At 61.1% G+C, this 115,343-nt stretch carries 87 protein-coding genes and 3 pseudogenes (2 of these 90 cut by a window edge); 55 read left to right on the plus strand and 35 right to left on the minus strand.

The features are described from left to right. The 7 genes from SG26_RS00240 to SG26_RS00270 form a co-directional block, all read right to left on the minus strand. Positions 1-456, minus strand: the 5' portion of a protein-coding gene (locus SG26_RS00240) for a 2-phosphosulfolactate phosphatase (RefSeq protein WP_050036515.1). The gene continues 291 nt to the left of window position 1, outside the view; only the first 456 of its 747 coding nucleotides appear in the window; the start codon lies at positions 454-456; the stop codon falls past the left edge of the window. 185 nt (positions 457-641) lie between these two features. Next, positions 642-1,451 (minus strand): energy-coupling factor transporter transmembrane protein EcfT, encoded by an 810-nt coding sequence (locus tag SG26_RS00245; protein ID WP_008308251.1) that lies wholly within the window; start codon positions 1,449-1,451, stop codon positions 642-644. Then, positions 1,451-3,196, minus strand: a complete 1,746-nt coding sequence (locus tag SG26_RS00250) for an ABC transporter ATP-binding protein (RefSeq protein WP_050036516.1) — start codon at positions 3,194-3,196, stop codon at positions 1,451-1,453. Before SG26_RS00250 ends, SG26_RS00245 begins: the two co-directional genes overlap by 1 nt. A 1-nt stretch (position 3,197) precedes the next feature. Further along, positions 3,198-4,052 carry a hypothetical protein gene (locus tag SG26_RS00255; RefSeq protein ID WP_050036517.1) on the minus strand — a complete coding sequence of 285 codons (855 nt, stop codon included), beginning with the start codon at positions 4,050-4,052 and terminating at the stop codon, positions 3,198-3,200. A gap of 335 nt (positions 4,053-4,387) precedes the next feature. Further along, positions 4,388-5,749 carry a bifunctional UDP-sugar hydrolase/5'-nucleotidase gene (locus tag SG26_RS00260; RefSeq protein ID WP_050036518.1) on the minus strand — a complete coding sequence of 454 codons (1,362 nt, stop codon included), beginning with the start codon at positions 5,747-5,749 and terminating at the stop codon, positions 4,388-4,390. 249 nt (positions 5,750-5,998) lie between these two features. Further along, positions 5,999-6,910 (minus strand): acetamidase/formamidase family protein, encoded by a 912-nt coding sequence (locus SG26_RS00265; protein ID WP_050036519.1) that lies wholly within the window; start codon positions 6,908-6,910, stop codon positions 5,999-6,001. A gap of 119 nt (positions 6,911-7,029) precedes the next feature. Beyond that, positions 7,030-8,136 carry a tubulin/FtsZ family protein gene (locus SG26_RS00270; protein WP_014030954.1) on the minus strand — a complete coding sequence of 369 codons (1,107 nt, stop codon included), beginning with the start codon at positions 8,134-8,136 and terminating at the stop codon, positions 7,030-7,032. Between the two features lie 231 nt (positions 8,137-8,367). Here SG26_RS00270 and SG26_RS00275 point away from each other — a divergent pair, with 231 nt between their 5' ends. The 14 genes from SG26_RS00275 to SG26_RS00335 all read left to right on the plus strand — a co-directional run bounded on the left by SG26_RS00275 (position 8,368) and on the right by SG26_RS00335 (position 28,303). Then, positions 8,368-9,480 carry an FAD binding domain-containing protein gene (locus tag SG26_RS00275; RefSeq protein ID WP_318526337.1) on the plus strand — a complete coding sequence of 371 codons (1,113 nt, stop codon included), beginning with the start codon at positions 8,368-8,370 and terminating at the stop codon, positions 9,478-9,480. Positions 9,481-9,601: 121 nt separating this feature from the next. After that, complete coding sequence (locus SG26_RS00280) at positions 9,602-10,111, plus strand: universal stress protein (RefSeq protein ID WP_044952611.1); 510 nt, start codon at positions 9,602-9,604, stop codon at positions 10,109-10,111. Positions 10,112-10,366: 255 nt separating this feature from the next. Continuing rightward, the gene (locus SG26_RS00285) at positions 10,367-13,561 is read left to right on the plus strand and encodes a molybdopterin-dependent oxidoreductase (protein ID WP_050036520.1); all 3,195 of its coding nucleotides are present in this window, start codon (positions 10,367-10,369) and stop codon (positions 13,559-13,561) included. Next, positions 13,561-14,460, plus strand: a complete 900-nt coding sequence (locus SG26_RS00290) for a 4Fe-4S dicluster domain-containing protein (RefSeq protein WP_225308200.1) — start codon at positions 13,561-13,563, stop codon at positions 14,458-14,460. Before SG26_RS00285 ends, SG26_RS00290 begins: the two co-directional genes overlap by 1 nt. Continuing rightward, positions 14,427-14,741, plus strand: a complete 315-nt coding sequence (locus SG26_RS21800; RefSeq protein ID WP_225308201.1) for a hypothetical protein — start codon at positions 14,427-14,429, stop codon at positions 14,739-14,741. The genes SG26_RS00290 and SG26_RS21800 overlap by 34 nt, the downstream gene beginning before the upstream one ends. 10 nt (positions 14,742-14,751) lie before the next feature. Next, a complete protein-coding gene (locus SG26_RS00295; RefSeq protein WP_050036521.1) occupies positions 14,752-15,471 on the plus strand; it encodes a molecular chaperone in 720 nt (239 codons plus the stop codon). Next, positions 15,464-16,504 carry an ethylbenzene dehydrogenase-related protein gene (locus SG26_RS00300; protein WP_050036522.1) on the plus strand — a complete coding sequence of 347 codons (1,041 nt, stop codon included), beginning with the start codon at positions 15,464-15,466 and terminating at the stop codon, positions 16,502-16,504. Before SG26_RS00295 ends, SG26_RS00300 begins: the two co-directional genes overlap by 8 nt. Beyond that, a complete protein-coding gene (locus SG26_RS00305; protein WP_050036523.1) occupies positions 16,501-17,415 on the plus strand; it encodes a HEAT repeat domain-containing protein in 915 nt (304 codons plus the stop codon). Before SG26_RS00300 ends, SG26_RS00305 begins: the two co-directional genes overlap by 4 nt. A gap of 2 nt (positions 17,416-17,417) precedes the next feature. Further along, positions 17,418-18,029: a hypothetical protein gene (locus tag SG26_RS00310; protein ID WP_014030946.1), complete on the plus strand. Its 612-nt coding sequence runs from the start codon at positions 17,418-17,420 to the stop codon at positions 18,027-18,029. 1 nt (position 18,030) lies between these two features. Beyond that, the gene (locus SG26_RS00315; protein WP_050036524.1) at positions 18,031-19,278 is read left to right on the plus strand and encodes a P-loop NTPase; all 1,248 of its coding nucleotides are present in this window, start codon (positions 18,031-18,033) and stop codon (positions 19,276-19,278) included. 85 nt (positions 19,279-19,363) lie between these two features. Beyond that, a complete protein-coding gene (locus SG26_RS00320) occupies positions 19,364-20,206 on the plus strand; it encodes a DUF1819 family protein (protein WP_014030944.1) in 843 nt (280 codons plus the stop codon). Continuing rightward, entirely contained in the window at positions 20,203-23,886 is a 3,684-nt protein-coding gene (locus tag SG26_RS00325) for a hypothetical protein (protein ID WP_050036525.1), read from the plus strand. The genes SG26_RS00320 and SG26_RS00325 overlap by 4 nt, the downstream gene beginning before the upstream one ends. Further along, positions 23,883-24,464, plus strand: a complete 582-nt coding sequence (locus tag SG26_RS00330; protein WP_050036526.1) for a BREX protein BrxB domain-containing protein — start codon at positions 23,883-23,885, stop codon at positions 24,462-24,464. The genes SG26_RS00325 and SG26_RS00330 overlap by 4 nt, the downstream gene beginning before the upstream one ends. Then, positions 24,461-28,303, plus strand: a complete 3,843-nt coding sequence (locus tag SG26_RS00335) for a hypothetical protein (RefSeq protein ID WP_050036527.1) — start codon at positions 24,461-24,463, stop codon at positions 28,301-28,303. Before SG26_RS00330 ends, SG26_RS00335 begins: the two co-directional genes overlap by 4 nt. A 167-nt stretch (positions 28,304-28,470) precedes the next feature. On the opposite strand, the gene SG26_RS00340 is transcribed toward SG26_RS00335, so the two are convergent. Continuing rightward, positions 28,471-28,722 (minus strand): hypothetical protein, encoded by a 252-nt coding sequence (locus tag SG26_RS00340; protein WP_044952609.1) that lies wholly within the window; start codon positions 28,720-28,722, stop codon positions 28,471-28,473. A 151-nt stretch (positions 28,723-28,873) separates the two neighbouring features. Between SG26_RS00340 and pglX (SG26_RS00345) the strand changes: the two genes are divergently transcribed. The 5 genes from pglX (SG26_RS00345) (at position 28,874) to SG26_RS00365 (ending at position 43,156) form a co-directional block, all read left to right on the plus strand. Next, a complete protein-coding gene (gene pglX / locus SG26_RS00345) occupies positions 28,874-33,247 on the plus strand; it encodes a BREX-5 system adenine-specific DNA-methyltransferase PglX (protein WP_050036528.1) in 4,374 nt (1,457 codons plus the stop codon). 9 nt (positions 33,248-33,256) lie between these two features. Further along, complete coding sequence (locus SG26_RS00350; RefSeq protein WP_050036529.1) at positions 33,257-33,688, plus strand: hypothetical protein; 432 nt, start codon at positions 33,257-33,259, stop codon at positions 33,686-33,688. A gap of 2 nt (positions 33,689-33,690) precedes the next feature. Then, on the plus strand, positions 33,691-35,883 hold the full coding sequence (pglZ, locus tag SG26_RS00355; RefSeq protein ID WP_050036530.1) for a BREX-5 system phosphatase PglZ: 2,193 nt from the start codon (positions 33,691-33,693) through the stop codon (positions 35,881-35,883). Between the two features lie 78 nt (positions 35,884-35,961). Beyond that, positions 35,962-40,158, plus strand: a complete 4,197-nt coding sequence (gene pglX / locus SG26_RS00360; protein ID WP_050036531.1) for a BREX-5 system adenine-specific DNA-methyltransferase PglX — start codon at positions 35,962-35,964, stop codon at positions 40,156-40,158. An 82-nt stretch (positions 40,159-40,240) separates the two neighbouring features. Further along, a complete protein-coding gene (locus tag SG26_RS00365; protein WP_050036532.1) occupies positions 40,241-43,156 on the plus strand; it encodes a helicase-related protein in 2,916 nt (971 codons plus the stop codon). Between the two features lie 751 nt (positions 43,157-43,907). On the opposite strand, the gene phnE (SG26_RS00370) is transcribed toward SG26_RS00365, so the two are convergent. The 4 genes from phnE (SG26_RS00370) to phnD are packed head-to-tail and all read right to left on the minus strand — an operon-like array spanning position 43,908 to position 47,532. Beyond that, positions 43,908-44,702, minus strand: coding sequence for a phosphonate ABC transporter, permease protein PhnE (phnE, locus tag SG26_RS00370; RefSeq protein WP_050036533.1), 795 nt, complete (start codon positions 44,700-44,702; stop codon positions 43,908-43,910). Beyond that, positions 44,702-45,517: a phosphonate ABC transporter, permease protein PhnE gene (gene phnE / locus SG26_RS00375; RefSeq protein WP_050036534.1), complete on the minus strand. Its 816-nt coding sequence runs from the start codon at positions 45,515-45,517 to the stop codon at positions 44,702-44,704. Before phnE (SG26_RS00375) ends, phnE (SG26_RS00370) begins: the two co-directional genes overlap by 1 nt. A gap of 5 nt (positions 45,518-45,522) precedes the next feature. Further along, positions 45,523-46,338 (minus strand): phosphonate ABC transporter ATP-binding protein, encoded by an 816-nt coding sequence (gene phnC, locus SG26_RS00380; RefSeq protein WP_008308314.1) that lies wholly within the window; start codon positions 46,336-46,338, stop codon positions 45,523-45,525. 15 nt (positions 46,339-46,353) lie between these two features. After that, a complete protein-coding gene (gene phnD / locus SG26_RS00385; protein WP_175055127.1) occupies positions 46,354-47,532 on the minus strand; it encodes a phosphate/phosphite/phosphonate ABC transporter substrate-binding protein in 1,179 nt (392 codons plus the stop codon). A gap of 299 nt (positions 47,533-47,831) precedes the next feature. Here phnD and SG26_RS00390 point away from each other — a divergent pair, with 299 nt between their 5' ends. Beyond that, positions 47,832-49,133 carry an MgtC/SapB family protein gene (locus SG26_RS00390; RefSeq protein WP_175055128.1) on the plus strand — a complete coding sequence of 434 codons (1,302 nt, stop codon included), beginning with the start codon at positions 47,832-47,834 and terminating at the stop codon, positions 49,131-49,133. 122 nt (positions 49,134-49,255) lie between these two features. Beyond that, positions 49,256-50,047 (plus strand): HAD-IIA family hydrolase, encoded by a 792-nt coding sequence (locus SG26_RS00395; protein ID WP_050007814.1) that lies wholly within the window; start codon positions 49,256-49,258, stop codon positions 50,045-50,047. 49 nt (positions 50,048-50,096) lie between these two features. Here SG26_RS00395 and SG26_RS00400 read toward each other — a convergent pair whose 3' ends face one another. The 5 genes from SG26_RS00400 to SG26_RS00420 form a co-directional block, all read right to left on the minus strand. Further along, positions 50,097-51,041, minus strand: a complete 945-nt coding sequence (locus SG26_RS00400; RefSeq protein WP_023842940.1) for a glycerophosphodiester phosphodiesterase — start codon at positions 51,039-51,041, stop codon at positions 50,097-50,099. A 373-nt stretch (positions 51,042-51,414) separates the two neighbouring features. Then, complete coding sequence (locus tag SG26_RS00405) at positions 51,415-52,554, minus strand: ABC transporter ATP-binding protein (protein WP_050036535.1); 1,140 nt, start codon at positions 52,552-52,554, stop codon at positions 51,415-51,417. A gap of 10 nt (positions 52,555-52,564) precedes the next feature. Further along, complete coding sequence (locus SG26_RS00410) at positions 52,565-53,467, minus strand: carbohydrate ABC transporter permease (RefSeq protein ID WP_014030925.1); 903 nt, start codon at positions 53,465-53,467, stop codon at positions 52,565-52,567. Position 53,468: 1 nt separating this feature from the next. Beyond that, a complete protein-coding gene (locus SG26_RS00415) occupies positions 53,469-54,353 on the minus strand; it encodes a carbohydrate ABC transporter permease (RefSeq protein ID WP_008308323.1) in 885 nt (294 codons plus the stop codon). Further along, positions 54,353-55,549 carry an ABC transporter substrate-binding protein gene (locus SG26_RS00420; RefSeq protein ID WP_008308325.1) on the minus strand — a complete coding sequence of 399 codons (1,197 nt, stop codon included), beginning with the start codon at positions 55,547-55,549 and terminating at the stop codon, positions 54,353-54,355. Before SG26_RS00420 ends, SG26_RS00415 begins: the two co-directional genes overlap by 1 nt. A 439-nt stretch (positions 55,550-55,988) precedes the next feature. On the opposite strand from SG26_RS00420, the gene SG26_RS00425 reads away from it, so the two are divergent. The 6 genes from SG26_RS00425 to SG26_RS00450 all read left to right on the plus strand — a co-directional run bounded on the left by SG26_RS00425 (position 55,989) and on the right by SG26_RS00450 (position 64,869). Beyond that, complete coding sequence (locus SG26_RS00425) at positions 55,989-57,107, plus strand: NADH:flavin oxidoreductase (protein ID WP_044952603.1); 1,119 nt, start codon at positions 55,989-55,991, stop codon at positions 57,105-57,107. A 190-nt stretch (positions 57,108-57,297) separates the two neighbouring features. Next, on the plus strand, positions 57,298-58,467 hold the full coding sequence (locus SG26_RS00430) for a beta-ketoacyl synthase N-terminal-like domain-containing protein (RefSeq protein WP_014030921.1): 1,170 nt from the start codon (positions 57,298-57,300) through the stop codon (positions 58,465-58,467). A 32-nt stretch (positions 58,468-58,499) separates the two neighbouring features. After that, on the plus strand, positions 58,500-58,931 hold the full coding sequence (locus SG26_RS00435) for a Zn-ribbon domain-containing OB-fold protein (RefSeq protein ID WP_050038219.1): 432 nt from the start codon (positions 58,500-58,502) through the stop codon (positions 58,929-58,931). Between the two features lie 1,276 nt (positions 58,932-60,207). Beyond that, positions 60,208-61,395, plus strand: a complete 1,188-nt coding sequence (locus tag SG26_RS00440) for an orc1/cdc6 family replication initiation protein (protein WP_050036536.1) — start codon at positions 60,208-60,210, stop codon at positions 61,393-61,395. A gap of 243 nt (positions 61,396-61,638) precedes the next feature. Beyond that, entirely contained in the window at positions 61,639-62,388 is a 750-nt protein-coding gene (locus tag SG26_RS00445; protein WP_014030918.1) for a helix-turn-helix domain-containing protein, read from the plus strand. A gap of 60 nt (positions 62,389-62,448) precedes the next feature. Beyond that, a complete protein-coding gene (locus SG26_RS00450) occupies positions 62,449-64,869 on the plus strand; it encodes a cation-translocating P-type ATPase (RefSeq protein ID WP_050036537.1) in 2,421 nt (806 codons plus the stop codon). Positions 64,870-65,011: 142 nt separating this feature from the next. Here the strand turns inward: SG26_RS00450 and SG26_RS00455 are convergent, their stop codons facing one another. After that, the gene (locus SG26_RS00455) at positions 65,012-66,250 is read right to left on the minus strand and encodes an MgtC/SapB family protein (protein ID WP_050036538.1); all 1,239 of its coding nucleotides are present in this window, start codon (positions 66,248-66,250) and stop codon (positions 65,012-65,014) included. Between the two features lie 219 nt (positions 66,251-66,469). Then, positions 66,470-68,035: an AarF/ABC1/UbiB kinase family protein gene (locus SG26_RS00460; protein WP_050036539.1), complete on the minus strand. Its 1,566-nt coding sequence runs from the start codon at positions 68,033-68,035 to the stop codon at positions 66,470-66,472. Between the two features lie 289 nt (positions 68,036-68,324). On the opposite strand from SG26_RS00460, the gene SG26_RS00465 reads away from it, so the two are divergent. The 8 genes from SG26_RS00465 to SG26_RS00500 all read left to right on the plus strand — a co-directional run bounded on the left by SG26_RS00465 (position 68,325) and on the right by SG26_RS00500 (position 78,760). Next, positions 68,325-68,819 (plus strand): hypothetical protein, encoded by a 495-nt coding sequence (locus SG26_RS00465; protein ID WP_014030914.1) that lies wholly within the window; start codon positions 68,325-68,327, stop codon positions 68,817-68,819. A 3-nt stretch (positions 68,820-68,822) separates the two neighbouring features. Continuing rightward, the gene (locus SG26_RS00470; RefSeq protein WP_014030913.1) at positions 68,823-70,328 is read left to right on the plus strand and encodes a UbiD family decarboxylase; all 1,506 of its coding nucleotides are present in this window, start codon (positions 68,823-68,825) and stop codon (positions 70,326-70,328) included. Further along, complete coding sequence (locus SG26_RS00475; protein ID WP_050036540.1) at positions 70,325-71,728, plus strand: UbiD family decarboxylase domain-containing protein; 1,404 nt, start codon at positions 70,325-70,327, stop codon at positions 71,726-71,728. Before SG26_RS00470 ends, SG26_RS00475 begins: the two co-directional genes overlap by 4 nt. Before the next feature lie 170 nt (positions 71,729-71,898). Continuing rightward, complete coding sequence (locus SG26_RS00480) at positions 71,899-73,581, plus strand: acyl-CoA synthetase (RefSeq protein ID WP_050036541.1); 1,683 nt, start codon at positions 71,899-71,901, stop codon at positions 73,579-73,581. A 45-nt stretch (positions 73,582-73,626) separates the two neighbouring features. Next, a complete protein-coding gene (locus SG26_RS00485; RefSeq protein ID WP_050036542.1) occupies positions 73,627-74,793 on the plus strand; it encodes an acyl-CoA dehydrogenase family protein in 1,167 nt (388 codons plus the stop codon). Further along, the gene (locus SG26_RS00490; protein WP_050036543.1) at positions 74,793-76,571 is read left to right on the plus strand and encodes an acetyl-CoA carboxylase biotin carboxylase subunit; all 1,779 of its coding nucleotides are present in this window, start codon (positions 74,793-74,795) and stop codon (positions 76,569-76,571) included. Before SG26_RS00485 ends, SG26_RS00490 begins: the two co-directional genes overlap by 1 nt. A gap of 2 nt (positions 76,572-76,573) precedes the next feature. Next, complete coding sequence (locus tag SG26_RS00495) at positions 76,574-78,292, plus strand: acyl-CoA carboxylase subunit beta (protein ID WP_014030908.1); 1,719 nt, start codon at positions 76,574-76,576, stop codon at positions 78,290-78,292. A gap of 3 nt (positions 78,293-78,295) precedes the next feature. Then, entirely contained in the window at positions 78,296-78,760 is a 465-nt protein-coding gene (locus tag SG26_RS00500; RefSeq protein ID WP_050036544.1) for a MaoC family dehydratase, read from the plus strand. 41 nt (positions 78,761-78,801) lie between these two features. On the opposite strand, the gene SG26_RS00505 is transcribed toward SG26_RS00500, so the two are convergent. Both SG26_RS00505 and SG26_RS00510 read right to left on the minus strand, forming a co-directional pair. Beyond that, entirely contained in the window at positions 78,802-79,524 is a 723-nt protein-coding gene (locus tag SG26_RS00505) for a class I SAM-dependent methyltransferase (protein WP_050036545.1), read from the minus strand. A gap of 42 nt (positions 79,525-79,566) precedes the next feature. After that, on the minus strand, positions 79,567-80,400 hold the full coding sequence (locus SG26_RS00510; RefSeq protein WP_050036546.1) for a CoA ester lyase: 834 nt from the start codon (positions 80,398-80,400) through the stop codon (positions 79,567-79,569). 217 nt (positions 80,401-80,617) lie between these two features. Here SG26_RS00510 and SG26_RS00515 point away from each other — a divergent pair, with 217 nt between their 5' ends. Next, positions 80,618-81,493, plus strand: a complete 876-nt coding sequence (locus SG26_RS00515) for an amidohydrolase family protein (protein WP_050036547.1) — start codon at positions 80,618-80,620, stop codon at positions 81,491-81,493. Here SG26_RS00515 and SG26_RS00520 read toward each other — a convergent pair. Together SG26_RS00520 and SG26_RS00525 are read right to left on the minus strand one after the other, a co-directional pair. After that, a complete protein-coding gene (locus tag SG26_RS00520) occupies positions 81,490-82,251 on the minus strand; it encodes an enoyl-CoA hydratase/isomerase family protein (RefSeq protein WP_050036548.1) in 762 nt (253 codons plus the stop codon). The genes SG26_RS00515 and SG26_RS00520 overlap by 4 nt on opposite strands. 25 nt (positions 82,252-82,276) lie before the next feature. Continuing rightward, a complete protein-coding gene (locus tag SG26_RS00525) occupies positions 82,277-82,933 on the minus strand; it encodes a helix-turn-helix domain-containing protein (protein WP_014030902.1) in 657 nt (218 codons plus the stop codon). Positions 82,934-83,039: 106 nt separating this feature from the next. Here SG26_RS00525 and paaA point away from each other — a divergent pair, with 106 nt between their 5' ends. The 6 genes and pseudogenes from paaA (at position 83,040) to paaE (ending at position 85,938) form a co-directional block, all read left to right on the plus strand. Beyond that, positions 83,040-83,981, plus strand: a complete 942-nt coding sequence (gene paaA / locus SG26_RS00530; protein ID WP_014030901.1) for a 1,2-phenylacetyl-CoA epoxidase subunit PaaA — start codon at positions 83,040-83,042, stop codon at positions 83,979-83,981. 5 nt (positions 83,982-83,986) lie between these two features. Further along, a pseudogene (locus tag SG26_RS22140) lies at positions 83,987-84,160 on the plus strand (PacF protein); the annotation flags it as partial. A 54-nt stretch (positions 84,161-84,214) separates the two neighbouring features. After that, positions 84,215-84,514, plus strand: a pseudogene (locus tag SG26_RS22145) (PacF protein); the annotation flags it as partial. Next, positions 84,514-85,347, plus strand: a complete 834-nt coding sequence (gene paaC, locus SG26_RS00540) for a 1,2-phenylacetyl-CoA epoxidase subunit PaaC (RefSeq protein ID WP_050036549.1) — start codon at positions 84,514-84,516, stop codon at positions 85,345-85,347. The pseudogene SG26_RS22145 and the gene paaC, both read left to right, overlap by 1 nt. Then, positions 85,340-85,774: a 1,2-phenylacetyl-CoA epoxidase subunit PaaD gene (paaD, locus tag SG26_RS00545; RefSeq protein ID WP_014030898.1), complete on the plus strand. Its 435-nt coding sequence runs from the start codon at positions 85,340-85,342 to the stop codon at positions 85,772-85,774. The genes paaC and paaD overlap by 8 nt, the downstream gene beginning before the upstream one ends. Further along, positions 85,771-85,938: a 1,2-phenylacetyl-CoA epoxidase subunit PaaE gene (paaE, locus tag SG26_RS21425; protein ID WP_004594293.1), complete on the plus strand. Its 168-nt coding sequence runs from the start codon at positions 85,771-85,773 to the stop codon at positions 85,936-85,938. Before paaD ends, paaE begins: the two co-directional genes overlap by 4 nt. A 100-nt stretch (positions 85,939-86,038) precedes the next feature. Here the strand turns inward: paaE and SG26_RS00550 are convergent, their stop codons facing one another. Both SG26_RS00550 and SG26_RS00555 read right to left on the minus strand, forming a co-directional pair. Further along, complete coding sequence (locus tag SG26_RS00550; RefSeq protein WP_050036550.1) at positions 86,039-87,490, minus strand: aldehyde dehydrogenase; 1,452 nt, start codon at positions 87,488-87,490, stop codon at positions 86,039-86,041. A gap of 147 nt (positions 87,491-87,637) precedes the next feature. Then, positions 87,638-88,096 (minus strand): MaoC/PaaZ C-terminal domain-containing protein, encoded by a 459-nt coding sequence (locus tag SG26_RS00555; protein WP_008308373.1) that lies wholly within the window; start codon positions 88,094-88,096, stop codon positions 87,638-87,640. Between the two features lie 98 nt (positions 88,097-88,194). On the opposite strand from SG26_RS00555, the gene paaI reads away from it, so the two are divergent. Then, on the plus strand, positions 88,195-88,590 hold the full coding sequence (gene paaI, locus SG26_RS00560; RefSeq protein WP_050036551.1) for a hydroxyphenylacetyl-CoA thioesterase PaaI: 396 nt from the start codon (positions 88,195-88,197) through the stop codon (positions 88,588-88,590). A 3-nt stretch (positions 88,591-88,593) separates the two neighbouring features. Here paaI and paaK read toward each other — a convergent pair whose 3' ends face one another. Then, the gene (paaK, locus tag SG26_RS00565) at positions 88,594-89,883 is read right to left on the minus strand and encodes a phenylacetate--CoA ligase PaaK (protein ID WP_044952595.1); all 1,290 of its coding nucleotides are present in this window, start codon (positions 89,881-89,883) and stop codon (positions 88,594-88,596) included. Between the two features lie 131 nt (positions 89,884-90,014). Here paaK and SG26_RS00570 point away from each other — a divergent pair, with 131 nt between their 5' ends. Beyond that, entirely contained in the window at positions 90,015-91,187 is a 1,173-nt protein-coding gene (locus SG26_RS00570; protein ID WP_050036552.1) for a thiolase domain-containing protein, read from the plus strand. After that, positions 91,184-92,620: a zinc ribbon domain-containing protein gene (locus tag SG26_RS00575; protein ID WP_050036553.1), complete on the plus strand. Its 1,437-nt coding sequence runs from the start codon at positions 91,184-91,186 to the stop codon at positions 92,618-92,620. Before SG26_RS00570 ends, SG26_RS00575 begins: the two co-directional genes overlap by 4 nt. 9 nt (positions 92,621-92,629) lie before the next feature. Here SG26_RS00575 and SG26_RS00580 read toward each other — a convergent pair whose 3' ends face one another. Continuing rightward, a complete protein-coding gene (locus SG26_RS00580; RefSeq protein WP_050036554.1) occupies positions 92,630-93,772 on the minus strand; it encodes a thiolase family protein in 1,143 nt (380 codons plus the stop codon). A 99-nt stretch (positions 93,773-93,871) separates the two neighbouring features. Here SG26_RS00580 and SG26_RS00585 point away from each other — a divergent pair, with 99 nt between their 5' ends. Together SG26_RS00585 and SG26_RS00590 are read left to right on the plus strand one after the other, a co-directional pair. Further along, positions 93,872-94,756 carry a 3-hydroxyacyl-CoA dehydrogenase family protein gene (locus SG26_RS00585; RefSeq protein ID WP_050036555.1) on the plus strand — a complete coding sequence of 295 codons (885 nt, stop codon included), beginning with the start codon at positions 93,872-93,874 and terminating at the stop codon, positions 94,754-94,756. Further along, a complete protein-coding gene (locus SG26_RS00590; protein ID WP_050036556.1) occupies positions 94,753-95,565 on the plus strand; it encodes an enoyl-CoA hydratase/isomerase family protein in 813 nt (270 codons plus the stop codon). Before SG26_RS00585 ends, SG26_RS00590 begins: the two co-directional genes overlap by 4 nt. A 105-nt stretch (positions 95,566-95,670) precedes the next feature. Here the strand turns inward: SG26_RS00590 and SG26_RS00595 are convergent, their stop codons facing one another. Further along, on the minus strand, positions 95,671-96,441 hold the full coding sequence (locus SG26_RS00595; protein ID WP_014030889.1) for an IclR family transcriptional regulator: 771 nt from the start codon (positions 96,439-96,441) through the stop codon (positions 95,671-95,673). 112 nt (positions 96,442-96,553) lie between these two features. Here SG26_RS00595 and SG26_RS00600 point away from each other — a divergent pair, with 112 nt between their 5' ends. After that, on the plus strand, positions 96,554-96,880 hold the full coding sequence (locus SG26_RS00600) for an EthD domain-containing protein (RefSeq protein WP_050036557.1): 327 nt from the start codon (positions 96,554-96,556) through the stop codon (positions 96,878-96,880). Between the two features lie 60 nt (positions 96,881-96,940). Here the strand turns inward: SG26_RS00600 and SG26_RS00605 are convergent, their stop codons facing one another. Next, positions 96,941-97,411: a VOC family protein gene (locus tag SG26_RS00605; protein ID WP_014030887.1), complete on the minus strand. Its 471-nt coding sequence runs from the start codon at positions 97,409-97,411 to the stop codon at positions 96,941-96,943. Between the two features lie 192 nt (positions 97,412-97,603). Between SG26_RS00605 and SG26_RS00610 the strand changes: the two genes are divergently transcribed. From SG26_RS00610 to SG26_RS00630, 5 genes are all read left to right on the plus strand, one after another. Beyond that, entirely contained in the window at positions 97,604-100,453 is a 2,850-nt protein-coding gene (locus tag SG26_RS00610) for a penicillin acylase family protein (RefSeq protein ID WP_050036558.1), read from the plus strand. Positions 100,454-100,583: 130 nt separating this feature from the next. Then, on the plus strand, positions 100,584-101,831 hold the full coding sequence (locus SG26_RS00615) for an ABC transporter substrate-binding protein (RefSeq protein WP_050036559.1): 1,248 nt from the start codon (positions 100,584-100,586) through the stop codon (positions 101,829-101,831). 8 nt (positions 101,832-101,839) lie between these two features. Next, positions 101,840-103,864 (plus strand): ABC transporter permease, encoded by a 2,025-nt coding sequence (locus SG26_RS00620; protein WP_014030884.1) that lies wholly within the window; start codon positions 101,840-101,842, stop codon positions 103,862-103,864. Next, positions 103,857-104,621 carry an ABC transporter ATP-binding protein gene (locus SG26_RS00625; RefSeq protein ID WP_014030883.1) on the plus strand — a complete coding sequence of 255 codons (765 nt, stop codon included), beginning with the start codon at positions 103,857-103,859 and terminating at the stop codon, positions 104,619-104,621. Before SG26_RS00620 ends, SG26_RS00625 begins: the two co-directional genes overlap by 8 nt. Next, entirely contained in the window at positions 104,618-105,340 is a 723-nt protein-coding gene (locus tag SG26_RS00630; RefSeq protein WP_014030882.1) for an ABC transporter ATP-binding protein, read from the plus strand. Before SG26_RS00625 ends, SG26_RS00630 begins: the two co-directional genes overlap by 4 nt. Before the next feature lie 274 nt (positions 105,341-105,614). On the opposite strand, the gene SG26_RS00635 is transcribed toward SG26_RS00630, so the two are convergent. Together SG26_RS00635 and SG26_RS00640 are read right to left on the minus strand one after the other, a co-directional pair. Further along, positions 105,615-106,367 (minus strand): IclR family transcriptional regulator, encoded by a 753-nt coding sequence (locus SG26_RS00635; protein ID WP_050036560.1) that lies wholly within the window; start codon positions 106,365-106,367, stop codon positions 105,615-105,617. 1,094 nt (positions 106,368-107,461) lie between these two features. Next, on the minus strand, positions 107,462-108,592 hold the full coding sequence (locus SG26_RS00640; protein WP_050036561.1) for an ABC transporter ATP-binding protein: 1,131 nt from the start codon (positions 108,590-108,592) through the stop codon (positions 107,462-107,464). 131 nt (positions 108,593-108,723) lie between these two features. Between SG26_RS00640 and SG26_RS00645 the strand changes: the two genes are divergently transcribed. Both SG26_RS00645 and SG26_RS00650 read left to right on the plus strand, forming a co-directional pair. Beyond that, a complete protein-coding gene (locus SG26_RS00645; protein ID WP_050007469.1) occupies positions 108,724-109,941 on the plus strand; it encodes an aminotransferase class V-fold PLP-dependent enzyme in 1,218 nt (405 codons plus the stop codon). A 44-nt stretch (positions 109,942-109,985) separates the two neighbouring features. After that, positions 109,986-110,689 (plus strand): annotated as a pseudogene (locus SG26_RS00650) (PIG-L deacetylase family protein). A gap of 39 nt (positions 110,690-110,728) precedes the next feature. On the opposite strand, the gene nagZ reads toward SG26_RS00650, so the two are convergent. The 4 genes from nagZ to SG26_RS00670 all read right to left on the minus strand — a co-directional run. After that, a complete protein-coding gene (nagZ, locus tag SG26_RS00655; protein WP_175055129.1) occupies positions 110,729-112,276 on the minus strand; it encodes a beta-N-acetylhexosaminidase in 1,548 nt (515 codons plus the stop codon). 99 nt (positions 112,277-112,375) lie between these two features. Next, a complete protein-coding gene (locus tag SG26_RS00660) occupies positions 112,376-113,293 on the minus strand; it encodes a carbohydrate ABC transporter permease (RefSeq protein ID WP_014030876.1) in 918 nt (305 codons plus the stop codon). Between the two features lies 1 nt (position 113,294). Continuing rightward, positions 113,295-114,155, minus strand: a complete 861-nt coding sequence (locus tag SG26_RS00665) for a carbohydrate ABC transporter permease (protein ID WP_008308407.1) — start codon at positions 114,153-114,155, stop codon at positions 113,295-113,297. Between the two features lie 332 nt (positions 114,156-114,487). Next, positions 114,488-115,343, minus strand: partial view of an extracellular solute-binding protein gene (locus SG26_RS00670; RefSeq protein WP_014030874.1) — the 3' portion only. 512 nt of this gene lie beyond the right edge of the window; 856 of the gene's 1,368 nt are visible here — the last part of the coding sequence; its start codon lies off the right edge, out of view; it ends in the stop codon at positions 114,488-114,490.

A 115,343-nucleotide genomic window follows, 5' to 3' on the forward strand; every position in this document is an offset into this window, starting at 1 on the left:
GCTGTCTGCGAGATAGTCGGCGACCGCTTTCCCGTTAGTCAACCCACCAACGTAGATATCGACGTCGTCACCGCCTGCTAAGCGGATATCCGTGACCGCGTTCCCACCGTTGGTCGAGGTCATCGCAGTCGGCCGACCGGCGACGTCAATATCCTGAACGAAGCTCGGTGAATTGAAGAAGTCGTATCCCTCCTCGCCCTGATAGTCCGGGCCAGAACTCCCGCCGATTTTCGCGTCTGGATGTTCAGCCTTGAATGCTGGTTCGTTCCCCCGTTCCTCGGTAATGTAGATGTACTCCGCGCCATTCGCAAACAGTTCCGGGACTGTCGTCGAGAACTGCGCCACGTCGACGACGACATAGTTCCCTGGATCGGGATCGTCCGGAATCTTTGCTCGGCCGAGAATAATCGTCTCCAGCAGTTTCGATTCGAGCGAGTTCCCCGTAATCAGGCTCATATCACTCACTCAGTCCGTCATGTCAAAAAGACCGCTAAGAGCCCTATGGACCAGTTACACTCGATATGTATCCCTCAATATACGGTAGACAGTGCCAGACTGTCAAAGGGTACACTGGAGTTCCTTTTGATAGGCTATAAGAGAATGAGAACGTGGTAAGGAAACAGTCAACGGCGCGGAGGACATCACAGAAGAAGCGCGAGTCCGGTAACGACGAGCAGAGAACCGGCGAAGAACCCGACATCGACGGGTCGAATCTGCATGTCCGCCAGCCGAAGTTCCGTACTCGCCTCGTCGGCTAGTGAGTGCGAGAATCCCCGGGCCTCCATGGCCTCAACGGTGACGCGACTTCGCTTTGCCACGTTAAAGATCATCGGATAGAACGCACGCACCGATAACTTCAGCAGGTAGACGTAGTGCCGCCAGCGGAATCGCCCGGGTGAGTCGGGAGCCGTACTCCGTAACCGGAACGAGTTCACCAGATCGTGGTACTCCTCAAACAACACTGGGAGCATCCGGTAGCCGTACGTGATGAGGAACGTGAACTGTCGTGGAATCCCGAGACTTCTGAGACCCTGAGAGAGGGTCTTCGGACCCATGCTCGAGAACACCGCCAAACTCGACACGGAGATAATCGTTAACTTCAGCGTGTACGGAACTAACGCTCGAATCGCCGCAACGGGATCACCCGTAAAGACAGTCACGACAGCGTACGATCCTAACGTCGTTGCCACGGTAAACGCCATCAGTCCGACGAGGAACAGGCTGACCCGTGAAAGTACTGCGAGCACCGACACGAACGCTAGCAGTCCGAGAAGGATGGTCGTGTCGTAGAACAGCCACGGGACGAACAGGAAGACGACGTACCAGAGTAACAGGACTCTGGGATCCAAGCGGTGGAGGAACGAACCCTCGTTCTCGTAGGCCGTCCGAAGCAAGTCAGCCTTGATCGCCTCGACGGACGTGGCATCACGAAGCGCATCGAGTGTCGTCATCACTGCTCCTCCACGGTCGGTTTCGATGTCTCGTCCGGCGGACTTGCCGTGTTCAGTCGGTCCGTGAACGCCTCGACCGTGAGCGGTGCGGGACTGAGGCCGAGTTCTGTCCCCAGGCGGACCACTTGCGGTGGGTGAAGGTTCGCTCGTTCGAGAGCGGCAAGGTCAGCAAACACGTCACTCGGCGGGCCGTCAGCGATGATGTCACCGTCGTCGAGCACGACGACACGAGTCGCCCACGATGCCGCGAGCTCGAGGTCGTGTGTCGCAATCACGACCGTCTCGACACGGTCGCCCGCCCGGTCGATGGTTCGACCGACCTCCTCGCGACTCGCGAGGTCGAGACTGCCGGTTGGTTCGTCGAGCAGGATAATCGACGGGTTCGTCGCAAGCCCGATAGCCAGTGACGCCCGTCGCTGTTGGCCGACGCTGAGCAGGCGGCCGTCCCGGGACTGCAGATCTTCCAAGTCGAGGAATTCGATCACCTCGTCGACTCGCTGCTCGACGTTCGGGTAGCCCCTATCATCGAGATAGTGAGCGACATCAGCCCGGACAGTATCGTCGATAAACATCTCTTCGGGGTTCTGCTTGACGTAGACGACCTCCTCGGCCAGTTGCTCTGGGAGGACGTCTTCGGTGTCTGTTCCGCCGACGGTGACCGTCCCTTCGTCGGGTGTCTCCAAGCCAGTCACCAGTTGCATGAGCGTGGATTTCCCAGCGCCGTTGCTGCCGACGAGGACGACCCGCTCGTCTGGGTAGACATCCAATGAGAGGGTATCGAGAACGTCTTTCGTCCCGCTTCGGAGTGTATCGTACGACTGCGAGACGTTATTGAAGGAGATGACAGGCTTCCCTTTCCGGTTCACCTCCGGTGGTCCGTCAGTTCGAGCCACAGTGGTGTCGCCGTAATCGGTGAATAGATCGAGGCCGTCCGCGAGCGTCACCGGGAGCGGGCGAGCATCATCGAGGACGTGCTCGGCGATCCGCGTGACCTGTGGGGGATGGACGTCCTGTCCTCTGAGGTCTTCCAACTGATTGAGGGCCGTCTCGACCGGTAATTTCCAACGGACAATACCGTCCTCGACGAGGACGACGCTATCGCAGTATTCGGCGATGAACTCTGTCTGATGTTCGATAGTGACCACGGTTTTCCCGTGGGTTTCGTTGAGCGTGGCGAGACGGTCGTAGGTCTCCCGAGCGTTGACTGGGTCCAGTTGTGCCGCCGGTTCGTCGACGACGAGGATGTCGGGGTCTAGCGATAACGCTGCTGCCAGCGCAACCAAGTGTTTTTGCCCGCCGGAGAGTTCCCAGACGAAGCGGTCTTCCAGCCCGCTCAAATCGAGCAGATCTAGTGTCCGGTGGACTCGTTCGCGGTAGTCCTCGTGTCCATAGTTCATCGGGGCGAAAGCGACTTCCTCGAATACAGTCGGACTGACGAGCTGGTTATCGAACTCCTGGAACACGTAGCCGACGTGCTGTGAGAGCTCTGCAACAGAGCTCTCGGAGACATCGTGTCCAGCGACGGTAACTTGGCCTCGCATATCACCCTCGTAAAAATGCGGGATGATTCCGTTAAACGACTTACACAGCGTCGTCTTGCCGGAACCGTTCCCACCGATGATGGCGACGAACTCACCGGGCTCTATCGTCAGCTCCGCCCCGGTCAACACAGCTTCGTCAGCACCGGGATACCGGAACTGCAGTTCGTCAACGGCAATTTGAGAGTCGTGTGTCGCTGTCATCATCTTACGCCGTTTGCGTTGCGCGGTACCAGACGATGGTGGCGACGATAGCGGAGACGACGATCGGAACTGCGATGTAACTCTGACCGAACGTCGCGAGGAATTCCGGCTCCCAGACTACGTTGACCGCCCCGCCGACTTCGCTGGCAGCCTCGGCCACGAAGGCGAGCGGGAACGCGATAAGCACCGCCAACAGCGCCTTCGGGGAAAAGCCACGCCACATCGACCCGCCGCGTTCACCCTCAAACGGTTCCATACCGAGCAGCGGTTCGACTTTACCGTGGAGTTTGGGGTAGAGATACAGTGCGGGGATGACGCCGAAAAGAGTCCCCGTGATTAGCATCTGTGTGAGGAAGTCGACCCCTTCGAGCACGATAATGCTCTCGGGGAGGCCGGGTACGGCTTCCAATTCTTCAACCCCGATATACACCTTCCCAATGTCGATGAACGTAGCGAAGAACTCTTCGAGTGCCTCAGCCAGAAACACGACAATTGCCAACTGTGTGGTGTTTTCCGGGTCCTGAAGCAGTTTCGCGGCGAAATAATAGCAAACCGGAATGAGAAGCAATCCCTCCATGGCACCCAGACCATCGAACTCACCGAGCAGTATCTCTCCGAATACGATTTCGCCAACAGGAACGGCTACTGCAGCCCAGTAGGTCCTGAAAAGTAGCACCAGCACGATCGGGATAAAGATGAAGCCACCAACGCCCAGTTCTAGCGGTCCGACCGTGAACTCGGGCATGATTTCTGTGAACGCGTTCTGCAACCCGGTAAGGGACATAACGAGTATGAACACCATCATGTCCTGTTTACCAAACGATAACCAACTCTCCGTATCAGCCGAGAGTGTGCTCATGCTACACTGGAACGCATACTGATGACGTGTTTGAACATTTATAATATGTATACTGACTACTATGAACCGTCCACCGTGACTCGTAATACTATATACGGCCCTGTTTAGATGTCTCCAATAACGTGGGGTGGTGTCTGTGTCGACTGAACAGGACCGGTCTGTGGGAGTCTCTGGTCGATTTCGTTTTTCCGATAGCTACCGGCTCGGCCGACCTGCACCGCGTCGAAACAAGGCTCGTCGATAGCAAGTACTGTTGGTTACTACGACAGGGTAGTTCTGGAACGGTCAGTACCTGAAGGAGACAGTTGCAGAAGGCCATCCGTGGCGGGACCCGGTCAGCAGTCCTGGAGTCGGCCACCCACCCGGACAGTGATGCCCTCTTCGCGAGCGTAGTCTGCGACGGTCTCGAACGGGAGACCGAACGAGTCGATGGTTGCCTCGTGTGGAATCGGCCAGTCATCGCTGTAGACGACGTAGGAGTTGGTGGCAAGTCTGTACTCTCGACCGGCTTCGAGACTCTGGCCGTTGACAGCCACACCGATTAGCCGTCCAGCCTCGGAATCGTACTCGACGGTCATCCCGCTGACGTCGCCGTGCCAGAGCCGTCCGTCCTCGCGGTGGGGACGGAAGGCCGCCTGCAAGAGGGTTCGTAGTTGTTCACCGGAGACGCCGAGGACTTCTACCGTACCGCCGAAGGGGTGTACGCTGGCCACCTCGCCAGCAGTGACCTCGCCGGACAGGGGTCGCCCCGTTCGAAGGCCACCATTGTGGACGAAGCTGACGTCAGTATCAGCCGCCCAGCGATAGGCGTCAGCCACGAGGTTGCCAACGCGGCTCTCGCCGCGGGTTCGCCGGTCGAGGCCTCGATGGATCGGATCGTCGACAGTGGCAACAGTCTCCAGCAGACCGACATCGGCCAGCCGTTCGCGGGTCATGTCGGCCACGGACTCGTCGATAGGTCCCTCGGCTGTCGAATGACGGGTGGCAATCGGCGAGCGGTCCCCGTCGAAGAGTTCGACTTCCCAGACCACCTGCCCGTTCGCTCCGGGGCGGACAACCAGTGTTCCGTCGACAGCCTCGTGGCGCTCCCTGTGGACGTGGCCGCCGAGGACCGCGTCGACACCCTCGACGGCCGCAACGTCGGTCTCTAAGTCGTCTCGCAAGTGTGCGAGGACGACGAAATGATCGACACTGTTGCCGAGTTCGCTGACCGCTTTCCGCACGCTCTCGACAGGATTGGTCACGTTCAGCTCTGACGCGCCGGCAGCAATCCGGGGAGTCGCGGGATCGACTACGCCGACGAATCCGACTCGCCGGCCATCTCGATGCAAGACTGTCGTCCCGTCTAATCCAGCGAAGGGAGCGCCACGGGCGCCCTCACTCTCGCCTTCGTAAACGTTCGCGACGACCCACTCCTGTGGACTCTTCGAGACCACGTCCAGAATGGGAGCAGTCCCGAAGTCGAAATCGTGGTTCCCTACCGTCTCGACGTCGGTACTCACTGCCCGGAAAAACGGCATCGCTTGATGCCCCTCGTAGTAATGGGCGAGGACACCCGGTGCAGTGTTGTCGCCGGTGCCAGCGACTACAGTATCCTCCCCGCGGATTGACTGGATCGTTCCGGCAAGCCGACCCATCCGCACGGGGTCGTCGCAAGCGTTCTCAATGTCTGAGTAGTGGAGCAACCGGATCGACATCTTTCGGAGCCGATTCCAGCGGGGCATAGAAGTGGATACCGTTTGTGGCTTCTTGGCAGGTGGCCGATAGCAGAAGCTGTCGATTCTGGGAGGTCGTGCGTTCGTTCAGCGGTGTACGCCAGATTCAGAGCCTCCAATTTGCGGAATGCCGGTAGCAGGACGAGCAGAAATCCATCATCCAGATGAGTGTCCCCATTGAAACTGTCGTCCCGCTAAGTACCAACAGGACTGAAAGATTCGCCGCGATAATTAGAATGGATCTGGGAGGTATTCACGCGGAATGGAGTTCCGCACAGTAACGAGTGGGTCGACGACTTGGCTGATTTCGAGGCCGCCAACGAGGCTCGAAAAGAGGTAGGCGTCGGTCAGCGTGTACTCGTGTTCGGCAGCGAGCAATCCGATGAGGTCCTCGTTTGCCGTCTTGACCGCATCTTCCATCGTTTCGGCACTTGCAATCGTCTTCCACGCGTCACCGGTGTCGACGAGTGGGCGCTCAAGGTCGACAGCGGCATCCGAGATTACTGAGACGGTGACGTCGATCTCGGTTCCGATTTCGGTACCAGTTCCACACATTTCACCGTCTGCCATCGCGGCCTTCGAGTCACCCATCGCTAACATCGCACCGTCCTGGAACACCGGAAAGTAGGCCGTCGTCCCGGTGGTCATATCCGTGGTATCGAGATTTCCGCCGTGGTCGTGTGGCGTCAGAGTCGACATCGATTCCTCGGACGTTGCCACGCCAATGGTCCCGATGACGGGATCGACTGGTACCTCTATATCCTTGAACGAGAGTGCCTCCCCGTCGTCGGTTATCTCCGTCACGCGCGTCGCTGGGTGTTCGATGTCCTCGTGATCCTGGAGGAGTCCAAACCCCGGTGCCGTAATTACGCGACCCAGATCCTCGGTGACTCGGACGTCTTCGATCTCAACCTTGAGGACGTCGCCGGGTGTAGCTCCCTCGACAGCAACCGGCCCTGTAGCCGCATTCACTTCTTCAGGGATCGCATCCAGCAGATCAGCGTCTGATTGAACGGCTTTGTTCAGGCTATCGATGGTTTCGAATGTGAGCGATTCCCCGTCTGCAGCCGTATACAGCGGTTCCATATTCGGGGCGAACTCGTAGACGTGGCCGTCTTCGTATGATATGACAGTCCGTGTCATCGTATGGTTTCGTTGAAAACTGTCACTTATAAATCTATTTGAGTGCAATCCGCTTTGTCTCGTTTTTTCCGCACTTCAGACGGTCTGGCTCCAGTCCCACGAGAATCTAACGGGCCGTCTCATTGTGATTCGTCGACCAGCGTTTTGAGTTCCACCAGCCGCGGCAGTTCTGTGACGCCGCTGAGTACGACCAGAACCGACAACGTGTCCCGGTCCGGCGTCGGCATATCGCCGCTCCGTACCTCCGGTGACTGCAGTTCCTCCGTGAGCCATCGCCGCCCGTCGGTAACGGCATCCCGGATCAACCACGCGGGCGGCCCGGCAAACACGGCCAGGGCTCTGTCGACCGAATCCAGCTCGCACTGGGCCGTCAGTTTGCCGCGTACAGCGCGGCGAAGTGTCGTCTCGACGGCGTTGTATGCCTCGATTTCGTCGACGTCGTCCGAGTTGTCGCCGAGAAAACGGTTCTTGAGCTGGTCTATGACTGTCTCGTCACTGCCGCCATCGTCCGCTTGCAGGTCCTGACTGGCGTAGCCAAGCGTAGTGAAACCCGAATCCGAGAGGGTGTTGATTATTTCGCTGGCGTCGACGACGCTCTGGCCGACTGCGTCGGATGCCGTCGCCTCACCCGCTGCGAATAGTGCACCCAGCCGTGTCACGACAGTCTCGTTCAGCGTCTCGGCGGCCGTCTCGACCGTCTGTCCGCTTCCGAGCCACGCTTCGTTGTCGAACAGTATCTGCCCGTCGACGGTCGGTTCCAGCGCTCGAAGTGCTTGGATGGTGTTGGCGGCTGCTTCGTCGTCCCTGCCGGCGGGTAACACCGACAGGCAGTAGACCGGGATCGTGTAAATCTCTCTGAGTGCATCGGCAATGTGGGCCGTAGCGCCACTGCCCGTCCCGCCCGCAAGTCCGGCCACGAGGACGAGAGCGTCGATATCGCTCGTTACCAGTTGGTCTATCGGCCGGCGCACTTCGAGCCGTTCGTCTTCGATGGCGGCAGTACCGTTCGTCCGGTCCCCGTTCGTTCCGGCCCCGTTTGTTTCGGAGAGCCCGAAGGCATGCCGCCGGTCGTCCGGAAGTGCGTCGAGTTCGTCGAGCGCTTCGGTGTCCGTATCGACGGCGCAGGCCGCGCCGAGATACGTCGTCTCGCGGCGTTCGTTGTCCTGCCACAGCCGCTCGACGATCCGTCCCCCGGCACCACCGATTCCGACTGCCGCGACTCGCATACGTCGTGTTTAGTGTCGGCTGACATTAATAGTCCGACTCGGTGCGAGGCAACCATTGGGACTTCGTAGTATGATGATTTACAGCGGAAGCGACAGGGGAACTTCAGGAGCGCCTCTCGGGGCTGGTGTTCGGGAGCGATACTGTCATCGGCTGGTGACCAGAGGCCTTTCGTACGGCAAGCGCTGAGAGGGGCCGTGTCACAGGACCTCGCCAACGAACCATCCGATTCCCTGTCCGTCACCATCTCCGGCGGGTCGATGGGCGGCCTGTTTACCGGCATCGCTCTCGACAGTGCAGGCCACGACGTGACGGTCGCCGAGCAATCGGCCGGCGACCTCCGAAGTCGCGGCGGCGGCATCGTCGCCCAGCAGTCGATCCGACAGTTCCTCTCACGACACGACATCGTCGACCCGGCGACCATCACCACCCGAGCCAGTGAGCGGCGGTTTCTGACTGCTGACGGCGATGTACGGACGTCGACACCGGATTCGATGGTGTTCACCTCCTGGGACGCGGTCTACCGTCAATTGCGGGCGGCGTTCCCGGACGACCGGTACCACGCCGGTCGGACTGTCACCGGCCTCAGGGCCACAGACGGCACGGTTCGATTCGCCGATGGGGACCGGACCGCGGCCGATCTGGTCGTCGCTGCCGACGGCGGGCAGTCGACGGCCCGTGCGCAACTGTTTCCCGAGACCGAACCGGAGTTTGCCGACTACGTCGCGTGGCGTGGTGTCGTCCCGGAGGCGGACGTTTCGGATGCAGTCATCGACGCGTTCGACGGCCGCTTCACGTTTTATCAGGGAGAGCGAACGCTCATCCTCGCGTACTTCATCCCAGGCGGCGATGGCAGCACAGCACCCGGTGACCGCCGTCTCAACTGGGTCTGGTACGACACACTCCGCGGGCGCGAGCGTGATACTATCTTTACCGACACGACAGGAGCAAGCCAGCAGTTCAGCGTGTCGCCGGGGCACCTCCAAAACCCGGTCGAAACGCGCCAGCGCGAGCGGGCGACCGAGATACTGCCGCCCGTGTTTGCCGACCTCGTTGCAACAACAGCAGCGCCTTTCGTGCAGGCGATTTACGACCTCCGGATCCCCCGGATGACAGTCGATAGGGTCTGTCTGCTCGGTGATGCGGCGTTCGTCGCCCGCCCACACACTGCCGCTGGCACTGCGAAGGCGGCCAGCGACGCCGTCGAACTAAAAGCCGCTCTCGACCGCCACAGTTCGCTCGGAGACGCGCTGGCGTCATGGGACGACGCCCGGACCGACTACGGAGAGCGTCTCGTTGCGCAAGGCAAGCGAATGGGCGACGAACGGTTGTCCCTCGGGAGTTGATGGACTACCGTTCTGCGTGTCTCGGGTCTGGGTGCAGTACTGGCTCTTCGATTGCGGGCTGTCTTCTCGCCGTGTAAGAACGAACGGTATGTTACTTGTCTATGGCTCCGGTAATCAGCGTATGACACTCGTTGTGCCGTTCGACGGCTCCGAACTGGCCGAGGCAGCACTCGTTCGGGCGACGGAGTTCGGCACCGTCTTCGAAGAGGACGTGTTGGCCATCAGCGTTATTCGGAACGAGAATGCCAAGTACGCCCGAGAACGCGACTGGATCGGGCCGAACGAAGAATTCGATCTGGAGACAGTCGTCACCTCACTGCACGAGCAGGTGATGGACCTGTGTCCGAGTTCGGATTTCCGACATACAGTCGTGGATCGGTACGCGCCGGCCGGATCGGTGGCGAAAGCCATCCGTAAGATGGCCAAGAGAGAAGACGCGTCAATGGTATTCATCGGAAGCGAAAACGCCGGCCACCTAGTCACGAGCATCAGCAGTGTCGGCGGGTCGATTGCATCGGACGACGCCTACGACGTTGTCATCGTTCGCCATCGGAACCCGTCCAAAATCGCTCAACTCAGGAACACGTCCCCGCACAGACAATCGAAATCCGATTTTTATCTCCCGGAGTAGGTACCGATAGTCTTCGGCAAGTCAATACTGTTGGCTGTAACTATTTTAAGATATTCGCCACCCCGGGTGGCGAAATTCTTTACAGACTTACAGCCGACAGTAAAGTATTGAAAACAGAAGCCCGTCCTTAGACCCTTTTTCGCCGAATATCTTCGTGCCCCGTCTCACCAATTGGGAACCTGTAGTATCGTTCATTTAGCAAAGGCCGTGGGTCCCACGTATGCAGATACGCGCTGTCCAACGGAGTGATGTCCGGTGAAACTGTCACGGCGGGACTTCCTGACCGCGGCTGGCGCAGGGACGGTCGGCGCGCTCGCCGAAGGTGCTTGGGGTGCGACACAGTCCACGGAACCGATAACGAGCGTGGACAACCCGCTCAAATCCTATCCGAACCGGGACTGGGAGCAGGTGTACCACGACATCTACGCCTACGACGAGGTGGACTGGACGGTGTGTCACCCCAACTGCACCCAGTCGTGTGCGCTGAACTTCTACATGAAAAACGGCGTCCCGATACGGGCCGAGCAGGTGTATCACAACGAGGAACCCTCGGTCGGCCCGTCGGGCTACGAGGACGCCGGCGTCAGCCAGCACTGGAACCCCCGTGGCTGTATGAAGGGGCTCTCCCTGCACCGCCGGACGTTCGAGCCGTCGCGCATCAAGTACCCGATGGTCCGCAAGGGGTGGGACCCCGAGGACCCTAACCCCGAGGGCCGCGGCGAGGACGAGTTCGAGCGCGTCTCCTGGGACGAGGCCATCGACCTCATCGCCGAGAAGATGGCGAACTTAGAGGACAACAAGCGGTTCCACATCTTCAACGCCATCAAGGCAGATGGACTGTTCACCCGGCACGGCTCGGGCCGCCGACTGGCGTCCATCTTCGGCGGCTGTGAGTGGACCGAGTACGACTGGTACGCCGACCTGCCGCCGGGCCACGTCATCACCACTGGTTACCAGACATCCGATTCCGACGCCGTCGCCTGGCGGAAGGCCGATTACACCATCATTCAAGGGAAGAACCTCATCCACAACAAACTCGCGGACAACCACTTCTTGCAGGAGACCCGCGAACGCGGTGGGAAGATGGTCGGCGTCTACCCCGACTACTCGCCGACGGTCCAGAAGTGCGACCGGTGGCTCCCGATCCGCCCCGGGAGCGACCCGGCGTTCGCCCTTGGCATGGCCCACGTCATCATGGCCGGGGAACTGTACGACGCCGAGTTCATGCGGAAGTTCACGAGTCTTCCCCTACTCATCCGGGAGGACACGGGCAAATACCTTCGCGCACACGAGGTGTTCGAGGACGTCGAACCGCCCGCGGAGGACCTCGACGAGCAGCACGAGCACAACGACTGGGGCGACTTCGTGGTGCTGGGTGAGGACGGCCAGCCCGTAGCGATGACCCGCGAGGAGGTCGGCGAGGAGATGCCGACCACGCCGCAGCTAGACGTCGACAGCGAGGTGGCACTGACCGACGGCTCGACCGTTGCCGTCAGGAGCGACTTCGCCCGCCAGCGGGACAACATCATCGAGAACTACGATCCGGAGACGGTCGAGGAGATCACCACGATTCCGGCGGACAAGCTCGCCCAGACGGCACGCGAGTTCGCCGACGCCGAGAAGGGTCAGTGGTTCACCGGCGAAGGGATCAACCACTGGTTCCACTCCAACGACGCGCTCCAGCGGGCGGTGTTCCTCGTCCAGGCGATGCTTGGCAACATCGGCGACGCCGGCCAGGGATACTACAACTACTCCGGCCAGTACAAGATCGAACTGCTGGACGGCTACCCCCACTACGTCAACCCGGACGGCAACGCCGCCCACGGGATGTATCCGGGCTACGCCTTCGCCTTCTTCGGCGGCGAGAAACTCGATCCGCACGACATTCGCGGCGACTTCGACCGCGAGATGGACCTCGTCCCGCAGGGCGACGCCGAGGAGCCGGTGATGCCGGAGAACGCGGGGTCGTACACGATGTCCAAGCCGTCCATCCTGTGGACGATGAACTGCAACCTCCTGAACCAGACCAAGCATCAGGAGCACGTCATTGAGAACTTCGTCAAGCACCCCGACACCGAGAACGACCTGTTCGTCGTCTCGGACATGCATATGACCTACTCCGCCCGGCACGCCGACATCGTGCTCCCCGTGCCGTCTTGGCTGGAGTGTGACTACCCCGACATCACAGTCGGGCCGGAGAACCCCTTCGTCCAGATGGACCACGGCGTGATGGACCCCATCTACGACACCAAACAAGACGGGGAAGCCGTCGCGATGGTGGCCGAGAAACTGGACGAGAAGATTCCGCCCGAGGAGCGAAACGTCGACTCCTACCGGTCGTACTTCGAGGAGTTCCTGGAGGAAGACGGCGACGTGACCAACTACATTCAGGAGACCTTCGACCGCGGGATGACGACCCAGAGCATCGACGTCGAGGACCTGGAGGACGGCCCGGAACGGCTGGACCTGAAGACCTATCCGCGGATTCCGTTCTACTCGCAGGTCCACGAGGACCGGCCGTTCTACACGAAAACCGGCCGGATGGAGTTCCACAAGGAGGAAGACCGGTTCATCGAACTCGGCCGGGACGACATCGACCACGTCGAGAGCGTCGAGGGGACTCCCTACGGCGTGAACAAGAAGTGGGACGAGGCCAAGGACGAGGAGAACCCGCTGTATCACGACGAGGGCAACCAGTTCTACTACAACACCCCACACCCGAAGTACCGGACCCACTCCTCGTGGGGGATGACCGACTGGAACCTCATCTGGGCCTCGCGTGACTTCGGCAGCGTCAGCGGCGATCCGGAGGGGACCGACCGCCTCGTCGACGACTTTTCGTTCCCGACCGGCGACGGCGAGTCCGAAGACGTCGCGCCGCTCGGGGAGGCGTTCGTCGAGATGCATCCCAGCGACGCCGAGAACATCGACGTGGAGAACGGCGACTACGTCCGTATCACCGGCAAGCGCGGCGACCTCGTCGTCAGAGCGATGGTCAGCGAGCGCCAGCGTCCGCGGTCAGCCGGCGACATGGGGCAGTTGACGCTGTGGCACGGCTGGTGGCCCCAGCACTTCCCCGACGACGAGGCCGACGAGGACGGCGTCAAGGGGTACAACACGATTACCAACATCTGGCTCGACCCGCTGCAGGAGACCGACGACCTCGTCCACAAGGCGGTGTTCGGCGACCCGAACGTCTCCGACATCGTCGACGAGGACATCGCCTGGCACGGGGCGGAACTGGAACACGGTTACGAGGAGACGGTGTGGGCCCCGACGGGGACCAACCGGGACGACCTCGTGGACGTCGAGAAGTACGAGGAGGCGGACTGGTGGCCCGGCGACGCCCGCCGGGACGACCTCGTCGAGGACTACATCGGCGGGTCACTGCAGCCAAGCGGTAGCGGCGCTGGCAGGACCGGGACGACGACGCCCGGAGGTGACGACTGATGGCACAAACGTACAACCCACAACTCGGCCGCGAGCACAGCTATCCCTACGAACACCGCGAGGAAGAGCGGGACTACCACTGGGGGATGGTCATCAACACGAACCGGTGTATCAACTGCAACACCTGCTCCTTTGCCTGTAAGTCGACCTGGACCAGCGGCGAGGGCGAGGAGTACATGTGGTGGATGAACGTCGAAACCGAGCCCTACGGCGGCTACCCGATGGGCTGGGACATGCGGCTGCTCGACGATTTAGAGGCCGACCAGACCATCTTCGACGCCGCCGACAACGGCGAAAAGGTCCACGGCTACATCGCCGAGAAGCAGGCCTGGGAGTACCCCGCGCTGGGCGACGATCAGGTCCACGGCGAGTACCCCGAGGGCGAGGTCGTCGAGTCCGACCTGGAGAACGACGAGTACCACGACATCTGGCAGTTCTACCTCCCGCGGCTCTGTAACCACTGCAAGAACCCGGCCTGTCTGGCGGCCTGCCCGCGGAAGGCCATCTACAAGCGCGAGGAGGACGGCATCGTCCTGCTGGATCAGGAACGCTGCCGGGGCTACCGTCGCTGTGTGAAGGCCTGTCCGTATCACAAGCCGATGTACAACCCCGAAACGGGCGTCACTGAGAAGCCGGTCGGCTGCTACCCTCGCATCGAGGAAGGGAACGTCCCCCGGTGTGTCTCCTCCTGTATCGGGAAGACGCGGCTCCACGGCAACATCAACCGCGGGCCGGACGCCGGGCCGGCGGGGGGAAGTCCTCCGCCGCGTCGGGGCGCTCGCCGATCAACTACCTCGTCCACTCCGACGAGAAGGTGGCCCTGCCGCTGTACCCGCAGTTCGGGACCCAGCCGCAGGTGTTCTACATGCCGCCGTACCACGTCCCGCCGGAGTTCCTGACCCAGATGTTCACGCCGAACACCGAGGTCAAAGAAAACGAGTGGCCGGGCGACACCTACGAGGAGTCGGTCCGCATCGTCCAAGAGCGGGCTCGCAACCCCAGCCACGAAGTGCTTGGCATTCTCCAGTTGTTCGGCGCGACGACGCGGCTCATCGAGACCTACAACGTCAAGGAGAACCGCGTGAAGGGCTGGGACCGCAACGGCGAGAAGGTCGTCGACGTGCCCATCGAGGAGCCCATGGAGGTCCGCGAGGGCGAACAGTGGACGAACCAGCCCTGAGGTGCGTACAATGAAGAACACGCCACAACACCACACGCGACGCGCCGCACTGTACGGGTTCGCCGCGGCGGTCTTCCAGTACCCCGATGAGGCCGTCGTCGCCGATTTACAGGACGAGGCGGTACAGGACGCCGTGCGACAGGCCGGGGTCGAACTCGGGCTCGACAGCGAGGTCGATGCGCTGCTTGACGCGCTGGACGGCGTCGACCGGGACTCGCTCGAACCGGCGTACAATCGGCTGTTCGGCCTCCCGGGCGACGGGGGGACCTATCCGGTCGTCCCCTACGAGGCCCACTACACCACCGGCGAGGAGGTCAACGAGAGCCAGCGCCGCATCGCCACGGTCGTCGGCCTGCTGGAGGAGTTCGGCCTTGAAATCAGCGACGAGTTCGACGAGCGTCACGACCACGTCACCGTCGAACTGGAGCTGCTGCAGGTGCTGGCCGCACAGCGGGCGGTCGCCCTCGACGGCGGCGACGACAAGACGGCCGTCCGCCTCGCTCGTGCGGGTGCAACGGTGTTAGACGAGCACCTCGGTGACTTCGTCCCCGCGTTCGCTCATCGGGTCCGGGAAACCGTCGACGGTGGCGGCAGTTCCGACCGGGACCTGCCCGAGACGAGCGCCGTCTACGCCGCCGCCGCGGAGCTTGCGGCGGCCCTGGTCGAGTTCGACGAGGCGAGCCATCCCGATCCGGTCTCGCCCGGCACGGGGGTGAGAGCCGATGGTTGAACTCGACTACGAGGCGGCCCGCCGGGCGACGACAGCAACGGCAGTCGTCATGGCGCTTCTGGTGGCCGGACAGATGGCCGTCGCAGCGGCCGTCACCGGCGGCCAGCAACCGCTGGTCGCGACCGACGAGGTGCCCCAGACCGCCGAGAGCGACCGCTGGTCGGAGGCTCCGTCCCGGACCGTCTCGCTGTCGAAACAGCAGATGGCCGTCCCCTACGGCGGCGGGAGCGTCGACGAGATGGAGGTGCAGGCGCTGACCAACGAGACCCACGTCGCCTTCCGGCTGACCTGGACGGACCCGACGAAAGACACGAACATCCGGTCGCCGAAGAACTACAGCGACGCGGCGGCCGTTATGCTCCACAGCGGCGAGAAACCGCCGATCACGATGGGCGCGGGCGGCGACCCGGTCAACATCTGGTACTGGCGGTCCCAGTGGCAGTACGGGAACGACAAGAACGCGGAGTGGAGCAACGATATGTACGCCTACCCGCACCCGGACGAGGAGACCAAACCGGGCATGGCCGCTGGCAACCCCCTCTCGCAGAGCCAGTACGAAAACTACGGCCAAAACTACTACGCGGCCGGCTACGGGTCGCTGAGCAACGCGCCACAGCAGAACGTGAACGCACAGGGGACTCGCAACGGCGACGAGTGGTCCGTCGTCTTCGTCCGGGAACACACCGGCGAGGGCCAGCATGACGCGACCTTCTCGCAAAACGAGACGATGTATCTCGCCTTCGCCGTCTGGAACGGGAGTAGCGACGAGGTCAACGGCAAGAAGTCACTGACGATGCAGTACAGCACGCTCGACACCGAGTCCGGCAAACTCACGGCACCCGAGAGCGGCGGCAGCGGGGACAGTTCGAGTTCAGGTAGCGCCGCCAGCGGCGGCGGTTCCAGCGGCGGCGACTCCAGTAGCGGCGACGGCGGTTCGGGCGGCAGTAGCAACCCGCTGTACACGTCGCTCGGGACACTCATCGCGGCAACGGTCGCCGGCTGGACTGTCCTCTACTGGAGGCTGGCGCGATGAGCTACGAGAACTGGAGCGCACGCGGTCGGACGCCGGGCGAGACCGAGACAGAGGTCCGAAGCGCACTCGACGCTCCACAGGTCCGGACTCGGCAGGACGCCGCCATCGCACTTGTGGATGCGGCCGAGTCCGGCCTCGACCGGGAAACGATTGACGCGCTGGGAGAGCGCGCACTGGAAGATGACGACCCCGAAGTGCGGCAGTTCGCCGTCGAGGCGCTGGGTGTCGCCGGGGCCGCGCCGGCCGTCGTCCGGCAGGCGCTCGACGACGCCGAATCGTGGGTCCGGGCCGAAGCCGTCGTCGCCCTCTCGCGGGCCGGCGGCGACGCCGACCAGCTAAGAGGGGCGCTGGACGACGACAGCGGGTGGGTCCGACGGAACGCCGTCATCGCGATGGGCAAGCGCGGCGACGCCGACCAGCCGCTGCTGGTCGAGTGTATCAAGACCGACCCCCATCCGGCGGTCCGGGAGTACGCCGCGCAGTTCCTCGGCGGCGTCGCGGAGGACGTGCCGGAGGCCGAACGCATTCTGGCCGCGATGCTGGCCCGAGAGCCGAACGCCTTCGCCCGGGCGAAAGCCGCCGAGAGCCTCGGCGAACTCGCGACCGACCGCGCGGAGCAGGCGCTCGAAGCCCACGGCGTGACCGACCAGAGCGAGGACGTCGCCCGCGCGGCCAAACAGGCGCTCGCGAGCGCTCGCGGGACCGACCCCGAGGAGCTAGATGTCGAAATCGGGCCGCCGTCGGCCCCCGGTAGCGGGCCGGACACGCCCGCGGAGCAGTCCGTCGATGGCTACGACCCCGCCGGCTCCTTTGGCTCGGCCCGATCCGGGAGCGGGTCACCGGCCCCCGGCGGCGCGCCCGGGTTCGAGCCCCGGCGCGACCTGAACACCGACCCGGAGGACAGGACCTGACGATGCCATACGAACTCGACTCGACCGGCACGGCAGCGGAACAGGACGGGAACGAGACAGAAACCGACGAGGGCGGCGGTCTTGAGTCGTCGCTGGGCATGACCATCCCGGAGGACCACGTCGGTGCGTTCGTCGCCGAGGCGCTGGAGGACCCCGAGCGAGCGACGACCTGGACCGACATCGTCGACACGATGGTCGCGCCCGTCGCCCGGGATGCCTGGGCGGAGTTGTCCCCCATCGAACAGGCGACCGAGGTGCTCTCGAAGGCAGCCGAGTTCGACCGGCGGGCCATCGAGCACTTCGAGGCTGTCCCGCTGGACGGGGACCGGAGCGAAGCGGAGACGGACATCGACGAGGGGCTGCGGTGTCGGCGCAACGCCGACACGTTCCGGGACGGCGTCGCCGCCGCCTACGGCGACGGGCGGCTCGACGACGACGGCCTCGTCGACGCCCTGGAAGCCGCGGAGTTCGATACTGAGATCATCGCCAGGCGCGAGGACCTAATAGAGCGTATCGACAGCGTGTTCGAAATCGACTACCGCCCCTACGGCGGCACGTTGATGGACGACGACGATGGTCCCGAACCGGAAACCGAACACGGGGAGACGTGGTAATATGTCCGGAGAGCAGCCCGAACCAACGGAAGACGCGGTCAGGGACGCGCTTCGGACTGTGGCCACGCCCGAGAGTGACGAGGACGTGGTTGCCGCGGGGCTGGTAGCGTCCGTGGCTACCACTGACGGGACCGTCAGCGTGGAGACGGCGCTGTCCGGCATGGACCCTGCCACGGCGGACGCGCTCGCCGACCGGATGCGAGCGGTAGTGCTAGAGTGTGGCGGTGTCGAGGCGGTCCACATAGAGACGGACATCACAGAGCCGGACCACGGGACTGTCGTGCCCGGTGTGGACCAAATCATCGCCGTCGCCAGCGCGAAAGGCGGCGTCGGCAAGACCACCGTGGCGACCCAGTTGGCGCGCGGACTGGCCGCGTCCGGCGAGCGGGTCGGCCTGTTCGACGCCGACGTGTACGGTCCGAACACGCCGGAGTTACTCGACATCGAGGGGCCACTCGGCTCGACCGAGGACGGCCGGGCGGAGCCGGTCGAGGTCGACGGCCTGCAGGTCGTCAGCGTCGGCCTGATCGCCAACGACGAACCGATGGCCTGGCGCGGCGCGATGGCCCACGAGGCTGTCGAGGAACTGCTGACCGACGCCGCCTGGGACGTCGACACGCTGGTGCTCGACCTGCCGCCGGGGACCGGCGACATCGTGTTGACGACGCTGCAGTCGTTCCCCGTCGACGGCGCGGTGTTCGTGACGACGCCGTTTCCGACCGCGGCCAGCGATACGGAGCGCTCGACGGCGCTGTTCCGCGAGGAGGGCGTCCCGGTACTCGGAGCCGTTGTCAACATGGCCGGGTTCACCTGTCCCACCTGTGGCGACGACCACGCGCCGTTCGGCAGCGACCCCGACCTCAGTGCGGACGTACTCGCGGAGCTCCCCATCGACGACTCGCTTCGCTCGACCGAGGGAGACGTCCCAGCAGCCTTCCGGGACCTGGGCGAGGACGTACGCGAAGCCCTTGCGGACCGGACGACGGTGACGGTTCCCGAGACTGCGCTCGACCTTCGCGGCGTCCCCGACCGGGCGCGTATCGAACAGGTTCGCGCGGAGTTCGGCGCGCTCGCTCCCGGCGAGTCGCTCCATCTCGTGACGGACACCCGTCCGGGCGACGTCAGCGGAGCCCTCGAAGATCTCACCTCGGCACCGCCACGGGTGGCCGTAGAACAGAAGCGGTCCGGCGTGTGGGCGCTACAGATATCCAAGACCGCCCCTGACCCAGCCGAAGACGTGCCCTGCTAACCGACGGTCGAACACCCGGGTTACCGGACGCCTCCGATTCGGTTTTCCCTATCAACTAAGTGGTGTGGCCGGTTCGAGATGATATATGACTCTCCGCACCGACGGGAGGGGTGTTTCTCTACCGTCGCTCGACTCGACGTTTTCTGACGACGAAGTGACGATGGTTCTTACTAGATGCGGGCTTCTCGTTGACAGAGCGGAGACGCTCGCTCGACTGTACGCCCACCATCGGGACTGGACGGTTGTCGAAGAGAAGTGGATCGAAGAGCGATTCGACGAGCGCAGCACGCGTGGGAGTTCGAAGGGCATCTACCGCGCACTCAGTTCGCGGTTCAAGACCGCTGGCAGCGAACTTCCCTCTATTGTCCAGCTCCCCTCTGTACTCGACCGGTGTGAGACGGTGCGTGACAAAGCGCAGGTGTTGTATTTCTATTTGCTGGAAGACGATCCCCTCGTGAGGTACACGGTACATCGATACGTCGACCGCCTGCAGGAGTCCGGTGTCGACGGGCTGGGATTCGAGCAGGAGACGATAGAGCGCCTCCTGAGCGAGTTCCATTACGAGGACGGGAGCGAGTTTGACTATGCTGAATCGACGACGCGACGGTGGGGAGAGGGGCTCCGGTCGGTGCTGCGCGATATCGGTGTTCTCGACACACAACAGACCTTGCAGGGACAGATCCCAAACCTCGGGTCGACGCCGTTACTCGTCGCATCAGGCTACTCGTGGGAGATCCACGGCGACGACTGGCTCTCCCAGCCGACCGGCTGGCTCTACCTCTTCCAGCCGGACCAGTACTGGGACGCCCTGGCCGAACGCGTGAGCGACGATCCGAACTGGGAAGCGAGCGGGATTCACGGTGAGTTGCGACTCCAGCCGGTCGATGACACGTACGGCTGGGCTGAACCGTGGGAGGGCGAAGTGTGACGGACGAGGGCTGGTTCGCTGCCGACGTCGGGAGCGATTTCGAGGAGTCCGTGCGCATCGACCGCGAAGACGACGGGCGGGATCATCGGCTGGAATCGATCGACACCTACCACGTAACGGAGGAGTCCGCGGAGTTCATATCCGACTTCTTCTCACGGCTACTCGGTCGGTCCGAGGATATGCGGTCAGGCGCGAACTACTGGCTCTACGGGTACTACGGGAGCGGAAAGAGCCACCTCCTCAGCGTGCTCCGCGGACTTCTTGACAGCGAATGGCTGCGACAGCGGGACGATGTCTGGGAACGGCTACCCGACGGTCGGTCGCTAGAGACGCTCGAGTCAACGTGGTCATCGATTCACGAGGAATACGAGGTCATTCCGGTCTCGGTGAACCTCCTGAAGCATCAGGGCCAGAAGAAACTGAGCTTCAGCGAGATCGTCCTCCGAAGCGCCCACACGTCGGAACGGCTCACTGGTGCAGAGGGAGGGCTCTCCTCGCAACTCGACGTTGCCTTCTTCGAGGACTGGTACCGGACGACCGACGCGTGGGCCGACCGGACCGCCAACACCCACACGGCACTCCGGGGTACGGTTGACAGCCCCGAGAAGTACAACTGGGAGGACGTGCAGCAGTACAACGCTCTAGCCGACGCCGTTCTCCCGACACTCTTCGAGCAGGAGACCGGCACGGCGGATGGTCTAGATGACCTGATGCCGTCGGATCTCGACCCGCAGGCGATGGTCGAGCGCCTCGAACAGTTGCGGAGCGATCGCGAAGCGGAACTCGGCCGCCCGGTCAAACTCGTGCTGTTGCTCGACGAGGTCAGTCTCTTCATCGGGACGGATTTCGACCGCCTCACCGAGTTGCAGACGCTCGCGGAGAGCGTCGACGAGACCGGCGACGGTGACATCCAACTGGTGGCGACGGCACAGGCCAAAATCGAGGACGTCCAGCCGCAGTTCGCGGCTCGCGGGGCCGACTTCAGCATCGTCAAGGACCGGTTCCCGCATCGGTTTGGCCTGCCGAGCCGACACGTCGGCGAAATATCGACGCAACGGCTACTCAAAAAGTCGGAAGCCGGGAGGGAGGACACGGAGCGCGTCCTCGACCGTACCAGCAACGAGCCCGAGACACTGCTCGTGTACTCCGGTATCGAACAGAACACCGAACCACCGCTCGACAACATCGATCGCGAGCGTCTCATCGAGTTCTATCCGTTCCTCCCGTATCAGCCACCGCTGTTTCTCGAAATTCTCTCGAACCTCCGGCAGGAGGCCCACGATCCGGCAAAGTCGATTTTCTCGGGAACTGCACGGGCGATTCTGGCCCTCGTTCACGGCCTCCTGCAAGAGTGGCTAGAGGCCGGCGACGAGACTCACGTCATTTCGCTTGTCGACTTCTACGACCTCATCGAGCCGGAACTCGATGACATTACGCCACAGGACGTGGGAGTCATCGAGGAGATCGAGGAACAACACGAGGCAGGCGAACTGGAGGAGATCGACGTGGCTGTCGCGAAGGCCGTGTTGCTCCTCCAGCACATCCCGGACACGATTCCGATGTCCGAGCGGAATCTCGCAGTCGCCGTGTTGAGCGACCTCGACGGCCCGACCCAGTTCCAGATGGAGAACCGCGTCGAGGACTCGCTCCAGCGGCTTCGGAAATTCATCCGTCCGACGCACGACGAAACCGGGCCGAAGTACGCGTTCACGCATCCGGAAGAGCGCGAGATCATCGAAGCCGCAGAGCGGAACCTCGACAACCCGGACTGGCAGTCCATCATCGAAGCCGTGGACGGGTATCTCTGGGACGACATCGTGCGTGACCTCTCGCTCCCGACGTCGGCCGAGTACGGAGAGACTGGCGAGCAGTACCCCGTTCGCTACGGGTTCAGTATCGACGGGATAGAACTCGACACGACCGTCGACGCTGCGGACGCACTCGATGTCGAGGTCGCCGTCAGAGGTATTTCACCTGCGGCGACAGACGTCGACCACGACGGCGACCCGCTCGAATGGACGATCGGTCAAGACGGGCTCGACGACCTCCGAGATAGCCTCATCGAGTGGTGGTCACTCAGAGATGCCGTCGGAGACCACACGCTCCCACAGTCTGTCGAACGAGATCTCTCCGATCGCGCGGCTCGCGTTCAGAGCAAGCTCGTCGGGGCTCTCGATAGCGGGGCATTCGACGTCAAGGATCGCGGCGACCAGATCGGGGGCATGGGCTCGGGAGTCGAGGAGTATCTCGACGTCACCTATCCCGACGACTTCCATCCCGTAATGTTGCAGGTCGGGGACGAACACTTACAGGAGCTCCAGGGACTCTCCGCCCAGGACCCGCTCCCTGCGTGGGCCCGGCAGATCGATGTCGCGACAGAAGACCCCGAAACGCACGGCGGGTCGATCCAGAACAACGTACGCGCCTTCACCGGCCGACAGTTGAAGCAACGCGGCGGGAACCTCGCGATGGCGACGATCCTCGACGGCATCGTGAAGAAGAAGCCGATCTACGAGGACGCTCGCCCGGCGCTGTGTGCGATTATCTGGGGGCTCTGCCGGAAGGGGGACTTCCTGCCCGTCGACGAAACGGGCGACTCCCTCGAACTCGACGCCGTCATCGACCTCAACAAACTGACGACGACGCGTCTCAAGATCGCGGGGAGTGGCGGTGTCCGAGGGATTCTCCGCGAGGGCGGCTTCATCGACTCGACGGAGACCATACCGGACGGAATCGTCAGGCTCCAGTCCGCGAACGACACGCTCGCGGGTCGACTCGGGAGTCTCGTAGAAGACGTCAAACTGGTCGCCGAGAGTGACATCCAAACGCGAGCCGTTCGCACCCTCCTCGAGTCGTTCGTGGGGGCGCTCGAAGCCGAGCAGCAGAGCGCTATCGACCGAAGAGAGGCCGTCAAGTCACGCGATACCGACTGGGCGGCAGTCGTCGAAGCAACCAACGACGCACAGGGATGGTACGACGACGCCGAGGAGGTGTGGAATTTGCGCCTGCCCGCGCTCACACGAATCGACGCGCAGCTAACGCTCGCCCAGCAGTCGTACGACTGGCTGACCGAGGAGTGTGACACGGCCAGCCAGACGCTCCGTGGGAGTATCGACGGTTACGAGGGCGAGTGGTGGACACACGATGGGTGGGATCGGTTCAACGACGCCCAAACCACCGCACCGGCGCTCGACGACGCGATCGGGACCGCGTGGGACTCGTTCCGAGAAGAAACCGGGGTCGATGCGTTCGTCGACGAGTTACAGGCGCATCCGTGGATCCAGCCCCTGAGCGAGTTCGAATCGAACGTTCGGCCGGCTTTCGAGAGTGAATACATCACACCGCTCCGCCGCGCCGCATCGTGGTACGCTGACGTCTCGAACGCAGTGTCGACGGTGACTGGCGGAACGACCAACGCCGAAGCTGACGACTTCATTCGGGCAACGAACGCACTCCTCGACAACGACCCTCTCGCCGTGGTTGCCGGTAGCGACATCGGCGATTTACGAGCGACGTTCGAAGAGCTACAGACACTCGTTGGGGAGCAGTCTCCCGCGGACGTCACGGCGATCGGGGTGCTCCCGTCGGATCGCGAATCGCTTGACTCAGAACTGGAACGGCTCGTCGAACACCACGACCTCAGTGTCGAACGGACTGAAACGGGGGTTATCATCCGATGACGACCAAACGTCCCTTCCGGGACTTCACGGACCGGGTCGCACAGTTCGCCGACGGGCGACGCGGCATCCGAAACCCGTTCGTCATCGTTCCCGTCCAGCCGAAGTACGAGCGACGCGTCGCCGAACGGCTCACCGAGTGGGCGACGAACCCGCACCGAACCGAGGAGTTCCCGGACGACGGAACCGTCCAGATCCTCCGGTTAGACGAGGTGTTCGTCGAAACAGAAGTCTTCGAACTCGCAGTTGACCTCGGGAAGCACAGCCAACCAGCGACGATCACCGAGACGATGCAAGACCGGCTAGCGGAAGAACTGGTCGGAATTATGCTCGATAGGATCGAGGCACCGGGCGAGCAGCGACACGTCGTCCTCCTCACACATCTCGGCAGCCTCTACCCGTTCACGCGTGCGTCGGAGCTCCTCGACGAACTCGACCGTCGCAACGTCCAGTCGACTATCGGCATTCCGTTCCCCGGAGATATCGTCGGTGGGAAGCTGAGTTTCTTCGGCGAGGAATCGCGTAACTACTACCCGGCCCACCAGATCGAAGGCCGGGTTGAGGGGGTGCATCTCCAATGAGCGACACACACATTCACGACATCTTCCAGCAATCACCGACCCGCGAACTCGAAGAGGTCCAGAAGGTAAACGCCAGAGCGCAGGCCGAAAACGACGTTCGCGAGTTCTACGAGACCGACAGCGCTCGCGACGTGCTCACCACGCTGGGGGACCTCGTCGACAAGTATCCACACGAGCAACCGCGTTTCCTCTACATCTCCGCGACGTTCGGGTCGGGGAAGACACACCTCCTGAAACTCATCGGCTTCGCCGCCGATACCGAATCGGAGTTCACCGATCTCGGCGAAGAGTTGGCGAACAGGTGGCCGGGGTTCCAGTCGTTCCGACAGAGCGTCGCTGACTCGCACGTCGACCGGCTGAAACCCGTGTTCCTGAACCTCCTCAACCGGGACGCAGCACAGGAGCCGCCGCTCCCGTATCTCATCTACGAGGCGATCGGCCGCGAACTCGGCTATCCGACTGATCCGAACTGGCTGCTCGAGTGGGCGTGGCAGCTCGACATGAACCACGGTGACTGCTGGGAGCGGCTACAGCAAGTCGAGCACGACGGCCAGACGTTCGAGGATGTGTACGACGAGCGGGCGTCGCTGCGGAGCTGGCTCTACGACGCCGTTCCGACGCTCGATGACTCGCCGTTCGCGTCTCGGGCGGAGGTCAAGCAGTCGATCGACGACGCCATCGAGGAGGTCGATCCCGGTGAGTTCGACTCCGCCGATCTCGTCGAGCGCATCGAAGCGGCGCAAGCGTCGCTGAGCACGCCGGAGACCGAGACGGAGTTGCTGATCGGGCTCGACGAGGTGGCTCTGTTCATCGGCGATGGCCGCCATCGCTACAGGGAGTTCCAGGAGACGATGGAAGCGCTGACCGAGCTCGGCGTCGGGCCTAACCCGCCGGTCATCGGGACTGGACAGTATCCGATCGAGCGTATCCACGGCGAGTTCGACGATACGGAAGTCACGGAGCAACCGTGGTACGGTGCCCAGGAACCGTTGGAGGGTGCCGACACCGAGATCATCGTCCGGAAACGGTGGCTGCAGAAGGATGTCGAGGGCGGACAGGCCGTCGAGACCGCGCTCCGGGAGATGCCCGACCTGACACTCGACGCATACACAGATATCGCCGGGGCCGATCCGGACGCGGTCGAGTCGTACCCCTTCCGCGAGTACGATCTCGGGTTGCTCCGGACGGTGATTCAGCAACTGATGCCGCGGGGACGCGTGACCGAAGAAGAGTACGTGCAGGGTCGGGCGTTGCTCATCCTCGTCCGCTCGCTGTTCACGCGGTTCGAGTGGGGCGACAAGCAGGTCGGAGCGCTCGTCACGTGGGACGAGTTGTACGACCTGCTGGTGGAGGAAACGACCTACATCCCGCTCTGGGTGCAGGAAATGGTCGAGAACAAGCTCGTCCCCTCGGCCGGCGGCGACGAAGATGCGTTCTCCGTTCGCGTTGCGAAGGCGCTGTATCTGCTGAATCAGGTTCGTTCCGAGGTGCCGTCGACGCCGGCGAACCTCGCCCGGCTGATGGTCACGTCGACCGACGAGTCGTTCGAGTCCGTCCGGGACGATGTCGAATCGGCGCTGTCTGCCCTCCTCAAGGATCGGAAGGTGCTGACGGAGACGAACGACCGCGGCGACGAGGAGTACCTGCTGGTCTCCGAGGAACAGGAGGACATCCTGACGCGGGCGAAGACTCGCGCACAGCAGATTCCGTCGCATCGGCTGTCGGCCAAGTTGGAGAACTCCATCCGGGAGGGCAGCGATCGCTTGCTCTCTGCTGGCAGTCGACACGAGGTGGATTTCGAGGGAGAGCGCAAAGTCCCGCTCCGGTTCGGCTACTCCGTCCTAGACCCGATCGAGCAAGCACCGACGCCGGAGTTCGACGCCGTTCGTGTGCGCTTGGTCGCGAACCGCGACGCCGAGATCAGCGACCAGGTTACTGCGTGGCAGGCAACAAACGAGGGCCGTGACGGTGGTGAGCATATCCTCGTCGCCGTCAGTCTACAGCAATCGACAATCGACCGCCTGCGGGACGTGATGGGGATGCAGGAAGTGCTCTCCGAAGAGACGGATACCTATCCGGACCTTGAGTCCGATCACCGCGACGAACAGCGGGCACTCGAATCGACGATTCGCGAGCAGCTCAAAGAAGCGGACGTCTACGTCCGGACGGGCGGGACGAGAGGGCGGTACGAGGACGCGTTCGAGCAGGTCGTTCAAACGGAAGTCCAGTCCGTGTTCAGCGGAACGCGGTTCGTCCTGACGAACGGTATCACGGAAGTCGACGACGCCAGGCGGATGGCACAGTTCTTCCGCGGTGTCGCCGACTGGCCGCTCACGAGCGAGGACGCTGTCACGCTCGGGGTGGATACAGACCGCGCCGAACTCGCCGACGGCCGGTGTCAGGAATTCCTCGACGAGTACGCGGACACCCAGTCGCTTCGTGCCGAAGACGTGCTCACCCAGACTGTCCAGCGCGGCGGCGCGTATCGCGGGACGCCCCAGGAGTCGATCTCGGCACTGCTGATCACGCTCGCTACGGCCAACGAGATCGCACTCCGGCGGGACGACGAGTACATTACCGAACCGGAGGAGATCGGACGGGCGGTCAGAAACAAGACGAACCTGACCGAGATACAGATCCGCTTCGAGTCGATAGGCAAGATCGATCCAGAGCAGATCCGGGACACCGTCGAGACGCTGATCGGCGATGAGCCGGACGGGACCGACCCCGACGCGTGGCTCTCCGCGTTAGCCGAGTGGGTTGACGAGAACAGCGTGCTGGTGAAACGCGTCCTGCGAGGTGTCAGCAGGGAGTTCGGCGACGGCGCTTCGCTGGACGAACTCGAAACGGCGCTCCAGCCCGCACTCGGGGGCGAATCACTCGAAACGGATGCGTTCGCGTCCGAGACGGTCGAACGGCAGTCCGAGCGGTTCGCTCGGGCCAGCGGGCTCTTCCAGCCGAGCGAAGACGGCCAGTCCCTCTGGGAGCAGTTCAGCCAGCGGACAGTGGAGATGAAGCGGCGCTACCCCGGTCCGGACATTACGGGGGAGATGCAAGCAGTCATCGGCGGGGACGAAGTGCCAGATGCCGACCGGCTTCGAGCACTACTCGAAGAAGCTGACACGCACAGGCGTACCGTCGTCCGTGCGCAGTACGAACGCATCACGGGCGGACCGCCGACGGACGAGGAGCCCGAGAGCGTGGTGTCCAGTCTCGCGACGTGGCTCTACGCACACGACGGGAGCAGCAAGGAAACCGCGGACCGCGTCGCCGTCGAATTCGACGGCGTAACCATCGACGACCTCTACGATCTCTTCGAGACGGCGTGGCGGGGTGACTCGTTCTCCGAGGAAGCCCTCGTCGACCCGACGGTCGTCCAGCAGGCCAAGCGGTACGAGCGGGCACGGCGGCTCCTCGAAGCATCCGGTGGCGAGGCCTCGCTCTGGTCGCAACTCCGCGACGCGTCGAAACGACTCGCGGAAGACCATCCGAATCACCCAGTCACGGCCGACGTGAGCGAGATGCTCAGCCGGTCGCAGCCGCCGAGTGTCGACGATGTAGAGCAACTCCTCGATGCGGCAGAGAACCCGTTCACGGTCGACGAGCGGCTCGCGGAACTCGCCGCGGAACTGCAGTCCGAGCACCCCGATCACGACATCACCGACGAGATTGTCGATGCAGCAGCGGGTACCCGCTCGCCGAGTGAGGAACGAGTGGGTGAATTGATCGAAGAAGCTGAACAGGTGCTTGCGGGCGTAGACGAGCAGTTGCGGCGGATTCAGGAGACGATGGATGACCTACCGGATGGCGCTGTCGTGTTGATCGAGCCGCTCGACTGACACACCGGCGTTGCAAAACGCCGAACTCATTTATGTTCGATTCGTAATTACGCAACATAACGACGTTATCGCGGTTGAAACGACGTGCTTGTCCGAAATCGCACTCATCGTTTACTGGTGGCTCCAAAGGATTATCATGCGTCTGTGATACTATCTCGACATCATGCTTAGAATCCGCTATTCTCGGCCATTTCCAGAGCTTTCATCAGCACAATAAGGATGAGCGCGATGATCGAGAAGAACCCTGCAAGCTCAAAGAGCGCCATCGGGTTCTCTACGAACCACCAGAAGATTGGTTCGAGAAACTCGATCCCGTAGAAGTCCGCAAGTATCTTCGATATCACGGCACCGAAGACGGCTATCAACAGTAGATACAGGAAGTACCGAAGCTTCCGAGGGCCGGCGAAGGCATCTACCATACCTCAGCTTCCACATTTTGGCATAAATGCTTCGTGGAGGGTTACCCCCGTCGGCCTATCTCCGAGTGCTAATCCAACCGCCGTCCGAGAGATCGAGGGACAATCTTCAAGACATCGCAATGGCTCTGCTTGAAACATCACGGATTCTCGTATGGACGGACAATCTACCCACCCCCGCAAGGCCCAGCTCGACAAGGAAGAACGCGAGCATCTCGAAGCCGTCGTCACCGAGATGCGCGACCGGGTCGAGGCGAACGTTCGCTACCAGCTCGAAGACGAGTACGGCCTCGACGAGAAGCCGGACACCGTCGGAGCAAGCTCCGGCGAGCCCGCCCCCGCTGACGCTCGTGAGGACGGCGACGCGTCCCTGAGCGAGACGCAGGAAAACCTGGTCGAGGCTATCGAACTCGAAGCCGCCGACGGCCACGATTGGGAGGCCGCTCACGAGCAGTATATCACGGGCGTCGGCTACACTATCGTGAACCGTCTGGCGGCCCTCCGATGTATGGAGGTTCGGGACTTCATCGACGACGAAGTCACGTCGTTCCGCGACGACGGCCTCACGCCGGCCGCTGACCGGTTGGTTACCGAGGAGTTCATGCTGGAGGAGGAAGCCGTCCTCGAAGCCTATCGGAACGAATGCGACGCCCTCGCTGATGAAATAGAGATCCTCTTCGACCGCTCGACCGCCTACAGCCTGATCGACCCCGACGACGACACCTACGAAGATCTCTGTGGGATGCTGGACAAGGTCTCCGACGAGGTCTGGCGGGCCGACGACGTGCTGGGCTGGGTGTACGAGTACTACAACGTCAAACTCCTCGATGACCTGCGTCGGAAGGGCGACCGCGAAGGATTGGAGCCCGAAGACGTGCCGGCGGCGAATCAGTTCTACACGCCCCATTGGGTCGTCCGGATGCTCACCGACAACTCGCTCGGCAAACTCTATCTCGAAGACAACGGAACGCTGCAGGAGACCGTCGAAGCACAGGACGCGCTGACGCCGGACGAGCGCAAGAACCGGCCACTCTCCCCCGACGAATCCCCGGACTTGGCGGATTTCTGTACCTATCTCGTTCCCTCGGAGGAGGAAGGCGAGCCACCGGCGTTCGACGGCCCAGAAGACATTCGCGTCATCGACCCGGCCTGTGGGAGCGGCCACTTCCTCCTGTACGCGTTCGACGTCCTGGAGCGCATCTGGCGAGCAGAGACCGACCTTGACCACGCGGAGATTCCGCGGGAGATTCTGCGGCACAACCTCCATGGTGTCGACCTCGATATGCGGGCCTGCCAACTGGCCGCGTTCAATCTCTATCTGAAGGGGCGGACGCGTGCCGAGGCCGAAGGGGCAACTGGCTTCGATATGCCAGAAGTCGGCATCGTCTGTGCTGACGCGAAGGTGGCCGACATCGAGGGCGTCGAGGAAGTGTTCGACGAGGTCGCTGATGGGAAGGATGATGTTGAAAACGCACTGCGGCGGATTCTCGATGCGTTCGAGGAAGTCCACGGCCTCGGAAGCCTGCTGGATGTTCGTGGGACGCTCAGTGACCTATTTGAAGGCAACAGCGAGCAGTCTGGGGTTCAGATAACGCTGGAAGACGACCCACGGGAAGATCACACTCTTGGCCAGATTCTCCACAGTCTGCGTGAGGCGGTAGATCAGCACCGTGAAGAAGACTCGTTCTTAGCTCAAGACTTACGAAGCTTCGTACGGTTGCTGGACGTGCTTGCGCAGGACTACGATGTGGCGTTGATGAATCCGCCATACGGGTCGGTTAACCGGATGCCTGATTCTGTCGAGGACTACGTTGAGGAGCGCTATGACTACTCTCCTGAATTTTATATCAATTTCTTCGAGGTCTGTGATGGATTAGCCAAAGAATCCGGCAGAATTGGTATGCTTGTCCCTTGGACATTCATGTTCAAGAAGAAATTTCAAGATTTTCGTGAGGACTTCGTCGGCAGTCAGGGAGGATTTGATTTCCTCGCTGAATTCGGCTATGGGATTCTTGACAACGCAACGGTTGGTACTGTTGGAACAGTTGTTACGAGCGGGAGTCAAAAGGACAGACAGAGTGGCTCATTCATCCGCCTCCACGATATTGACACGAAACAAAAGGAACCCACGTTCCAGAGTACAATATCCGGCGTCTCAGACGAGGTGAACAGAGTATTTGAAGTCGAACTTCAAGAGTTCTCAGAGATACCACGAACACCGATTTGCTATTCAATTCCATCTCCAGTGAGAAATCTACATTCTACAGATGCAAAGATAGACGCAGACCAAGCTGATATTGAGGGGGAATCAGTTTGCGAGGCGATTCCCGGCCTACAAACGTCTAATGACGATAGGTTTGTTAGATACCACTGGGTTGCTGAAGGCGACGATGATTTTCAACCAATTGCAAAAGGGGGGTCAGAAGCTTGGCTAGTCCCAAGAGTTGTCGAATCCTGTGCATGGGACGGAGACGGAAATCAAATTCTTCGTGCTTACAAATCCGCCCGTATTCGAAATAAGCACCAGTATGGTCAACCGGGCCTAACGTGGACGTATATTAAGCGAACTGGGCGACGGTTCGGATACTATCCCGGTGGATTGTTCAGCCATACCGGACTTATGCTCTTCCCGAAGAGCGAGATGTCTCTATGGAAGATGATATCTATTCTGAATTCAAGTCTCTATCATAATCTCTTCCTATCTATTACTACAGAGCGTCACTGGAACCCGGGTGAAGTTGGTAGCTTACCTTGGATAGATTCGCTCACCGAAATTGACGAACTGGAAAGGCTGGCAAAAGACCAATATCGTTTGATGCTGTTCCAAAAATTGTCTGACCCCACCAGCCCCTTCTACACTAAACCAAACCTCCACCCGGATAATGAACTGGAGTTCTTCTATGACCACCCCCATCCAAAGGAGATTGTTGACCCTGATGAGTTCGATATAGAGGACTCAACCAAGCATCTGGAAGTGCCGAAAATAGCCCGCAAGCGAGAAAAGCAGAAACTAAATCGTGAGCAACAGTTAGAGGAAATTTCTAATGAAATAGATGAACTCATTTTCGATAATCTATCCCTCGAAGAGGGTACCCGCAACAATATTCGCCAAGAAATCTTCCTCCGAACCTCCGAAGACCCCGAAGACCGCGAAGTCCCCGACCCTGAGTCCGTCCCTGAAGTCCCCGACAACCTCGACGAGCAGGTCAAAGACCTCGTCCACCACTTCGCGATGGAAGCCGTCCGCGAGGAATCGGACGGTATCATCCCACTCGAAGGCGCGGACGAACAGGCGGATATGCTCGACCGTATCGTCGAGCGGTTCGAGGACGCATACGGTGAGTACGCCGAAGACCGACTCGTCGAAGTTGACGACATCCTCGGGGCCGAGTCCGCCGCCGACGAGGCCTACCCCAACCTCCGGGCGTTCGTCGAGGACGACCTCTTCGCCTACCACGTCGACACGATGGAGAACACGCCGATCCTCTGGAAGCTCAGTACGGCGCGACTCCTCGCCGACGCCGAGAGCGAGGGCTTTGCGTGCTTCGTCGACTATCACCAACTCGACGCCAGCCTCTTCGACCGCCTCGGCAACACCTATCTCGAACCACGGAAATCTGCCCTCCGCGACCGGCAAGCGGCGGCGAACCAGCGCCGGAACGACGAGTCGCTCTCTACGAGCGAACGCGCCGACGCGACCGAAGAGTTCGAGTTCTGTTCGAGCGCCCTCGAACAGATCGCAGAATTCGAAGCGGTACTTCAGGAACTCGGGTCGACGAGCGAGCGGGACTTCGACGACGGCGACCGCGAACGCGTGGATGGACTGGCCCCCAAGGTCGCCGCGTTCCGGGAGGAGACTGCGGCACGCATCGAGACGCTCGAACGACTCCGCGAGGTGAACGGCGAGGAGTGGTTCCAAGACACCTTCTCCGATGGCTTCTGGGACAAGGTCGACGAGTGGCGCGACGAGTGGCTGGACGCCCTCGGAGAACTCGAACACGCCTGCGAGGAGTACGCCAAGCCCAGCGACGAACCCGTCGAAGCCCACCTCGCCGACCTCTTCGACTACTTCAACTGGCGGCTCAAGGGCTCGGACCACTACTCCAGCACGGGCATCCTCTTCATGACGTACTACTTCGAACGCGAAGGGAGCGACCTTCTCGATGAGGACGGCGAGCCATTCGACACCCTCACCGAAGATGAGGAACTGCTCGCGTCGCTCGCGACTGGCATCGCCGACGCGTCCGTCCTCGACGAAGAGTACATCCAACAGATTGCAGACGAGGAAGATGTCGACGACGTGGACGAACTGCCACCGCTAGCGGAGTTCAAGGCGCTCGCCGCGGAAATCGACGACCGCTGCCAGACTGTGGACAAACAGATTCCCGCGGACTGGGCAGACCGAGCGCTGTCGGAAATCACGACCGCCGGCTACCAACCCAACCACAAACACGGCGTCGCGATCAACATCACGCCGCTGGCCGAGCAAGACATCGTCCCCGAAATCGTCGAGGACAAAGTGCTGTAAGTCGGACCCATGAGCAACGAAGTCGAATTCCCGGTCGGGAAAGCGATTCTTGCGATGCTCTGCGGAGCATCGCTGTTCCCGATTAGCTACCCTGTATCGTACTTTTTCGGGTACCTCGGCGTACTGAGTTGGGACTCCGTCGCGATGTGGGGCTTTCTTGGCCCGATGTTCGTCATCGGTGTCCCAGTCGTGCTGTATGATCTCCCTGAGCGGTTTGCGGAGAAGCTGACCGGGTACTGGCTACTCGTGGCTAGCGTCGGGTGGGTGACACTCATCAGTACAATGCAGTTTTTCAATTCAGACGTCCCAGAGTCACGTATGAATGTCTACGCGATGGGCACGACGTTGCTCATTGTTGTTTCGACTCTCTCGATAGCAGCCTACCTTGACTACACCAACGCACCGGTAGACGAGTATCTCGACGGTCTCCGTCCCAACTGATTATGCAAGCAACGCAAACGCTCCCCGAAGCCGCGAAAGACACCATCCGAAACGAGTTCGACCGAGCCGAATCAGCGGACCCGATTGTCCTCTGGTGGGACGACGGGAACTACCTCGAAGACGTCATCGAGCAGGCCTGTGACGAACTCGGCGTTCACCTGAAAGTCGCCGAGGAGACGCCGCTGGAACTCCGTGCCAACCCGGTCGACGGCGAACAGGTCTGGTACGTTCCACACGTCAAAGAGCCCGAAGACGCCGAGGGCGACTTCGACTGGTTCCGCGACGTCGAGCACACCGGCGGCGAGGTGGAGATGAGCATCGAAGACCTCACCGTCCACGCGTTCGAGCGCGGGCAACTCGACGCGTGGGAGCTGAAAACCACGACGCGGTCGGACGACCCCGCAAAGCGCCGCGAGATCGCGCGGATTCTCCACGACCAGCTCACCGGCGGCCAGCTCCCGACGCTCGAACAGCTCCGCACGCGGATCGTCACCGGCGGCTACACCGACCCGGTCGCGTTCGTGCTGGAGAACGGCTGGGGCGACATCGACGACAGCCCCGGAACCATCGAGCAGATGCAGGACTTGCTGACCAGCGAGGGCGTCGACGCGGTCGCCAGCGAGGACGAACCCGCGGGGATCGTCGCGGCGACGCGTCGGTGGGCCGTCGCCGAGTGGCTGATCCACGCCGGTGTCGACGCCGAACGGTTCCCGACGGAGTGCCGCGCCGAGACGGCCGGCGATCACGACCTCCCCGAACTCAAGTCGCTGTTGAACAACACCACCTCGGCCGGTCTCCTCGCCGACCGCTACCTCGGCGAAGCGACCTGGCCCGATGTCGTCGCGGACGTCGACGACCCGTGGGACCTCGCGGACTGTCTCGTCGACGCCGCGCTCGAACGTCGTCTCTGGGAGGAGTGGCACGCGTCCTTCGACGCCGGCGACTACGAGACGTGTCTCGAGCGCGCCGAGGAGCGGTACGACGCTCTCCTCGGGAGTGAGGACTTCCGGGGCACTTACCGCGGTGCCTACGGCCCGGACAGTCCGTGGACGCAGACGTGGGAGCAGGCCGCGGAGGTCGCCCGCCTCGCACACCAACTCGAGACGTGGGACGAGAGGGCCACCGACGACGTCGTCTCGCTGTACGCCGATCCGGACGACGGAACGTGGCAGATCGACAACGCGATGCTCAACCTCGTCGTCGCCGGCGCGCCCGAGTCCGACCTCCCTGCCGACCATCCTGCCGTCGATACCCTTGACGACCTCCGCACCCAGCTCCAGTCGGAATACGTCGAGTACCTCGAAGCCCTCGGCGACCGCGTCACCGAAACTGTCGAGGCCGGCGCTCCGTTCGTCGACGAGGACCACTCCTATCAGTTCTTCACGAAGGAGTCCGCCGGCCTCGAAAGCGGCCAGACGGTCGCACTGTTTGTCATCGACGCCCTCCGACTCGACCTCGCGCGCCGGCTCGCGGACGAGTTGCGCGACTACGTGGCGACGCTCCCGGCCGACGCCCCCGAGTTCGCCGTCGACGAAGACGTCTGGCTCGGGACGCTGCCCTCGGAGACCGAGTTCGGGAAGGCCGCACTCACGCCGGGCGAGATCCAGATGTTCGACGTCTCGCTGGTCGACGGCGAGTTACAGCCCCTTCGAAACAACCGAAAGGTGAACACGAACCGGCGGAACTCGCTGTTGGGCGGCGACGGCTGGACGGTCACTCGCGACACCGAGGACGGCTGGCAGTCGACGCGCGTCGCCTACTTCAAAAACGACCTCGACGACATCGGCGAGAAGGAACTCAGCGACCTCGAGGCGATGCTGGCCCGACGCGTCGACTCGCTCGCGGAGTTCATCGGGACGAAGCTCGAACAGGGAGAGTGGGACCAGGCCTACGTGCTGACCGATCACGGGTTCGTCCTGCTCCCGGACAGCGCGTCGCCGGAGAAGATTTCTCGGCCGACGGAAGCGTCCGACTCCGGTCGGCGATGGATTGCCGGCGAGGACGTAGACGCGGATTCACCCGGCGTGTTACTCGACTCCAGCACCCGGCTGGGGTATCTCGACGCCAACGTCAGCGTCCTTGCGAGCCCGCTCAAGCGGTTCAAAAAGCAGGGCCTCGGGGACGCACGGTTCTACCACGGTGGCCTGCTCCCACAGGAGTTCGTGCTCGATTTCATCAGCATCACGCAGGGGTAGCTGTCCTGATCGAGCCATCGCGATGGGGCAATATTCAAGAGACCACAGTTGTACTGGGAGAATATCACTGACTCTCATATGGATGGGAACGCTCTGGCCCCCCGAAAGGCGCAACTCGACAAGGAAGAGCGCGAACACCTCGAAGCGGTCGTCACCGAGATGCGAGACCGTATCGAGGCGAACGTTCGCTACCAGCTCGAAGCGTCTGATCTGGCAGACCGTCCTGATGACGCGTCCCTGAGCGAGACGCAGGAAACCCTCGTGGAAGCTATCGAACTCGAAGCCGCCGATGGCCACGATTGGGAGGAGGCCCACGAACAGTACATTACGGGCGTCGGCTACACGGTCGTCAATCGGCTGGCCGCGCTTCGCTGCATGGAGGTCCGGGACTTCATCGACGACGAAGTGACGGCCTTCCGCGACGACGGCCTCACGCCGGCCGCTGACCGGCTTGTCACCGAGGAGTTCATGCTGGAAGAGGAGGCCGTCCTCGAAGCCTATCGGAACGCGTGCGACAAACTGGCCGCGGAGATCGAGATCCTCTTCGACCGCTCGACCGCCTACAGTCTGATCGACCCCGACGACGACACCTACGAAGACCTCTGTGGAATGCTGGACGAGGTACCCGACGAGGTCTGGCGAGCCGACGACGTGCTGGGCTGGGTGTACGAGTACTACAACCGCCCAGTCGTCGAAGCGCTCGACGCGAAGAACACGCTCGAACCGGAGGACGTGGGGCCGGCGAACCAGTTCTACACGCCCCATTGGGTCGTCCGAATGCTCACCGACAACTCCCTCGGCAAACTCTATCTCGAAGCGACTGAGCAGGAAGACGCCGTTCCGAATCCGGACGCTCTCAGCCCCGAAGAGCGAAAAGAGCGCTTGGTCACGCCGGAGGACAGCCCGTCCGTTCCCGAACTCTGTACGTACCTTATCCCTGACGAGGAGGCCGGCGATGCACCGGAGTTCGATCATCCGTCGGAACTGCGGGTCATCGACCCGGCCTGTGGGAGCGGCCATTTCCTCCTCTATGCGTTCGACGTACTGGAGCGCATCTGGTGGGCCGAAACCGATCTCGACCGCGCCGAGATTCCGGCGAAGGTGCTGGAGCACAACCTCTACGGCGTCGACATCGACCTGCGCTCGTGTCAGCTCTCGGCGTTCAATCTGTATCTGAAGGCCAGAACACGTACCGAAGCGGAAGACGGCCAGTTCGAGATGCCCAGCGTCGACATCGTCTGTGCGGACGCCCGCGTGGCAGAGGTCGAGGAAGGCGCAGAAGTGCTGGACGACATTACCGGCGAGGGAACGGACCTGCGTGCTGCGCTGGGAGAGATCATCGACACGTTCCAGCACACGGAAGCCCTCGGGAGCCTGCTGGACGTGAGTGGGACGCTCGAAGACGTGTTCGAGAGCGGTCAGACGGACCTCTCGGACTGGGGCGACGGAACACACCAGTCGCTGAACTCCTTCTTGAAGGCACTTCGAGAAGCCGTTGGTGAGCGCTCGTCAGATTCGTTCGGCGAACAGAACCTCAAGAGTTTCCTGAATCTGCTGGTAGTGTTAAGCCAATCGTACGACGTGGCGCTTATGAACCCGCCGTATGGTTCGGGGGGACGAATGCCGGACACCGTGCAGGAATACGTCGAAGAGAACGAGAATTACAAATATACGACGGAGTACTACATCAATTTCTTCGAGGCGTGTGATCGGCTGGCCAAAGCCGACGGACGCACGGGGATGCTCGTTCCGTGGTCGTTCATGTTCAACAAGTCCTTCCAGACCTTCCGGGAGGATTTCGTCGGTGGGAGAGGTGCGTTCGACTTCTTCTCGGAGTTCGGGTACGACATCCTCGACAACGCGACCGTCGGCACTGTCGGGACAGTTGTTCGCTCCGAGGCAGACAGCGGGCAGACAGGGACGTTCATCCGCCTCCCGGATGTTGCGAAGGGTGAGAAGGAAGGGGAATTCATCCGCGCGTCTTTCGAGGGGTCTGAAACCGGTGTCAAGCGACTCTATCACCGAGACCTGTCCGAGTTTGCGATGGTTCCCGGCACGCCGCTTTCTTATTGGGTGCCACGAGGCCTGCGAAGCATCTATCAGTCCGATACCGTTCTCGACGCGGATAATGCGGGCTTAGAGGACCGGGAGACGCTTGGAGACATCAAACAGGGTACCGCAACCGCAGACGATTCCCGGTTCGTGCATAAGTTCTGGGAAGACAGGGGCGCTGAATGGGTGCCGTTTGCGAAGGGGGGCGCTGATGCGTGGCTTTTGCCTCGAATAAAGAACACCCTCCTCTGGGGAGAAGACGGGACGGAAGTCGATAGATACCCCAAATCCTACCCCCGCAATACAGACGCCTACTTCAACGAATCATTAACGTACACCGTCGCAAAGCGAAGCGGTCGGAGGTTCGGGTATCTCCACGATTCGTCCGTCTTCGGTCACAAGGGCTCGGTTCTGATTCCGGATCGGGCTATCTGGAACGCCCTCTCGTACACGAATAGCCATCTATTCACGTATCTGATGCTTGCACAGACCTCCGAGCGAATGTGGGAAGTCGGGTTCGTCTCGAAAGTCCCGTGGCGGACAGAACTCGAAGAGATCGACGAACTGGCAACCCTCGCCCGGGAAGCCGTCGGGCACCTCATCTCGAAGCGGCAGTACGACTTCGTGTCGCCGCATTACGATGGGCCTGTCCTGCTCGATGCACTCGGTGTCGATGACCCGCTACCGCAGTACGATCATCCACACCGCGAGCTTCGGGACGAACTTTCGCTCGATAGCCCGACACAAACTGTGTCCACGGCAGACTCGCTCAATCAGGTCGGAACTGCCGCCGCGAAACACTTGGCGCGAGTCGAGCAAACCCTCCAGTCCTGTGCGAACGACATCGACGATGCCGTCTTCGATTGCTTCGACATCACCGACGGGCAGCGCGAGACGATCCTTCAGGAGATCGCGCTCCGAACTATCGAAGATCCACGCGAACAGGAAGTGTATGCTCCAGCGGCCATCTCAGAGCCGTCTAGCGACTTCCCGGAACAGGTCAAAGACCTCCTTCTCCACTTCACGCTCCGAGCGATCAACGACACCGATGACGGCATTATCCCGCTTTCCGAAATCGACGGCACGGACGACCTTCTGACCCACATCGAGGCGGAGTTCGAACGTGTCTGGGGCGAGCACGCGACCGACCGCCTCGCGGAAGCCGACGCGGTACTCGGGAACCGCAACGCGAGCGACGAAGCGTACCCGAACCTTCGGGCGTGGCTCGAAAACGACCTGTTCGAGTACCACGTCGCGGAGTTCGACCGAACGCCGATCCTCTGGCGGCTTTCGACCGAGCGACTCGTTTCCGACGCCACGGGCGAGGGCTTCGGCTGTCTCGTCGATTACCATCAGTTGGACGCGAGCATCTTCGACCGACTGCAGAACCAGTATCTCGAACCGCGGCGGACGCACCTCCGCGAACGCCGGGCGGCGGCAAACAGCCGTCGGAACGACGAATCGCTCTCGACCACTGAGCGAGCCGACGCCGCCGAAGAGTACGACCAGTGTGAGAGCGCCCTCGAACAGCTCAGCGCGTTCGAAGAACGGCTTGGCGACCTTTCACAGGCCACCCCGAGTGACTGGCCCAGCGTGAATCAGGAACGCGCGGCCGAGGCGGCCGAACGCGTGGCGGAGTTCCGGGAGCGGACAGCATCACGGCTAGACACTCTCGAAACCCTCGCCGACCTGAAGGACGTAGATATGGCAGACCTGTTCAGTCCCTCGTTCTACGAGACGGTACAGGAGAACAAAGACGAGTGGGTCGATGCGCTCGACGACCTACAGACCGCCTTCGAGGCATACGCCGAAGACGGCTCAGAACCCGTCGAAGCACATCTCTACGACCTCTTCGAGTACTACGACGATCTCGTCGGCTCCTCCCACTACGCGAGCAACGGAATTCTGTTCATGACGTACTACTTCGAACAGTTCGAGGATGCCGAGCAGTCACAGATCGGAGACACCGGCGTCGCCGAGCGGCAGCGACTGCTCGCAGAACTCGCGGCCGACGTTGACGAGTATCGGCAACTGGCCGACGAAATCGCTGCAAACTGCGACGAGGTTGCGACCGATATCTCCGGCGATTGGGAGGAACGGGCGCTCTCAGAAGTCGTGACCGCGGGCTACCAGCCCACCCACAAACACGGCGTCGCGATCAACATCACGCCGCTCGCCGAGCAAGACATCGTCCCGGAAGTGGTGGCGGACAACGTACTCTGAGGCGGTGGGGAACCGATCTCCGTCAGAGGAGGTGGCTGACAAGGTTCAAGAGTCTATGCCGTTTTGGAACACGTAGCACTCGATGACGGATTCTTCATTCTCGTCCGGGCAACGAGTCCTTCTCAACGGAACACCGGCTGAAGTCATCAAAACACAGACAGTCGGCGAGATCGAATATTTGAGAGCGTATATCGAGGGGGAAGGCGTCAAGACTGTCTGTCTCGACGATGTAGAGATTCAGCCACAGCAGTCCGGAATCGAGGAACTGGCCAACCAGCGAATCGACGACCTTCATCCGGATCACGATGCGGTCGCGGCGCAGTGGTTCGACCTCCGGACGCAGGCGACGAAGCTCAAACTCGCTCACGAACAGGGACAGCTCCTGAGCATCTCGAACTCGCTCGTTCGGCTCGAACCGTATCAGCTTGACGCCGTAAACTGGGTGATGCAGAAGCTCCGGCAGCGGGCGCTTATCGGTGACGACGTCGGGCTCGGGAAAACGATAGAGGCGGGCCTCGTCCTCAAGGAACTCGCTGCACGGAATCGCGCTGACCGCGTCCTGTTCGTCGTTCCCGCCCACCTCCAGAAGAAATGGATCCGGGATATGGACCGCTTCTTCGACATCGACCTGACCGTGGCAGACCGCGCGTGGGTGGAAGGTGAGCGCCGACGGCTCGGCGAGGAGGCTAACATCTGGGCCCAAGACCAGCAACGGCTCGTCACCAGCATGGCGTTCCTGCGGCAGGACGAGTTCCGGCCTGCACTCCGGGACGCGTTCTGGGACGTCGTCGTGGTCGACGAGGCCCACAAGGCTGCAAAGCGGGGGGACTCACCGAGCAAGACGGCACGGATGATTGACGCCGTCACGGGGAACTCCGACTCGTTGCTGCTTCTCAGCGCGACGCCACATGACGGGAAGGGCGAGGCGTTCCGCTCGCTCGTGGAGTACATCGATCCGTTCCTCGTCGCCGAAAATCAGGAACTCTCACAGGAAACAGTCGACCGCGTCATGATCCGTCGCGGGAAGACCGACATCTACGACGAGGACGGTGAACGCGTCTTCCCGGACCGCGAGGTCAACTCGGTATCGGTCTCGATGACCCACGACGAACGACAGTTCTACCGGGCTGTCACCGACTACGTGAAAAACGTCTACAACCGCTCGGAGAAGCTGAACGAACCCGCAGTCGGGTTCGCGATGGCGCTCATGCAGAAACGACTGGTGAGCAGCGTCGGCGCGATTCACGCGACGCTCCGACGACGACTCGACGACCTTCTCGACGAAGAGGCAGAAACGGACGGGCTTTCCGAGGAAGCACGAGCCTATCTCGACGGCGAGGATCTAGACGAGGACGACAAGCAACACGCGGAAGACGAGATCGCCGGTCTGACCGTCACCAGTACCGACGAACAACTCCAAGAGGAGATCGATACGCTCCGCGACCTCGTGTCGCTAGCGGAGGATCTACCGGTCGACTCCAAGGCCCAGAAAGTCAGACGGTTCATCTCCCAACTCCTCGAGGAACAGCCGGACGAGAAACTCCTGTTGTTCACGGAGTACCGCGATACGCTGGACTACCTTCTCGAATTCGTGCAGGACGAGCCGTGGGCCGACGAGATTCTGGTGATTCACGGCGACGTTGACAAGGACGAACGGACCCGGATCGAAGACGAGTTCAATCACGGGCAGTCACGACTCCTGTTCGCGACCGATGCAGCGAGTGAGGGGATCGATCTCCAGCACAGCTGTCACATCATGGCTAACTACGAGCTTCCGTGGAACCCGAACCGCCTCGAACAGCGGATCGGACGCATCCATCGCTACGGACAGGAAGAGGAGGTCAAGGTCTGGAACTTCCTCTTCGACGACACCCGCGAGAGCGAAATCTTCGAAATGCTCCAGACCAAGGTCGAGGAGATCCGCTCCCAGCTCGGAAACACAGCGGACGTGCTTGGCATCCTCGACGACATCGACGTGGATGCGCTCATCATGGAGTCCATCGAGAACGACGACCCGCCGAGTGCGACCAAAGCGGAACTCGAGGAGCTGATCGAGGAGCGCCAGCGGACGCTCGAAGAGTGGTACGAGCGGAGCCTCGTCGATACGAGCACGTTCGACGCGGAGAGTCGCCGGCAGATTCAGGAGGTCGTCGACGAGTCAGCGGACGTCTACGGAAGCGAGGGAGACATTCGCGAGTTCTTCGAGCGAGCAGTCGAAGCCTTCGGAGGCGAATTCGAGAAACGCGGTACCAACCTCTATCAAGCCGAGTTGCCTGATGGGATCAATTCGCCCGGCCAAGATGCGACGTTCGGCCCGTTCACGTTCGACCGCGACTTCGCGATGGATCACGAGGACATCACCTACCTCGCTCCGGACACGGACGTCCTGCAACGGCTCATGGCACGCGTGTTGGAGGACGAGCGCGGTGCGGTCGGACTCAAACTGCTGCCGTTCGTCGACACGCCGGGGATTACCTACAACTATCGCGTGGCGTTCGAGGACGGCACTGGCGATGTGATTCGAGAGGAGACCATCCCCGTCTTCGTGGATGCGACGCAAGAGGACGCTCAGCAGGCGCTTGGTGAACGTGTCGTCGAGGGCGATTCGGTAGCAGCAAAGCCCGACGTCGACGGCTTGCGAACGGTTCTCGACGCTCAATCCGACTTACGGACGGCCGCCGACCGGTACGTGAGCGTGCGTGTCAACGAGATCAAGAACCATCTTCAGGAGAAACGTCACAAGGAGACTGCCCAGGAGTTGGAAAATCTCGAGGAGTATGCACAGGCGGAACGAGAACGGATCGAGGCCTTCATCGAGGAGTACGAGCGCAAATCCGACGCCGGCTCGGATATGGACATCGCGATCCGTGGCCAACAGGAGCGACTTGCACAGCTCGAAGAGCGAATCGAGACACGTCGCCGTGAATTAGAGCGCCGAGAACAGATCATCTCACTGGCGCCCGAGGTTGAGAACTACTGTTTGACTCTCCCATTATGAATCGGTTTCTGAATGAGACTACCTCAGTGTCGTAATTGCGACGGGCTCGCTGACAGTCGGCTGAATAATTTGCCTTCCGAGAGAGCGTTCGTGGCCGCGCAACAATCACAGAACCGATAGACTGCAAGCCGATATCACAACTGTTTTTGTTACCAACTGTGTACCGGTAGGTGGGTTCTGGTCCTCGCTCCATTTCCCCCTTGAATCCGATTCAGATCATCGATTGGCCCGAGTCCAGAACCTGTCGTCGTGGATGACGACTTCGAATGGTGCGTTGCACGCCACTCCCCCCCCGGCTGCCCACCATTCCGTTGCTGACCTGAGTGAGGGGATAGCAGTCCTCGTGATACGTATCCGGGAGTTCGTCTGCCGTCACTACCACGTCTCTCCAGCAGCGGGGCGGCCACAGACTGGTTCGGGTATATCAGCGTGGCTCTGGTGTAAGACATCGTAAGCTCACGTATACCCATTGGGGCGAGCATCACGGTTAGGCAGGAGATCCACTCCGGTATCCGGGCCGCACCGACGGCCCCGATATCCTACCTTCTTGCGGAATGACTTGTCTCGCGACGCTGTATCCGTCGATAGAGGCACTCGCAAAACGGAGAGTGGGGAAACCAGGTTGGCAGACACTGGCGTTGGCCCCACTATCAATATACAGCCCAAACATATAAGTTTTTTGATAGATGCTTTACAATATTATGTATTTGTCTGGGCGGATAATAATAGGCGATACGAGCGGACTGCTCGCCTACATTACTTTCTTGCGCAGATAGGCCGAGATGGCTTCACTGATGAGCACAAGGCCCAGAATCGAGATGAGGATCGTCAGGACTGCTTCCCAGTTGAAGTAATTGATCTCAGTCTGGAGCGGGACGCCGATCCCGCCTGCGCCGACGAACCCGATGATCGTCGACGCTCTGACGTTGATATCCCATCGAAGCGTCGCGACACTGATGAACGCCGGCTTGATCTGTGGAACGATACTGTAGATGAGCACATCAATCGGCGATGCTCCGGCTGCAGTGATCGCTTCGACAGACCCGCGGTCGATCTCCTCGATGGCTTCCGCGATTAGCTTTGCAGTGAACCCGATCGATCTGATCGAGATCGCCAGCACGCCAGCGAGGGCCCCAGGGCCGAAGATAACCACGAAGATCAGTGCCCAGATGATGACGTTGACCGAACGGGTAAACGAGATGATGAACTTCCCCAGCAGGTACGCCGGCTTGTTGGGCGACGTGTTGCTGGCTCCGAGGAACGCAACCGGGATCGCCATCACGATGGCCAGTGCCGTTCCCAGAATCGAGATATTGATCGTCTCGAGCAGCGGCCCGACAATAGTCCGGGAGTACCCCACATTGGGGGGATACATCCGGCCGAAGAGGTCGGCCAGCTCACGCGGGGCAGTCACGGCGTAGCCGTAATTCACTTCCATGGCGCGCCAGGCTGCGACGAGGATGACGAGTCCAGCTAGCAGCCCGAAGAACCGGAGTAAGCGCTCACGGCGATCGAACCGGCTCCATGAGTCAGTGCTGTTTGACATTATTGGATCCGCCTCCGAGCGAGAGCGCTGACACCTTCACCAACCATGACGATGGCGACGATGACAGCGATAATTGCCATGCTAAACTGGTAATCGTACTTATCGAAGGAGTTCAGCAGCGTGATACCGATACCGCCCGCTCCGACGATTCCGACGACAGTGCTGTGTCGGAGGTTGATGTCCAGGCGGTAAATCGACAGGCCGACGATCCGGGGCATTACCTGCGGGAGAACGCCGTAGAGATACGTCTGAACGGGTGTCCCGCCGGCAGCAGTGATCGCCTCCATCTGCCCACGATCGATGTCTTCGATCTCTTCTGCGAGAAGTTTCGCGAAGAATCCGATCGTTTTGAACGCGAGGGCAAGGACACCAGCGAGCGGACCGAATCCGACCGCTTTGACCATAATGATCGCAACGATGAGCTCGTGGAGTGAGCGCGTGACTGCAACGATGCTGCGACCGACGTAGTAGACTGGCTTCGGCGAGAGGTTATTGGAAGCCATGACAGCGACCGGCACGCTGACGATAATACCCATTGTCGTGGCGACAATCGTCATCACGATACTCTCGACGATCCCCTGTATGAGGAGTTCCCGCTGCGACGGAGTGTACGCTGGCGGGAGCATACTGGTGACGAGTTCGACACCAGCTCCGATCCCTCGCACGAACCGGCTGGGAGAAATCCGAAGGTTCCAGAAGCTATACGCGAAGAACAACAAGATAAGCCCGTAGATGAGATACTTGACTTTCTTGTTGTAGAAGACTGTGGGCCGCTCCCAAGATCCTTCAACGGCCGATCCAGATTCAGCAGCCATATTGATTAGTCACCTCGTTCAGCAATGACGTCGTCAGATCCGGTGCTGCTACCAGCACTCGGCTCTTCGCGGTCCGCAATGGATTCACCACCGCGGTAGATTTCGTCTCTGGCTGCCTGATCCAGATCGTCAGGTGGGCCGTTAAAGACGATCTCACCGTCACTGAGTCCGATGATCCGGTCCGCGTAGTCGACCGCCAGATCGACTTCGTGGATGTTGATGATGATCGGGATATCGTCTTCGTGAGCGATGTCCGTCAAGAGGCTCATAACCTCCCGGGAGGTATCGGGGTCCAGCGCACTCGTCGGTTCGTCAGCGAGCAGAATTTTCGGCCGCTGAATGACGGCACGGGCGATACCGACGCGCTGTCGCTGGCCACCGGAGAGTTCATCTGCACGGTTGTTCTCGACGCCCTCTAGGTTCACCCGACTGAGGATTTCCCGTGCGCGCTTGATATCCTCTGGTGGGAAGTTCCGACGGAACGCGTTCCACGTACTGAGATAGCCAAGGCGGCCGGAGAGTATGTTCTCCATCACCGTGAGGCGCTCGACGAGATTAAACTCCTGAAATATCATGCCCATATCGCGACGGACATCGCGAAGGGCTGATTTGTCCAGGCCGGTCACCTCTGTATCATCGAGCGAGACACGCCCGCCAGTTGGCTCGGTCAGCCTGTTGATACTACGAACGAGCGTGCTTTTTCCGGCCCCGCTTGGCCCGATGATCGCAACGATCTCGTTACCACTGACTTCGAATGAGACACCTTTGAGTGCTTTATCACCGGAGTCGTACGTTTTTTCCAGATTATCTACAGTGAGCATTATTCGGTTCTCTTCTTAGCCTTCGATGTTCTCGGTGTTGTACTTGATGTCGTTGTTCTCCTGAATCTGGAGGATGATATCGTAGACAGTGGCGTAATCAATCTCCGTCCATTTTCCGCGACCACCGAAGACCTCCGCGATCTTGGTGTCCGAGTAGTCGTAATCGAGGAATGCCGCCCTGATACCTTCCTGAATTTCTGGTTTCAGGTTGTAGCGGTAACAGAAGCTCGTTGTGGGGAACGGGTTGCTGGCCCACACGACTTTGAGATTCGTCGGGTCAATGTTGTCCGCCTCCGCAACACGCGTGACACAGGTGCTACAAACGGGGGCAGCGTCGTAGTCATCGTTTGCCACTCCGAGGATGCTCTGTTCGTGCCCGCCAGAGTAGCTCACTTCGTAGTCGTCTCCCGGAGTAACGCCCTGGTTCGAGAACAGCGCACGCGGAGCGAGGTTCCCGGAGTTGGACGACGGCTCAGCGTGTGCGACACGCTTGCCTTTGAGGTCCTCCAGCGACGAGATCTCATCGTTATCCGCCTGTGTGGCGAGCCACAGCCGATAACCGAAGTCACCCTCCTTCGAAATCTGGAGCGAGAACGGGACAGCGCCGGCCAGATTCACAGCGAACGGCGTTGGCCCAGTGGAGAACCCGGCGACGTGGAGGCGCTCGGATCGCATCGCCTCAATCTGGGACGCGTACGAGTTGAGGGGGAAGTACTTGACCGATTTCCCCGTCTCTTCGGCGATGTTGTCCATCAGCGGTTGCATCGTATCCCGGTAGACTGCCGGGTCCTCCGTCGGCGTCATCGCAAACGCGATGCGGTCCGGGTCAATCAGGTCGTCTTGATTATCGGGAGTACTCTGGACGGGGTTACCGTAGCGGGGCTTCTCGCGCTCCTTCATGTTCTTCAGGTCCTGCAGGGACCCCGTCTCGAACCCTGCCTCGATGAGCGTCTGCATCAGCTGCGGGAACTCCGGGTTCGCCGGATCGAACTCGGGATAGTTGGTACTCTGTCCGGAACTACCGTCGCCACTACTGGAACCGTCACTGCTATCAGTGCTGTCACCACCAGACGCTTCAGTGTTCTGGCTACTCTCCTGAGAACAGCCTGCAACGCCCGCTGCAAGCGCAGTAGCGCCAATTTTCAACACAGATCGTCGGTCAACTGGGTTCTGTTTCATTGTCGACGCAGACATGTGCGAAACCTGGGTTAAAAAGTATTTATGTTTAAATTTGACAAAACAACAAACCCCTCATACCGAGTTTTACGCGCTCTTCATATAAAAACTAGAATAAGTATTAGATTCAGACATATGAAGGATACTGGACACTAAGCAGTAATCGAGGGCGACCTTCGAGTTCCGCAGGGGCCACGGCAATATTCAAGCGATCCTCAAGGCCAACACCTATTACCCATCAGTATATTTGTCTCCATATAGAATATAGTAGTATATAGACTATATAAAAATGACGGAACCACCGTTTGTAAGATAAGATGACTGTAATGAGTGCAATCGCGAATACGGCTGCTTTCGGAGGTATAGAGGGGATAACTGTCGATACTGAGATACTCCACCTATTTATTGCAGGTGCACTGGGTATGCTGCTCGGGCTCGAACGAGAGTGGGCCAACAAGTCTGCGGGAATCCGAACGTTTACGCTGACGAGTCTGGTCGGCGCTGCCGCAATGTCACTCGACGAGAGGATACTACTTGCCTTGGGAGGGGCATTGGTACTCGTGCAAGGGGGGTTGCTCGGGATCCGGGGAATAGTCGCACAGTGGACCAGCGACGATAGTGAGTTGGAGTTCGGCCTGTCTCTGACAACCTCGACCTCGTTACTTGTCGCGTACGCGGTCGGGATACTGGTCGGAGCCAATCACGTTCTGATCGGCGTCATTATTGGCATAACGTCGTCGTTCCTGCTAGTCCTTCGGCGGGAGCTACACGAGTTTGCGAACCAGCTATCGCGAGAAGAAGTACGCAGCGCAGGTGAGTTTGCGATCATCTCGTTTGTCGTGTATCCGCTCCTGCCCGGCGGGACGTATGGGCCATGGGATGCGATCGATCCGAAACTGGTCTGGATGCTCGTGATCGCAGTCAGTGGGATCGGGTTTGTCAACTATATCGTGATGCAGCGATACGGCAGCAAGGGGATCGCTGTAACTGGCTTCTTCGGCGGGCTGGTGAACTCCACTGCCGTGATCGGCGAAATCGCGGGCAGGGCAAAGAACAATGCGGGGATCACAGAGCTCGCAGTCGGAACGATACTGATCGCTGATGCGGCGATGGCGGTCCGTAATTTAGCGATCATCGTTGCATTCGTCCCCGAGTCGGCTGTCAGTGTTGGACTCCCGCTCGGCCTGATCGCGATTAGTGGCGTCGGACTCGCATATTACGATAGCGACTGGGAGGGAGATCTGGAACTGGATTTCGACTCGCCGTTTAGCAGTGCAAATGCGCTGAAATTCGGCTTGCTCTTCCTCGCTGTCTTGATTCTGACCGCCGGAGCACAGCGCATCTTCGGAACAGCCGGGTTCCTGATTACGAGCTTCCTCAGCGGCATCGTATCGAGCGGCACGACGACAACGACCGCAGTGACGCTGACGTCGACCGGTCAGATATCGCCGGCAGTAGCGGCGCAAGGCGTGCTGGCCGGGACACTCTCAAGTATACTCGTGAAAATCGGGTTTGCAACAAGTATCAACCGCTCACTGCTAGCGCCGGTGGTGCGAAAGTCACTCTACCTGTCGCTCATCGGGATCGGTGGCGTGGTTATCAGCATCCAATTGATATGAACAGTCAGAGCTATCAGCGTGTTTCGAGGGTCGCCGCGGCCCCTGCGGCAGAGGAAGCGCCTGTGATCACGTCGGCAGCGGCTTCTGCCGAAGCGTCACCGTTCGAGATGGAGGAACTCTAGATGACGTACACCAGTGCCATCATCGACCTCGACGGGACGATATATCGCGGGGATTCGTTAGTCGAAAACGCTGCAGAGGGGGTACGGACAGTACGTAAGGCGGGGCTTTCGACGCTGTTCGTCACGAACAAGCCGATCGACCGGCGGGAGAAGTATTGCGAGAAACTGAACGCGCTGGGCATCGATTGCAGCAGTGAGGACATAATCACGTCCGCCACTGCATCAGCGGACTATCTATCCGCGCAGCACCCGGAGCGCGAAATCTACGTCATCGGCGAAGACGCTCTGGTCGCGGAGTTGCGTGCCGCCGGATTGAAAACGACGTCCGACCCCGAACGAGCGGGCACTGTGATCGCATCACTTGATTTTGGTTTCGATTACCAGGCGCTACAAGATGCGCTAATCGCACTTACCGAGAACGACGCGCTTTTCGTTGCGACCAACCCGGATCGAACGTGTCCGGTAGATGGTGGTGAGATACCCGATGCAGCAGGGATGATCGGGGCAATAGAAGGAGTTACCGGGCAGGAATTGGATCAGTTGATCGGCAAGCCGTCCAACGTAATCCTTCAGATGGCGCTGGAACGGCTCGGTGGCGAGCCGGAGCGCTGTCTCATGATCGGTGATCGCCTCGGGACAGACATCAGAATGGGGAACCAGGCCGGGATGGAGACGGTACTGCCGCTAACTGGCGTTACCAGTACGGCGGACTTAGAGGAGAGTGACGTGAGCGCGGACCACGTCGTGACCGACCTTTCAGAACTGGCAGCTATCGTAGAAAACGGACAGTAGGTCCGGAAACAGGGGAGTAACTGTTTCCAGGGGTCTCGATACCCAGAGCTCAGTCGAGCACTCCGGGGTAGTCAGCGATGATTCCGTCGACACCGGCCTCGACCAGTTTCTCCGCCTGATGCCAGGTCGTTATCGTGTACGGGATTACCTTCCGACCTTCCTCGTGTGCGGTCTCGACCAGATCGATCTCGGCGAAATCCGGGTCTTCGAGGTAGTAGTCCTCGTTGAAGAAGGGCGTGTTCATGATCATATTGTACGGCGGCTGGATGTACTCCGCGTCCAGGTCACGGACGATAGAAAGACCGTCCTCGATTGAATCCCAGAACAGGTACGCGATCGGAATACTGGCGTCCGCGTTTCGGACGGACTCCAGCGCAGCCTTCTGGAACGACTGGATGATAACGTCGTTTTCGTGATGCGAGAGGACTTCGAGTGCCTGTTCCGTGAACGGATCCCAGGTCTCGACATCGGATTCCGACGCGTCGTCGTCGGGAGAGACACCAGCGGCCTTCCACTCGATGTCGAGTGGGATACTGTCCGGAGTCGCTTCGACGAACTCGTCTAGTCGAGGGATTGTCTGTCCGCTGTCACGGATTTCAGCGTTCAGAACCGTCTGCACGTCGTTCTCCCAGACGTACCCTGATTCGTCTGTCAGGTCGTCTAGCTTATCGTCGTGGAAAACGACGATTTCGAAGTCCTCACCCTTCCAGGGCTTCCCGCCTGCAGGCACGAGATCACATTCCATCATATCGGTATTGTACTCGTGACTGCTGGGACCGCCGTACGCCGCCTGCTGAACTGCGGCGATGGTGTTTTGCGGATACAGACCGCGGTAGCCACGGTGTGCAGCGAGGATCGGTGGAGAAGCGATGGGCGGTTCGGTACTGCTGTGATCGTTTTCCCTGCCAGCCGCAGTGCCTACAATGGAGCCCAGTGCGGCAGCAGACGTACTCTTTAGCACGGTTCGACGGCATATGTCTGGTATTCGAACCATTCCGTGGCCTATTACCTACACAATCTATATATAACTATTGATTGCACATATCAGTATATACCATTGCGTTTTCTTGAGTTTATTTGGGTTATACGGCAGTAGAAACGGCTGCAGAGTGGATGTATATATCAATATATAGCATAAATGCCGGTTGAATCCCCAGCTTTGTTGTATTGAGACTACATGTAGCAAGCGAATCGGACGGAACTGGGCTTGCACAGCGCTCTCGCTAGCAGCGGCTCTGAGACAGCGCTCTGCCACTATTCCTGTGGTCGCGCCGGTCGTCGCGTTCGAGAAGCCCACAGCACCGGATCGAACCGAAAGTGTCGGTGCTCGTCGCTTCTATCGGAGGATCGAGAATCGGGCGGAAAACCTAAAGAGTGCTATCGATGGGGCCAGTTTCTTCGGGTGGTTGCGCCGCCGCTGCGTGATAGATGGCCGCGCCCGTCTGTGGGTCGAACAGGTGGAGCCGCTCAGTCTCAACTGTCAACGCAACTCGGTCGCCCGGCTCGACGGCCGTTCGGGGTTCGGCGTGTAGTTTGAACTCCTGATCGCCGGTTCGACACTCCAGCAGGAGGCTATCACCGAGCGGTTCGGTGACGGTTACTTCAGCGGCGAACGAGCTTCGGTCGGCCGAATCAGCTACCGAAAGGCTCTCCGGACGAACGCCTAGCAGCGCCTGTCCTCCGGCGACTGTTTCCAAGCCGTCGCCCTCGGGTAACGGGATGCGAAACGTCGGCCCGACGGCCTCGTATTCAGTGCCATCACTGGAGATATCCACGGCGAGCATGTTCATCGCGGGGTCGCCGATGAACTCCGCGACGAACCGAGTCTCGGGGTAGTCGTACAGCCGCTGTGGGCTGTCGACTTGCTGGATGCGGCCGTCGTTCATCACTACCACCCGGTCACCGAGCGTCAGCGCCTCTGTCTGGTCGTGGGTCACGTAGATTGTCGTGGTCTCGAATTCGCCGTGGAGTTTCGCCAGTTCAGCCCGCATCTTGATCCGGAGTTTGGCATCGAGGTTCGACAGCGGCTCGTCCATGAGGAACACCTCCGGGTCACGGACTAGTGCGCGGCCAAGTGCGACTCGCTGTCGTTCGCCACCCGATAGCTCGCCTGGCTTTCGGTCGAGCAGGTCGTCGATGTCGAGCACCGCTGTGGCTTCTCTCACTTGGCGGTCGATTTCCTCGTCACTGAAGTCGCCGGCCGACTTCATGCCGAACGTGATGTTCCGGCGCGCGGTCATGTGCGGGTACAGCGCGTAGTTCTGGAACACCATCGCGACGTCCCGGTCTTTCGGTTCGACGCCGGTGACGTCCTGGTTGCCCATCTGGATCGTGCCGTCAGTGGCCCGCTCTAGCCCGGCGATCAGCCGAAGCGTGGTGCTTTTGCCACACCCACTGGGCCCGACGACAGTCACGAACGCCCCGTCCGGTATCTGGAGGTCGATGTTTTTGACGGCGACGACACCATCGAATTCCTTCCGTACGTTCTGTAAGGTTACGTCAGTCATTGGTATCCTCTCACTTTTGTTGGATCGTAAACGTCTCCAGCAGCTGTCGTCGGAACAGCACTAGCAGTGCCAGCGGCGGCAACAGGGTCAGTATCGACCCGGTCATCACCATCGACCAGGCCACTTCGCCGGTGCTGGCCTGTCCGCGAAGCAGGCTCAGCCCGACCTGTGCGACCTGCAGGCTCTCGGCGTTGATGATCACCAGCGGCCAGAGATACTGGTTCCATGTGTAGACGAACATGATCACCGAGACGCCCACGAGGACGGCACGGGACATCGGGACCAGGACCGACCACAGAAACCGCAGCGGCCCGACACCGTCGACCTTTGCCGTCTCGACGAGCGAGGCCGGAATCGACAGGAAATGCTGGCGCAGTATAAAGACGGTCGTCGCGCTGGCCAAGTATGGGACCGTGATAGCGAAGATCGTGTTACCCATGCCAAGCTCCGTCGTCAAGCGATACAGTGGCACAAACCTGACCGGGACCGGGAGCAAGAGCGTAAAGAGAATAAACAGGAACACGGCGTTCTTGTACGGGAACCTGTAGTAGACGATCACCAGCGCGGCCAGCAGCGACACGATCAGCTTTCCGACGACGACGGCGACAGACATCACAAATGAGTTCAGCATGTACCGCCAGAATTCGAGGCCAATGAGGGCACGACGGTAGTTCGACAGCGCGTGGCCGCCAGGTGCCAGATCGGCGATCGAGGTGACGATCCCGGCCCGCTTCGTTGAGACAAGCGCCGCGATCAACACTGGCAGTACGATCAGGAACACGACGGTCGCTGTGAGTACGTGCAGCGTGAGCTGCTCCGTCTCAAATCGCCGGATGCGGTCGCTGGTGGTTCGTCCCGCAGCTCGGGAGCGCTCAGCGGCAGCAGTCAACGCGGTGAGGAGTGACCCGAGCATGTTAGCCTCCGTAGTAGGCGTACCTGTCGCTCAGCCGGAACTGGCCGTACATCAACAGCCCGACAGCGACGAACAGTACAACGGACTTCGCCGAGGCGAATCCGAACTCGTAGAACTGGAAGGCGGTCCGATAGAGGTCGTAGATGAGGATGTTCGTCGCACCGGCGGGACCGCCCTTGGTCATGAGATCGACCATGGCGAACGTGCCGAAGAAGCCGTAAATCGTGTTCATGATGACCAGGAACACGAGTGTCGGCGAGATGATCGGGACGTACACGCGAAGCAGTCGCTGCGTTCGGGAGACGCCGTCGAGTTCAGCGGTCTCAGTCAGCGACTCGGGGACGTTGCCGAGCGCGGCTGTCATGAAGATAACGTTGTATCCGATCTGCTTCCACACCGCTGCGATCAACACGACGACGAACGCCTGTGGACCGTTGCTGAACCAGTTGACATCGATGCCGAGAGCCTCGATGTAGCTCGTGAAGATACCGATGTTCGGGTGTGCGATGAACAGGAACACCAACCCGGCGACTGCCGGCGGCAGCGCGTACGGCCAGATAACCGCCACCAGATACAGCCCCTTCCCGACTTCGATCTCGTGGATGAGAAAGGAGACACACAGGGCAACGGCCATCACGCCGACGACGACGCACGTAGCGAACAGGACCGATAGCAGGACGCTCCGGAGGTACTCTGTGGAGCCGGCTAACCGCCTGTAGTTCTCCAGTCCGACGAACACGTCACCCCGGGCGAGTGAGGCCTGGTAAAAGCTCAGCCCTATCGCACGGACCGTCGGGTAATAGAGGAACAACAGCGACACGACCATCGTCGGTAACAGCAACACACCGGCCTGCAGGCGGTCTGTGAATACTTCGTGGGTGGACATTAGCTGTAGTATCGGTCTAGTTCGTCTTCGACGGCCGATTTCAGCTCGGAGAGCCCCTCGTCGACGCCGACCTCGCCGCTGAACAGCTCGACCGACATATCCTGAATTGTTGTCTGGACCTGCCGAGCCGGGCCGATGAGCATCCGTTTTGTCGCCGGCGTGTTCTCGGCCTGTGTCAACTGGTCAAACGCGGTTCGGTACATCGGGTTCTCCGCAAACCAGCCGTCGTTTTCGAGTTGCTCGACAGCGGTCTGTCGGATCGGGTAGTAACCAGTCCCCTTGTGCCAGGTGATCTGTGACTCCGGTCGACCCATGAATTCGAGGAAGCTGCCGATGTCGTCCTGGCGGTCCTGTGGCAGTCCGGAGGGGACGAACCACGAAGCCCCGCCGATAACTGGCCCGGTCCGGTCGCCGTCAATCGTCGGATAGAACGCGTTGTCGACCTCGAACCCGTTCTCCTCCGCGCCGGAGCGGATACCAGTGACCGATGCCGTCGAGGTCATCAACATGGCGGCTTGTCCGGTGAGGAACGTGGACGTTGCTTCCCCCCAAGCCTCTATCCCGGGGTTGCTGAACAGGCCGTTGTCTGCCATCTCGTGCCACCATTCGTACAGTGACCGGGCCGTGGCGTTGTCCGTTTGCATCGTCGTCGGCTGACCGGCGTGGCCGTTCTCGGCGTCGAGTAGCGTCTGGCCGTCGACGGAATAAAAGTGCTCGACGAACCAGACATGGTTCGGCCATGTGAGGCCGGCGTCGGTGACGCCTTCGTCGACGAGCGTCTGCGAGTAACTTCGGACTTCCTCAAGCGTGGTCGGCGGACTGTCCGGGTCGAGTCCGGCTTCCTCGAACGCCGACCGGTTGTAATAGAGGATGGCGTTGGAGTTGTTGAACGGCATCGACGTAAGCGTCCCATCGATGGTGAAAAACGAGGTCACGTTCGACAGGAAGTCATCGACCGGGTAGTCGTCGGAGAGCAAGTTCTCGACGGGCTCGACCGCGTCCGTGTCGAGGACCTGCTGTGCGAACAGACTGTCGATCTGGAAGACATCGGGGACCTCGCCGGAGTCAAGTGCGCTCAGTGTGTTCGTCAGTACCCCCTCGTAGGAGTCCTGAAAGACCAGGTTCGCGTCGATGTCCGTCTCGGACTGGAACTGGTCGACCAGCCCCTGCAGCGTCTCACCGTTGGTACCACCCATGGCATGCCAGATGGTGAGGCTGTCTTCGTCGACCGGCCGGACACTGGCACCGCTGCTACTGCTACATCCGGCTAGCCCCACGGTCCCCACCGTGAGTGCAGCCCCCGATGTTTTCAGAACCGACCGCCGCGATACATGGTCGTACCCGCCACCACTTTGAACCATACCCTTTGCCAGCAAGGCATGAAAAATGAATGATTATAATTGCTCTCTATAGCAGACAGTACGCGTATATGGGCGTCATAACCGAACGATAGACGTAGCAAGTGAGCGGCTGGCTCCCGAGTCTCCGTGCGTTTGGAGGCTCCCCAGTCACGCCGGAGTGAACACGTTCGAAGCGTGCTTCGAAATGGCAAATGTATTATCTTTTTACTCACAGGCGACTGATTCGGCGTATGCTGAACCAGCCGTTAATTGTCTTATCCGCTTACCGGGTGGTGTGACACTGTTCGACGGAACTACACTCAACGAGTTGTCGTTAGACAACCGAGTTGGCCTCGCGCCGATGACACGGGTGAGCGCCACCGACGACGGCCGTGCGACGGCGGAGATGGCACAGTACTATCAGCGGTTCGCCGACGGTGGGTTCTCTTTTCTTATTACAGAGGGGACCTATCCAGACAACGCATACAGCCAGGGGTATCTGAACCAGCCAGGTCTGGCGACCGACGCACAGGCAGCGGCCTGGCAACAGGTTACCGAGGCGGTCCACGACGCTGGTGTCCCGATTTTCGCCCAGTTGATGCACGCCGGCGCACAGAGCCAGGGGAATCCACATATCGACGGGGAACAGACCATCGCCCCATCGGCGGTGCAACCGGACGGACAAAAGGCCGAAGCCTACGGCGGGAGCGGTGACTTCCCTACGCCGAAAGCAGCCACGGTCGACGAGCTAGCCGACATCCGTGACGGGTTCGTTACCTCGGCGCAGAACGCCATCGAAGCGGGGTTCGACGGTGTCGAGATCCACGGTGCGAACGGGTATCTGCTTCACGAGTTCCTCTCGGGAGAGTTCAATCAGCGTGATGACGAGTACGGTGGTGTGCCTGCGAACCGGGTGCGCTATCCGCAAGAGGTTGTCGCTGCGGTCGTCGAGGCGACACCCGCCGATTTCGTCGTTGGCATTCGTGTCTCGCAGTCGACCGCCCTTGACGAGGACCACCTGTGGCCCGAAGGCGAGGACGCCGCAGCGGTGTTCTTCGAGGAACTGTCGACGGCCGGTGCCGACTACATCCACGTCACCGAACCCGATGCGACCACGCCGGCGTTTGGCGACGACGGACCGACGCTGGCCGAGGCCGCGGCTACCTACGCAGCAGATGAGACAGTCATCATCGACAACGGCGGGCTCGGAGCGCCTGACGCGGCACGCGAGAAGGTCGATGCCGGTGCCGACCTGGTAACGTTGGCGACGAGCGCACTCGCCAATCCGGACTGGCCTGAGAAGGTCTCAAAGGGTGAAGAACTGACTGCATTCGACCCTGCTGAGTTCCTCGCTCCATCCGCAGAACTCTCGGAGCATGAACTGCAGACAAGCGGTGCCTCGGCCGACGACTGAAGCAGTTTGGACACCAGATACCGCGACGCGAAAGACGGTCCGAACGCCGATTCGAGGGGTGAGTTAGATCGGGGACGAGCGACCCCGACGGCACCTGCGATGCTATGTGCGTAGTTCGACGGGGCCAATATTTCAACTATCTAGAAAATGGGAATGACTAACTAGGCTCGCAGACATGTGGGAGGTACAGATGCCAGAGCCAGTCATCGCGTCGGTCGGTGCCTCGCCGCTCGGCCGCACAGACCTCCCGGGCCGTGACCTGTTCTCGGTCGCGCTTGCGGAGGCCTTCGACGACCTGCCCGACCCTGCCGACATCGTCGAGGCGGTGTACGTCGGCAACCAGTCGGAGACCTACGAACACCAGATTATGCAGGGGACGCTGCTGGCCGAGTGGGCCGGCCTCCGACACGTCCCCGCCGAGCGAGTCGAAGGGTGTGCCGCCGCGGGCGCGCTCGCGCTACGACACGCGGTCAAGGACGTCCGTAACGGCGAACACGAGGCCGTGCTCGCGTGCGGCGTCGAGAAGATGACGTCCGCGGGCACCAGCGGTGCGACGGACGCGCTCTCGGCGGCGTTCGACCGCGCCATCGAGCAGCGTTCCGGCATCACCGCCCCCAGCCAGTACGCACTGCTCGGCCAGCGGTACCTCCACGAGACCGACGCCACGGAACGCGACCTCGCCGAGATCGCAGTGAAGAACCACGCCAACGCCGCTCGCAACCCCCGGGCACAGTTCCCGAAAGAGATCGACGTCGCGACCGTCTTAGAGTCCGATCCCGTCGCCCCGCCGTTGAAGCTCTACGACTGCGCGCCGGTCGGGGACGGTGCCGCCGCCGTTCTCGTGACGACCGCCGAAATGGCGGCCGACCTCAACCAGCCGCAGGTGCGCGTCGCGGGCAGCGGGGCCTCCGCGAACAACATCGCGGTCGCGGAGCGGGACATGACCGACATCGCGGGCGCTCGCATTGCCGCCGAGACGGCCTACGAGGAAGCGGGTATCGACGCCAAATCCGTCGACATCGCGGAGGTTCACGACGCATTCACCGTCTGCGAGGCGCTGCTCGCGGAGGCCGCCGGCTTCGCTCCCGCGGGAACGGGCTATCAGAGCTACCAGCCGCCAGCGGAGCGGGCTGACGGCTGGACCGACGTGCAGTTGAGCCCGAGCGGCGGCCTGAAGGCCCGCGGTCACCCCATCGGTGCGACCGGGCTCTTGCAGGCGCTCGAAGCCTACGAACAGCTCACGGGGGCCGCGGGCGACCGGGCAGTCGAGGATGCCGAGACAGCCCTGTTGCTCAACGAGGGGGGCGTCGCGGACGCGGTTACCGTTGGCCATGTGCTTACGACGGCGGAGGCACCATGACTGACGGCGATCTCGATGCCAGCGGAGACAGCATGACTGACGGCGGCCTTGATGCAACCGACCCGCGGACGCTGCCGGGCTTCTTCGACGCGCTCGCCGATGGCGAACTCCTGGGCGGGGTCTGTACGGACTGTGGACAGGTCCTGTTGCCGCCGCGACCGGCCTGCTACGCCTGTGGCAGTCGCGACGTCGACGTCGAACCGCAGTCACCCGAGGGCCAGATCTTCTCGTACACGACAGTCCACACGCCGCCGCCGGCGTTCGAAGCGGACGCGCCCTACACGGTCGCCGTGGTGGAACTCGCGGACGGTGGCCGCTTGCTTGGCCGCGTTGCCGCCGACTACGCCGACGTCACCATCGGTGACCCGGTCGAACTCACGGTGCGGGAGCCGACGGCCACAGAGCGTGAGGTCGCGCTCGACTACGAGAGCGACTGGCCGGTCCACGTCTTCGAACCGCGGTGAGGGGCAGGCCGGCTCCACAGCGATTATCGGTGAGTGATCGGGAGCCCAGTCTGGTGCGAGCGAAACTGGAGAGGGGCCGTGAGGTGAAGAGACGCGGGTAATACGCTGAAAATGGATATTGGGCGCTGCCGGGTGTGTCTATTCGTGCCGGCGGTTCTCAGTCGCAACTGTGGCGAAATCACAGGAAAAGCTCAACAGCGAGCGCAATCGCCGCCAGAAATAGCCAGAACCCGAGAACAAGTATGGCAAACCACTTTCGACCATTCCCCGACAAACTCGGCGTTTCTGAGGGATAATACGGAGCTAATGGATTATTTGGCTGTGGTTTTTTGTCGGACATAATGGACAATACAGCTTCAAGTCGTATTACAGTTCTGGATTCAGTCAATCCGTACGCTTACCGAGCGGTTGTCTTACTCTCGCTCATGAATAAAGTCTACTCCGGGTATCGTCTGTCGGCGTAAGTTTGGGCCGTATGGTTCACCGCTGTGTCGAGTCGATAGACGCCTCAGCCGACTCTCCGCCTCGACTGGAAGTTGTGGATGGCCTGCCCCAGCAACTGTAACAAGAATGGGTCCACACCCCCACCCCACTGGTTCCGCTGTTAGGGAATAAATAGACGGCACCACCCCCATGGGAGGGGGTGCTTTGCTATTTTGTGATAACGTCCTACGGTTATGGTTTATTACTGAGACACTTGAAGTTATTTACTAGCTCTAGAGATATTCAGGCCGCGATCTGGATAGGTCACCACCAACTTTCGGTCCTAACAGCGGAACCAGTGGGGTGGGAGTAGGGGTCGAAGAAGAGGTATCCCAAGATACTCGACCTGTTCAGGGTGGAGAAACAGCGTGGTCCCACAGCGTATACCCCTTTCCATCGAGCTAACAGCGGAAGTAGTGGGGTGGGTGTGTCGCTCTACAGCTACAATCCCGCGAAATCCTGCTGTCTAACCACTCGCAGTTACTCGATCCCGTTCCTCGACCAGGGAACTTCTCGGCTACCGCGCTAACAGCGGAAGCGGTGGGGTGGGGGAGTAGGAGGGTCGCTATCCCATTTCTCATCTAACAGCGGAAGTAGTGGGGTGGGGGAGTAGGAGGATTGCTATCCCATTTCCCATCTAACAGCGGAAGCGGTGGGGTGGGGGAGTGGTCAGTCAGGTGTTCCCCTCTCATCTAACAGCGGAAGTGGCGGGGTCAATCATTTATATACCCAACCGAACAGCGGAAGCAGCGGAACCAAAGGTTAAGACACTCCGTGTTGCAACTACACACAAATGAGCGATATTACGTTTTCGCCCACCTCCACAATATTCGAACAACGCGAGGCACTACTCGAAGAGTGGACTCCTGAGGAGCTCGTCGGACGTGACGAGGAGCTCCAGAAGTATCACGCTGCTCTCCAGCCAGTCATCAACAACGAAACTCCGTCGAACATCTTCCTGTACGGGAAAAGCGGTGTCGGGAAGACTGCTGCCACCCGATACCTCCTCTCCGCCCTGGAACGCGACGCAGCAGATGTCGACGGACTGGACCTCAGTACGGTCGAAGTCAACTGCGATGGACTCAATTCGAGCTATCAGGCCGCGGTCGCAATCGTCAACACACTTCGTGATCCGGCGAATCAAATCTCCAACACCGGATATCCACAGGCTTCAGTGTATCAATTCCTCTTCGACGCACTCGATGACCTGGGCGGCACGGTACTCATCGTTCTCGACGAAGTCGATCACATCGAAGACGATTCGCTGCTGTACAAACTTCCTCGCGCCAGATCGAACGGTGACATCTCCGAAGCGAAACTGGGCGTCATCGGTATCTCGAACGATCTCGATTTCCGCAACCAACTGTCCTCGAAAGTCCGGTCGAGTCTCTGTGAAAAGGAAGTGTCTTTCTCGGCGTACAACGCCAACGAGCTTCAGCTCGTTCTGAAACAGCGTGAGGCTGTCGCGTTTCAGGACGATGTCCTCGATGACGGCGTCATCGAAATGTGTGCTGCGTACGGCGCGAAAGACTCCGGGGACGCCCGCCAGGCTCTGGACCTCCTCCTTGAGGCCGGAGACCTCGCTCGGGAGTACGACGATGAACTCGTAACGGAACATCACGTACGCGAAGCCCGGCAGCGGCTACAGACCGATCAGGTCGTTGAAGGTATCCGTAACTACTCCGATCACGGCCAACTCGTTCTCTATGCGCTCACCGGGCTCGCCGAAGACGATGACACGCCAGCCCGGACACGAGACATCCTGGGTGCGTATCAGGAGTTAGCCCGTGATGAGGGTCTGGACCCGGTTTCAGAGCGCTCGGTCCGTGACTATCTCGGTGAGCTCACACAACTCGGAATTGTGTCCTCAGCGGAGTACAACCGGGGGAAAGGCGGTGGAAAGTACAAGGAATTCGAGCTAGAGCAATCCATCAGCTCGATCAAAACAGGGCTGTCAGAACTCCTGAAAAAAAGCCCGTAACCCCACCGCTTCCGCTGTTAGCCACCCCACTGGTTCCGCTGTTAGACGGAGAGCAGACATAGACAATCTCTCCGACGGAATTCCGGACCGCGAGCGACAAGCCATTGCGATCCAATGAATGCGGGGCCTGTTCGATACCGATGACGTGCTCTGACTGTCGTCAACGATGAGCGGAGCGTCCCGAAGTCAAGGCTGAACGGCATCGTCCCGACGTGTTTTATCGAACCGCTGCTTACGATGCGTATGCGCGAACTCGTTTTCGCTCTCGACTACGAGCCGGGCTGCAACAGGGTTGCAGACGCTCTCGCCGAACACCCCAACGCCCGTGTCCGCTCGCTCTCGCTGCACGCCACTGCTGACCGTCTCTGGCGCGTCGACCACGCTACCGGAACTCCCGAGGCGCTCGACGCCATCGAAGACGCCTTTCTCACCAGCGACTACTACGCCGACTGTCTCGCCACCGAGGACTGCGGAGCCACCCAGACCACTCGCGTCCTCGACCGCGCCGACGACACGCTTGTCCTCTACTCCGACTGGGAACGCACCCCCGCCTGTGCTTCGGTTCCCCACATCGCCCGCGATCACCTCGGAGAGGGCGTACTGTTCGAGACGCGCCACGAGGGGCATCACTATACGTGGCGACTCATTCACTCCGGCGAGGGTAACGTGGCCGCGTTCTTCGACGACCTCGCGGCGGCCGTCGGGGAAAGTGCCCAGATGGAGATACTCCGCACTGCGGACACGACGGCGTCGATGCGAGAATCCGACGGGACACAGGGTGCCCTATCGCCGGAGCAAGAGGCCGCACTCCGGGCCGCTGTCGAGCACGGTTACTACGAGTCACCCCGAGAGGTCGACGTCGGCGAGTTAGCCGAGCACCTCGACGTCCCCCGGTCGACGCTCACCTACCGACTGCGTCGGGCTGAGGAACAGCTGGCGAAGCAGTACGTCGCGGGCAGCCGAGTGGGCGAGGAGTCCTCGGTATCACGTTGACCCATCGGGTTGGAATATTCCAACAAAGCCTTATCGAACTCACGCGCCTATCATGAAGTGATGACAGAGAATCCGGATTCGACGGGGCAGGCAAGTGGGGGCGGTCAGCAACAGGAGTTGACTGTCCGCCTCACAGTCCCCGAAATGGATTGCCCCTCCTGTGCCCAGAAAGTCGACAAAAGTCTCCAGCGTGTCGACGGCGTTGTCGACACCACGCTCCAGCCGACCACCGGTACAGCCAGTGTCACGTACGATTCTGAACGTACTAGCGAGGCAGATGTAGTCAAGGCGATTGAAGCCGCTGGTTACGAAGTCGTTGGCGGCTCGGACTCCGACGCCGATGAACGGGTGGAGTCGGGCGACAGCGTCGACATCGCGCCGCCGTCGGAGGTCTGGACGAGTCCCCGCGCGAAGAAGACGTGGGTCGGCGCGGCGCTGGTCACGTTCGGTCTCCTCTTCGAGTTTCTCCTGACAGCACAGAATATCGCGGTGGCAAGTGTTCTCGGCTATCCACTGGCCGTTGCCGACGTGCTGTTCCTGGGGGCCGTCGCCGCCAGCGGCGCCCCTGTCGTCCGCAGCGGCTACTACTCGGCGAAGAATCTGAGCCTCGACATCGACCTGCTGATGGGGACGGCTATCATCGCCGCGACCGGTATCGGCTACTTCGTCGAGGCCGCGACGCTGGCTGTCCTGTTCAGCATCGCCGAGCTGCTCGAAGACTACGCGATGGACAGGGCACGGGACTCCCTGCGCGAGCTGATGGAGCTATCACCGGACGAGGCGACTGTCATGCGCGATGGCGAGGAAGTGACGGTGCCCGCCGACGAGGTGGAGATCGGCGAGACCGTGGTCGTCCGCCCCGGCGACAAAATCCCGCTCGACGGTACTGTCGTCGAGGGCGAGAGTGCGGTCGACCAGTCACCGATTACCGGCGAAAGTGTCCCCGTCGACAAGGCCGCTGGCGACGAAGTGTACGCCGGTGCCATCAACGAGGGTGGCTATCTCGAAGTGGAAGTCACGTCGACGGCGGGCGATTCGACGCTCTCGCGCATCATCGAGATGGTGCAGGGCGCACAGGCGAAAAAGACCGACACCGAGCAGTTCGTCGACCGGTTCTCGGGCTACTACACGCCGGTTGTCGTCGTGCTGGCGATTCTGACCGCCGTCATTCCACCACTGGTCATCGCTGACCCAGTGTCAGTGAACGTGGCCGGGTACGGCGTCACGTTCGCCGGTGACTGGCAGACGTGGTTCATCCGCGGGCTCACGCTGCTGGTGATTGCGTGCCCCTGTGCCTTCGTCATCTCGACGCCCGTCTCGGTGGTCTCGGGCATCACCAGCGCCGCGAAGAACGGCGTCCTCATCAAGGGCGGTAACTACCTCGAAGCGATGGGCGGGGTCGACGCCGTCGCCGTCGACAAGACGGGCACGCTCACGAAGGGCGAACTCGCCGTCACCGACGTCGTCCCTGCCGGCGACACGGATGCGGCGACGCTCCTCAGTCACGCCGCCGGACTGGAGCGGCGCAGCGAGCATCCGATCGCCACGGCGATCCTCGCCCGTGCAAACGAGGAGGGTGTGGACGACCGCCCCGACCTGACGGGCTTCGAGAGCCTCACCGGGAAGGGTATCCGCGGGGAGATCGACGGCGAGACGTACTACGCGGGCAAGCCCGCGCTCTTCGAGGAGTTTGGCTTCGATCTCTCGCGGGCCCGCCGCGACCCAGACGGTGTCCCCGGGAGCGGAGCGACCGGAGCCTCGTCAGCGCATCGGTCTGACGGTGGCATCGTGCCGGAAGAAACGGCTGCGTCCGACGACGGGGCGTTCGCCGAGGATGCACTCGCCGCACTGGAGCGGGAGGGCAAGACGGTCGTTATCGTCGGAACGGAGTCGAAGCTGCTGGGTGCCATCGCCATCGCCGACGAGGTACGCCCCGCCTCGAAGCAGGCTGTCCAGCGCTTACAGGAGCTGGGTGTCGAGCGCGTCGTGATGCTGACCGGCGACAACGAGGGTACCGCCCGTGCTATCGCCGACGCGGTCGGCGTCGACGAGTACCGCGCCGAACTCCTGCCGGACGAGAAGGTCGATGCAGTCGAGGGGTTGCAGGCGGAGTACGGCGAGGTGGCGATGGTCGGCGACGGGATCAACGACGCGCCCGCGCTCGCCACCGCGGAAGTCGGTATCGCGATGGGCGCTGCTGGCACCGACACCGCGCTGGAAACGGCGGACATCGCACTGATGGGCGACGATATCGGGAAGCTCCCCTACCTGTACGAGCTGTCACACACCGCTAACGGCGTGATCCGGCAGAACATCTGGGTGAGCCTCGGCGCGAAGTTCCTGCTCGCACTGGGTGTCCCACTAGGGCTGGTTAGTGTCGCGCTCGCGGTCGTGGTCGGCGACATGGGGATGAGCCTCGGCGTCACCGGAAACGCGATGCGGCTGTCGCGAATCGAGCCGGACCGGTTTTTCGACGCCTGACTATCGTCAGTCCGTCGCTTACGTCTCAGCCTATTCTGAGAGCTTCTCGGAGCTTCCCGATATCTCGTACGTTCGCAGGTAGTTTCTTCACGGCTTCCGGACGCGATTTTCGGGACCGACGTGGCTTCGGTGGCCCAACGGATTAGAGGACGACGACAGCGATGCCGGCGACGGCGACGATTCCAAGAGCGACCGTCACTCGCCGGCCCAGTTCGACCGTCCCCAGTAGCCACGCGAGTCCGGCTTTCGTGAGCGTATTCGCGATAGCGCCGATGACGATGCCGGTAGTCGCTACTTCGGGCGAGATCTCACCGTCCGCTTCGAGCGCGCTCAGCGTAAGCGTGATGGCGTCGACGTCAGCGAGCCCCGAGAGGAACGCAGTCGCATAGATACCCGAGTCGCCGAACCAGGTATTCGCGGACTGGGACACGAGGAGCACGATTGCGAAAACAGCGCCGAAAAACAGTGCCGGTCGGAGACGAAACGGGTTCTTGAGATCGGTCTCGACCGCGGACTCTGTCGTCGATTGCCAGTAGACGATGCCGGCGATACCCACGCCGACACCAGTCATTACTCCGAGCGGAACGACGACGCGAGGGAGTAAGGCCGGGTTGACGACGGCGACCTCGACGAGTGCGCGCGGGAACATGACGATCGACGCGACGACAATCGAGAACGAGCCGATCTTGTAGAGCTCTGGAGTTTCACTGATCCGCTCGGCCATCGAGACCGTCGTCGCGGTCGAAGAGACGAACCCGCCGAGGATTCCCGTGAGGGCGATCCCCCGCTTGGCTCCGAGAAACCGGCTCAAGATGTAGGCAGCGAAGCTCAGGCCGGTGACAAAGCCGACCATCAGCCAGATGAACCGCGGATTGAGGCCGTATAGGACATCGAGTTCACGATCAGGCAGGATCGGCAGCACGACCACCACGACGAGGATGAATTTGAGCGAGGCACGGCGTTCCCGCTCGTCGATCTGGTCGACGAAACTGTGGATCATGGGTTTCGCCGACATGAGGACAGTGACACTCCCGCCGAGAATGATCGCGAACAGCATCCCGCGTTCGGAGGACACTGCCAACGCACCCAGAAGGACAGTGAGCAAGGCAGCGGTCACCGTCGTGAGTCCGATATCCCCTTCAGTCAGCACTTTCCCGGCATACGCGACGGTCAGGGGGACTGCAATAGCGAGGACAGTGACGGGTAAGAGGGCCGGAAAGAACGCCTGGGCGGTTGCACCGACGAGGGCAAACAGCGGAAACGTCCGGCTGCCAGCGAACGTACCCCCAGATTTCGCCTGTTCCCGTTCCAGTCCGATGAGAGCACCAATACCGAATACAACGAGGAGACGAAGGAGGAGCGAATCGATGATCGCGACCATTCTCTAGGGGTTCATGCCTCCAAGTTGTCAAACTTCGGGTGTGAGAGCCGGTATCGGTCGTCTGCTGTGGCGACTTCGGAGCCGTGCTCGGTTTTTCCCTGATGACCGGAGAACTGCGCGAGCCATTCCGGATGAGCCGACTACACCTGTGCCGTCACCTGCATTCCGACTCTCGGTCGGATTGCTGTTTGTTCTTCTGGAGACCCGGTGAGGCAGGAGCTACGACTCGATGTCGACGAGGTAGACGAGGAGAAAGCCGGCGGCGACGGCAAGTACTGGGATCTCGTACGGACGCTGGTGAAAGGTCAGAATCGCTGCTGCCACGATGAGCGCTCCGGCGATCACCGCGTAACCGAGATTCCGCTCCCCTATTCCATGTCCATCAGCCGGTTCCGTACGGACGACCAGTTCACCACGTTCGAGCCGATACAACGTTCGGTCGACTCGTGACGGGACCCGTGCCAGCGCGGGAAGCGACCGGCGCACGTCCGCCCACGTTTCCTCGATGATTGCGTCCAATTCACTCTCGATGAGGTTCTGTTCGACGAGAAACGAGCGAACAGCGGCGAGGAAGTCGAACTCCGGATCGAGCTGTCGACAGACGCCCTCACCGACGGTCCCGACACGGATGAGTAGCATCACGTCCGGCGGAATCCGAAACGGGAACGCACGGAGGGTCGTCGTCAACTCCGTAATGATCTGCCGCCAGGTGATCTCCGACTGGCCTTCGAGGTTCTCGATGACAAGTTCGAGCACCCGGCCGACCTCGGCGCGGTTGACGTGTGGTTCGAGGACATCGAGCGCGATGAGCGCGTCCACCAGGTCGTCCACGTCACGACGGACGAGTGCCCGATAGAGGGCGATGATATCGTCCTGAACCGTCGGTGGCAGGCGTTCGCTCATGCCGAAATCGAAGAGTAACAGATGGCCGTCGTCTGTGACGCCGAGGTTGCCCGGATGGGGGTCAGCGTGGAACACGCCGTCGACGAGACCCATCTCCAGGTACACATTGATGATCCGTGTCGCCATCTCGTGTGGCGTCACGTCGACATCGTCGAAAGCGTCGTCGTCGGTTATTTTCCGACCGGTCAGATACTCCATAGCTAACACGCGCTCAGAGCACAGGTCTTCGTAGATGGCAGGGATGACGACTCGCTCATCGTCGTCGAAGTTCTCCCTGATATCGGCCATGATCGTCGCTTCACGCTTGAAATCCAACTCGTTCAGGATGATGTCCTCAAAATCGTCAGCCGCGTTTTGGATCGAATACTGCTGGCGTTCGGTAGCGAAGGGGCGAATCAGCGGAAGCAGCCCCCGGACCACCCGGAGGTCACGCGTTATCACGGGTTTCAATTCGGGACGTCGAACTTTCAGTGCGATTCGCTCACCCCGATAGTCTGCCGTATAGACGTACGCGAGCGACCCGCCGGCGACCGGTTCGAGCGTCGACTGATCGAGTTCGTCGCCCAGTTCTTCCGCGACGACGTGTTTTGGATCGCCCCCTGCACCCTCTGGCACTTCGTCCTGAAGGGTTCCGAAAACGTCGGCATACACCGGTGGAACGATATCTGGGCGCGTCGAGAGTACCTGCCCGACTTTGATGAAGGCCGGTCCGAGTTCGAGCATCGTATCCCGGATCTGCTCGGCCCGTTGTCGATGCTTCTCGTCTGGAACCTGTCTTCGTGAGCCAAAAAGGACGAACCGCCGACGGTCACGGAGAAATGACAGCGCGAAGGGTAAAAACCGGACGATAACGACCAGGTACCGGCGAAACAATCCGTTCATCTATCGAAGCGAAAACGGCTGAGTCGCGTCAATTGGCAGTGCATACTCTGGCTTCGATCAAGCGGCATATATAACTGAAGGAAACATTATACTGGCTCGTGTAAATATACACTTTCTGACAACCTCTCAATACTAGTGATCCGCGCATTTCAGCTCACAGAGCCCGATTCGAGCGACAAACTGTGCCTGGGATGCACGGGTCAGTGAAACGGTGGACTGACGACGGTACATATATGCAATAGGGACAAGAGGTTGCTAAGAACATCAGCAAAACAACTGAGGGCAGGTAATGTCGAACCACTACATCACGTCAGCAGACCATCTCCCCGAAGAAGCACAGACAGAGACCACACTACAGATCACGGATGCCCAAACGAAACGCATTTTCGAGGCACGCGTTCGGATTGCCAAAGACCCCGATGCGCTCACTGACCCGGAACCGCTAACAATCGTCGCCGGGCCACACGAGAGCGTCAGCGAGACCAGATACGTCGAACTGCTCGACGAGACTGAGGCGACTGGTATCGATCAGGAGCTGGTGACGCATCTGGCGGCCGAACAGGAGACGGCGTCGAACATCCTCAATACACGATCCGACGATCTGAAGGTCCTCTTACAGTATCTCGTCGAGACAGGCGAGTACGAGTCAACGGCCGATGCGCTTCGCGAGATCGCGTTCGACCAGCTCGCCACAGAACGACCGGCCCTGCTTGACGCCTACGCTGAGGTCCGCCGTGAACTCGACGACGACCCACTGAGGCGCGTGCTGGAACAACAGGAGTGATCTATGTCGGTTAGTTCGCTCCGCGAGTACCTCGATTTGCTCGACACGACCGGTTGGCTCCGGTCCTTTGACCAACCGGTGTCGTGGGACCTCGAAGCGAGCGCGGCGACGATGCTCGCCAATATCCGCGACGGCCCGATTCCGGTGTTCGAGTCCATCGCAGGGCTAGAGACGGAGTCGAAACTGGTTGGCGATCCGTACCGCGGCCCCCAGACGCGTCCCTGGGATCACTTCGCCCGCGCGCTGGGACTCTCAGGCGGCCTTTCGGGCCGTACGTACTACGACCGAGTGATTGATCGCCTCAACGCGCCACAAGCGCCCCGAACTGTCGCGAGCCAGGAGGCTCCCTGCAAAGAAACAGTGCGGACGGGGAACGAGGTCGACCTCCTGTCGTTTCCGTGGCCATATATCCATGAGGGCGACGGGGGACGGTACTCGAATCTCCACACCATCGTCGCACCGGACCCCGACACGGAGTGGGGGACCTGGTCGAGCCATCGCATGATGATCCACGACTCCTCCCAGGCCAGTCTGCTGTTACTGGCCGGCGAGCAGGTACCCAACCGCTACTACTACGACTACGAACCCCGGGGCGAACCGATGCCCGTCGCGGTCGTCATCGGTGCCGAACCCACCGTCGAGTGTACTGCGGATATGTGGATTCCGACAGGCCGGAGCGAAGCGGCATTCGCGGGCGGCCTGAAAAGCGAGCCTGTGGACCTCGTCCAGTGCGAAACCAATGACCTGTACGTCCCGGCGACGGCCGAGTTAGTTCTCGAAGGCCACGTTCGACCCGACGACCGCCTCGACGAGGGGCCGTTCGGCGACTACTTCGGCTACATGAACGGCCCGCGACGCTCCATGCCGGTGTTCGAGGTCGATGCGATCACCCACCGCCACGAACCGCGAATACCGTTTTGTGTCGAGGGGAGCGGTGTCGGATACGGGCAAAACTCGACCAGTACGCTCCGGCTCGTCGCGGCCGGCCCCGACGCGACTGTCGGTCTTCGGGCCGCCGGATTCGACGTTGCGATGGCGGTCCCGTGGCGATTCACCTCTCGCACCGTCTGGGTCATCGCGACGGATCGACCGTATCCGGGCTATCTCCACGAACTGGCGAACTTCATTTTCACGACGTGGGGGATGCTCCACATCGATTTCTTCGTGTTTGTCGACGCTGCTGTCGACCCGCTCGACCCACGGGCAGTCTTGACAGCTATCGCGCTTGAGGCCGATCCGGACGCCGACTTCCATCAGTTCGGCGTCGAGCGAATGCCGAAAGTTCCGCTCAACATCTACCAGACGCCCGACGAGAAGGGCAACGCGGACGTGGGGACGTCGAAGGCGAAGACGGCCAAAGCCTACATTGACGCAACGACCGACGGTGACGCGGCGGAGATGGCAGCGACCACAGAAACCCGGAAGCGAGCCCAGGAGCGGCTGGTCGAAGCGGGCCTAAACGCTGCGCGGTTCGACCGGCTTGACGAGCGGGAGGGGCAGTCACAGTGATACCGTTCACGCAGTACGTCCGCGGACTGGCCGGCGACGACGACCTCGTCCGACTCAACGGCCCGTTCGAAGTCCCGGTGGACGTGCTTGCGGCGGAGGCGCTCCGCGCGAGTGGACCGGCGCTTCGATTCCAGCGAGCCGCCGGCAGTGATCTAGTTAGCGGTGTGTTCAGCGGCCCGGACCAGACACACCAGCGCGAGGCCAGGCCGTGGTCGCGGCTGTCGCTCGGCCTCGGACTCGACCCGGAAGCCACGCTCGTTGATCTACTGGAGACGATCAGCACTCTCGGCCCGGCCGGCGGGAACCTGGACCCGACATACACGGGTCAGGCGGCCTCGGGAACAGATATCGACGCACAGGACTTGCGGTTCCCGCAGGGCGAAACCGATACGTGGCCCGCAGTGACGCTTGGCGTCGCATCGGTCTCGACCGCTGACGGCACACACTGGGCACCGGTTCACGGCTCGGTCGTGGGCGGCGAGACGCTCAGAGTGCGCGTCCCGGACACGCTGTCGTCGCTTGTCAGTGAAGGGACGACAATAACGATAGCGCTCGGCGTGCCGCCGGCGGCGATCACGACGGCGTACCTGCTCGCTGTCACCGAGCAAACTGCCACGCCGATCCAGTCCTGTGGGGTGACCGGAACCGTCCCGCTCGTCCCGACCAACGGCGGCCTCGTCCCGAGCGCGACGGAGGTCGTCATGGAGACGACGGTCGTGGACTGCAAGCCGGACTTCCGGTCCGACCGTCGAGAGGGCTGGGAATACGTCATCGAGAGCGGCCCGCTCTCGCTGTCGGTCGAGCGCGTCCGCACTACTGAAAACCCGGTCATCCCCGTCTCCCCCGTCGGTCGCCCACTCGCGGATGACACCCGTCTCACGGGGCTCGTGACCGCCGCAGCGCTCTATCACCGACTCAACAACTACTGGGGCATCTCGCCAGTCGAATGGATTATGCTGCCGGCAGAGGCTGAACTCGGTATCTGTTTCGTCGCTAGTGACGTGCTCTACGGCGGCTTCGAGTGGCAACTCGCGAACATCCTCTTTTCGTTCTCGTCGCTTTTCGACACGGTCGTTATCGTCGATGAAGACGTTCCGCCACAGGACTTCGGCCGCGTTCTGGCCGATATCTGGCTGAAATCCCACCCCGCCCGCGACTGGACGTTCAGCGAACCGGATGCACCGGCAGCGACACGCCCTCACTATCGACGAGACAACGAAACCGGCTCGCGCCTGTACGTGAACGCGGCGTGGGACCCGCGCTGGAAGGAAACCTACATCGCGCCGCGAGTCACGTTCGAGAACTCCTTCCCGAACGACGTCCGCGACGTGGCTCGTGTCCTGTGGGACGAACCCGACACCGCTCCCGGAGAGACGACTGAAAACGAATCGCCCCACTGAATATGTCTCTCGCGTGTATATATCTTCGAATATGTTGTAATCAGTTCTGTTTACGCCATACTGAAATCGAATAATACCTAGGTAGGAATGAAAAATAAAATAGATTCAATACGTTTTTCGCAAAAAGTAACCGGTACAGTTATACCAGAATCCGGTATTCCGAGCGGTGTATGGTCACCAGCCACAACCTCCCGGACTACGACACAGCGCGAAACGAGTTCTCCTGGGACGATATATACGCGGCAGCGGACTGGGACGCACCAAACGAGCTGAACATCGGGCACGAAGTCGCCGCCCGTCACGCGACCGACCGGGGCCAGGTCGCACTCTACCAGGTCGGGACCGACGGAGAGCTGTCGAAAATGACGTTCTGGGAGCTTGCTGACCGTTCGAGCCAGTTCGCCAACGTTCTCGACGACCTCGGGGTCGCCCAGGGTGACCGGGTCTTTTCATACATGCCCCGGATTCCGGAGCACTACGTGGCGCTGGTCGGCACGCTCAAACACGGTGCCGTCTGGGGAAGTGTCAACGAGCGGTTCGGCCCCGACGGCATCTCGTACCGTCTGGACGACTGCGACGCGAAGGTCGTCGTCACCACGACCGACAATCGCGACACGGTCGAAGACGCGCTGGACGAGGCCCCGTCGGTCGAACACGTACTCACCGTTGACCGCGGGGGCGGCGCACCCGCTGACGACGTGGTGTTCAATACCGCGCTTGATGGCGCGAGCACGGCGTACGAGGTCGCTGAGACCAGCGGGGAAGACGACGCGCTGCTGTACTACACTTCGGGAACGACCGGGCTGGCCAAGGGTGTCCTCCACAAACAGCGCTGGATCGCCGGCGTCGCGGCAACACAGAAGTACGCCGTGGACCTTCAAGACGGCGACCTGTACTGGTCGACCGGTGACCTCGGCTGGCTGACGGGTGCAATCAACACCCTCGGTGCCTGGTTCTGGGGTGCGTCGCTGTTCACGTACGAAGGCGAGTTCGACACCGACGAGTGGGCCGCCCTGCTCGACGAATACCCGATTAGCGTCCTGTTCTCGGTTCCGACGGCGTACCGGATGCTCCGGGAGAACGAGGAGGTCCTTGCGGATGTCGACCTCGATTTGCGGCATGCGCTTTCCATCGGCGAACCGCTCAGCGCCGGCGTCGTCGAGTGGGGAGAAGACGAACTCGGCGTCACGATTCTGGATACGTACGGCCAGACTGAGACCGGGAACATGATCATCAACAACTATCCAACGATGGACCTCCGGCCCGGGTCGATGGGGAAACCACTCCCCGGAATCGAGGCCGACATCGTCGACCCACAGAGCGGCGAGGTTCTGGAACCCGGTGAGACGGGCGAAATCGCACAGCGCGGCGACTACCCGTGTTTCTTCGCCGAGTTCTGGAACAAGCCCGAGAAGACCCAGCGAGCGTTCGTCGACGGACCGGACGGGACATGGTACCTCTCGGGTGATCTGGCACACAAAGACGAGGACGGCTACTTCTGGTTCGAGGGGCGTGCGGACGACGTGATCCTCTCTGCTGGCTACCGCATCGGGCCGTTCGAGGTCGAGAGTTCGCTGGGTGAACACGACGCGGTCGCCGAGGCGGCAGTCGTCCCCAAACCACACGAAGCGCGAGGGAACATCGTCAAGGCCTATGTCGTGCCGAGCGAGGACGCTGAGCCATCCGCCTCGCTCAAAGAAGACATCCAGAGCTACGTGAAAGAAGAGCTCTCAGCACACGAGTACCCGCGCGAAATCGAGTTCCGGGAGGGCCTACCCAAAACAGTGACCGGGAAAATTCGCCGAACCGAACTCCACGACGACGCCGAAGCAGAAGCCGAAGTCGAATCCTGACACAGGGTATCAAGCAGTACGAGTGCCAACGCAGACACAACCACAATGAATTTCGAAGAAACAGAGGAACGCTCGATGATTCGGTCGACCGCGGCGGACGTGGCGGCCGAGTACGGACCGGAGTACTGGCGCGAGAAAGAGGAAGCAGGCGAGTTCGGAGAGGAATTCTGGGACGAACTGGCCGCGGCCGGCTTCCACGGCCTGCTGGTCCCGCCGGAGTACGAAGGGGCCGGGATGGGCATACAGGAGATGGGGCTGGTCATGGAGACGCTCTGTGCCAAGGGCTGTGGCATGGCAGGCACCTGGTATCTGGTGCTCACCGCCGGCATGGCCGCTGCCGGTATCAGCGAGAGCGGAACAGAAGCGCAGAAACGGACCTATCTGCCGGACATCGCCAACGGCAAGCGAAACTTCTCTATCGGCATCACGGAGCCCGAGGCCGGGACAAACACGCTGAACGTCGCCACCCGCGCGGAGAAAGACGGCGACGAGTACGTTCTGAACGGGAACAAGGCCTGGATTACCTTCGCCGACCGGGCTGACAACATGATTCTCGTCACGCGCACGACCCCACGCGACGAGGTCGAGCGCGGGACCGACGGTATAAGCCTGTTTATCGTCGATATGGACGACCCCGGCATCGACGTGTCCCCGATTCCCAAACACGGCATCAACTACTCGAAGTCCTGTGAAGTCTTCATCGAGGACGTTCGGGTCCCCGAGGAGAACCTCCTGGGGGAGGAAGACGACGGCTGGTGGACTCTGGTCGATATGCTGAACCCGGAACGCATCGGCTTTGCGGCCGCCGGGACCGGTATCGGCAAACTGGCCGCCGACACTGCTATCGAGTACGCTAGCGACCGGGAGGTGTTTGGCGCGCCTGTCGGGAGCCATCAGGCGGTGTCGTTCCCGATCACCAAGGCGTACGCCCGCATGGAAACGGCGGCGCTCATGCGTGAGAAGGCCTCTTGGCTCTACGACCAGGGCGAGGAGTGCGGGTACGAGACGAACGTCGCGAAGGCGACGGCCGTCAGTGCTGGCATCGAAGCGGTCAAGCAATCCATGCAGGCGTTCGGCGGCTGGGGCTACGCGAAGGAGTACGACGTCGAACGCTGGTGGCGCGAAATCAACCTGACACGGCTGGCCCCGGTTTCCCAGCAGATGGCGTACAACCATATCGGCCAGCACCTCGGCTTCCCCAGATCCTACTAATGTTCGAGAAAGTCCTTGTCGCAAACCGCGGCGAAATCGCGGTCCGTGTGATGGCTGCGTGTGAAGAGCTGGGTATCGAAACGGTCGCCGTCTACAGCGATGCCGACCGCAACGCCGGCCACGTTGAGTACGCCGACGACGCATACAACGTCGGCCCGGCACCCGCAAGCGAGTCGTACCTCGACCAGACCGCGATACTCGATGTTGCCGAGCGGGCCGGGGCCGACGCGATCCATCCCGGGTACGGCTTCCTCGCCGAAAACGCTGAGTTCGCTGGCCGCGTCGAGGCTACCGACGGCATCACCTGGGTCGGGCCGCCAAGCGACGCAATGGAGACGCTGGGCGAAAAGACGAAAGCCCGGACGGTGATGCAGGATGCCGGCGTCCCGGTCGTCCCCGGCACGACGGACCTTGTCAGCGAGCCGGACGAAGTGCGCGAACTGGGTGCCGAGTACGGCTACCCCATCGCGATAAAAGCCGAAGGTGGCGGCGGCGGTCGTGGCATGAAGATCGTCCGGAGCGAGGCCGAGGTCGCGGAGGCGCTCAAGAGCGCGAAGCGCGAGGGGGAAGCCTACTTCGGCAACGATTCCGTGTACGTCGAAAAGTACCTCGAAGCACCGAAACACGTCGAAGTGCAGGTGCTTGCAGACGAACACGGCAACGTCCGTCATCTGGGCGAGCGCGACTGCTCGCTCCAGCGTCGCCACCAGAAGGTCATCGAGGAAGCCCCGAGTCCCGCTCTCGATGCCGAACTGCGGACGCAGATCGGCGAGGCCGCCAGACGCGGTGTCAGCGAAGCCGGGTACACGAACGCCGGCACGGTGGAGTTCCTCGTCGAGGACGGGGAGTTCTACTTCATGGAGGTGAACACCCGCATTCAGGTCGAACACACCGTCACCGAGGCTGTGACGGGCATCGACATCGTTCGCTGGCAGCTCCGGGTCGCCGCGGGCGAGCAACTGGACTTTACACAGGAGGACGTGTCGATAGACGGACACGCCGTCGAGTACCGAATCAACGCGGAGAACCCGGCCGAGGACTTCGCGCCGACGCCGGGACCGCTGACGACGTACGCGCCGCCAAGCAGTATCGGTGTGCGGCTCGACCACGCAGTCTCGCAGGGCGACGAGATCGGGGGCGACTACGACTCGATGATCGCGAAGCTCATCGTCGCTGGCGAGGACCGGGACCACTGTCTGGACCGGTCGAGGCGTGCCCTCGACCATTTCACCGTCGAGGGGGTCCACACGACCATCCCGTTCCATCGATTGATGCTGGACGACGACACGTTCCGCGCCGGGACGCACACGACGAAATACCTCGATCAGGAACTCGCCGACGATGCCCTTGACGCGGCCGTCGCGCGGTGGGGGACAGACGAGGTCGGCGGCAACACCTCATCGGCGTCGACGGACGAAATCGCCGTCGAAGTCGACGGAAGGCGCTTCGATGTCGTCGTTACGGACGGACGACCCCGCGTCTCCGGTGATGGTAACGCCAGTGGCGGCTCCGGCAGTGGCGCTTCGGGCGGCAATTCATCCGGTGGCGGCCCGGTGGCCACGTCGGGTGCGATTACGGCTGAGATGCAGGGCACTATCCTCTCGACCGAAGTCGCGCCCGGTGACGATATCGCAGCGGGCGATGTCGTCTGCGTGCTGGAGGCGATGAAAATGGAAAACGACGTGGTGGCATCCACGGGCGGCACTGTCGCGTCCGTCCCGATCGCGGAGGGCGACTCCGTAGACATGGGTGACACCCTGGTTGTACTGGAGGAGTAAGTATGCAAGTCAGAATTTCAGACGACGCGACCGAATCGGAAGCACAGGCCATTGCCGAGGCGCTGGCGACACACTTTGAGGACGACATTACCCTCGTCATTGACAGCGGCGAAACGGTCGCCAGTGCCACGTACGACAGCACTCGACGGGACGAATCCACGGAACCGGTCGACGACGACCTCGGTCCGACCGAACGCGAAGAGGCCCTGCGCGAGGAGATTGCAGAGATCCTCGAAGGCGGGCCGGAAAAGTACAAGGAGCAGTTACCTGAGGAGGGCAAGCTGTTCGTCCGGGACCGTATCGACCTGTGGTTCGGTGACGATTTCCTGTTCGAGGACGGGAAATTTGCGGAGTTCGACGCCGACGACCAGCTCCCGGCTGACGGGCTCATCACGGGGGCCGCGGAGTTCGAGGGCCGTGACCTGCATTTCATGGCCAACGATTACACGGTCAAACGTGGCAGCATGGCGGCAAAGGGTGTCGAGAAGTTCCTCCGGATGCAACAGCGGGCACTGAAAACCGGGCGTCCGGTGCTGTACCTGATGGACTCCTCGGGCGGCCGTATCGACCAGCAGACGGGCTTTTTCGCCAACCGCGAAGGTATCGGGAAGTTCTACTACAACCACTCGATGCTATCGGGGCGGGTCCCGCAGATCTGTGTGCTGTACGGTCCCTGTATCGCCGGTGCAGCCTATACGCCGGTGTTCGCGGACTTCACCGTCATGGTTCGGGACATGAGCGCAATGGCCATCGCCAGCCCCCGGATGGTCGAAATGGTCACCGGCGAAAAGATCAGCCTCGACGACCTCGGAGGCCCTGCTGTCCACGCACAGCACTCCGGGAGTGCGGACCTCATCGCCGACGACGAGGAACACGCCCGCGAACTCGTCGCGAAACTCATCGGCTATCTGCCAGACAACGCCGACGAAGACCCACCACAGACCAGTGGGACGGCCCCGAAGCGCTCGCCGGAGGGTATCGACGCCGTTGTCCCGGACAAGCCGAACAAGGGTTACGATATGTTTGACGTGATTGAGCGGGTCGTCGACGCCGGGTCGACGCTCGAACTCCGGCCCGAATACGGCAAGGAGATAATCACGTCGTTCGCCCGGATAGACGGGCGGCCAGTCGGAGTTATCGCCAATCAGCCAGCCCAGCGTGCCGGGGCCATCTTCCCGGACGCGGCGGAGAAAGCCGCCCAGTTCATCTGGACCTGTGACGCCTACAACATCCCGCTGCTGTATCTCTGCGATACGCCGGGGTTCATGGCCGGGTCTGGCGTCGAGAAAGAGGGCATCCTCGAACAGGGCAAGAAGATGATCTACGCCACGTCTTCGGCGACAGTGCCCAAGCAGTCCGTTGTGGTCAGGAAGGCCTACGGCGCGGGCATTTACGCGATGTCCGGTCCCGCCTACGACCCCGAGTCGACAATCGGGCTTCCGAGTGGGGAAATCGCGATCATGGGACCTGAAGCGGCTATTAACGCCGTCTACGCCCGCAAGCTCTCCGAGATCGACGACGAGGACGAGCGACAGCAAAAGGAGCAGGAACTCCGCGAGGCCTACCGCGAGGATATCGACATTCATCGAATGGCTAGCGAGGTCGTCGTCGACGACATCGTCCCGCCGAGCGACCTCAGAACGGAACTGACAAACCGGTTTGCGTTCTACGAGACCGTCGAGAAAGACCTCCCGGACAAGAAACACGGGACCATCCTCTGAGCTATGACAGGACGCTACTACGAGGAGTTCGAGGTCGGCGAGGCCATCGAACACGAGAAGCGCCGTACGGTCAGCGAGCGCGACAATCAGCAGTTCTGCGATATGACGATGAACCAGCAGCCGCTCCATCTCGACGCCGAGTTCGCGGCCGAGACGGAGTTCGGCGAGCGACTGGTCAACGGGCTCTACACGATGAGTTTAGCGGTCGGTCTGACCATCCCGGAGACGACCGATGGCACCATCGTCGCGAACCTGTCCTACGACAGCGTCGAGCATCCGAACCCGGTGTTCCACGGCGACACGATTCGCGTGCAGTCGACCGTGACCGACAAACGCGAGACCAGCGACGGCGAACGCGGCGTCGTCACGATGCACGTCGAGGTGTTCAAACTCGCAGATTCGGACGACGTCCTCGTCTGTGAGTTCGACCGCACCGTGCTGTCGCTGAAACGGGACCACGCCGAGTGACGCTGTGACCGCTCGACGGACGAACCGCAGATTCAAGTCACCTATTCGGGCACACCGACGACCCAGCGCCATCGTTGCTCGAACGTGCCGTCGAGAGCGCCGAGGAGTTCACGGGCTTGCCGCACTCGTTTCTCCGTTTCGAGTTTCGGATAGAGCCGTGCGGCCATCGCGGGAATCGCGTGGAATAGCCGAATATTTTCGGCACTTGTCGAAAATTTCCAGGTTCCTGTAGTCGCCGAGAACTCAGCCGCGAGGGCGTCCCGAATAGCCGGTGTATCAGTCGGGGAGCGCGACTCGCGCTCGAACTGCTCGAACGCGTCTGTGCCGTCAGAATCGAACCAGCCAAGCGGTGCGACGGCCCCGACCACTCCACCAGACCGGAGGACTCTGGCAGCTTCCCGTACTGCAGTCGCTGGGTCGAGGACCAGAAAGAGCGAGGCGGTAAACGCGACGCCGTCGACTGACTGGTCACTGAGCGGCAGGTGGTTGAAATCGGCCTGCAGTCGGGCCGTGGACTCGATCTCGCTCAGCATCTCGCGGCTGATATCAAGGGCAATCGTGTCCGCTGTTGTCTCGGTGAATACGCGTGTGCTCACGCCTGTTCCTGCGCCCGCATCGAGAACTGTCCCGAGGCCGCCGTCAGTACGAGCATCCATTTCGGCGGCGAGCAGGCGTGCGAGCGACGTGAAGCGATTGGTCCGCCGCTCGTAGGTCGTGTAGGCGTCGACGCTGGCATCGAAGTTCTGCCGGACGACGTCTTTCATACGCGACAGCACAGCCAGGTCCCGGATAGGTGTTGCCGTTGACTACCGTTGACCGGCTTCGCGAGCGCGTTCGAGGACACGCTCCGCCTGTGCGATAAGCGGTGCGTCGATCATCTCCCCGTCGACCTCGAAAACCCCAGCATCGGTCTCGTTGTCGGCCGCAACAACGCGCTCAGCCCATGCTATCTCCTCGTCATCGGGGGTGAACGCGTCGTTGATGACCGCCACCTGGTCCGGGTGGATCGCCATCTTCCCGTCGTACCCGAGTTGGGCGGCGAACTCAGTTGCCTCACGGAGCCCATCCAGATCGCCGTAGTCCGGGTAGATCGTGTCGATTGCGTCGATTCCCGCGGCGCTGGCCGCAACGACGACCCGCTGGCGTGCATAGAGCACCTCCCGCCCATCGCTGGTGCGACTCGCACCGATGTCGGCCGCGAGGTCTTCGGCCCCGAACAGGAGCGCGTCGGTGGAATCGGCGGCTGCGATCTCCGCCGCGTTGAGGACGCCGGCGGCCGATTCCACCAGCGCAAGCACCGGGAGGTCCGTATCGTGTTCTCTGAGGAGCCGTTCTAGTGCTTCGATGTCGCCGGCGGACCCGGCCTTGGGGAGCATCACGCTGTCAGGGCTGGCATCCGTCAGTATCGCTGCGAGGTCCGCTGTGGCGCTGACCCCTACGGGATTGATGCGAACGCAGATGTGGTTGTCCGAACTGACAGCCGAGAGTACTGATTGAACGGATTGACGTGCCTGCTCTTTATCCGCCGGTGCAACCGCATCCTCGAGGTCGAAGACGACGACATCGGCGTCGCCACCGGCCGCTTTCCGCATCAACTCCGTATTGTCACCCGGTGCGAACAGAACACTGCGACGAACCATAGCTGTGCCTTCACTCCCCGGTAGTAAGATTGTAGGGGATTGACGCCCGGCCATACCGGGGGTGAGCCTTCGTCTGGCGATTTGTTCGTCTGCCGCCGTTATCATCGGCTCTTCTCGATGCTGGTATCCTCAGCACGGTTCTCCACTCGCTCCGGCGAGTATTCTGCACAGCACAATCAGGCATGGATTTTTATGATACTGGGTAAAAGCTCCTTCTGTGACAACCGACCTCCCCGGCGTAGCCGACAGGCAACTGTTCGATACGCACGCGCATCAGCCGACCAGTGAGTTCCTCCACGACGCCGGCGGCGAAATGATGCAAGACGCCGCCGACCGCTTTGGCACTGACCTGGAGACGTGGGACTACGAGGAGATGCTCGCGGAGTACCATGAAGCGGGCGTCGGTGGCGCTGTCCTGCTTGGCTGGGACGCGGAGACGAACACCGGGAACCCGCCCGTCCCGAACGACTATGTCGCCGAGGTCCGGGACGAGTATTCCGACTTCTTCGTCGGGTTCGGGAGCGTCGACCCTCTGAAAGACGATTGTGTGCAGGAGGCAATCCGGTGCGTCGAGGATCTGGACCTCTCCGGGTTCAAGTTCCAGCAGATCGCACAGGGCTTTGACCCCTCAGATGAACGCCACGACCATCTGTGGAGTACCATCGAAGACCTCGGCGTCCCCGTCGTCTTCCACGGCGGGAACTCGACACTAGGGGCCTGCAGTGCTGGCGGTCGCGGCCTGAAAGTCAAGTACGGCAACCCGATGCTCATCGACGACGTGGCCGCCGCCTATCCGGATCTCGACATCCTCATTGCCCATCCCGCGTTCCCGTGGGAGAAAGAGCAGTTGGCGATCTGCCAGCAGAAGGGCAACGTGTACATGGACCTCTCGGGCTGGGTGCCGAAGTACATCGACGACCAGGTCCTTCACTACGCCGGGACCGTTCTCAAAGACAAGGTGATGTTCGGCACCGATTACCCGATGATCGACCCCGAAACGTGGCTCGAATCGTTCGCTCGCGATACCGACTTCGACACGGACGTCCAGCGGAAGATTCTGTTCGAAAACGCACAGGAGTTTTTCCACCGCTAATCGAAGTCCGGGGTTCGACCGTCCAGAAACGCCTCGACACCACGCGAATGAGCCGGCGTATCGTACGCCAGTGACTGGATGCGTGCTTCTTGACGCAGCCCGGTCTGTAACGGCTGGCCGATGTTGTCGTGGATCGCTTCCTTCGCCAGCCCGAGGTTCGCCGTCGGCTGTGCCTGAAGCGTTTCGAGCAGGTCGGCCGTCCGCGCGTCGAGGTCACGCTGCTCGACAGCCTCGTTGATCAGGTCTATCTCGGCGGCGGTCTCGGCGTCGATCAGTTTCCCGGTGAACGCGAGTTCCTTGGTCTTCCTGAGCCCGATGAGCCGGGGGAGTATCGCGGTTGCGCCCATATCCGGCACGAGGCCGACGCTGATGAACGACGCACCGAACCGGGCGGACTGGGCGGCATACGCGAAATCAGCGACAGCCACGAGCGACAGCCCGGCACCGACCGCATCCCCGTTGACCTTCGCGACGACAGGCACCGGCGCTTCGAGGATGTTGCTGGCCACCCGACCCAGCGTCGTCCGGACCCGCTCGTAGGCTTCCGTCGCGGACTCCTCACGCTCGCTCATCGCCTCGATATCCCCGCCGGCACTGAAGGCGTCGCCGTCGCCGGTGAGGAGCACGGCATCGTGTGTCGCTGGGTCGAGGTCAGCGAGCGCAGCAGCGAGCTCAGTCGCGACCGCCCCGGTCATCGCGTTTTTGACATCGGGACGGTCGAATACGATTCGTCGAACAGCGCCGTCTTCAACGCGCATGGTCGTACTCACACGCGCGGGTACTTTACTCCCGGTCGTCGTCCGGTCGGCCTTCGCCGACGCCGCCGAACAGCTGTGTGAGCAGCGAGTGCTGTGCGCGGTGGAGTCGTTCGAGGAACGCGGACTTACTGATACCGAGTTCGGCGGCGACTTCACTAGCGGTGGTCTGTCGTGGGACGACGAAGTAGCCCATCTCGACCGCGTACCGGAGACTTTCCGCCTGTGCCGGGGTCAGGTCCCACTGCTGGGCGATAGACGCGTCTTCTCTCGCACGCAGGGCGTACACCCGCTGTAGCTTCACGCCGACGGTTTCACCGGCCGTCTCCATGACCGTCTGGAGGATCTCGTGGCCCACCACAGCGCCAGTTAGAATCGCGTTTCCGTCCCGATAGGTCAGCGATTCCACCATGAAGCCCGCGCTGATGAGTTTGTGGACGACACACTGCTGGAGCGACAGACACCGGTAGTTGTACCGACCCTCGGTAACTGACTGGTAGAGATAGCGGATCCGGTCGTCGCCGTCGAGGTAGTCCCCGAGTTCCTCACTCGCCTGCGCGCTGAACCGCAACAGTACGTTACGGTCATCCCGGAGGAGTGGCGGGGCCGCCTCGATGGGCGTGCCAGTGGCACTACTCGCATCTGCCAGTGGACAGTCATCGCCCTCGATGCGAAATTCGACCATTAGACACTCCTCTATCATTGCCTCGTATATGTGCGGATATACTTATAAAACCCGTCTATATAGGGGCAAATTAGTATGAACATTCCTCACGATTTATGGGATACATATGAACGTTGACGAAGTCAAAGCCCGCGCTGGACCCCGGGAGTTCAGCCCGAAAGACGACCTTCCCGAAGAGTATCGGAAGGCAGCCACGCGGATGCTTGAATTCCACGCCAACAGCGAGATTATGGGGGCGTACCTCGAACGGCCCTTCATCAGACAAGCCCCGAGCATCGAGCGAAAGATGGCCTTCAGCGCGAAGGTGCAGGACGAAATCGGCCACGGCCAGATGCTCTACCGAGCGGCGGAGTCGCTCGGTATCAAGACCCGCGAAGAGATGCTCGACGACCTGGCGAACGGGGACGGGAAGTTCCTGAACTGCTTCCACTACCCGATGGAGAGCTACGTCGAGACGCCGATGATTGCCTTCTTCGTCGACGGGGCCGCGATGCGCCGCCAGGCGACCCTGAAAAAGTCCAGCTGGGAGCCGTACGCCCACGCGATGGACAAGATCTGCTTCGAAGAGGGGATGCACGTCAAGCACGGTGAGTCGATCCTCCGCGAACTGATGAACGGCTCCCGGAGGGAACAGCGCATGACTCAGGAGGCCTTCGAAGAGTGGTGGCCGCGAATCCTGCAGTTCTTCGGCCCGACCGACGACCAGAGCACCCACCACGACTTCGCCGCGGAGGTCGGGCTGAAGACGTGTACGAACGACGAGCTTCGGAACGCGTTCCTCAACACCTACATCCCGAAGGCGAAAAAATACGGGCTGGAGATGCCCGACGAGCCACGCATTCGGGACAACGGTGACGGGACCTACGAGGTCGTCGAGGACGACCTCGACTGGGACGAGTTCTTCACCGTCTCGCAGAACGAATATGACGGCAGTATCGAACAGATTTCCGGTCGCCGGCAGGCTCAGGAAGCGGTGCAGTGGGTCCGTGACATGATGGACGACCAGACGACGACGAACAGCGGCCCGCAGTCACAGGCAGCGGACTGAGAACAATGATTTGGGAAGTATTCCGACAACAGAGTCCGGACGCGGATTTCGTTCACTGCCGGGATGTCCACGCACCCGACCGAGAGATGGCGAAGCAGTTCTCGGTCATTCAGCACGGACGACGGAAGCCAACCCACGCCCTCTGGGTTGCCCCGCAGGAGAAAATCACGCAGGTCGACCCCGATGCAGAGAGCCATGGCGAGGTCGGAAACAGCGCCGAGAAACCGTGGGCTGTCTTCCGGCAGGACCAGCCCGGCGGGTATCACGCGCACTGCGGTGATGTCGAAGCCCCCAGCACCGCCGGCGCAGAACAGGCGGCGATTGCGGCGTTCACTGACGACGACCCCAACAGTCTCTGGGTCGTACAGCACCAGTACATCGGTGAAGTCACCGAGGACGACGTGAGCTTCGGCGGAACGACCAACAAGTCCTACCGGTTCGCACAGACGTACAACGTCGATCCGGCTGCTGAGGAGGTCGAAGCCTCCGAATCCGAGCAGATAGAAGCGGAGAAACAGCGAGGTGAGATCTAATGGCAACAACGGAATCCGACCTCGGCGGTCCAGCCGACCTGTCCGAGGACGAACAGCGCGCAGTCGAGGCACAGCTACTCCGACTCGCCGACGACGAGCTGGTTCAGGCCGAACGCTACACGTTCTGGCAGGTGCGTGCGCCGACACTGGAATCGGATCTCTCGATTTCGAACAACGCACAGGACGAGCTGGGCCACGCCCGACTGTGGTACGATGCGGTACAGCAACTCGGCTACTCCGAGGAATCGCTCATCTACGAGAGCGACCCCAGCGACTTCCAGCACAGTACGCTCGTCGAGCTACCGTTTGCGGAAGGTGACTGGGCCGATGCTATCGTCAGAGCGTACCTCTACGACGTCGCTGAAGACATCCGCCTCTCTGCGCTCGAGGACTCGTCGTACGAAATCATCCGGAACAGAACGAGTCGCATCCAGGGCGAGGAAGGCTATCACCTCGAACACGCCGAGAGCTGGCTGGACCGGATGGCACTGGACGAGGAGGCCAGCGAACGCGTTCAGGCGGCTATCGACGAGCTCTACCCGTACGCCCTCACGCTGTTCGAACCCGTTGGCGACGTGGAGGCCGACATCGACCGGCTGGGCATCCGCACGATGACCCTCGACGAGATGCGCACCGAGTGGGAGACCCGCGTCGAATCGTTCCTGACCGAACTGGGGTTCGACGTGCCGACCGATGCTGCCCCCGCAACGCCGGCAGGCCGGGACAACGAACACACCGACCACTGGCACGACCTACACGACGAAATGACGGCCAGTTACCGGAATCTGGGCCGTGACGAAGCGACGCTGATAATGGCGGCCGACGATGAGTAGCGACTACGACCGGCCACGCGCGGACGCTGATGCTACCGCGTGTTCGTACACCGACTACGAGACCAAAGACCACGCAGCGGACGACGTGCCGGCCACGGGCGAAGACGCCGACGGCATTGAACGCGACGTGTGGGCGGCGCTGTATCAGGTCGAGGACCCGGAGATGCCGGTCAGCATCGTCGACCTGGGCCTCATATACGGGCTCGACGTGTCCGACGGTGCTGTCACGGTCGACATGACGCTCACCTACAGCGGCTGTCCAGCGCGCGAGATCATCCTCGATGAGGTCGAGGAGGCCGCCGAGAGTGTCGACGGAATCGAGACCGCGTCGGTCCGACTGGTCTGGGCCCCGGACTGGTCGATTGATCTGGTCACAGAACAGGGCAAAGAAGCGCTGCGGGACTTCGGCATGAGTTTCGACGGATGAGTGAACCCGACCCCAGTGTCACGACCAGCGGCGAACAGACGGGCGCTGAGTGCCCGTACTGTGGCTCGACCGACACCGAGCGGAAACACCCACGCGGGCCGTCGCGGTGCCAGTCGATTCATTACTGCAACGAGTGCCTGCAGCAGTTCAAAAAGTTCGAGTAAGCAGTTATTACTCGCTAGTTTTGCCTTCGGAGTTTCACAGCGTGAGGCAGAGCGGTGGAACTGTTGCTGGCTGCCTGGGCACGACTCGTCGGGGGAAGTTTCAGCCGAGGTTGATGTGGACGTTTTTCACCTCGGTGTAGGCCTCGATAGCCTGCTCGCCCTGTGCGCGGCCGTGGCCGCTCTGTTTCGTGCCGCCAAAGGGTGTCTGTGGCCAGGTGTTGGGCGTCTCGTTGACCATCACCATCCCGTAGTCCAGGCTGTCTGTGACGGTGTGTGCGCGAGTCAGGTCGTTCGTCCAGACGCAGGCGGTGAGGCCAAACGGTGAATCGTTTGCGACCGCAATCGCTTCTTCCTCGTCGCTCACTTCGATTGCGGTGAGCACGGGACCGAAGATCTCCTCCTGTGCAATCGTCATCCCGTTGTCCACGTCGGCAAAGACGGTCGGCTCGACGAAGTGACCGGTGTCTCTGTCCGCAGGAACGCCACCACCAGCCACAACAGTCGCACCCTCCTCCTTGCCGGTCTCGATGTAGTCGAGTATCTCCTGTTGCTGGCCCGCGCTGACGACTGGTCCCATCTGCCCATCGTCGTCGATGCCACCGCCGAGTGGGATGTTCTCTGCGATCTCTGCCATCCGGGAGACCATCTCGTCGTAGACGTCCTCGTGGACGACGATACGCGAGTTCGCCCAGCACATCTGCCCGGCGTTCATGAAAATCCCGTACTGGATGCCGCGGGCGGCGGCATCGAGGTCAGCATCGGGGAACACGACTGCTGGCCCTTTCCCGCCGAGTTCGAGCGTTACGTCGGCGACCGCATCGGCAGCACTGCGCTGGACCGTCTTTCCGACACCTGTACTCCCGGTGAAAGTGACGTGATCGACGCCCTCGTGTCCGGTGAGTGCGTCGCCGGCCTCGGAGCCCTTCCCGGGAACAACGTTGACGACACCATCCGGAAGGCCCGCTTCTTCGGCGGCTTTCGCGTAGTACAGCGCCGACAGCGGCGTCATAGCGGACGGTTTGAGGATAACGCTGTTCCCCGCCGCCAGCGCCGGTGCCAGGCCGCGGCCGGCGAGCTGGAAAGGATAGTTCCACGGCGCGACGTGTGCGGTCACACCGACCGGCTCGCGGACGGTGTAGTTGAGCCGACCGCTCTCGACAGGAATCTCGTCACCGCGGATCTTGTCCGTCCAGCCGGCGTAATGGCGGAACGTATCGGTGACCATGTCGATTTCTAGCCCCGCTTCGAACGGCGTTTTCCCGTTGTCGTGGGATTCAACCATGGACAGTTCGTCTTTCATCTCCTCGATGGCGTCGGCCATCGCGTGGAGTTTCGCCCGGCGCGTCCCCGGGTCCATCGTCGCCCACTCTGAGCCGTCTTCGACGGCCGCCTGTGCCGCCTGTACCGCATCGTTGATATCAGTCGCCTCGGCCTTCTGTACCGACGCGTAGGGCTGCTCAGTTGCTGGGTCCTCCGTCTCAATGCTGTCGCCGTTGGTCGCTTCTCGCCATTCTCCGCCGATATACAGGTCTGTCGGGCCGGTGTACTCCATTGCAATAACAGAGGGAGTGCGCGGCGTCTTAGTTGTTATTATTGATCATTAATGTCTGGGTGGCGAGAGCGCGATCCTCGATCTCCAAGTCGCACAATCGAGGCACTACCCGCTACCGATGCATCGCTTTCAGACGCGTCAGTTGACTCACTCGCGTTTCTTGATCAGGAACTTCATGTCGCCCTTGAAGACGACGGTTCCGTCCTGGTTTTCCATTTCAGTGTCGAGGACGACTAACCCGGCGTCGTCGCGCCCAACCTCCTTGGTGTTGTCAACGACGATCTCCAACTGGAGTGTGTCGCCGATGTGGACCGGGTTCGGGAGGTCCATGTAGTTCATCCCGAGGAACGCGAACGCGGTCCGCTCGACGATACCGGTCCGGTAGACGAAGCCGGTCGCCTGAACGAACGTCATCGGCCCGTGTGCGATCCGCTCACCGAACTCCTGTTCTTCCGCGTACTCCTTGTTCGTATGCAGTTCCGTCCAGTCGCCCGACAGCGCAGAGTGCATGACGAAATCGGACTCGGTGACCGTCCGGCCGACACTGATAAACTCCTGTCCCTCTTCGAAGTCCTCGAAGTGGTGTGGCTCGTAGCTGTACGCCATAGTTCCCCATCTGATAGCAGACATTTATATTTTTACGCTCCGCTGACAGCAGCGGCGACCGGTATATATTTATTATTCCTGATAGAACCACAGGCCGTATGTCCGGCGTCGCCGACGAAGTCAGAGAGCGCATCGAATCCGACGCGTACTGCGAAACCCTCGGCATTGACGTCGTCGAACTCGACTCGGGGTACGCCCAGACTGAACTGACGATTACCGAGGACCTGCTGAACTTTCATGGGACGCCCCATGGCGGTGCGGTCTACTCGCTCGCCGATGCAGCCTTCGCCGCGGCGTCGAACTCGCACGGCGAGGCGGCGGTCGCACTGGAGACGAACATCTCGTATTTAGACGCCGTCGAAACCGGTGAGACGCTGTCTTCGGTCGCCGAGGAGACGCATCTCGCGGACAGCACCGCAGAGTACGAGGTAACGGTGACTGCACAGGATGGCGAGCGCATCGCGACGTTTCGCGGACGAGTCTACCGGCCCTGACAGTCAGTCACGGTGGTCGTAGACGCGTTTTACTTTGCCGACCTGCGTTCGGTCGATGCTCCCGGGCGCAACGAGTTCGAGTTCGTCCGGGGTGAACGCGAGCACGTTCTCCAGTCGCTCGATGATTTCGTCTTCCAGCGCTTTGTCGCCCGGCCCTTGCTCCGCAGTCCGTTCGATGGTGAGTTCCAGGACGTCGAGGTTGTTCTCCTCGTAGAGGTCGATGCGGTAGTGCGGAGCGACGCCGTCGATGTCAAGCACAGCGTGCTCGATTTCACTGGGATAGAGGTTCACGCCACGGACGATGAGGAGGTCGTCAGTCCGACCGGTGACGTTGTCCATCCGAACCATCGTCCGTCCACACGCACACTCGTCGTAGTTCAGCGTCGTCAAATCCCCGGTCCGGTATCGGAAGACCGGTAACGCTTCTTTGGTGAGTGTTGTGAGAACGAGTTCACCCTCCTCGCCTTCCTCGACTGGTTCTTTCGTCTGTGGGTCGATGACTTCCGGGTAGAAGTGGTCCTCCCAGATGTGGAGCCCGTCCTGTGCTTCGTGGCACTCACACGAGACGCCGGGACCGATGATCTCCGAGAGCCCGTAAACATCGATGCCGTCGACGCCCAGCCGCTCTTCGATTTCTGCCCGCATCGGATCGGTACACGGTTCCGCTCCGAAGATAATCGTCGAGATCGGCAGGTCGCTGGGGTCGTGGCCCATTTCCTCGGCCGTTTCGGCGAGGTACAGCGCATACGACGGGGTGCATGTGAACACATCGCTCTCCAGGTCGGTCATCAACTCGACCTGTCGCTGGGTCTGGCCGCTCCCGATAGGGATAATTGTGGCCCCCAGCTCCTCGGCTCCGTCGTGAAGCCCCAATCCGCCGGTGAATAGCCCGTATCCGTAGGCGTTCTGGACGGTGTCGCCCGGTTCGGTCCCACTCGCAGCCAGCGAACGGGCAACGACTTCGCTCCAGCTGTCGAGGTCGTCATCCGTGTACGAGACGATTTTCGGCTTCCCGGTCGTCCCGGACGACGCGTGGATCCGGGCGACGTCCGCATCGTCGACGGCGAACAGGCCATCGGGGTACTCGTCGCGGAAATCCTCTTTCGTCGTCATCGGCAGTTTCGTGATGTCGTCGATACTCTGGATGTCTTCGGGCGAGACGCCCGCTTCGTCGAGCTTCTCCCGATAAAACGGGACGTTCTCGTAGGCGTGCGTAACAACCCCCTGTAATCGGTCGGTTTGCAACGCACGCAGCTCTGTACGGTCAGCCGCCTCCAGTTGCTTGTACACCATCGTCAATGATAGAGTGGAATGATAGTGATAAAATGGTTTGGGATTGACCACTCCGAGTGCCGGTCGTGCTTGCTGTGTGACTGTCGGCAAGTGATGCAAAGCTATTTTTCAGTACCCTCAGAGTTCCATGTATGCGGGACGCGTATCTCATCGGCGCAGGGCAAACGCCGTTTGGCTCGATGCCCGAAGAGAGCTACAGATCACTGTTCGACCACGCAGTCAGCGAAGCCATCGACAGTGTCGACCACGGTATCGACACGGATGCAATAGACGAAGCGGTCGTCGGCTCACTCGGCGTGGGCGGTCGACAACTCGGTCTCTCGGGACCGGCAGCAACCGAACACGCCGGGCTGCACGGAATCCCCAGCGTGCGCGTCGAAAACGCCTGTGCTGCGTCGGGCTACGCCGTCCGTCAGGCGGTGCAGGCAGTCAAAAGCGGGATGGCCGACGTGGCGCTGGCTGGCGGCGTCGAAGTCATGACAGACATGAGCAGCGACGTGACGAAGTACTGGCTCGGCGTCTCCGGCGAAACAGAGTGGGAACGGCTGACCGGGACGACGTTCTCCGGCGTCTATGCACAGATGGCAAGCGCGTATCTGCGGGAGTACGGGGCTAGCGAGGAGCACCTCTCGATGGTGGCGGTCAAGAACCATCGGAACGGCGCAAAGAACCCGAAGGCCCATCTGGGCTTCGAGTGTTCCCTCGAAGACGCCGTCGACGCCCCGGTCGTCGCGGACCCGTTGAACCTCTATCACTGCTGTCCGACCTCCGACGGCGCAGCCGTCGCTCTCGTCGCCAGTGAAGACGTCGTTGAGCAGTACACTGATGCCCCGGTTCGGGTCGCCGGAGTCGGCGCGGCCAGCGACCGGGTCGGGCTCTTCCAGCGAGACAGCTACACCGCGATTTCTGCATCAGAAGCGGCTGCGGACACAGCCTACGACCGCGCCGGAGTCGGCCCCGACGACCTCGACTTTGCCGAGGTCCACGACTGCTTCACGATCGCCGAACTGCTTGCCTACGAGGACCTCGGGTTCTGTGACCGCGGCGAGGCACCGCAGTTGCTTGAACAGGGAGCGACCGAAGCTGACGGAGCCATGCCGGTCAATCTCTCCGGCGGGCTGAAATCGAAGGGCCACCCTATCGGCGCAACCGGGGCCGGACAGCTTGTCGAAGCGTTCAAACAGCTCACCGGCAGCGCCGCGGACCGGCAGCTAGCGGCCCCGAAGTACGGGCTCACTCACAACGTGGGTGGGAGCGGCGGCAGCGCAGTTGTCCATATCCTCGAACGGGAGGCTGCACGATGACTGCGTCAGGGCTCGCGGCTATCGGCGCGTACGCACCTCGCCTGCGGATCGACGCCGCGGAGTTCGAAGCCGCCTGGGGTCGGTTCGATGCAGCGGGGGTCGACGAGAAAGCGGTTCCCGACGCCGACGAGGACGCGGTCACGATGGGTGTCGAAGCCGCACGCCGTGTGCTCACTGCGGCCGACGCGTCCGGGACGGATGTCGCGCACTTGGCCTTCGCGACAACGACACCACCGATGGCGGAAGAGGACCTTGCGGCGCGACTCTGCAGTATTCTCAACGTCCCCGACAGCGCAAAGACCCAGACCATGACCGGCTCCACGCACGTCGGTGCGCAGGCACTGGACGCAACCATGGACGGCGGGCCGTTCGGGGACGGTGTCGGCCTCGTCGTCATCAGTGACTGTCCGCAGGGCGAACCTGACAGCGGGATCGAACACGCCGCCGGTGCCGGGAGTGTTGCGGTCGTTGTCGATGAGGACGGTCCCGGAACCGTCACTGAGCGAGCGTCACACACTGAGGCCTACCCCGGAACGCGCTTCAGAACGGGTGGGGACGACCGGACGACCGGCCTGGGTGTGACGCAGTACGACCGCGAGGCGTTCACGACCACGCTCGGCAGTGCGGCCGACAGACTGGACGTGTCGATGGATACAGTCGATGCGGCAGCGGTCCAGTCCCCGGACGGGAAACTCCCGTATCGGGCAACAGGTGCGCTCGGGGTTGACGCAGAGACTATTGCCGCCGCGGACACAGTCAGTACGCTCGGGGACACCGGCGCTGCCAGTGCGTTTCTCGGAGCGGCGACAGCGTTTGCAGACGACGCCGAACGCGTGCTGATCGCAGCGTACGGAAGCGGTGCGAGTGCGACGCTGTTCGTCGCCACTGGTCCTGTTCCGGTCAACACTGCACTGGACGGTGCCGTCTCCCTGTCCTACGCCGAGTACCTCAGGCGGCGAGGCGAGATTACGCGCGACGAACCCGAGGGTGGCGGCGCCTACGTTAGCGTCCCGTCCTGGCAGCGGACGCTTCCGCAACGCCACCGGCTCGTCGCCGGCCGGTGCTCTGCGTGCGGTACACTGAATTTCCCGCCCACCGGGGCCTGCAACGACTGTCACGAGCGCACCGGTGATTTCGAGACTGTCGAACTGCCCGGGACCGGGACAGTCGAGGCAGTAACGACTATCGAACAGGGGGGTGCGCCACCGGAGTTCGTCGCCCAGCAGTCCAGCAGCGGCGAGTTCGATAGCGCTATCGTCGCGCTTGATGATCCATCTGGCGAGCAGACTGTGAGCGTCCCCGCACAGGTGCTCGATACAACCGACGAGGTCACGATAGGCACCTCCGTCGTGCTGACGACGCGGCGCATCTACACGCAGGAGGGCGTCATCAGATACGGCTTCAAAGCACAGGTCGCCAGCCAGCGCCGGTAGCCGACAGCATCAGGGACGCTCGAACACAACCGCGACGCCCTGACCGAAACCGACACACATCGTCGCCAGTCCGTGCGTCGCCTCCCGCCGTCGCATCTCGTGTAACAACGTTGTCGTGATCCGCGCCCCCGAACAGCCAAGCGGGTGGCCGAGCGCGATAGCGCCACCGTTGACGTTGAGCCGCTCGGCCGGAATCCCCAGCTCGCGCTTGCAGCGGAGACTCTGCGCGGCAAAGGCCTCGTTGAGCTCCACGAGGTCGATATCGTCGATTGTCAGTCCAGTGTCGTCCAGTGCGGCACGCGTCGCCGGAATCGGTCCCCGGCCCATGACTAGCGGGTCGACACCAGCGACGGACCGCGTCTTGACCCGGCCGAGAACATCCAGGTCGTGCTGTTCTGCGTACGCCGCCGAAGTGACGAGCATCCCGGCCGCGCCGTCGGTCAGCGGTGACGCGTTCCCCGGCGTTACTGTCGCCGCCTCGTCGTCGCGGAACACCGTCGGGAGTTCGCTCAACTGCTCGACTGACGTGTCTGCTCGCGGTGTTTTGTCGCTCTCTACCGCTGTCTCGCCGGTGTGGACTGGCACGATCTCTGCGTCGAACCGCCCGCCTTCCATCGCAGCGACCGCACGCTCGTGTGACCGCAGCGCGAACTCGTCCTGTGCTGTACGGCTGATGTCGTGGTCCCGTGCGATGGTTTCGGCCGTTTGCCCCATGGGTAGCCTGTCGGGGTCGTACCGCTGTTCGATAGCTGGATGCAGCCAGTCGGAGAAGGGAACGGTGCTCATGTGTTCGACGCCGGCGACCGGGTACACCGCCCCGTCGCCCGCCTCGATGGCGCGAGCGGCGTCGACGAGCGTCGTCAGTGACGAGCCACACAGGCGGGTCGTCGTCGCCCCAGGCACCGTCTCGGGGAACCCACCGGCGAGTATCGACTGCCGGGCGAGGTTGCGCCCCTGCTCTGCCTCCTGGTTTGCACACCCGAGCCGGAAGTCGTCCCACTCGACGGCCGGGACATCGGTCCGGTCAACGAGTGCGGCAAGCACAGCGGTGACGAGGTCCTCGGGATGTGTCCCGGCCAGCGCGCCATCCTTCGGTACCTGTGGCGTTCGTACGGCGTCGACAACAACGGCTTGCGAGTCGGAAGCAGTCATCCTCACCGACTCCTATCGCGGCCGCCGTATTAAATGCAGGCCACGCCGGCGCCGAGACGCAAGCAACGTTTTTATCCTTCGCTACTGTGCTGAGAAACGATGCACGTAGCTATCCTAGGCGCCGGTACCATGGGACACGGTATCGCTCAAGTGTCGGCAATGGCCGGTCACGACGTCACTCTCCGAGATATCGATGCGGATATCGTCGACGAGGGTCTGGCCGCCATCGAGTCGAATCTGGAGGAGGGTATCGACCGGGAGAAAGTGACCGAATCCACGGCTGAGGCAACCCTGGACCGCCTCACCGGGACGACATCGCTGGAGGAAGCCGTGACCGGGGCAGACCTCGTCGTGGAAGCAGTCCCCGAAGACATGGAAATCAAACACGAGACGCTTACCGAGGTCGAATCCCACGTCGACCCGGCGACGCTTATCGCTTCGAACACCTCCTCGCTGTCACTGACTGAGATAGCGAGCGTCCTCGACTATCCCGACCGAGCCATCGGCCTTCACTTCTTCAACCCGGTTCACATCATGGCACTCGTCGAAATCGTCGTCGCGGAACAGACGAGTGCCGAGACGGTCGCGCGTGCCCGCGAGTTCGTGGACGGGATCGACAAGACACCGGTTGAGGTGGCCGATGCACCGGGCTTTGCTTCCTCCCGCCTCGGCGTCTCGCTGGGCGTCGAAGCGATGCGGATGGTGCAGGAGGGCGTTGCAACACCACAGGATATCGATACCGCGATGGAACTTGGCTACAATCACCCGATGGGGCCGATCGAGCTCGGCGACGTCGTCGGTCTCGACGTCCGGCTCGACATCCTCGAGTACCTACGTGCGGAACTCGGTGGACGGTTCCGCCCGCCACAGATTCTGAAACGGAAGGTCCGCGCGGGCAAACTCGGCAAGAAATCCGGCGAGGGGTTCTACGTCTGGGAGGACGGCGACATCGTCGGCACCAGCGGCGACTGGGGGGACGCATGACGGACCTCGCTGACGCCGCGGTGGACTGTGAAACGGTTTCGGTGAGCGTCGGCGACCGCGTCGAGAACGTCGCTACCGTCGAATTACGCCGTCCGGAGGCCCGAAACGCGCTCAACACGCAGTTGCGGTCGGAGTTCAAACAGGTCTTCGACGCAGTTCCGGACAGTGACGTACGTGCTGTCGTGTTGACTGGCGCGGCAGACACCGGCGCATTCGTTGCGGGTGCCGACGTGACGGAACTCCGCGAGCGGGATATGCTAGAGCAACGGGAGGCGAGCAAGCGACCGCGGGTCTACGAGTACGTCGACGAGTGCCCGATGCCGGTCATCGCCCGCATCAACGGGCACGCGCTCGGCGGCGGCTGTGAGCTGATTCAGGCGGCTGATATCCGGATCGCGCACACGGACGCGAAGTTCGGCCAGCCGGAGATCAACCTCGGCATCATGCCCGGCGGTGGCGGGACACAGCGGTTGCCACGTCTGGTCGGCGAAGGCCATGCGATGCGGCTGATCCTCACCGGCGAACTCATCGACGCGACGGAGGCCGCTGACATCGGCCTCGTCGACGAGGTCCACGACGACGACTCCTTCGACGAGCGCGTCTACGATCTAGCGTCATCCATTGCAGAGAAAAGCCCCGCGGCGCTCGAATTTGCGAAGAAATCCGTCCGCGCAAGCTCCCGCATGGACCTCGAAGCCGGCATCGAGTACGAAGCCGAACTGTTCGCGCAACTGTTCGCAACTGGTGACAAGGACGAAGGAATCGACGCGTTCCTCGAAGACAGAGAGCCGGAGTGGACCAGCGAGTGAGCGCGTCCCCATCCCAGAACGAAGTCCCTAGCTTGGCTGATACCGCACACAGGGAAGAACAGTCCAAAAACAGCCAGTTGCCCCGCTAGAACTGCGCTGGTGGTCTCACGGATGGGCCATGTTTATCCCGATTTCGTTGACGACGCCCAGTAGCAGCGTCGGCAGTTCGTCCCGGAGAATGGGGCCTTCAAGCCGGCTTGCCGGGCCGGAGACACTGATCGCCCCGATGGCAACGTCGTTTTCGTCCGTAATGGGGGCCCCGACCGCGTGCAGTCCCTCCACAGACTCCTGAAAGTTGAACGCGTAGCCGCGGTCACGTATCGTCTCGATTTCCTCCCAGAGTTCGTCCCTGTCGGTGATCGTCTGTGGCGTCCGGCCGGGCAGGCCGTGCCTGTCGATGGTCTCCGTGATCTGGCTATCCGGAAGGTGTGCGAGTATGGCCTTCCCCGCGGCGTGCTGGTGGAGATAGTTCCGATGGCCGACCCGGGCGTACGTCTGCACCGAGTGTTTGCCCTGCGCGCCGTAGATGTGGACGCTCCGGCCGTGTTCTTCGACTGCACACCAGATCTTTTCCTCGGTCTCCTCCGCGAGTTCGTCGACTCTCGGCTTGGCCTCGTCGTAGAGCCGGTATTTGTTCCGCGCCACTTCGCCGTAGTCCAGAAAGCGGATACCGAGCTGATACTCGTTGTCGTCCTCGACGAGGAGGCTGTTGGCCGCGAGCGTCTTCAGGTATCTGTGCGTTGTACTCTTCGCACAGTCGAGGTGGGCCGTCATCTCCGACACGGTGGCCGTGTCGTGTTCCTTGAGATACTCTATAATCTCGATCGCTCGCTCAATCGTTCCGACCGGCCTGTTGACAGCGGGCGGGATTGCCATACGTACACACATGACTAATTGGCTTACAAGTGTTTTGTTCGAGTAGCTTGAATCGGTGGCAGCCCTGTCTGATCGGTAAGTAAAAGCCACTCCGGGGCGACACGGGGAACGCATGACAAAAATCGTCGATTTGCTCGTCCGGAGAGATGGCTACACTCACGAGGAGTTTGCCGACCGATGGCAAGGCGATCACTCGGAGCTGGCGAAGGATCTGCCGGGACTGCAACGCTACGTAACATCCGTGCCAACGGACCCGGAGCGTGCAGCCTACGACGGCGTGCTTGAGCTCTATTTCGAGGACATGGACGCACTCAGCGAGGCGTTTGATTCCGACCTCGCCGAGACGGTCCAGGCTGACGCGGCTGAGTTTATTGACCTGGAGGCCGGCCCCCGAATGATTGTCGAGGAAACGGTCCAGCTCGACGAAAGAGACGACTGATAACGTCGCTCCAGCTGTTCCCGTTCGACTCCGTTTCCCGAGAGCGAACCGTTGCAGATATCAGCCATCGAGTCGGCTTCCATCGACGTAGAGTTTCTCGGCGGGCGGCCGCTCAGCGTCGTAGCTGTCGTGATACTCGAACAATTGAAAGAGCGCCCCGGTCGGGTTCGACGGTGGGACAAACGCCTCGGTCCAGTCCTGGTACTCGCGGTACTCGACGACGCTGTAGCCGTTGCGTTCCAGGACCGCTTTCATCGCGTCAATAGCAGCCACTTCGAGCGTGACGTGGTGGAGTCCCGGACCGTGGTCGTCGAGATACGACGTGAGGAACGTGTCCGGTGCCTCCGGAGCGATGAGTTCCAGCCGCGACGCCTCCCGACCGAAATCGTACTGCGCCCAGCGAAACCGCCCTTCGACGGACTCTTCGATGAGTTTCCGACAGCCGAGGGCGAACAGGAACGGTTCGGCGTCACTGATGTCCTCGACAGCGATTCCGATATGATCGACACGGATCGGCGTCTCCTGAGACATGGCGAGGACTGCGTCAGGCACCCAATTATATGCTTGGGTCGGACAGTGTGTCTCGATCTCAACGGGACGCCAACTATCCCGTATAGCATCCGTTCCCTCTCCACCCTACTACTAACGAATGTGAACAGACACACTCGCTCCGCCCGAAATGTTCCCAAATATTTATTAAATATCCAGACTGTCGACTACGGGATGCCAGCACAGCACCAGCAATCGCGGCGGCACCTCACACGACGAACGCTCCTGAAGACGGGCGCGGCGGTCACCGGCATGACCGGTATCGGAGCCGTGGAGACGGAGTTAGCGTACGCACAGGACGATGACGCGACGGTCACGATACGACGAGACGACTACGGCGTGCCACACGTCTACGCCCGCGACGCCGACAGCCGTGCCCCGGTGTTCTATGGGTTCGGATACGCGACCGCGGCCGACCGGCTCTACCAGCTAGAACTGTACCGGCGGTACTATCACGGGACTGTCGCTGCGGTCCTCGGCTCGGGTGACGGGGACACCGACTGGGTCCAGTTCGATATCGAGGCGCGGCGCAACACCGCCGGCGAGCCACCGCTCGACGAGCAGGCCGCTGAGCAGTTGACGGCGGACCAGCGAGCGGTCCTGCAGGCGTTTACCGACGGCATCAACCGGTACATTACCGACGTCCGTGAGAGCGAGGAGCTGGAATTCCACCAGGCGTTTCAGGAGCACGGGTTCGAGCCCGAGGCGTTTACTACGGCGGACACCGCGGGGATGTTCGTCGCCAGTATGGCATATTTCAGCGGCTTCCAGCTGGAGACCCTCAGCGCGACTGTCCTCGACGCACTCACACAGGAAACAGGGAGCGAACAGCGTGCCACGGAGCTCTTCGAGGACCTGCAGTGGGGTAACGACCCCGGCTGCCCGACCTCGACAGTCCAGCCATCGGATGCCTACTCCCCTCCCTATACTGATGTCGGGGCAGGGTCGACACCCAACGTGACCGGGGGACAGGAGACAGACAGGGTGACGCGCGGGGCAACCGGCGCGTCTGTGACGCCGAGCAACTTGGTCACCGGTGGTGACTACACGCCACCAACTGACGCCGACGGGATGCACGAGGCAGAGATGGAGCGGATGCGAACGCTTGCGTCCGGACTCGACAGTCTTGGCCTCCCGATTAAGTACGGCAGCAACGCCCTCGCTGTTCAGGGTGATATCACGGCCAGTGGCGATGCGCTACTGATGGGCGGGCCACAGATGGGGTTCAACACGCCCTCGATAATGTACGAGGCGAGCCTGCATGGTCCGGATTTCGATGTCGCCGGTGTCACTGTCACGGGGTATCCGTTCATCATGTTCGGCCACAACCGCAACGGGGCACTGACTTCGACCGCCGGAATCGACAACTGCATCCAGATGTTCACGGAGTCGATCACGACCAACGCGTCGGGTCCGGACACGTACACCTTCCAGGGCGAGGAGTACGAGGTCGAAACAGCCGAGCAGACGATCACTGTCGCCGACGGCGAGGACGTGACGTATACTGAACGGTTCACACGCCATGGTGTCGTGACACAGTGGGACCCCGACAACGGGGAAGCGCTGGCGCAGACGAAGTCATACGCCGGCCGGCACATGAACTGCTGGCGGGCCTTCTACGAGTGTCAGTTCGCGACGGACGCCGAGGAGTTCCGGGAGTCAGCACAGCGCTGTGACTATGCACTGAACTTCATGTGGGCAGACAAGGACGGCGACATCGCGTATGTTCACTTGGGACGGTATCCGGACAGCGAAGCAGTCGACTGGGACACTCGGTTGCCGGCCGACGGAACGCAGTACGAACTCACGTCGGCGGACTACCTGCGCGCGGCTGACGGTGACGTGCCCTACGCGATCAACCCCGCCCCGGGGTACTCGGCACAGTGGAACAACAAACCCGCACCGGACTGGAACAACGGCGACCTGAGCTATTCGTGGGCGACCGACCACCGCGTGCAGCGGATCATCAATCTGGTCGAACAGCGGTTAGTACAGGAGGGGACAGTCGATTATGAGTTCCTGAAGACCGTTATCTACGATATCTCCTTCACCGATCTGCGTTCGATTCGGTACAGAGAGCATCTGCTCGACGCGCTTTCGGACGCAGACCTCTCCGGCACCGAACAGCAAGCCCGCGACGAACTGGCTTCGTGGGACCACTTCGCCCAGGCCGACGGCGAAGACAACGAGGGACGCCACTCTGCCGGCTACACGATCTGGGATGCGACGTTCCCGTACATTCTGGAAGAGGTTTTCAGCGAGACGTTCGGGAGCGCATACGGACCGGCATCGTACTTCCTCGACTACGACTACGGGCGCGGCACCCTGATGCGGGTCCTCAACCCGGCGGAGACAGCACTGCCGACGCAGGCCGAGTACGCCGATGGAGATATCACGGACGCGCTGGTCAGGGCGTTCCGGACCGCAGTGAGCGAACTCGCCGAGCGATACGACGGCGACCCGGAGTCCTGGCGGCGTGAGGCAGCCCTGCACGAGTTCGACAACCTCGCGCTGTTCGGGATGCCTATCGGCGTCACGTCCGCGGGGAACACGGCGCTGATGAACCGTGGGACCGAGAATCACGTCGTCCGGCTCAGCGACGACCCGCAGGCAGAGAACATCCTCCCGCCCGGAAACGACGGCTACGTCGCTCCAGACGGCACTACCGGCGAACATTACGACGACCAGCTGGCGATGTTCGAGGACTTCGAGTACAAACAGTTGTTGTTCGCTGACGCCGCTATCGAGTCCGCAACGGCTGAAACCCGTGAGTTGACGCGGTCAGCAAGCCCGGCTGACGGTGCCACCGATGACACGCCGACGAGTGAGGGCACTGAGACAGACGAGAGTACTGTGGCCGGTGGGGCGACAACTCCTGCCGAGACAGAGAGCACGGTCACAGCGACGGAGACGAATACCGGGACTGCCGCCAGTGGTCCCGGCTTTACAGCACTGACTGGGGCGACCGCAGTACTCGGGACTGCGCTGGCGTGGCTGTACAGACAGGACGACAACACCAGCTAGCCCCCACGGCGGTGGGGATCAAAAGCCGCGAGACGCGATAGTGGAGTTACCGAACGCGGCGAACAGCGCGAGACACGCCGACAGGGGGCAAGGCTTTAATACGATTTGCTTAACAATAGATAATGAACCTATGTCGAGCGAAGGTACCTCACCAGACAGTAGTGTGGGAATCGACCGTTCACGGAGACAGTTCATCGCCGCCGCTGGCGCGGTCGGCGCGCTTGGCCTCGCCGGCTGCCAAGGTGGATCAACAGGTGGCGAGGAGGCGGTGACCGTCGCGAGCCTGAATCCAATGACTGGCCCGTTCAGCTCTCTCGGGCCGGGCCAGCGTACTGGCGCTGAACTCGCTGTAACGGAGATAAACAACAACGACGACTACGACTTCGAGTTCGAGCTGGTGACGGGCGATACAGAGACTGAGGCCGGGGCCGCACAGTCCGAGGCCCAGCGTGTCGTTCAGGAAGAGGGGGCAGAGTTCGTGTTCGGTGCGATTTCAAGCTCCGTTGCGCTCGGGCTGAACGACTTTGCCGCGCAATCTGAGCATATCTACTTCCCAGGCGGCGCAGCGGTTCCGATCACCGGGTCTGCCTGCAACGAATGGGTGTTCCGCTTTGAAACGAACACTGCACAGATCGCTGAGGCGATATCGGCGTATTCAGTCAACAATCTGGGGAACAACGTCTGGTTCCACTACGCGGACTACGCGTACGGCGACTCGGTGTACAACCGCACGAGCAGACGAATGGAGAGTGCCAGTGACGACTACACCGAGGTCGGGACATCAACGTCGGCGTTGGGTGCCAGCAACTACGGCTCGTTCATCACGCAGATCAGCAACTCCGACGCTGACGTGGTCGTGTTGGGGATGACCGGTGGTGATCTGGTGAACTTCACTAACCAGGCCGCAGATCAGGGCCTCACCGACCAGATGGCTGTTGTCGGTCCGACCCAGACGTTCCAGAGCGTCCGTGCCGGGACCGGGTCGAACAGCGTCGGCACCTTCGGCGGCGCTCGGTATGACCCCTCGCTCGAGACCGGGGACAATCAGGCATTCGTCGAGGCCTACGCCAGCGAGAACGACAGAGAGCCCGGCAACTTCGCCCGCGTCGGCTACGACTCGATGCGGCTGATGGCCAAGGGAATGAACGAAGCCGGGAGCACCGAACCCGGGGATGTCCGAGACGCCCTCGAAGGTGGCACGTTCACGACAGTGCTTGGGGATATCACGCTTCGGGAGAGCGATCACCAGGCCACCAATCCGACGTGGATGGCCGAACTCGTCGAAGGCGATGGTGGTTCAGCGGATGTCGAACTCCTCGAGCAGGTCCCGGGTTCGGAGACGCTGCCACCAGCCAGTGACCTCGGCTGTGAGATGTAGGTAGCACAATGGTTGCTGCCGACTTCATCGAACAACTGCTGAATGGCCTCACCCTGGGGATGGTTTACGTCCTGCTAGCCGCCGGACTGTCGGTCATTTTCGGCGTGATGGACGTGATCAACTTCTCCCATGGCGAACTGTTCGCACTCGGTGCGTATTTCTCCCTCAGCATCATCGCGCCGTTCGGCGCGGGGACTGGGTTCTGGATCGCGATAGTGGTTGCACCGGTCGCCGTCGGCCTCATCGGTGCCGCTATCGAGCGAACGACTGTCCGACCGCTGTACGGTCGAGACCCGTTATATCACATTCTCCTGACGTTCGGGCTCGTGCTCGTGATCAACGACGGTATCCGTCTTATCTGGGGGACACAGCAACGACAGCTAGCTGTCCCGGAGTATCTGAGTCGGCCAGTGTCCATACTGGGCGTCCAGGTGTCCGTGTACAATTACTTCATGATCGTCTTTGCGGCGCTGCTCGCGGTAGTGACGTGGTACCTGCTGAACCGGACGAAGTACGGGATGATCATTCGTGCCGGATCGCAGGACCGCGAAATGGTCCGAAACGTCGGTATCGACATCGACCAGTACTACACGCTGGTCTTCGGTGTCGGTGCGGCGCTCGCTGCCGTCGCCGGGATCGTCCTCGGCGGCTACCAGAACGTGAACACCGGCATGGGGAACAGCGTCATCATCCCGGCGTTCGTTGTCGTCGTCCTCGGTGGCCTCGGTAGCTTCAGGGGTGCCGTCTTCGGCGGGTTGCTCGTCGGTGTCGTCCAGACGCTGATGCGGGCCTACAGTGGGTCTGTCGTGGCAACGGTCGGCGATGTCACGCTGAGCGTTCCCAATCTCGAGGGGTTGACTGTGTACCTGCTCATGATCGCCGTGTTGCTCGTGAAACCGCAAGGACTGTTCGGAACGCGAGGTGACGAGTCGGAAAGCGAGGGCGAGATCCTCGTCGGGGGGTACGGCGGGGTACTGGCGGACAGCACACGGGTACGGCTCGGCGGTATCGCCGTTGTCGCGCTCGCGCTCGCCCCACTCGCGATTCTGTTCATGGGCGACCAGTACTACCTCGTCGTTCTCAACGAGATCCTGATCTGGGCTATCTTCGCACTGAGTCTCGATATCGTGATGGGCTATGCCGGCCTGGTCCCCCTGGGCCACACGATGTTCTACGGCGTCGGTGCGTACACCGCCGCGCTCGTCATGTTGCACTATTCGCAGTCGGTTTTCGTCGTGTTGCTCGGGGCGATTCTCATCTGTGCTGTCCTAGCTTGGATCGTCGGCAGCCTCTCGATTCGGGTCTCCGGCGTGTACTTCGCCATGATCACGCTGGCGTTCGCGGAACTGCTCTACAGCGCTGTGTTCAAGTTCGACTTCACCGGTGGGAGCGACGGCCTGCTCGGCTTCGAAGCGTTCCTCGGATTCGGTACTGTCGGGGCGTCGCTCTCGAACATCGAGTTCGGGCTCCTCGGCTACGAACTCGGACAGCAGTTCGTGTTCTACTATCTCGCCTTGCTCATCGCCCTGCTGTCGTTCCTGTTCGCTCGGCGCATGATGAACGCGCCGTTTGGCAGTGTCCTGCAGTCGATTCGGGAAAGCGAAGAGCGAGCGGAGTTCATCGGGTACGACGTCAACAGATACAAGCGCCGGGCGTTTGTCATCAGCGGCGGAATGGCTGGACTGGCTGGCGGCCTCCTCGCAATCAGTCCGTCGACAGTCATCATTTCACCGGACCAGACCCTCAACTGGATCCACTCTGGTGAAGTCATCGTCATTGCGCTGTTTGGCGGAATGGGGACACTGTACGGTCCCATGATCGGCTCCGGTGTCTTCTTCGGTGCCGAGGAGTTCCTCTCGTCGTACACCGACCAGTGGCGGCTTATCATCGGGACGATGTTTATCCTGTTCGTGCTGTTCGTCCCACGCGGTATCGTATCGATTCCGTCTCTCGTCGCACAACGGCTGGAGACGGCCAACAACGCGGACGGTCCTGTCGACATGGATGAGCCGGAAGTGAGAAGCGATGACTGAGACTGTACTCGAAACGGACGGACTGACGAAGCGGTTCGGCAAGCTCACCGCTGTTGACGACGTGTCGCTGTCGGTTGCGGACGGTGAGTTCAGGAGCGTTATCGGGCCAAACGGGGCCGGGAAGACAACGACGTTTAATCTCATCACTGGCGCACTATCGCCGTCAGCGGGTGTCGTGCGGTTCAAAGGTGAGGACATCACTGACGTCGCGCCACACGAACGGGTTGGCCGCGGACTGGGCCGCTCGTTCCAGATTACGAACGTTTTCGGCGGTCTCACCGTTCGAGAAAACGTGCGGCTGGCAGCACAGTCCGTCCACAGTGACGAGATCAATCCCAGCGAAGCGCTGTTCCGTGACAAGAACGGCTTCGACGAGATCACGGAGCAAACCGGGACGGTGCTGGAACAGATCGGGCTCCAAGACAGGGCTGACGAGCACGCGGAGGCCCTGGCGTACGGCGATCAGCGACGACTCGAACTGGGGCTCGTGCTGGCGACAGACCCCGCCCTCGTCATGCTCGACGAACCGACCGCCGGAATGAGTAGCGAGGAAACACAGGCCACGATGGACCTCATCGATGAGGTCCTCTCGGATCGGTCGTTGATGCTCATCGAACACGATATCGACCTCGTGATGCGTGTCTCGGACCGGATTACTGTCCTTACTCGCGGCGAAGAACTCGCAAGCGGGACACCCGACGAGATCGCAAACAACGAAGACGTCCGCGATGCGTACCTCGGTGGTGTCCGAGAGTGACTGACCCGCTCCTCTCTCTCGAAGATGTCCGGGCCGGGTACGGGATGACCGAGGTGCTACAGGGCGTCTCGATGGATGTCGAACGCGGAAGCGTTGTGTCGCTGGTCGGGCGCAACGGCGTCGGCAAGACGACGACGCTACGGTCGATTGTCGGTAACATCACCCCGACTGGTGGGTCAATAACGTTCAACGGCGAGGACATCACGACACGCAACTCCGAGGCGACGATCCGGAGCGGCATCGGGTTCGTTCCCGAAGAGCGACGGATCTTCCCCGAGTTGACCGTCCGAGAGAACATCAGAATGGGTGAAATCGGTGCCGAGTCGCCTGATGGGCCGTCAGTCGACGACGTACTGGATATGTTCGAGAACCTCGCGGAGCGAGAACACAAGGACGGGTCGGTCCTTTCCGGTGGCGAACAGCAGATGCTCGCGGTCGGCCGCGCCCTGACTGCCGACCCGGATCTGTTGTTGCTTGACGAACCGACGGAAGGGCTCGCACCCTATGTCGTCCGGCAGATAGAGGACCTGATCCTCGAACTGAACGAACAGGGTATCACGGTGCTGGTCGTCGAGCAGAACATCCCGGTCGCACTGGCGGTCTCGGAGTACACGTACATCCTCGAAAAGGGCGAGATCGTCCACGAGGGGACTGCGGCGGAGATCCAGAACAACGAGGACGTACTCGACAGACACCTCGGCGTCGGTGTCACTGACTGACTATGGCGACAATCGCCGGGCACGACCCGATCCCCGGTCACTAGCCGTATAGCACAGGGCCCCGTTCGAGACGGGGCTTACCGACCATAGTTCGAGCCCCATGCACCGAGCGGTAACGACCACTAGAGTGCCAACACATCAAGAGTGTCAACATGTAACACGGAAAGTTCTATTCTATTGAATCGGCTTCTATCGTGCTATAGCGTTGTTCCGAAGGGATTTGAACGGTCTCACAGGTGTCTTGCCCAGATCAGTGGTGTTCGAGTCAGTAGAACTACTGATACGAGAGATTCACCTGTAGCTCGCCGGAGATCCCACGGATAAGGTCGGTCAGTTCGTTTTCGATGCGTTCGGAGTCCAGCCGGTTCGCTGGTCCCGACACGCTGATGGCACCGTACGTGTTGCCGGCGTTGTCTACCAGCGGGGCACCGACGCCGGCTACGCCTTCGAGGAACTGGTCGATGCCGTAGGCGACGCCGCGGTCCTGAATCTCGTCGAGTTCTGCTTCGAGTTCCTGCCGCTCCCGACCGTCGGGGAGGGGGTAGTCGTAGCTTTCGAGGATTGTCTCCCGCCGGTGTTCCGGCAACACTGAGAGGATTGCCATGCCACCAGCGAGCCTGTACAGTTCGGTGTACTGGCCGATCTGTGAGTTTGTCTGAATCGCCCGACTGCCGAGCGCTTTGGCCAGGAAGACCGCCTTTCCGTTCTCTTCGACGATCCACCACGCTTTCTCGTCGGTTTCGTCGGCTATCTCGTTCAGTTTCGGGGCGACCTCCTGGTACATTTCCTGTCGCTCGCGGACTTTCATCCCGATATCCAGAAACCGCAAGCTCAGCCGATACGCCTTGTTCTGGTCCTGGACGACGTAGCCTCGGCTCTGGAGTGTCGAGAGATGAACGTGGACTGTGCTCTTGGGCATCTCCACCCGCTCTGCCAGCTCAGTGACGCCGAGTGCCTGTTCCGTTTTCAGTGCTTCAATAATGTCCAGCACCCTCCCGGCGGACTCTATCGGGCCTTGTCCTGTCATACGCGTATATTCGGCTAACTGTTTATAAAATTATTCAACAAGATTGAACTCTGTGTCCGGGGACTGTGTTATCAGGTGTATTCCCAGTGGCATCGCGACGACTGCACCATGATATACTACCCAAAACTCGGCAATCCAGTGACTCTCCTAAATTCCGTCCGTCCGTTTACGTACCTACTGACCACTGTATTGCCACTGAGAAACGGAGTAAGGCGGCGGCGTCCCGGTGCTCTAATGCCGGCCGATGCAGATGTCGGACGTGGCACTTGCTGTACACCAGGATGTTCAATCAGCTTGAACTCGGCCGCAGCATACGAAATACAAATGAGAATATAGCGAGGATAGCAGCGTTACCGGGACTAGTCCTGTCACGGTCTCCCAGTCCGTTTCGATTCGCCCTGTTCGTGCTCAGCACTCTCCTTGCACAACCGCAATCGCTTCTCGTATCGCCTCGATACTGGTCTGCACTCCAACGCCGACACTATCACCTACGGCCGGTAACTCTCAGGCTGATTCTGAATCAGATAATAGATGTACGCCTGTTATCCTATGGCTGTATCTCTGAGATATGTGCGCTCCAGAGCGCAGTGCAACCATCCGGCCTACAGTGAGGGTTGTTCACAGGTGTTGAATCTCAGTCAGGGTTGCATCTGTCTCCCCTCTGCTCCCGACGCCTAGTGAGACGTGTAGAGCAGTCGACCACTCCGATAATATTTGTATGCCTGTTATCTGAAGGCCATGCAGATGTCGTATTACGAAACACAGTGCCGTTGCGGTACTGACCCCTCACAACGACAACAGTTCATATAGCAAGTGACTGCGCCTCGCTAGCTACTTCTGGTGACTGCGTGAATGAATTTCATATTACGAAACTAACTCCCACACCCGCTCGCAGAGCGGAAATATTGAATACTGAGCAAGCACGTCTCAGACCATCTCGTCAGCAACCCCTGCTCACAGAGCCGTCAAAATGGGTCGGTTCCGCGCTGGTCCTCCCAGTGGCTCCTTTGGTATTCTTCCGGCCGTCACTGCCACTGGTACCCTTCTCGGGTATTCTCAAGCCACGTTCTATCGGGCGTCGCGGAATGAGAAAATCAGGCTGCAACCGGATTCTCTTCGTCGATTTCCGTTTCACTGTTCTTGATCGCAGTGCCGGAGTCCGCATCAAACAGATGGATGACCTCCTCTGGGAACTGCAATCCGACCGTGACGCCATTCCCGAGGTTTGCTCCATCCTCGACGGTGACCGTATACTGCTGCCCGTCGATAGTCACGTACACATGAAACAGGTCCCCAAGTGGCTCAACGACGTCGACGGTCGCGGCAACGGTCTGCTCCGGGCCAGTTGCGGTGCTGAGCTGAATATCTTCAGGCCGGACACCGACGATGACTTCCTCGTACCCGTCGAGCTGGGCGGCGGTTTCAGCGGACAGCTCGTAGGTAAACTCCTGGTGCACTAGCGACCCGTCCTCGACAGCGGCAGGAATGAAGTTCATCGAGGGCGACCCGATGAACCCTGCGACAAACCGATTGGCTGGACGGTGATAACACTCCAGTGGCGTTCCAACCTGCTGTAACACGCCATCGTCCAGAATAGCGATCCGGTCGCCCATCGTCATTGCCTCCGTCTGGTCGTGAGTAACGTAGATCGTTGTCACGTCGAGTTCGTTCTGGAGGCTCTTTAGCTCGGTCCGCATTTTCGTCCGGAGCTTGGCATCCAGATTGCTCAGTGGCTCGTCCATCAAGAACACTGCTGGGTCTCGAACGATTGCTCTCCCGAGCGCCACCCGCTGTTGCTGGCCTCCAGATAGCTCCTTTGGCGGATCATCAAGCAAGTCCTCGATGCCCATCATCTCGGCTGTCTCGGTTACACGCTGTTCAATCGTTTCTGTATCTAGATCCGTCGTCATCTTCAACCCGAACGACATGTTCTCCTCCGCAGTCATATGTGGATAGAGCGCGTAGTTCTGAAAGACCATCGCGATATCGCGGTCACGGGGCTCGGTGCCGATGACAGACTCGTCTCCGATCAGAATATCACCCTCAGTCACCGTCTCAAGCCCGGCGACCATCCGCAAGGTTGTCGATTTTCCACAGCCGGATGGGCCGACCAGTACCAGAAACTCGCCGTCGTTTAGCGACATATTCACCGTATCGACAGCGACAACCTCGTCGCTCCCGTCGGAGAACGTCTTGACAAGGTTATCGAGCTCTAACTGTGCCATGCGATACCTGTTATTGTTCCACAGAGATATATAATAGTTTGTGTTTTTCGATTATAGATGGGAATCTTTCATATACCTGGAGCGGGTTTGAGTTCGTATACGGGACTAGCGGTAGTGAAAAGAGCACAACTATGGTTCCATTCACAACAGAGTCAGAGTCGGTGTATCGTCAGTTGGGTGTCACGCCGGTCGTCAATGCAGCGGGCACAAAAACGCGGATTGGCGGCAGCCTCATTCGAGAGGAAGCCGCGGACGCCATGCGCGCTGCTGCCGACGAATTCGTTCAGCTGAGTGATCTAGAGGCAAAGGCTTCCGAACAGATCGCTGAAATCGCCGGGTCGGAAGCCGGATACGTTTCGCCGGGTGCTGAGGCCGGCCTGTTGTTGGCCGCGGCTGCCGCAATCGCGGGGGACGACCCGGAGACCATGTCGGAGTTACCCCATCCGACAGACGCACCAAACGACATCGTGATGCCCCGGACTCACCGGACGGGGTACGACCACGCACTGCGAGCGGCTGGCGCAAACATTGTCGATGTCGGGACAAACGATTACCATCTCGGCACTGGCGCAACAAACGTGGAACCCTGGGAGATCGAAAGCGCCATCGACGAAAACACTGCCGGGGTCGCGTACGTCCAGAAAACATACACACAGCCGGACCTCTCGACTGTCTCGGAGATCGCACACCGACACGATGTTCCCGTGATTGTCGACGCTGCCGCCGAGGTGCCGCCCATTGAGAACCTCTCTCGTTTCGTCGAGCAGGGAGCGGACATGGTGGTGTTCAGCGGTGGCAAAGGAATCCGCGGCCCACAGACGACGGGTATCATCGCCGGCAAACGTCAGTATATCCGTTCAATCGCTGTGCAGCACCAGGATATGCACGTCGACCGCCGGGTTTGGAACCCACCCAGCTCGCTTATCGATACGGAACGGTTCGATGGGGTTCCCAGACAGGGAATCGGACGGTCGCTCAAGGTCGGCAAGGAGGAACTTGTCGGCCTCATTCGCGCGCTAGAACTATTCATCGAAGAGGATCAGGAAGCGCTTGTCGCCGAGTGGGAGAACCTCGCCGAAAACATGGCGAGCCAACTTGAGGCAGCGGGCGTAGAGACCACAGTTGTTGCTGGTGGTGAGCAGAGTGTTGCTCCACGGATCATTGTGGATATAACTCACTCCCAATCGACTCTTTCGGCAGCCGCGTTGGTGTCAGAACTGCAGCGCGAGGACCCGCGCGTGTATGTCGGCGAGGACCGCATCGACGAGGGCGAGATTGTTCTTAACCCGATGTGTCTCGACGAAGACGGTGCTGCGTACGTCGTCGACCGCCTGCTCACACATCTGTAACAGAGAAAAGATATAAATAATAACTTACAATACCATAGCATAGTATGGACGTCCTCGTAGTAGTTGCCCACCCAGACGACGCAGATGTCTTCTGTGGCGGTACGATAGCAAAGCACGCTGAACGCGGTGACGAGGTCAGTATCGTACACATGACTCGGGGAGAGTACGGCGGGCTGCGAACGGACTCACAGGAAGCCGTCGGGAGAGTCCGTGAACAAGAGGCCCGCGCTTCGGGGCGGTGTTAGGCGCCTCGGAAGTCGCGTTCCTCGAGTTCAAAGACGGGCGGATCACTTACTCCCTGGAGAACCGTGTAGAGATGGTGGATGTAATCCGGGAGTATAACCCGGACATCATCCTCACGCACTACAAAGACGATCTGCATCCAGACCACCGAGCGACGTCACGGTTAGTGACGGACGCGTACTACATGGCTTCGCTCCCCCTCGTTGAGACGGATTTCGAACCCTGTGATCCGGACAACATCTACTACTTCGGCAAGCCGACATCGGAGTTTACCCCCTCCATGTTCATCGATATCGATGGGTACCTGGAACAGAAGGTCATAGCGATCAAGAAACACGAGTCTCAGGTAGAGTTCCTCGTCGAGCACGGCGGCATCGACGCCGAGTTCGACAACCTCATCGACGGACTTCGCGCCGAGAATCTCGTGTTCGGGAAACAGGCCGGGGCCCGCAGTGCGGAGGGGTTCGTCCCGCTGCACGAGTCCGCACAGGAGTTTCTCGGATAAGGTCGCTGGCGTTTCACGAGCACTGTCGTTGAAGCGACCTCAGTCGGGAATCGTGACCGGAAGCGTCCCCGTTGGGTCGACTGTCCCTGCCAGTGTTTTCGCCGCTGCCTGAATCGCACCTGGTGAGTAGCCGTAGGTCGTCAAAAACGTGGCCGCACCTGGACAGACAGAGAGGTCGTATGGGTTCCGTACGGCAAGGACTGCCAGCTGGTCGTGGTGCGCAATGAGCGTCCGGAGCGTCGCTGCCTGTGACTCGTTTGCCAGGGCATCGTAACTGACAGCGACAATCTGCTCGTTCTCTGGCGCTATCTCGACAGTCTCACCGGTCGCCACTGTATGTGTCGTGATTTCAAACCCGACCTCGCTGAGCGCAGCAGAGACCGCCTCTGGGTCGTAGCGCTCGTCCTCGGCGGGCGACCCCCGCGTTCCGGTAAAGCTGACCACATGCAGGTGACGCGACGTATCGAACGGCACTGTCTCGCTGTCGTCCCTGACGAGTGTTACCCCACAGTTTGCGATTTCAGTTGCAAGCTGTTTCGATTCGGGCGCACAGCGATTCCATTCCGGCTTTTCGGCAGTCTCAGATGCACCCATCCGTTGCTGTTTACAACGCCGGATGCGCTGCAGCGACCGGTCGATTCGCTCCTCGGTAAGCCGTCCCGTTCGGACGGCGGTAAGCACGGCCTCAATCGCTGCACGCTGTCGCTCGAACGTATGTGAAACAGTGACGATATCACACCCGGCCTCGATTGCACGGACAGCCCCTTCGGCGGGACCGACGCCTTCGGCAATCGCGTCCATCTCGAGACAGTCCGTGACGAGTAACCCATCAAACCCCAATTGCTTTCGAAGCAGTGCTGTCTGGACTGCCGACGATATCGTCGCTGGTAGTTCGTCGTCACCTGTTATCGCCGGAAAGGCAACGTGTGTGGTCATGATCGCGTCGATACCGCTCTGTATCGCCGCTTCGAACGGTGCGAACTCCACGCGTTCCAGTCGGGAACGCTCCTGGGCGACCACCGGCAGGTCGAGATGTGAATCGACTGCCGTGTCGCCATGACCGGGGAAATGCTTCCCACAGGCCGCGACAGCCACGGACTGGAGGCCCTGGGCCATGGCTGCGCCCAGCGCGGCCACACGCTCGGGATTTTCACCGAAGGACCTGACGCCGATTACGGGGTTCTCCGGGTTGTTGTTAACGTCGAGGACTGGCGCGAGGTTCAGATTGATCCCGAGGCTCCGTAGCTCCCGTCCGACGGTCGCACCTGCTTTCCGAGCCATCGCTTCGTCATCGCAGGCCCCAATGAGCATCTGACTCGGCAGTTGCGTCCCCCAGTCGAGGCGTGAGACGACGCCGCCCTCCTGGTCGGTGGCGACGAACAGTGGGAGGCCAGCGCCGACTGCTGTGGCTTCTGACTGCAACTCCGTCGAGAGGGCTGCCACCTGCGCGGGCGACGTAATATTTCGGGTGAAATAAATGATGTTGCCGAGGTTGTACTCACGAATCAGTTCCCGTATCCCAGCAGTCGGTTCGGTGCCATCAAAGCCAGCCATGAATAACTGGCCGACTTTCTGTGCTAATGGCATACTCGCCACCGTCTGAGTCTGCATATAACAACATCCGACGTGCTGGGGATATAAAACTACGTTTGGAATCGCGAACCGCCACAAAACTGGAGCCGAAGATTACTGCTTGACACTCCCGGACGTCAGCCCGGAAACGATCTGCCGCTGGAACACGACGAAGATTGCGAGCAGTGGGACAGCGGCGAGCGTCGAGGCAGCCATCATCTGGCCCCACATCGTCTGATCCTGCTGCTGGAAGTTCTGAATCCCAATGGAGAACGGCGTGACGTTGTCGGTCGCCAGGACCGACGCGAAAAGCACCTCGTTGAACGCGAGCAGGAACACGAACATCCCAGTCGCAGCCAGGCCCGGTGCTGCAAGCGGCATGACGACGCGGAACAGGGCCTGTGTCCGCGTACAGCCGTCGATCCGCGCGGCTTCCTCCAGCGCGGTCGGTATCGTGTCGAAGTACCCACGAAGCATCCAGATGGTGAACGGGACGGTAAACGTCGTATAGAGGAATATCATTCCATGGTACGTGTCTTTCATCGGCACGTTCGCCGACTGGTCCATGACGATGAACAACAGAAACATCGGGATGAGGATGAGTACTCCGGGGATCATCTGCGTTGCGAGTGCCCCCATCTCGAATTTCTCCTTGCCAGGGAACTCATATCGCGACAACGAGTAGGCAGCCAGTCCACCGATGAGCAGCGAAAGAACTGTTGTCACGCTCGAAATGACCAGGCTGTTAACGTAGTAGTCGACGAGCGGGAACCGCTGGAACATCAGGAAGTAGTTCTGGACATAGGGGTCCGCCGGAATTATGTCAAGCCCGAGTTGCAGCACTTCATCGCGGGTTTTGAACGACGTCGTGAACATCATCCAGACGGGGAATATCGCGAATATGAGAACAAGGATGAGCACGGAGCGCCAGAGCAGTTGGTACACGAGCTCTTTACCATCGGCAGTCAGCCGCATTTCGTCGGGCACCATCGTACTTTCTGACCCGACAGCAGCCATGAGCGAACTGAGCATCTCAGATAGCCCCTCCGTCGTAGCTAGACGCCACAACGCGCTTGTAATAGACGTATGCGATGGTCATAGAGAACAGGAACAGCATCGCGCTGAGCGCGGACCCGATCCCGTATGCACTCTGTTTGAAGCCAAAGGAGTAGATGAGCAACATCAGGACGTTCCCCGATTCGCTCGGTGACCCTCCCAGCAAAATATACGGGACGGGGAAGTTGATGAAGGTCCAGAGGATCAACAGCAGCAGAATGACGGCAGAGACAGGCTTCAACTGTGGCAGCGTCACGTACCGCAGCTTCCCCCATCGGCCGGCCCCGTCTATCTCTGCAGCCTCGTACAATTGCTCCGGTACCGACTGCAGTCCGGCGTACAACATGATCGCCGCATACGGGAAGTTCCGCCAGACGTTCGCGATGATTATCGCGTACAGTGAGTTTGGACCCAGTAGCCAGAACAGGGACCCCTCGATGAGTCCGGCCTGCCGGAGTAACGCGTTGATGACTCCAGTATCGCTCCGGAACATCATCCGCCAGGTGAGAAGCGTGACGACAACCGGTGTCACGTACGGAATCAGAATCACGGTCCTCGCGACAAGCTTCCCCCGGAATTGCTTATCGAGGGTGAGTGCGGTGACGAGCCCGAGAACGTACGTCCCTACGACCGAGCCAACCGTGTACAGAATGGTGACTTTGAGCGAGTTCCAGAACTGTGCGCCATAGATCGTATCCTTCTGGAAGACCTTCGCGAAGTGGTCAAGCCCGACGAACGTCTCTGGGCGGAACCAGTCAGTATATCTGAGCGACGGGAACTCGTAGAAGCTCATAACGAACCCGAGGATGACTGGAATCCCGTGGACGAGAAGCATCATTGCCAGAGCCGGGGCAATGAGCTTGAGTCCGAAGCGCTGGCTTGCAGGTAACGAGCTAACGTATGGGATATGAACCGCTGGGAGTCGACGTCTGACTCGCTGGTACGCGGACAGGAGCATACACAATCGATTATTATGCAATGTATTTAACCGTTCTGCACGACGCTAGAGTGACACGGTCCCGACACAAAGCTATAGTAGCCATTGAAAATCAATGCACACCTGATCGCACGACGGCAGTGCGATCAGTGTGTACATCGTTTCAACTGTTACTATAGTAGCTATTCGACCGGACAAGCACAGAACCACACTGAAACGCCTGTTTTCCGAGGTTATCCTTGAAGCGCGTTTTCTGCCTGCATCGCAGCCTGTTGGAGTGCCTTCTCGGTATCGCCTTCGGACCAGGAGTCCGTTGCTGCCTTCGTGAGTACCTTCGTGACAGCCCCCTTGATCGCTCCGGAGACATCACCCCAGCCCACGACTTGCGGCGCTGTCTTGGCGTTTGTGTTGTTCAGAACGTCTTCACTGAAGGACTGATACAGCTCACCCTGGAAGGCGTCTTGCTCGAAGCTACTCTTGATCGTCGGCAAGAAGCCAGAGCCCTTCGCGAGTTCTGCGTTGACCTCCGGCTGCATCAGATACTCGATGAACGTCGCGGCTTCGCTCTTCTTCTTCGTCCAGGGATGGATGCCCATGAGGTTCACTCCGAAGAAGGTCGACGACTCTCCCCGGGGACCGGCCGGCGGCTTGCCGACGCCGAGTTCGGCGTCGATATCGTTTGCTACTCTGAGCCCCTGCCACGTCGAGGCTATCCGTTTGCTGCTAAACGCGTTGTTCCGTGCAACGCCGTTCCACTCGACTGACGCCTGTGGGGACGCCTTGTGCGTCGTCGACAGGTCCTTGTAGAAATTCAGCGCCTCCACCGCCGCGTCACTGTCGAATGTCGGCTTGGACCCGTCGATCACGCTCCCGCCGTTTTGCCAGATGAGCATCATATAGTACTGGACGACTGCCCAGTTGTTCGCCCCAGGAATGCCGAACAGGTATCTCGTGTTGTAGCCTTCCTGTTCCCACTTTTCGGCCTGCGTGTTGTACTTCGACGCATCATTCGCGAGTTCGTCCCAGGTCGACGGAGGGCCATCGATACCGGCTTCCTCGAACAGCGATTTATAATAAATGTGTCCGCGG

The sequence above is a fragment of the Haloarcula sp. CBA1115 genome (genome assembly GCF_000827835.1).
Taxonomy (GTDB): Archaea; Halobacteriota; Halobacteria; order Halobacteriales; family Haloarculaceae; genus Haloarcula; species Haloarcula hispanica.

Coding starts and splice junctions, on each gene's coding strand:
- paaA (WP_014030901.1), top strand. CDS start 83,040: ATGAACGTTGACGAAGTCAAAGCCCGCGCTGGACCCCGGGAGTTCAGC.
- pglX (WP_050036531.1), top strand. CDS start 35,962: ATGGATGGGAACGCTCTGGCCCCCCGAAAGGCGCAACTCGACAAGGAA.
- SG26_RS00585 (WP_050036555.1), top strand. CDS start 93,872: ATGCACGTAGCTATCCTAGGCGCCGGTACCATGGGACACGGTATCGCT.
- SG26_RS21800 (WP_225308201.1), top strand. CDS start 14,427: ATGCCGCCGTACCACGTCCCGCCGGAGTTCCTGACCCAGATGTTCACG.
- SG26_RS00605 (WP_014030887.1), bottom strand. CDS start 97,411: ATGTCTCAGGAGACGCCGATCCGTGTCGATCATATCGGAATCGCTGTC.
- SG26_RS00270 (WP_014030954.1), bottom strand. CDS start 8,136: ATGCGAGTCGCGGCAGTCGGAATCGGTGGTGCCGGGGGACGGATCGTC.
- SG26_RS00445 (WP_014030918.1), top strand. CDS start 61,639: ATGCGCGAACTCGTTTTCGCTCTCGACTACGAGCCGGGCTGCAACAGG.
- SG26_RS00555 (WP_008308373.1), bottom strand. CDS start 88,096: ATGGCGTACAGCTACGAGCCACACCACTTCGAGGACTTCGAAGAGGGA.
- SG26_RS00615 (WP_050036559.1), top strand. CDS start 100,584: ATGTCGAGCGAAGGTACCTCACCAGACAGTAGTGTGGGAATCGACCGT.
- SG26_RS00410 (WP_014030925.1), bottom strand. CDS start 53,467: ATGCTCGGGTCACTCCTCACCGCGTTGACTGCTGCCGCTGAGCGCTCC.
- SG26_RS00635 (WP_050036560.1), bottom strand. CDS start 106,367: ATGACAGGACAAGGCCCGATAGAGTCCGCCGGGAGGGTGCTGGACATT.
- SG26_RS00470 (WP_014030913.1), top strand. CDS start 68,823: ATGTCGGTTAGTTCGCTCCGCGAGTACCTCGATTTGCTCGACACGACC.
- SG26_RS00610 (WP_050036558.1), top strand. CDS start 97,604: ATGCCAGCACAGCACCAGCAATCGCGGCGGCACCTCACACGACGAACG.
- SG26_RS00510 (WP_050036546.1), bottom strand. CDS start 80,400: ATGGTTCGTCGCAGTGTTCTGTTCGCACCGGGTGACAATACGGAGTTG.
- SG26_RS00290 (WP_225308200.1), top strand. CDS start 13,561: ATGGCACAAACGTACAACCCACAACTCGGCCGCGAGCACAGCTATCCC.
- SG26_RS00420 (WP_008308325.1), bottom strand. CDS start 55,549: ATGGGTGGTACCAACGGTGAGACGCTGCAGGGGCTGGTCGACCAGTTC.
- SG26_RS00435 (WP_050038219.1), top strand. CDS start 58,500: ATGACTGACGGCGGCCTTGATGCAACCGACCCGCGGACGCTGCCGGGC.
- SG26_RS00305 (WP_050036523.1), top strand. CDS start 16,501: ATGAGCTACGAGAACTGGAGCGCACGCGGTCGGACGCCGGGCGAGACC.
- paaE (WP_004594293.1), top strand. CDS start 85,771: ATGAGTGAACCCGACCCCAGTGTCACGACCAGCGGCGAACAGACGGGC.
- SG26_RS00265 (WP_050036519.1), bottom strand. CDS start 6,910: ATGACACGGACTGTCATATCATACGAAGACGGCCACGTCTACGAGTTC.
- SG26_RS00640 (WP_050036561.1), bottom strand. CDS start 108,592: ATGGCACAGTTAGAGCTCGATAACCTTGTCAAGACGTTCTCCGACGGG.
- SG26_RS00595 (WP_014030889.1), bottom strand. CDS start 96,441: ATGGCAATCCCGCCCGCTGTCAACAGGCCGGTCGGAACGATTGAGCGA.
- phnC (WP_008308314.1), bottom strand. CDS start 46,338: ATGCTCACTGTAGATAATCTGGAAAAAACGTACGACTCCGGTGATAAA.
- SG26_RS00660 (WP_014030876.1), bottom strand. CDS start 113,293: ATGCTCAGTTCGCTCATGGCTGCTGTCGGGTCAGAAAGTACGATGGTG.
- SG26_RS00520 (WP_050036548.1), bottom strand. CDS start 82,251: ATGCGCGTTGAAGACGGCGCTGTTCGACGAATCGTATTCGACCGTCCC.
- SG26_RS00330 (WP_050036526.1), top strand. CDS start 23,883: ATGACGACCAAACGTCCCTTCCGGGACTTCACGGACCGGGTCGCACAG.
- SG26_RS00440 (WP_050036536.1), top strand. CDS start 60,208: ATGAGCGATATTACGTTTTCGCCCACCTCCACAATATTCGAACAACGC.
- SG26_RS00260 (WP_050036518.1), bottom strand. CDS start 5,749: ATGTCGATCCGGTTGCTCCACTACTCAGACATTGAGAACGCTTGCGAC.
- SG26_RS00500 (WP_050036544.1), top strand. CDS start 78,296: ATGACAGGACGCTACTACGAGGAGTTCGAGGTCGGCGAGGCCATCGAA.
- paaI (WP_050036551.1), top strand. CDS start 88,195: ATGTCCGGCGTCGCCGACGAAGTCAGAGAGCGCATCGAATCCGACGCG.
- SG26_RS00645 (WP_050007469.1), top strand. CDS start 108,724: ATGGTTCCATTCACAACAGAGTCAGAGTCGGTGTATCGTCAGTTGGGT.
- SG26_RS00480 (WP_050036541.1), top strand. CDS start 71,899: ATGGTCACCAGCCACAACCTCCCGGACTACGACACAGCGCGAAACGAG.
- SG26_RS00580 (WP_050036554.1), bottom strand. CDS start 93,772: ATGACTGCTTCCGACTCGCAAGCCGTTGTTGTCGACGCCGTACGAACG.
- SG26_RS00295 (WP_050036521.1), top strand. CDS start 14,752: ATGAAGAACACGCCACAACACCACACGCGACGCGCCGCACTGTACGGG.
- paaK (WP_044952595.1), bottom strand. CDS start 89,883: ATGGTGTACAAGCAACTGGAGGCGGCTGACCGTACAGAGCTGCGTGCG.
- SG26_RS00625 (WP_014030883.1), top strand. CDS start 103,857: ATGACTGAGACTGTACTCGAAACGGACGGACTGACGAAGCGGTTCGGC.
- SG26_RS00590 (WP_050036556.1), top strand. CDS start 94,753: ATGACGGACCTCGCTGACGCCGCGGTGGACTGTGAAACGGTTTCGGTG.
- SG26_RS00250 (WP_050036516.1), bottom strand. CDS start 3,196: ATGATGACAGCGACACACGACTCTCAAATTGCCGTTGACGAACTGCAG.
- SG26_RS00310 (WP_014030946.1), top strand. CDS start 17,418: ATGCCATACGAACTCGACTCGACCGGCACGGCAGCGGAACAGGACGGG.
- SG26_RS00525 (WP_014030902.1), bottom strand. CDS start 82,933: ATGGTCGAATTTCGCATCGAGGGCGATGACTGTCCACTGGCAGATGCG.
- SG26_RS00300 (WP_050036522.1), top strand. CDS start 15,464: ATGGTTGAACTCGACTACGAGGCGGCCCGCCGGGCGACGACAGCAACG.
- SG26_RS00390 (WP_175055128.1), top strand. CDS start 47,832: ATGACTGTAATGAGTGCAATCGCGAATACGGCTGCTTTCGGAGGTATA.
- SG26_RS00340 (WP_044952609.1), bottom strand. CDS start 28,722: ATGGTAGATGCCTTCGCCGGCCCTCGGAAGCTTCGGTACTTCCTGTAT.
- SG26_RS00320 (WP_014030944.1), top strand. CDS start 19,364: ATGACTCTCCGCACCGACGGGAGGGGTGTTTCTCTACCGTCGCTCGAC.
- SG26_RS00405 (WP_050036535.1), bottom strand. CDS start 52,554: ATGACTGACGTAACCTTACAGAACGTACGGAAGGAATTCGATGGTGTC.
- SG26_RS00450 (WP_050036537.1), top strand. CDS start 62,449: ATGACAGAGAATCCGGATTCGACGGGGCAGGCAAGTGGGGGCGGTCAG.
- SG26_RS00570 (WP_050036552.1), top strand. CDS start 90,015: ATGCGGGACGCGTATCTCATCGGCGCAGGGCAAACGCCGTTTGGCTCG.
- phnE (WP_050036534.1), bottom strand. CDS start 45,517: ATGGCTGCTGAATCTGGATCGGCCGTTGAAGGATCTTGGGAGCGGCCC.
- SG26_RS00550 (WP_050036550.1), bottom strand. CDS start 87,490: ATGGAGTACACCGGCCCGACAGACCTGTATATCGGCGGAGAATGGCGA.
- SG26_RS00600 (WP_050036557.1), top strand. CDS start 96,554: ATGACAAAAATCGTCGATTTGCTCGTCCGGAGAGATGGCTACACTCAC.
- phnE (WP_050036533.1), bottom strand. CDS start 44,702: ATGTCAAACAGCACTGACTCATGGAGCCGGTTCGATCGCCGTGAGCGC.
- SG26_RS00465 (WP_014030914.1), top strand. CDS start 68,325: ATGTCGAACCACTACATCACGTCAGCAGACCATCTCCCCGAAGAAGCA.
- SG26_RS00365 (WP_050036532.1), top strand. CDS start 40,241: ATGACGGATTCTTCATTCTCGTCCGGGCAACGAGTCCTTCTCAACGGA.
- SG26_RS00415 (WP_008308323.1), bottom strand. CDS start 54,353: ATGTCCACCCACGAAGTATTCACAGACCGCCTGCAGGCCGGTGTGTTG.
- pglZ (WP_050036530.1), top strand. CDS start 33,691: ATGCAAGCAACGCAAACGCTCCCCGAAGCCGCGAAAGACACCATCCGA.
- SG26_RS00245 (WP_008308251.1), bottom strand. CDS start 1,451: ATGACGACACTCGATGCGCTTCGTGATGCCACGTCCGTCGAGGCGATC.
- SG26_RS00400 (WP_023842940.1), bottom strand. CDS start 51,041: ATGGTTCGAATACCAGACATATGCCGTCGAACCGTGCTAAAGAGTACG.
- paaC (WP_050036549.1), top strand. CDS start 84,514: ATGGCAACAACGGAATCCGACCTCGGCGGTCCAGCCGACCTGTCCGAG.
- SG26_RS00485 (WP_050036542.1), top strand. CDS start 73,627: ATGAATTTCGAAGAAACAGAGGAACGCTCGATGATTCGGTCGACCGCG.
- phnD (WP_175055127.1), bottom strand. CDS start 47,532: ATGTCTGCGTCGACAATGAAACAGAACCCAGTTGACCGACGATCTGTG.
- pglX (WP_050036528.1), top strand. CDS start 28,874: ATGGACGGACAATCTACCCACCCCCGCAAGGCCCAGCTCGACAAGGAA.
- SG26_RS00455 (WP_050036538.1), bottom strand. CDS start 66,250: ATGGTCGCGATCATCGATTCGCTCCTCCTTCGTCTCCTCGTTGTATTC.
- SG26_RS00430 (WP_014030921.1), top strand. CDS start 57,298: ATGCCAGAGCCAGTCATCGCGTCGGTCGGTGCCTCGCCGCTCGGCCGC.
- SG26_RS00505 (WP_050036545.1), bottom strand. CDS start 79,524: ATGAAAGACGTCGTCCGGCAGAACTTCGATGCCAGCGTCGACGCCTAC.
- SG26_RS00575 (WP_050036553.1), top strand. CDS start 91,184: ATGACTGCGTCAGGGCTCGCGGCTATCGGCGCGTACGCACCTCGCCTG.
- SG26_RS00490 (WP_050036543.1), top strand. CDS start 74,793: ATGTTCGAGAAAGTCCTTGTCGCAAACCGCGGCGAAATCGCGGTCCGT.
- SG26_RS00255 (WP_050036517.1), bottom strand. CDS start 4,052: ATGAGCACACTCTCGGCTGATACGGAGAGTTGGTTATCGTTTGGTAAA.
- SG26_RS00335 (WP_050036527.1), top strand. CDS start 24,461: ATGAGCGACACACACATTCACGACATCTTCCAGCAATCACCGACCCGC.
- SG26_RS00665 (WP_008308407.1), bottom strand. CDS start 114,155: ATGATGCTTCTCGTCCACGGGATTCCAGTCATCCTCGGGTTCGTTATG.
- SG26_RS00620 (WP_014030884.1), top strand. CDS start 101,840: ATGGTTGCTGCCGACTTCATCGAACAACTGCTGAATGGCCTCACCCTG.
- SG26_RS00495 (WP_014030908.1), top strand. CDS start 76,574: ATGCAAGTCAGAATTTCAGACGACGCGACCGAATCGGAAGCACAGGCC.
- SG26_RS00395 (WP_050007814.1), top strand. CDS start 49,256: ATGACGTACACCAGTGCCATCATCGACCTCGACGGGACGATATATCGC.
- paaD (WP_014030898.1), top strand. CDS start 85,340: ATGAGTAGCGACTACGACCGGCCACGCGCGGACGCTGATGCTACCGCG.
- SG26_RS00280 (WP_044952611.1), top strand. CDS start 9,602: ATGACACTCGTTGTGCCGTTCGACGGCTCCGAACTGGCCGAGGCAGCA.
- SG26_RS00315 (WP_050036524.1), top strand. CDS start 18,031: ATGTCCGGAGAGCAGCCCGAACCAACGGAAGACGCGGTCAGGGACGCG.
- nagZ (WP_175055129.1), bottom strand. CDS start 112,276: ATGCCATTAGCACAGAAAGTCGGCCAGTTATTCATGGCTGGCTTTGAT.
- SG26_RS00460 (WP_050036539.1), bottom strand. CDS start 68,035: ATGAACGGATTGTTTCGCCGGTACCTGGTCGTTATCGTCCGGTTTTTA.
- SG26_RS00350 (WP_050036529.1), top strand. CDS start 33,257: ATGAGCAACGAAGTCGAATTCCCGGTCGGGAAAGCGATTCTTGCGATG.